Raw genomic sequence first — 100,852 nt, 5'->3', positions numbered from 1 at the left:
AAGTGAGCGGCTGCCGGGCCGCCCCCGGCGCGTCCTCCCGACCGGAGAAAGATAATAATTAAGCTAGAGCGCAGGAAAGAGGCCCGTGCAGACTACCCAAAACCGTAAATCATCAAAACAGCAAAACAGCAAAACAGCAAAACAGCAAAACAGCAAAACAGCATCAAAGCCCATCAATAAACCCACAAACCAATTCAGCAAACACAGCCGGCTGCTCAACAGCACTGACATGCGAGGCTTCTGTAATGACCTCCAGCCGTGCATCAGCAATCCCATCCACCAGCGCCTGCGCCATGGCCACCGGCGTCCCCTGATCCAGTTCCCCCGCAATCACGAGGGCAGGCACGTGAATGGCCCCCAACCGGGAAGACGTATCGACAGTCCCGACAGCATGACAGCACCCCACATACCCCACCGCATCGGTCGTGACCAGCCGATGCCGATAGCGCGCAACAGTGGCCGCTTGTGCAGCGCGGAAGCCCTCGTGGAAATACCGCCCCATGACCGCATCGGCAATCACTTCGATCCCTTGAGCCCGCACGGTAGCAATCCGCTGCTGCCAAACCTCGCGCGCCGCCTCAGGATAGGCAGACGTGGTATTGGCCAACACCAGCGATCGCACCAGCCCCGGATGCCGCAAGGCCAGCTCCTGCCCGACCATGCCGCCCATGGACAAACCGACCCACACCACCGGCCCTGTATCCAGCTCGCGCAACAAGCGGGCCGCATCATCGGCCAGATCCGCCATGCTGTAGAGCCCATCGATCTTCTCCGAACTGCCATGCCCACGATGATCGTAAGCAATCACCCGACAATCGGCCGCCAGCAGATTGGCCAGCCCGTCCCACATCATCAGGTCGGTACCCAGCGCATGCGAGAGCACCACTGTATGACGCGGCGCCTTGCCATTGCGGGGTTCGCGCAAGGTGTAATGCAAGGCCGGCGACGAAACGGTGCGGCCCTCGTGCCCCACACCCGGATGCACGCTGCCAGCCGGCGCCTGCGGTACCACGGCATAACCGATCTGCTCACCCACTTCACGCAGGATTTTCTGCGCATGCGTGAAAGCCGTATTGCCCGCCGGCACACCCGCATAGACCGCCGCCTGTATCATGACTTCCTTCATCTCGTCCGGGCTGAGCCGCGTGGTCGCATCACCGGTCAGCCCGGCGCGTACGTGCAGTTCGAATTCTTCCCAGCGCCCCAGCGCAATGGTGATGGCCAGCACGATGATGCGGCGTGTCTTGTGGTCCAGCCCGGGACGACCCCAGATCTCGTTCCACGCAAAACGCGTGATCAGGTTCTGAAAGTCGGCGTTGAAATTGGTGGCATTGGCCACCGAACGGTCAACCCATTGGTCGCCCAATACACTGCGGCGATTGCGCATGCCGCGCTCGAAATCATGGTCCAGCGGATCGTAGCTCATGTGGTGCTCTCTTTGTCTCGGTGTGATGGGTGGAGGTGGAGAATTCAGCAGATCAGTGCGCCAGCTGGGCGCGCAAGTGTTCAAGCCGCCCTTCGGCAATGCGGCGCGCAGGGCGGGTGGCTTGCACCGGATCGAACAGGCCACGCAACATGCCCAGGTCGATTTCCTGGCGCAACTGCGCATCGCCCTCTACGGCATCGACCAGCACGTCAACCAGCTGCGCGCCATCGGCTACAGCCTTGCGCGTGAGTTGTTCCAGCAGACTATGTGCCCGTGGGCGACCGATGACGCCAGCCAGCGCAATCGAGGCCGACTCGGCAAACACCAGTCCCTGCAAGGCATCGATGTTGCGCAGCATGCGCGCCTCATCAATGACCAGCCCGGCAAAGGCATCATTGAGCGCGCGCAGTGCACCGTGCACACCAAGGAAGAGCCCCGGCCATTCGGCCAGTTCGGCCTGCCAGTTGCCCAGCCCGCGTTCGTGCTGTTGCGACATCGCACCCAGCAGCGCAGCGGCTTGCTGTGGCGCTCGGGTAGCAGCGGCCAGGGCGATCATGGACGACACCGGATTGCGCTTGTGCGGCATCGCCGACGACCCGCCACGACCATTGCCGGAGGGCTCGGCCAGTTCGGCAATCTCGCCCTGTGCCATCAGTGACAGGTCGGTGGCGATCTTGCCCAGGCTGCCCGCCAGCACCGCCATCTCGGTACCCAGGCGTATCCACTCGTCACGCTGGGTATGCCAGGCCGCCTCGGGGGTCTTCAAATCGAGGGCCGCAGCCATGCGTGCCGCCACCGCTGGCCCTTTGTCACCCAGCACCGCCAGCGTACCGACCGCACCGCCCAGTTGCAGTTGCAAGGCGCGCCCGGCCAGCGCCTGCAATTGCGCGCGCGAACGCAACAGGGGCGCGGCCCAGTTGCAGAACTTGAAGCCCAGACTGGTCACCTGCGCCGGCTGCATCAGCGTGCGCGCCAGCACCGGTGTATCCAGATGGGATTGCGACAAGTCCAGCAGGCGGCGCGCCAGCTGATCCAGTTCGCCATCGACCAGCCGCAAGGCTTCACGCGTGACCAGCACCATGGCCGTATCCAGCACATCCTGGCTGGTGCTGCCCCAGTGCACGTGGGTGGCGGCTTCTTCGCTGTAGAGGGCGACCGTGCGTTGCAATTCCTTGACCAGCGGAATGGCCAGCGCACCGGCGCGCCGACCGGCTACGATGAGGGCGTTGATGTCGTAGAGCGGGGCGCGGCAGACGCTGGCAATGGCACGCGCGGCGGCCTCGGGGATGATGCCCTCGGCGGCTTCGGCCTCGGCCAGAACCTGTTCGAAGCGCAGCATGGCTTGTACCACCGCCTGGTCGTCGAACACCGCAATCATGTCCGAAGTGGTGAGGAAGCTGTCGAAGATCGAAACGCTCATGAAGTCTCCAGTGCTTGCCCTTGCGGCGCGATCCAACGCAAGCGGGATCCGGCAAGCAGATGCTTGCGGATCCCCATGCTCGTCACGCCGAAGAGGGCGTTCAGATGTAGTCGAAGAATACCGTCTCGCGCGCACCCTGCATGTGGATATTCCACAGGTAGCTGCCGTCAGGCTGCTTGCGGGCAATCAGGGTGTCACGACGGTCGGCCGGGACCTGCTCCAGCAGGGCCGATTGCGCCAGCGCCGGGTCGTCCTCCAGGAAGACGGCCGTGAACTGGTGCTTGACCAGGCCGCGCGCAAACACGGTCACGTAAGCAACCGGCTTGCCAGCTGGCGCCTGGGGCTGCGAAATCGAAAATGTGAACCCGCCCTCCTCATTGGTGGGCACGCGGCGATATCCGGGAATGGCATGTGAAGTTTCTGACGCAGCGCTGCCCGGCAGCCAGGCTTCGGCCCAGGCGTCATTGATGGGAACGCCATCGCCATCGAGAATGGCGCCGCTGATCTTGACCTGCGGTGCACTGCTCTCTACGCGAGAGGTCAGTTCCACGGCCCAGGCCCAGGCTTCGTGCGGGAAGGGGCCGATGGTTTGCGAAGTGGTGATGTTGCTCATGTGGTCTCCTGCCTTGTGTTCAGATGCCCATGGGCGTGGCGTTGCGGCCGCGCAGGACGATGTCGAATTCATAGCCCAGCATCTTGTCATCGACCGTCTCCTCCAGCGAGAAGCGCGAGATCAGGCGCTGGCGGGCAGCCTCATCAGGGATGCTCTGGAAGATCGGATCGTAGGCGAACAGCGGATCGCTGGGGAAATACATCTGCGTCACCAGACGCTGCGCATAGATGTTGCCGAACAGCGAGAAGTGGATGTGCGCCGGACGCCAGGCCTTGTGGTGATTGCCCCAGGGATACGGACCGGGCTTGATGGTGACGAAACGATAGCGGCCATTGTCATCGGTGAGCATCTTGCCAAAACCGGTGAAGTTGGGATCCAGCGGCGCATCGTGCTGGTCCTTCTTGTGGAAGTAGCGACCGGCTGCATTGCATTGCCAGACTTCCAGCAGGGAGTTGCGCACCGGCTTGCCATCTTCGTCCAGCACGCGACCGGTGACGACGATCTTCTCGCCCAGCGGCTCGCCCTTGCCCTGCGCGGTCAGGTCCATGTCGTGCGGCAGGATCAGCCGGGGCGAGGCGAACAGATTGGTGCCGGTGGCGGTCTCGTCGCGCACGCGCAGCGGTGCTTGCGTAGGGCCGCGCTTGAGGGTGGACTTGTAGGGGGGATAGATCAGTTCCGGATAGACTCCGGGTTCGATGGCATCGAATTGCATGAGGTCTCCTCAGGTCGACGGGGATGAATGCGGCGTCGTCCTCGGATTCCTTGCCTGCCGGAATGGGCGATTGGCGCGCCGTGCTTGGGTGTGGACAGATAGTAGGCAAGCCCGACACCGCTCTCAAGGCCAACGCAGCGCAGCATATTCGCCATGCGCCCGCTTTGTGCGAGAATCGCACAAATGGCCGATTTTCTGCATCCACGGGAAAACGGTAGAGATCAGCTTGTTTTATCCACAGGGCGGGGAATCCATGCAGCAACAGCCAATCGATGACGAGCCGGAGGCGAGCGAAGACGGCCCCCTCAAGCGTGACCTGGTGGCAGGGCTGGAAAAAGGCTTGCAGGTCATCGAAGCCTTCGACCAGGAGCGTTCGCGCCTGACCATCGCCGAGGTGGCGCAACTGACCGGCCTGACCCGCGCCGCCGCCCGTCGCTATCTGATCACGCTTACGCACCTGGGCTACATGCGGCACGACAACAAGACGTTTTCGCTCACGCCGATGGTGCTGCGGCTGGGACAATCCTATCTGCATTCGGCGCGGCTGCCGCGCATCGTGCAGCCGCTGCTGTACCGGCTGGCCTATTCGCTGGGCGAGGCGGCTTCCTGCGGGGTGCTCGATCATGACCAGCTGGTGTGCGTGGCCGCGGTGAGCGCCGGGCAACTGGTCTCGACCACCCTGCAGCCCGGTACGCGGGTGCCGGCCTACTGCACCGCCAATGGCCGCATCCTGCTGGCCAACCTGGCCCCGGCGCAGCTCGATGCCATCCTCGCGCGTGCCCAGCCGGAGGCCATCACCGCCCATACCATCACCGATGTCGAACGATTGGGACTGGAAATCGCCCGCGCCCGCGCGCAGGGTTATGCGCTGGTGGACCAGGAACTGGAACTGGGCCTGCGCACCATGGCCGTACCGGTGCGCAACTTCCGCGGTGAGGTGGTGGCGGCGATGAATATCAGCGTGCATGCGGCCCGCATGAAGCTGGAAGACATGGTGGAGCGCTGCTTGCCGGCCATGTTGAAGATACAGGTGGAGCTGGGGGCGCTGTTGTGAGGCGTGGCTGAATTTCAAAGATGGCGCACCGATTTTTGTTTTTGCGCCATTGCCGGAAACGGCATGCGAAATACTCATTGCTCCACGTGCGTACGCCGATATTGCTTGGGCGTCACGCCCATGTGCCGTTTGAAGAGCCGGCTGAAATACGCCGGATCCTGAAAGCCCAGTTCATAGGCAATCGTCGAAATCCCCGAAGGCACATAGGTCAGCTTGCGACAAGCCTCCAGAATCAAGCGCTGCTGCGCCAGGTCGAAGGCTGAATGCCCGGCCAGCTTCAGGCACAGGCGATTGAGCCGGCTGGGGGTGATGCGCAGCTTGTCGGCATACACCGCCACCTGCCACTGCTGCTTGAAATGCTGCTCCACCAACGCACGAAAGCGCGTGAACAATTCAAAGTCGCCGCGTCCGGACAACTCCGCCGAGCGATGATCCGCTTCCAGTCGCACCAGCAGCAGCATGACGCTGCGCGCCAGCCATTCCAGCATCAGCGTGTGACCGGTGCGGGGCGCAGCGGACTCGGCGATGAGCAGGCGCAGCAGGGTTTCCATGCGTTCTCGCAGCTCCGGCACACGCGCCAGTTCGATGGCCATCGGTCGCAGGAACAAGGGCGAGAACAATTCTCCATGCGCCTCGCTGCCGCCGGCCGAAAACACGATGTGCGGATCGACCGTGAGTACGAAGCCGATCGCCTGTTCCGAAAAATCGAAACCGTGTACCAGCGAGGGATGAATGGTAATGACCACCGGTCCGTCGGCCTCCCAGACTTCCTCTTCCATCAGCGCGCTGACATGACCGGACATTAAAAAAAGTACCTGAAAAAGCCCGGCATGCGTGTGCGGTGCAATATGCCAGTCATGCACACGGCTGCGTGTCTCGATCAGTTCGATATGGACGGACTCTGCGTCCTCCTGCCGGGAAGCCTCGCCATACAAGGAAAATTGCGGTACGTCGGCGGTGCGGGGTTTGCTGCGGGGCAAGGGCATAGGGTCTCCATCTTCTACGTCGCGATCAAGCGTTGTGATTGTGCTCTGTAAAAATAGTACAAGTAATTGGCGGGATCATCCATTTTTTATTCGTCCACCGCCGTCTAAGATCGCTCTCACATCAAGAACAAGAACAGATGACATGCCACCCGCTTCGGGCGCGCGCCACGGTGCGCCTGCAACGAAAACGGTGCCTGACCTTTACACGGAGACCTCCACCATGCGTACCCAAGTCGCCATCATCGGCGCCGGCCCGGCCGGTTTGTTGCTGTCCCATCTGCTGCACCTGAAGGGCATCGAATCAGTCGTGCTGGAAACGCGCAGCCGCGAAGACATCGAATCCACCATCCGTGCCGGCGTGCTGGAACAAGGCACGATGGACATCCTCACCGAGACCGGCGTGGGCGAGCGCATGAAGCGCGAAGGCGCGCTGCATCACGGTATCGAGCTGGCCTTCGGAGGGCGTCGCCACCGCATTGACCTTACCGAGCTGACCGGCCAGGCCATTACCGTCTATGCCCAGCATGAAGTCATCAAGGACCTGGTGGCCGCCCGCCTGGCTGCGCAGGGGCAGTTGCTGTTCGGTGTGAGCGGCACCAGCATCGAAGGCATCGAGACCAGCAAGCCGCGCGTACGCTTCATGCACGCGGGTGAGCAGCATACGCTGGAGGCCGATTTCGTGGCCGGTTGCGACGGCTTCCATGGTGTCTCGCGCCCGGCCATTCCCGAGGGCAAACGCCAGGACTACCAGCGCATCTATCCCTTCGGCTGGTTCGGTGTGCTGGTGGAAGCACCGCCCTCTTCGGATGAGCTGATCTATGCGCAGCACGATCGTGGTTTCGTGCTCGTCAGCACACGCTCGCCGACGGTACAGCGTCTGTATTTTCAGTGCGATCCCAAGGACAGCGTGGACAACTGGAGCGATGACCGCATCTGGAATGAATTCCATACCCGCCTGGAAAACGGCGATGGCTGGCGTGTCAAGGAGGGCAAGATCTTCCAGAAGGGCATCATCGGCATGCGCAGTTTCGTCTCCACGCCGATGCAGCATGGCCGCCTGTTCCTGGCTGGTGATGCGGCCCACATCGTGCCGCCCACCGGAGCCAAGGGGCTGAACCTGGCCGTGGGCGACGTCAGGCGCCTGGCCCAGGGCATCGAGGAGTTCTATCGCTCCAACAGCGAGCAAGGGCTCTCGTCCTATACCGAGCAGGCCTTGAAACGCATCTGGCGCGCCGAGTATTTCTCCTGGTGGATGACCAGCATGCTGCATACCTTCGAGGATGCCTCGCCCTTCCAGCGCCAGATCCAGCGCGCCGAGCTGGAGAACGTGGTCAATTCGCGCGCACTGTCGACGGCACTGGCGGAGAATTACGTCGGCGCATTCTGAAGCGTTGGCGCCCCGTTGCAGCCACAATCCGGAACGCCCGCGCAAGCGGGCGTCGTCATTGCCGGAGCATGGTCCCGACGGCATCCGCAGCACGCACCCGCCTGCGCGCGAGGTTCTACAATGGCGGCATGAACCTGCCCGAACTCCACACCCTGATCTGGGACGAATTGTGCCGCGGTGCCAGTCCCGCACGTTCCCCGTTTACCATCTGGCAACTGGCCACTGTGGGCCTGGACGGTGCGCCCCAGTTGCGTTCCATCGTCTTGCGCGAGGCCAATATCTCCGCCGGGACGCTGTGCTTTCACACCGATCTGCGTTCACCGAAGCTGGCCGAGCTCCGTGCCGATGGCCGCGTGGCGATGCTGGCGGTTGACCTGGATCGTCATCTGCAACTGCGCCTGAACGGCGTGGCGCAGGTGGTGCAGGATGCCACGCGCATTCGGGGCATGTGGACCGGGTCCAGGCCGCATACGCTGATCCTGTACAAGACCCCGCATGCACCCGGCACACCGATTGCTCAGCCCGAAGAGGGGCATGTGCGGGAGCAGGACAGGGGCGATGGCTTCGAAAATTTTGCCCTGGTGGAAGTGCGGCTGGAGCGCATCGAATGGCTGGACCTCACACCGAACCAGCATCGCCGCGCGCGTTTTGAACGTGGGCAGGTGCCATGGCAAGGGCAGTGGATTGCGCCCTGACGGTGGCGCGCATCAGGCCAGTGCGGGATAGGTGAATCCGAGGAAATGCACGGCATTGAGCATGAAGTGCAGCAGGATCGGCGCCTCCAGACGTCCGGTGCGCCGGAAGACCCACGCATAACCGAGACCGGCCATCCCGGCCATGACCGCATAGCTCAGGCCGCCGCCAAGATGGGCTGCACCGAAGAGCAGCGCGGAGGCCGTCATTGCCAGCCCTGTCCCGCCGCGGATGTGCTGCAAGGCGCTTTGCAGCCGATGCTGGATGACGCCACGGAAGAAGGCTTCCTCTGCCACCACCGTCAACAGCAGATTGATGGCCAGGAACTCCACGGTAAAGTCCGGCCACTTCAGTGCGGGCCTGACCAGGCCCGCCACACAAGCCGCTCCCATCACGAGCGCGATCGTCACGGCACCCGGCAGCAGCGTCTTGCAGAGCATCTCCCGCCATTCCCGCCACGCATGGCAGCGTGGCGCCAGCAGTGCCAGCAACAGCAGTCCGGCGCTCCCTTTGTCGAGATTGGCAAAGAGCATGAAGGGCCGCGCATCGGCAGTCATGGCCGCTGACGGCAGCACCAGCACATTGTGGAAACCCGGCCAGCGATGCAGTGCCAGCAGCAGGGCCAGCAGCAAACTCAGCGCCAGCAGACTGCGGCGTTGCCATGCGTTGGACGCATGGGTCGTTCCCAGGGCGGTGACGCCCAGCAGGACGATGCCTGTGGCGGCGCCGGCATCGAGTCGGCCATCCTGCAGGCCCATGGCCACGGCCAGTGTCAGCAGCGGTAGCCACGGTGCAAGGGTCCAGCGGCCCGGCAGCCTCAGGGAGGGCAGCCAGACGCTGCAGATGGCGAGCATCAAGAGAACAGCGGAAGGCATGGAGAAAAAGGCAGAGTGCGACCAAGCCAGTGTTTTAACATGGCGACCTGTCAGAGGGCCAGAGCTTGAGGCCTCTTCACGATGCGCAATTTCGGTCAGGATTTGTTCCGCTCTTTCTTGCACAGTATGTCCCGTGAACCGAGGACCCGATGAACGACGACCGCCAAAAGACCAGCCAGGCCCGCTATCAAGCCCGCTTCGAACGTGTGCTCGATCATATCGAGGCGCATCTCCATGGCCCGCTGGAGATGGAGCAACTGGCGGCGGTCGCCCATTTTTCACGGTTCCATTTCCAGCGGCAGTTTGCTGACTTCACCGGCGTCGGGGTGGCGCGCTACATCCTGCTGATGCGTCTGAAGCATGCCAGCCATCAACTGGCCTTTCAGCCAAAGCGGCGCATCATCGACATCGCCCTCGAAGCCGGTTTCGAAAATCCGGAATCCTTCACGCGCGCTTTCAGAAGTGTCTTCGGCCAGTCGCCTTCGCAGTTTCGGCGCGCACCGGACTGGCCTTCATGGAACGAGCGTTTCGTCTTCCGCATTCCTGAAAGGAAAGTGCAAGTGCAAGTAGAAATCGTCGACGTCGAACCCATCCGTATCGCCCTGCTGGCGCATCGCGGCCCCGTCAACCAGCTCAACGCCAGCGTGGCGCGCTTCATCGAATGGCGCAAGGCGTCCGGCCTGTCGCCGGTGGAGCGCAGCCGTACCTTCGGTCTGGCCTGGGATAATCCCGACACCACGCCCCCGGAGCAATTCCGCTTCGGCATCTGCGGCGAAGTGGACGCACAGGTGCCGGGCAATGCGCAAGCCGTGGTGAGTTCCCTGATCCCGGGTGGACGCTGCGCGCGTGTGCGTCATGCGGGCGCGCATGAACGCCTGGGAGAGAGCATCTATCCGCTGTATCGCCAGTGGCTGCCGGAGAGTGGTGAGGAGTTGCGCGATTTCCCGCTGTACTTCCACTATCTCAATCTCTTGCCCGATACACCACCGGGCGAGTTGCTCACGGATATCTACCTGCCCTTGAAATAGGCAATGCAGCGAGGGGGAAACGGGAAGAAGACTTCACGCCACCAGGGCGTGCGAGAAGTGTGCCATCTGGTGCGCGGGCACCAGCAGCGGCACGAAGGAAGCATTGTTCATGGCGAGCCAATAGGGCAGGTGCGGGCCGGCATCGAAGCCGTAGTTGCTGTCGTCGAGCTGCCAGAAGCGTGGTATCGCCAGCGGCGGCGGTACCCGATGTTTGAGCTGGTCGAGGCTGACCAGGCGCTTGGGACAGGGCTGGAAGCGGGCCAGCGCGCTCTTTTCTCCACCGGGCGCAAAGCCGGAGCTGGCAAACCATTCCAGCACCTTGCGCGGCGTGGCCTGCAGGCTGGCCCAGTCGTGCAGGGCATCGGCGCGCTGGCCGGTGCTGCGGGTGCAGGCGCTGACATACAGCTCGACCATGCCCAGCAAGGCGGTGGGGACGGGGACTCGGACTTTGGCAAACGGCAACATCGGCGGGGCTTCCTGGCTGTACAGATGGGCAGATCCTGCTGGAGCGGATCATCGAGCCTGTCACTGTAGTCATTCTTGCTACTGTCGGCGATCGGGGAAATCCTGACCGTCTGTCTCCCTCTTGTCTGGCGCAGTCAGGAATTTCCCGATGCCGGGCGCCGCGCCAGTCCTGTAAAACGTGTGCTGTAGCCATTGTCGGCTTGTGTACTCTGACAGGATGTTCTCTCGCAGCATGAATTTCCCCAGCATCATCATGATCGACCCCAGCCAGGAGGCCGCCGAGCTGGCGCGCTTCGCCTTGTGGCGTGCGGGACTGCATTGCCTCTTCCGGTCCTGCCCGGACCTGGCGACGGCGCGTCGCTGCCTGCTGCAGGGGCGCCGCCAGAGCGATGGCGGCGCGCCCAGCCTGATTCTGCTGGAGTCCGAGATGGAGTGCGGCGACGGCCTGCAGCTTTTGCGCGAGTTGCGCGCGAGCAAGCATCTGGCTGCTGCCCCGGTGGTGGTCTTTCCTTCCCACGAGACCGAGGGCGAACGTGCGGCACTGGAGGCCGGTGCGACCGAATACCTGCCCAAGCCGGTCGATGGAGAACACTATGCGCGTTGCGTGGTAGCGATGGTGGAGCGCTGGTGCGATGTCAGCGAGGCAGCCGCACCGCTGGCCGAGGCCGCGGTGCAGGATGCGCTGGCAGGCGAGCCCGCGCATCCGCAGCGGCGCCAGGAGGATGGCTTGCCGCGCGGCGGACGGTCGCACTGAGTGAGGCAAGGTGGGGCGCAGCAAACAGCAAAGGGCCGCAAGGCCCTTTTTTCATGTATGCCGTAGCGCCTATCGCCGCGTCTTGATCTTGGGCGTGGGCAGGGCGGTCTTGTACTTGATCTGCTTGAGGGCGAAGCTGGAGCGGATGTTCTTGATGCCGGGGATCTTGGTCAGGTGATCGACGATGAAATGCTCCAGCGTCAGCAGGTCGGGCACCACGATGCGCAGCAGGTAATCCTCGTCGCCGGTCATCAGATAGACTTCCATGACCTCATCGAAGGCACTCACCGCCGTCTCGAACTGGGCCAGCGCTTCGGCACCCTGGCGCTCCAGGATGACTTTGACAAAAACGTTCACCTTCAGGCCCAGCAGGTGCGGATCGGCCAGCGCTACATAGCGGGAGATGATGCCTTCGGTCTCCAGACGCTTCACACGGGCCAAAGTCGGCGAGGGGGAGAGGTTGATGCGGCTGGCCAGCTCCAGATTGCTGATCGAACTGTTCTCCTGCAGGATGTTCAGGATGCGCAAATCGGTGGTGTCGAGTTCCATTATCGAAATTTAATTCTGTCAGTTTCAGTTTCGCAGCACTGGATGCTGAATATTGTACGGCAACTTCCCATCTTAAGTGACTCATGCCGGGACATAGGGCGTATCGTAGTCCGGTGCTTCGATCACAGTAGCCCTCAACGACAACAAGGCCGAAAAGGCGTCGGGTGCTCGGAGACGGATGGCGCGGCCTGTGTTTTACCGGCTTTTCGTCTCTTTGCATAGAGCAGTGATGCACCCGGCCCGGCGCACCCAGACAGGAGAACAGGAAGTGGACATGTCCCGCCCCAGCGACAGCGATATTGCCCGCGATATCGACCTCGATACCCAGGAAACCCAGGAGTGGCTGCAAGCGCTGCACAGCGTGCTGGCCGAGGCCGGTCCGGAACGCGCGCGCTTCCTGCTTTCGCGGCTGTCGGCAGCGGCTCAGCAATGGGGCGTGAACTGGCGCGATGCGCGCAATACCCCTTACGTCAACACGATCCGCCCGGAACAGGAGCCGCCCTTCCCTGGTGGCTCCGATGCCCAGGCCATTGAGGAGCGCATTGCCAGCATCATGCGCTGGAACGCACTGGCCATGGTGGTGCGCGCCAACCGCGCCTATGGCGAACTGGGCGGGCATATCGCCAGCTATGCCTCGGCGGCGGACCTCTTCGAGGTCGGCTTCAACCACTTCTTCCGCGCCCGCGATGCGCAAGTCGCGGGCGATGTCGTCTACTTCCAGCCGCACTCCGCGCCCGGCATCTATGCGCGAGCCTTCCTCGAAGGCGCCCTCGCCGAAGAGGATCTGGCCTACTACCGGCGCGAGATCGAGGCCAAGCGGGTGGGGCGCCAGGGTCTGTCGTCCTATCCGCATCCCTGGCTGATGCCGCAGTTCTGGCAGTTCCCGACCGGTTCCATGGGCATCGGCCCCATCAATGCCATCTACCAGGCGCGCTTTTTGCGCTACATGGAGCATCGCGGCCTGTTGCAGGACCAGGGGCGCAAGGTGTGGGGCGTCTTCGGCGATGGCGAGATGGACGAGCCCGAATCGCTGGCCGCGCTCTCGCTGGCCTCGCGCGAGAAGCTGGACAATCTGATCTTCGTGGTCAACTGCAACCTGCAGCGGCTCGATGGGCCGGTGCGCGGCAATGGTCATATCGTCGATGAACTGGAGACGCTGTTCGCCGGTGCCGGCTGGAACGTCATCAAGCTCTTGTGGGGCTCGGACTGGGATGGGTTGTTTGCGCGTGACCGGGACGGCGAACTGGTCGATGCCTTGAATCGTACGGTGGACGGGCAGTTGCAGACCTTCGCCGCCAATGATGGTGCTTTCAATCGCCAGCATTTCTTCGGCCAGACGCCGGGCACGCGCGCCATCGGCGCCACCCTCACCGATGAGGAAATCAATCGCCTGCGTCGCGGTGGCCATGACATGAAGAAGATCTTCTCGGCTTACCAGGCGGCGGCCAGCCATCGTGGCCAGCCCACGGTGATTCTGGCGCAGACCAAGAAGGGCTACGGCATGGGCGCGGCGGGCGAAGGCAAGATGACCACACACCAGCAGAAGAAGCTGGATGAAGAAAGCCTGCTGCAGTTCCGCGACCGCTTCAAGCTGCCGCTCACTGATGATCAATGCCGTGAGCTGGCCTTCTACAAGCCGGCCGATGACAGTCCGGAGATGAAGCACCTGCATGCCCGTCGCGCCGCGCTCGGCGGCTATCTGCCGCGCCGCCAGGCCGGGCAGGCAGGGCGCGCGGTGCCGCCGCTGGAGGCGCACGCCCGGTTCGCGCTGGAGGCCGACGGCAAGGAGATGTCCTCCACCATGGCGCTGGTGCGTCAGCTCGGCAATCTGTTGAAGGACAAGGATTTCGGCCAGTATGTCGTGCCCATCGTGGCCGATGAGGCGCGCACCTTCGGCATGGCCAACCTGTTCCGTCAGGTCGGCATCTATTCGTCGCAAGGGCAGTTGTATGAGCCGGAGGATATCGGTTCCATCCTCTACTATCGCGAAGCGAAAGATGGACAGATTCTGGAGGAGGGCATCACCGAGGCCGGCGCGATTTCTTCCTGGACCGCAGCGGCCACTGCCTACTCGGTGCATGGCACGCCGATGCTGCCCTTCTACATCTACTACTCGATGTTCGGTTTCCAGCGCATCGGCGATCTGATCTGGGCCGCTGCAGACCAGCGGGCGCGCGGCTTCCTGATCGGGGCTACCTCGGGGCGCACCACACTGGGCGGCGAGGGCCTGCAGCATCAGGATGGCAACAGCCTGGTGACGGCAGCGTCGATTCCCAACTGTGTTTCGTACGACCCGGCCTATGCGTATGAGCTGGCGGTGATCCTGGATGAGGGCATGCGCCGCATGATGGAACGCGGTGATGACGTGTTCTACTACATCACTGTCACCAACGAGAACGAGGCTCAGCCAAGTCTGCCGGACGGCGTGCAGGAGGGGATCCTGCGCGGTTTGTACTGCCTGGGTAGCAAGGCGGGTGCGCAGGTGCGCTTGCTGGGCTCGGGCCCCATTCTCAAGGAGGCCGTGGCCGCAGCGGCGCTGCTGCAGCAGCACTGGCAGATCGAGGCCGAGGTGTGGAGCGTGACCAGCTATACCGAGCTGGCACGTGATGGCGTGGCGGCGCAACGTGCACAGCGCCTGTCGGCCAGCCCGGCCCAGCCCTATGTAACGGCGCAATTGCAAGGCAGCGCAGCGCCGGTGATCGCGGTGAGCGATTACATCCGTAGCTTGCCCGAGAGCATCCGCGCGTTCGTGCCGGCGCCGTATGTGACCTTGGGTACGGACGGGTTTGGTCGCAGCGATACGCGGGTGAATCTGCGTGACTTCTTCGAGATCGATGCGCGCTGGATTGCGTATACGGCCTTGTGTGAAGTGTGGGGGGAGGATCGTGCGCGCTTGGAAGACGCGGCGCGGACCTTGGGTATCGATACCGGCAAGCCCCTGTCTTCCACGGTATGAAGCGTGAGAGGCAACAGATGAATGCCGGGCCGCCGGATTGAAAATCTCTCATCTGGCGCGACCCCGTGTTTGCTATAGTGAAAACCGCCCGTGCATCACGGGCGGTTTTTTATTGCGCCGTGATGCGCATCGTCCATGACATACCGTGAGTGAGGAGTACACACGATGGCTGCACCCAAACGTATTGCGCTGGTGACCGGCGCAGGTTCCGGCATCGGCCGGCAGATCACCCTGGCGCTGCTGCGCGAAGGCTATGGCGTGACGCTGGCCGGACGTCGCCAGGAGGCGCTGGAAGAGACGGTCAGGCTGGCCGCTGAACACGCTGCCCATGCGCTGGTGGTGGCGGCCGACGTGACCGATCCGGCGTCGGTGAAGCAGCTCTTCGCCAGGACGCGCGAACGCTTCGGGCGGCTGGACATGCTGTTCAACAATGCCGGCATCTTCGCCCCGCCGGTGTCGCTGGAAGAACTGAGCGTGGAGCAGTGGAAGGCGGCGGTGGACATCAACCTGACCGGGGTTTTCCTTTGCACCCAGGAAGCCTTCCGCATCATGAAGGAGCAGTCGCCGCGCGGTGGCCGCATCATCAACAATGGTTCGATTTCGGCGCATGCACCGCGTCCGTTCTCGGCATCCTATACCGCGACCAAGCACGCCATCACGGGTCTGACCAAGGCCACCTCGCTGGATGGCCGCGCCTATGACATCGCCTGTGGCCAGATCGATATCGGCAATGCCTCCACCGACATGACCACCCTGATGAAGAAGGGGACGCTGCAGGCCGACGGCTCCACCAAGGTCGAGCCGACCATGGATGCCGAACACGTGGCCCGGGCCATCCTCTACATGGACAGCCTGCCGCTGGAGGCCAATGTGCAGTTCATGACCGTGATGGCGACCAAGATGCCCTATATCGGGCGGGGTTGAGCCGGCTTTCCTTTGCCAGATGAAGAAATGGCCGCAGTGATGAGCTGCGGCCATTTTTCTGAAGCGGTGAAAGGCTTGATCCTCTAGCCGATGAACAGCGCAGGACCCACGCCAATCTGAGATATTTGCAATCCGGCGTCGGAAGAGATGTTGCGGGACACGAAGAGCGTCAGCCCGGATTGCCCTTCATGCCCTGCCACTCCGGCGTCAACTGCATGGAAATCCCGAACATGTCCAGCACGCGCCCCAGCGTGTGATCCACCATTTCTTCCATGGACGCAGGGCGCTGGTAGAAGCCGGGCAGGGGCGGGAAGATCACGCCGCCCATTTCCGTGACCGACGTCATGTTGCGCAGATGGGCCAGATTGAACGGGGTCTCGCGCACCATCAGCACCAGTCGGCGGCGTTCCTTGAGCACCACATCGGCTGCACGGGTGATGAGATTGTCGGAGAGGCCATGCGCCACGGCGGCCAGGGTCTTCATCGAACAGGGCGCCACCACCATGCCGGCAGAGGCGAACGAGCCACTGGCGATGCACGCGCCGACATCGCGCACGTTGTGCACCACATCGGCCAGCGCTTCCACATCCTTGCGCCGCATGTCCAGTTCCTGGTGCAGATTGAGCACGCCGGCTTCGGAGACCATCAGATGCGTCTCGACCTGACCATGCTTGCGCAGGTGTTCCAGCAGCCGGACACCATAGATGGCCCCGGTGGCCCCGGTGATCGCAACGATCAGGCGCTGGCGGGGCTGACTGGAAGAAGCACTCATGCGCGCTCTACGGGGCAGGGCAGACTCAGCCCTTGATCAGGGTCTGCAGCTCGCCCGAGGCGTACATCTCGCTCATGATGTCGGAGCCACCGACGAATTCACCCTTCACGTACAGCTGGGGAATGGTCGGCCAGTTCGAGTATTCCTTGATGCCCTGGCGCACGTCGGGGCTTTCCAGCACGTTGACGGTGACGATGTTCTCGGCGCCGCTGGCCTTGAGCAGCTGGATGGCCTTGCCGGAAAAGCCGCATTGCGGGAACTGTGCAGTGCCCTTCATGAACAGCACCACAGGGTTTTGGGTCACGGTTTCTTTGATCCAGGATTGGACGTCGCTCATGGCTGTGCCTTTAAAAATGGGATTGCCCGACATTATAGGGAAAAGCCGGCAGGCGCGTTGAAATCGGCAGCACGCCATTCGTCCGTCCGAGCCGGCGGGAAATTGCATCAAGGAAATGATTTATACCGTATGCAGTTTCCTCTGGGCAGTAGATGAGGGTGCTGCGCAAGACATTCAAGCAGAGCGGTGAACAATGTTGACTGCCGGGTTTGCCGGGCAGTCGCCCTGCGTAATGATTTATATGTTTTTCACAGGCATCGACAGATGCTGTGGCCCCAATGAAAAAGGGCGCTTGCGCGCCCCTTCCTCGTGAAATCCGGCTGGCTTTCTCAGCAGCCCTGCAGGCTGCGAGGTGGCTTGCCGTTGGTGTCCTGGCTTATGCCGCTCCGGCTACCGCATCCTCGGGCGTGTCGTCCGGCAGGCGCTTGGCAATGGAGTGATGCTCCTGCAACTTGTCCTTGTGCTTGATGACCTGGCGATCGAGCTTGTCGATCAGGGTGTCAATGGCAGCGTAGAGGTCGTGTGCGATGCTTTCCGCATGTAGATCCTTCCCCTTGATGTGGACGTTGATTTCCGCTTTTTGGCGCTTTTCCTTTTCTGTGAGTTTATCTACGCTCAGGATCACGCTGACGTCGATCACGTTGTCGAAATGGCGCTTGATACGCGAGAGCTTGCTTTGCACGTATTCCCGGATGGCGGGGGTCAGTTCGAGGTGGTGTCCACTGATGGTCAGATTCATACAAGACTCCTATCGTGAAGTCACTGGAGGTTCGTGCAATCGATCCTGCTGCAGCTGTACCACGGGCACGGTCTTCGTGTCGGATGGCGTGGGCATCAGTCGGGATGCTTGCCTGAACACAGCAACGGTACTGCAGAAAAACTGAGGAAAAACTCAGAGGGACTTGCGGAGATTGACTGGCGGAATCTTCAACACTTCGCGGTATTTGGCGACTGTGCGTCGCGCGACCACCATGCCTTGTTCTGCCAGCATATCCGCAATCTTGCTATCGGATAATGGGGTCTGCGGGTTTTCGGCTCCTATCAACTGTTTGATCAGCGCCCGTATCGCGGTGGAGGAAGCTTCGCCTCCGGTTTCAGTCGCGACGTGGCTACCGAAGAAGTATTTCAACTCAAACATACCATGCGGAGTGAGCATGTATTTCTGAGTCGTCACGCGAGAGATGGTGCTCTCGTGTAGACCCAGTGTATCAGCAATTTCACGCAGCACAAGGGGGCGCATGGCCACTGCACCATGGGAAAAGAAGTTTCTTTGACGTTCCACAATAGCCTGCGCGACGCGCAAAATCGTATCGAAACGTTGCCGCATGTTCTTGATGAGCCACTTGGCTTCCTGCAACTGCGAGGACAGCGAACCTTCGCCCTTGGCCTGCTTCAAGGCACTGGCGTACATCGCATTGACGCGCAGCTTGGGCATGACCTCATGGTTGAGCATGACCTGCCAGCCGTTCTTTGTCTGCTTGACAATCACGTCCGGCACCACGTAGTCCGAGGCGTCACGCGCGAATTCGGCACCCGGATGCGGACGGCACTGGCGGATCACGGCCTGGGCTTCACGCAGGTCTTCGTCGTCACAATCGAGGGCCTTCTTGATCTTGTTGAAGTCGCGCTGGGCGAACAGCGGCAGGTAATCCTCAACGATCCTCAGCGCCAGCTTGCGCGTGACAAAGGGGATCTTGGGCAGGCGGCGGATCTGCAAGGCCAGGCATTCGCCGGCACTGCGCGCGCCCACGCCGGCCGGGTCCAGGCTCTGCAGCAGCTTGAGCGAAATCGACAGCTCTTCCATGTCGATACCCAGCTCTTCAGGCAGGCGCGCGAGGATGTCCTCCAGCGGTTCTTCCAGATAGCCGCTCTCGTCGAGCGCATCGGTGAGCAGTTCCAGCAGCGCACGATCGCGCAGGGTGCGCGCAGTCACGCGGATCTGTTCCAGCAGGTGTTCGCGCAGGGTCAGTTCATGGGCTTCCAGCTGCGGGCGGGCATCGTCGTCATCGGGTGACTTGCCGCTGCGGGCGACGTCATCGAAGCTCCAGTCGGCATCACCGGTGACACCGGTGTCCGGATTGTTGTCCTGGTACTCGAAGCTGGAATCGCCATCGCTGGCAGCGGGCGTCGCTTCGCCGCTGTTTTCATGAGGGGTGTCGGCCACGCCACTGGAAGGCGAACTGGAGACGGCACCGTCGGCCAGCAGACGCACCGAATTGTCGAGAGCGTCATCGAGACGCTCCAGCAGGGGATTGTCGGAGAGGATCTGTTCCAGTTCCTGGTGCAGTTCCAGCGTCGACAGTTGCAGCAGCCTGATCGACTGCTGCAGTTGCGGCGTCAATGCGAGGTGCTGCGAGGTACGTAACTGGAGCGACTGTTTCATCTGTCTTTCTGAAAGCGGCGTGGCCCGCGGGTTGCTGTGCCTGTCGTTGCGTGATGCCTGGGTGTCGGTGATGCTCGATACGTAGGGCGACTGTGCTGCTTACATGCGGAAGTGCTCGCCCAGATAGACGCGGCGTACCGACTCGTTGGCAATGATCTCTTCCGGATTGCCGCTGGCCAGCACCGTGCCCTGGTTGATGATGTAGGCGCGATCGCAGATGCCCAGCGTCTCGCGCACGTTGTGGTCGGTGATGAGCACGCCGATGCCGCGCTCCTTGAGGAAGCGCACGATACGCTGGATCTCGATCACCGCAATCGGGTCGATACCGGCAAACGGTTCATCGAGCAGCACGAAGCGCGGATCGGTGGCCAGCGCGCGAGCGATCTCGACGCGTCGGCGCTCACCGCCCGACAGTGACAGGGCCTGGCTTTCGCGCAGCTTTTCGATCTGCAGTTCGTGCAGCAGGTTGTTGAGGCGGCCCTCGATTTCATCGCGCGAGAGCGGCTTGCCGTCTTCCTGGCGCAGCTCCAGCACGGCGCGGATGTTGTCTTCCACCGTCAGCTTGCGAAACACCGAGGCTTCCTGCGGCAGGTAGGACAGGCCCATGGTGGCGCGCTTGTGAATGGGCATGCGCGAAATGGGCGCGCCATCCAGGTCGATCTCGCCGCCATCGGAGGGTACCAGCCCCACGATCATGTAGAACGAGGTGGTCTTGCCGGCACCATTGGGGCCGAGCAGGCCGACCACTTCGCCGCTGCGCACTTCCATCGAGACATCGCGCACCACCTGGCGCGCGCCGTAACTTTTCTTCAGGCCGCGAACGACCAGCGAACTGGCTACCATCCTTACTGGTCCTTTCCGTTCTGACGACGCGCTGCCGGCTGGGCCGGTGCTGCGGGCTGGGCGTCCGTGGCCGGCGGCGGGTTCTTGGGCTGGATCACGGCCGTGATGCGGCCCGCGCCCGGCTTGCTCTGGCCGCTGGCAGTGTTGTTGACCGAATAGAATTCGGCGCGGCTGTCATAGGAAATGAATTCGCCGTTGACTTCATCGGTGATGCGGTCGCCGTCCATGCGCTGGATGTGGGCGCGCTGGAACAGCTTGGACACTTCCGTCTGCTCCGAATACTCGATGCGCTCGGCCTGGCCTTCGATCCACAGATTGGGGCCGCCGTCACGCTTCTGGCGGAAGGTTGCCAGCGCACCAGGCGCGGCATACAGCACCGCATTTTCATAACCGTACTGATCGGTCGTCAATACCACGCGGCCGGCCTTGATGATCAGGGTGCCACGTGTCATCACGACGTTGCCGGTGAAGGTCTTCACCTGGCGCACGTCGTCATAGACCATCTGGTCTGCCTCGATGTTGGTGGGCTTGGTGGAGTCCGCCTTCTCGGCGTTGGCCACACCGCACACGGCAGCCAGCATCAGCATCGGCAGTAAGAGTGAGCGTTTCATTGGTTTCCTGTCTGTTCGATTCTTGGCGTTCTTGTCCGGGACTGAACCGGCTTAGCGTTTCTTCGGTGCGGGCTCGTAATAGCCGCGTACATTGCCGAGCAGCTGCACCACCTGCGTCGCATTGTTGGCCACCATGCCCACCCCATTGAGGCGCGTGGTCCCCATGGTCATGGCGACCGGCTTGTCGGTCTTGACGATTTCATCATCGGGTAACAGCAGCAGGTATTGCGAGACCAGGTGCATTTCTTCGCGGCCCTTGTAGGGCGCGCGGATTGCATTGGCATTGCCGTACATGTGGATCTGGGTCTGGTCGTCGGTGACCCGTGCGGTATCCGAATAGAGCTGCATGGGCGCCTGATTCTGGTCCAGGTTGTGCACCACCGGCTTGGTGATCTCGAAGGAGTCATCGCTGGGGAAGTGCACCATCTTGACGCCGGAAACGTCATAGCGCGGCAGGCCGGTCGGACCCATCTTCACGTAGCTGAAGTTTTCCAGATAGTAGTCGGGTTTGCCGCGCGGACGCTGCGCCGGCTGCTGGTCGCCGGAGGCGCGCATGACCTGCATGACCCAGAAGCTGCCCAGGGCCGCCGCGATCAGGATCACCAGGATCACCGCCAGGCGGATGCGTTCGGCCTGGCGTTCGCCGCTGCGCCCGCTCATGCCAGGTACGGCGCCAGCGCCGCCTCGTAGTTGCCTTGTGCGGCCAGCACCAGGTCGCAGATCTCGCGCACCGCGCCATGGCCGCCGGCGGCCTGCGTGACATAGTCGCTGCGCGATTTCACCTCACGATGACCGTTGGCCATGCAGGCCTTGAAACCCACGCGGGTCAGCACCGGCAGGTCGATGATGTCGTCACCCAGGTAGCCGCACTCCTGCGGGGTGAGCTGTACTTGCTGCAGCAATTGCTCGAAGGCCTGGCGCTTGTCATGGATGCCCTGGAACACATGGGCAATGCCCAGGTCGCGCGCGCGGCGCAACACGTAGGGAGACTGGCGCGCGGTGATGATGGCGGCGGCGGTACCGTACTGCTGCATCATCTTGATGCCGTGGCCGTCGAGGGCGTTGAAGCGCTTGAAGACTTCCCCCTCGTCGCCGTAGTACAGACCGGCATCGGTCAGTACCCCGTCGACGTCGAAGATCATCAGGCGGATCGCGGCCGCCTTGGCGAGTGCAGCAGCGGGCAGGGTGCTGGCGAAGGCTGGCGCGTTCATCAGATCACCTTGGCGCGAGTCAGGTCGTGGATGTGCAGCGCGCCCGTGAGCACGCCGTCCGCATCGGTGACCAGCAGCTGGTTGATGCGGAACTGTTCCATGAGCTGCACCGCGTCCACCGCCAGTTGGTCCTGCTGGACGGTCTGCGGATGGGCGTGCATGACATCGGCGATACGGAATCTGGTGAAGTCCGTACCGCGCTCCAGCAGACGGCGCAGGTCGCCATCGGTGAACACGCCGATGGGCCGGAATTGCTCATCGACCACGGCGGTCATGGCCATGCCCTTGCGCGTGATTTCCATCAGCGCGGCCGAGAGCGACACATCCGGACGCACGGCGGGAATCGCTTCGCCGCTGCGCATGACGTCGCGCACGTGGGTCAGCAGGCGCCGGCCCAGTGCACCACCGGGGTGGGAGCGGGCAAAATCCTCCTCGACGAAACCGCGTGCGTCCAGCAGCGACACCGCCAGCGCATCGCCCATGGCCAGGGTAGCCGTGGTGCTGGCCGTCGGGGCCAGGTTGAGGGTACAGGCTTCCTTGGCCACGCCGACGTTGAGGTGCACGGCGGCCAGCCTGGCCAGGGAGGAGTCGTCGTTGCCGGTCATGGCGATGATCACCGTGCCCATGCGCTTGATGATGGGAACGATGGCCAGCAGCTCGGCCGTTTCGCCGGAATTGGAAATGGCGATGAAGACATCACGTGCCGTCACCATGCCCAGGTCACCATGCGCGGCCTCGGCCGGGTGCATGAAGAGCGCGGGGGTACCGGTAGAGGCCAGCGTGGCGGCCATCTTGCGGCCGATGTGGCCGGATTTGCCGATCCCCGAGACGACGGCGCGGCCTTCGCATTGCAGCACGGCTTGCACGGCCCGCGCCAATGGCTCGGCGCTGTCGTCGCGCAGGCGGTCTTTCAGTGCCAGGATGGCATCGGCTTCGATCTGCAGGGTCTGGCGTGCCAGGTCGATGGCGCGACGGGCAGCCCCGGCCGAAAAAGATGCAGGCGTGGTTTTGTCATCGGTTACACTCATAACCGAAGTATAAACGAATTAGCAAAGCAAAAAACTTGCCAGATGTAAGGGAATGCTGCCGGATTTGATGCCAAGCGCCGCGTTGCGTCGCACCGCAGCACCGCAGCCACGGGGGATTCCCGGCCCAGGACGGGGATGGCGAATGGCATCGCAACAGGGGCAGAGGGTACTCTGCGGTAGTGAATAACTCTGCTGTTGTGGCGCTACACGTATGAATTCTACGGCGTTTCTTCTGGTCGCCGCCCGGTATTTTCCTTCACTCTGCACGCTGGCTGGATGAACTGTCATTTGCTGGTGCGTTGCCAATTTATTCACATCGAACCCCGCCGTCTGCGGCGGCTTTTGACAAGAAACCCAACAGCAATGTTTTCCGGACTGGAACTGACCCTTTTCCTTCTGGCTGCGGCGGTGCTCGGCGTGGTCGCCTTCCGCATGATGCAGCTGCCGCCCATGCTGGGCTACCTGGTCGTGGGCATCATCATCGGCCCGCACGGTCTGGCCTTTGCCGAGGACAATGAAACCACCCATGCCCTGGCCGAATTCGGCGTGGTATTTCTGATGTTTTCCATCGGGCTGGAGTTTTCGCTCTCCAAGCTCTCGGCCATGCGCCACATCGTCTTCGGCCTGGGCGTGGCGCAGGTGGCCGCGACCATCGCCACCACCATGCTGCTGGGCTGGGGGGCGGCGATGGTGTTGCCGCAGTTCGCCAACGTGAGCTGGCAGGCGGCCTTCGCGCTGGGCGGGGCGCTGACCATGTCCTCCACGGCCATCGTTTCCAAGCTGCTGACCGAACGGCTGGAACTGGAAACCGAACACGGTCGCCGCATCCTCGGCGTGCTGCTGTTCCAGGACCTGGCGCTGGTGCCGTTGCTCATCGTGGTCCCGGCGCTGGCCAACAATTCCGGCAACATCATGGTCACGCTGGGCTGGGCGGTGGGCAAGGCGCTGGTGGTGCTGGCGCTGCTGCTGTTCTTCGGCAGCAAGCTCATGCGCGGCTGGTTCCGCATCGTGGTCAAGCGGCGCTCGCAGGAATTGTTCATGCTCAACCTGCTGTTGATTACGCTGGGTGCGGCATGGATCACCGAGAAGGCCGGCCTGTCGCTGGCCCTGGGCGCCTTCATCGCCGGCATGCTCATTTCCGAGACCGAGTTCAAGCACCAGGTGGAAGAAGACATCAAGTCCTTCCGCGATGTGCTGCTGGGCTTGTTCTTCATCACCATCGGCATGCTGCTCAATGTGCGTACGCTGGTCGATCACTGGTTCCTGGTGCTGCTCCTGCTGACCGGACCGGTGCTGCTCAAGTTCGCCCTCATCGCCGGACTGGCGCGCCTGTTCGGTTCGACCACCGGCGTGGCGCTGCGCGTGGGCCTGGGCCTGGCGCAGGCGGGGGAATTCGGCTTCGTGCTGTTGAGCCAGGCCGGTGGTCTCAAGCTGGTCGATCCCATGCTCATTCAGGTGATCCTGGCGGCGATGGTGCTGTCGATGCTGGCCACGCCCTTCATCCTGGCCAAGTCCGATGCCATCGTCATGAAGTTCTCCGCCAATGAATGGATGTTGCAATCGCTGGCCCTGACGCAACTGGCGACCCGCACCATGGGTGTGCAGAAGCACGTGATCATCGCCGGCTTCGGCCGCAGTGGCCAAAGCCTGGCGCGCCTGCTGGAAGAGGAGGGTATCGCCTATCATGCGCTGGAGATGGACCCGGAACTGGTGCAGGACGCCCGCAACGGGGGCGCCAATGTCTCCTACGGCGATGCGGCACGGCGCGAGAGCCTGGTCGCCGCCGGCATCCACCGCGCGGCGGCGCTGGTGGTGACCTATGCCAGCACGCCCTCGGCGCTGAAGGTCCTGCATCACGCCCACGAACTGGAACCCGAGCTGCCCGTCATCGTGCGCAGCCACGACGATGCCGACCTGGAAAAACTGCTGGCCGCGGGGGCCACCGAAGTCGTGCCGGAAGCACTGGAAGGCAGCCTCATGCTGGCCTCGCACGCACTGGTGATGCTGGGTGTTCCGCTGCGCCGGGTGGTGCACCGGGTGCAGGATGCGCGCGATGAACGTTACGCCTCGCTGCGTGGTTATTTCCACGGCATGTCGGACGCCGAGGCCGATGGCGTGGGCATGAACGTGCGTCTGCAATCGGTGACGCTGATCGGCGGTGCCAGTGCAGTCGGTCATACCCTGGCCGAGATCGACCTGCCCACCCAATGCGGTGCCGAAGTCGCCATGTTGCGGCGCGGAAAGCAACGCCTGGAATCCGCCGAGAATACCGTTCTGATGGCGGGCGACATCGTGGTGCTGCGCGGCAGTTCCGAAAGCATCCTGCGGGCCGAAAAGCGCCTGCTCAGCAAATAGCCGATCCGGCAGACGATCCGGCGGACTTCAGCAGGTCAGCTCATCATTCCAGCCTGCCAAAAATAAATATTCACTTGCGCCTTCGCACACCTGTTCCCCTGGTACGGGAAATGCTAGTGTTTCCGGGCGGCAGGGAAGCGACCATATCGCTTCCCTGCACGCATCAGGACTACGGGTCCACACAATGAATCCGTTGTAGAGAAAACAAAAGTGAAGTCCGGGAGGAACATGTTCAGCAAACTCACCATCAGGGCACGCCTGATTTTCGTCATCGGTTTTCTGGCGCTGCTGCTGGTCGCCTCGGGCGTAGTGGGCCTGGTCGGTCTGCGCTCGACCAATGCCCAGATGCGCTCGCTCTATGAAGACCGACTGGTCGCCTTCTCTCAACTGGAGCGCATGTCGGCCGCACTGGATGCGGCGCGCAACGGCATCTCCACCTCCATCGCGGGCGACTCCGGCGACATCGACGCCAACATGGACAAGATCGAGAAAGCCCTCAAGGCCAACGACGCCGTCCTCAAGCAATATCAAGACACCCAGCTCAACAGTGATGAGCGCGCACTGCTGGAGAAGCTCATACCCCAGCGTCGGAAGTTCGCCACCGATGGCGTCAAGGCCGCCGCCGATGCCTTGCGCAACCGCGATTTCCAGGGGGCCATCGAACTGTCTGGTGGCGCCATGCTCAAGCTCTATACCGATGCGCACGCCACACTGGCACAACTGATGGACTTGCAGCGCACCGTGGGCCGCGAGCTGCATGAACAGGCACAGCAGCGCTACCAGACCTTGCTGGTCGTGATGGGCGTGACCATGGGCGCCGGTCTGATCGTGGCACTGCTCATGGGCGTACTGCTGGTACGGGCCATTTCACGTCCCCTGCAGCGGGCCGTGAAGGTGGCGCAGGCGGTGGCAGCGGGCGATCTCACGCAGCAGATCGAGGTACACAGCCAGGATGAAACAGGCCAGCTGATGCAGGCGCTGCGGCAGATGAACGAAAACCTGCAGGGCATCGTGGGCCAGGTACGCCTGAGTACGGACACCATCGCCACGGCCTCCAGCGAGATCGCACAGGGCAATCTCGACCTCTCCTCGCGCACCGAGCAGCAGGCCGGCGCACTGGAAGAAACCGCCTCCGCCATGGAGCAACTGACCTCCACCGTGCGCCACAACGCCGACAACGCCCAACAGGCCAAGGAACTGGCGCAGTCCGCCTCCGCAGTGGCGGTGCGCGGCGGGGAAGTGGTGCGTCAGGTGGTCGATACCATGAGTTCCATCAACCACTCGTCCAGCAAGATCGTCGACATCATCAGCGTGATCGATGGCATCGCCTTCCAGACCAACATCCTGGCCTTGAATGCCGCCGTGGAAGCGGCGCGCGCCGGTGAGCAGGGGCGCGGGTTTGCGGTAGTGGCCTCGGAAGTGCGCTCGCTGGCCCAGCGTTCGGCAGCGGCCGCCAAGGAGATCAAGGTCTTGATCGATGATTCGGTGACCCGCGTGGGCAGTGGCAGCGCGCTGGTGGCGCAGGCCGGCCAGACCATCGATGAGGTCGTCAGGAGCGTGCAGCGCGTGAGCGAAGTGGTCACCGACATCAGTGCGGCCGGACAGGAGCAGAGCCAGGGCATCGAGGAAGTCAACAACGCCATCACCCAGATGGATGAGACCACGCAGCAGAACGCCGCCTTGGTGGAGCAGGCCGCAGCGGCGGCCCAGTCGATGCAGGAACAGGCGGCACGGCTGACCGAGGCGGTCAGCGTGTTCCGCTTGGGAGGTGCGGTAGTGACCGGCGCAGCGGCATCGCCGACGCTGGCATCACGCACGGCTGTCACGGGGGCGGCACCGGCAGCGGTCGCCTTGCCGGGTACGGGTGGCTTGCTGCTTCGCTGACAGACCTGTTACAGCGTCTTACCGTACCGGCAAGGTTTTCCAACCTTGCCGGTACAGTGATCAATTTTCAACCAGTACAGTCGTATCAACTGTCCAGGGCCACATCCTCGGACGCCGCCGAACGGGTGCCCGGCAAGGGCGGGTTGCTCTTGCCGTGATAGGCGAACACGGCCGAACACTTGACCTGTTCGCTATCGTTGCGTCCGGCGGCATGGAACAGGCCGCTATGGAACAGCACGACGTCACCGGGCTCCAGTGACAGCGCGATCCCTTGTGCAAACAGGGCCTGGTTGGCCGGCACGTCCGGGCGCAGGAAATCGAGTTCGTCCATCTGTTGCGGCTGCAGCTTGAGCTTGTGTGAACCGGGGATGAACTTGAGTGCGCCGTTTTCCGGTGTTTCCGCGCCTAGCGCCAGCCACACCGAAATCAGGTCATTGCGCGGGAAGGACCAGTAGCGGATGTCGCGATGCCAGCCGGTGGCGGTGCCGAAGGCCGGATGCTTGGTCATGATGCAGTTGTGATGCGCCAGGGTGAGGCACACCGGTTCCTCGAACAGTTGATGCAGCATGGCCACCAGTTGCGCATCGGCAGCCCATTCGCGGTACACCGGATCCCGCTGCCAGGCTGCGCGCAATCGGCGGGCGGTACGGCCTCCTTCGGCTTCCAGCGAAACGGGAGCGCCTTCGTAGCCGACCTCGGCCTCATACTCCAGCGGGGCGACGGCACGTTGCAGATGATCCTGGGTGACGGCGAGCAGGCGCTCGCGCAGGGCGTCAGGGACCATGCCCTTGAGCAGGAGATAGCCCTGTTCGCGGAAGAAGGCGACCTGGGCGGGTGACAGCGGGTTCGACATGATGGACTTTCGGGGTTGCACGGCCGCCCGTCCATGACGGACGGGCCAGCCTTCATTGTGCGCCGGATGGCGACCAGGTGCATGACTGTATGCCATGGCCGGCGCAGCGCAAGATACAGATGCGCGCCATTTCTGTATCGTTTGCGCGGGCGCAATTCCGGACTTCTTTTTTACTTCGACTTCTTCTTCAGCAGCGGGCCCAGGTACTTGCCGGTGACGCTGGCAGGATTCTTGGCCACGTCCTCAGGCGTGCCTGCGGCGACGATGCGGCCACCGCCGGCCCCCCCTTCGGGACCGAGGTCAATGATCCAGTCGGCGGTCTTGATGACGTCCAGATTGTGCTCGATGATGGTCACCGTATTGCCCTGGTCGCGCAGGCGATGGATCACCTTGAGCAGCAGGTCGATATCGTGGAAGTGCAGGCCGGTGGTCGGTTCATCCAGGATGTAGAGCGTGCGGCCGGTATCTCGCTTGGACAGTTCCAGCGACAGCTTCACGCGCTGCGCCTCGCCCCCCGAGAGGGTGGTCGCGCTCTGGCCCAGCTTGATGTAGCCCAGGCCCACATCGAGCAGGGTCTGCAGCTTGCGGGCGATCAGCGGCACGGGTTTGAAGAATTCGTGCGCGTCTTCCACCGTCATGTCGAGGATCTCGGTGATGTTCTTGCCCTTGTATTGCACTTCCAGTGTTTCGCGGTTGTAGCGCTTGCCGTGGCAGACATCGCAGGGCACGTACACGTCCGGCAGGAAGTGCATTTCCACCTTGATCACGCCATCGCCCTGGCAGGCTTCGCAGCGGCCACCCTTGACGTTGAAGGAGAAGCGCCCGGCGCTGTAGCCGCGTTCCTTGGCCATCGGCACGGTGGCGAACAGGTCGCGGATCGGCGTGAACAGGCCCGTGTAGGTGGCCGGGTTGGAGCGCGGGGTGCGGCCGATGGGTGCCTGGTCCACCGCGATCACCTTGTCGAAGTGTTCCAGTCCGCCGATGGCTTCGTGCTCGGCCGGTTCGGTCTGCGAACCGTACAGGTGGCGTGCTGCCGACAGGTACAGCGTGTCATTGACCAGCGTCGACTTGCCTGAACCGGATACCCCGGTCACGCAGGTCAAGAGACCCACCGGCAGTTCCAGATCGACATTCTTGAGGTTGTTGCCGGTGGCACCGGTGATGGTCAGCATGCGCGATTCATCGCAGGGCGTGCGCTTCTTGGGCACGGCGATTTCCAGCGAGCCGTTGAGGTACTTGGCGGTCAGCGACTTCTTGTTCTTGAGGATGTCCGGCAGCGAACCATGGGCGATCACGTCGCCGCCATGCACGCCCGCGCCGATGCCCATGTCGACCACGTAGTCGGCGGTGCGGATGGCGTCTTCGTCGTGCTCCACCACCAGCACGGTATTGCCGATGTCGCGCAGGTGCTTGAGGGTTTCGATCAAGCGATCATTGTCGCGCTGGTGCAGGCCGATGGAGGGTTCGTCCAGCACATACATCACGCCGGTCAGGCCCGAGCCGATCTGCGAGGCCAGGCGGATACGCTGGGCTTCGCCGCCGGAGAGCGTGTCGGCGCTGCGTTCCAGCGAGAGGTAATCGAGACCGACGTTGTTGAGGAAGGTCAGGCGCGAGACGATTTCCTTGATGATGCGGTCGGCGATTTCCTTCTTGGCGCCGGTCAGCTTCAAGGTCTCGAAGAAGGACAGGGTCTCGCGCAGCGGCGTGGCGGCGACTTCGTAGATGGCACGCTGCTGCTTGCCGCTGCCCACCTTCACATAGCGCGCTTCCACCCGCAGGCGCGCGCCGTGGCAGGACGGGCACTGCTTCTCGTTGATGAACTTGGCCAGCTCTTCCTTGACCGCCATCGAATCGGTTTCGCGATAGCGGCGCTGCAGGTTGTTGACCACGCCTTCGAAGGTATGCTCCTTGACCACGGTGCGACCACGCTCGTTGACGTAGGCGAACGGAATGGTCTGGCGGCCCGAGCCGTACAGCACCACTTGCTGTGCCTTGTCGTCGAGCTGCTCGAAGGGCACATCGAGGTCGAAATCATAGAAGGCGGCGATGCTGGTGAGCATCTGGAAGTAGAACTGGTTGCGGCGGTCCCAGCCCTTGATGGCGCCCGAGGCCAGCGACAGGTTGGGGAAGGCGACGATGCGCTTGGGATCGAAGAACTCGATATGGCCCAGGCCATCGCATTCGGGGCAGGCGCCCATCGGGTTGTTGAAGGAGAACAGGCGCGGCTCCAGCTCCTGCAGCGAATAGCCGCAGATGGGGCAGGCGAACTTGTTGGAATACAGGTGTTCCTTGCCGCTGTCCATTTCCAGCGCAATGGCCCGGCCATCGGCCAGGCGCAGCGCGGTTTCGAAGCTTTCGGCCAGGCGCTGCTTGATCTCCGCCTTGACCTTGACGCGGTCGATGACGACGTCGATGGTGTGCTTCTCGGTCTTCTTCAGCTTGGGCAGCTCGTCGACTTCATAGACCTTGGCCGTGCCGGTGCCGCTCTGGATGCGGAAGCGCACGAAGCCCTGGGCCTGCATCTCCTCGAACAGGTCGGCATGCTCGCCCTTGCGGTTGGCCACCACGGGGGCCATGATCATCAGCTTGGTGTCTTCCGGCAGGGCCAGCACGGCATCGACCATCTGCGAGACCGACTGCGCCTCCAGGGGATGCTCGGGATGGTCGGGGCAGTAGGGCGTACCGACGCGGGCGTACAGCAGGCGCAGGTAATCGTGGATCTCGGTGACGGTGCCCACGGTGGAGCGCGGGTTGTGCGAGGTCGCCTTCTGTTCGATGGAGATGGCCGGGGACAGACCTTCGATCATGTCCACATCGGGTTTTTCCATCAGCTGCAGGAACTGGCGCGCATAGGCTGACAGCGACTCCACGTAGCGGCGTTGCCCCTCGGCATACAGCGTATCGAAGGCCAGCGAGGACTTGCCCGAACCGGACAGACCGGTGATGACGATGAGCTTGTTGCGGGGGAGGTCTAGGTTGATATTCTTGAGATTGTGCGTGCGCGCGCCGCGAATGCGAATTTCTTCCATGGATGCCTTCAGCTAGGGGTTGCCTGCCCCCGCATGCGATGACGCCTTGTGCGGAGCAGCGATGGGACAACATGTAACTATAACAGGACTGCGAAGGGCCGGCAGGCAGGGCTGCAGCGGCAGAAAACGCATGTGGGCATGGATCGGCAGATTAAAAGCGCGACACTGCAACAAGCCCGGACGTGTAGCGCCAATGCCGCAGGAAATCGCAAGCGGCAGGTTTTCGGCGATGGATGCAGGACATGAAAGTACATCAATCCCGCCAGCCGGGAATGAATCGGCCTTGCGCTGCTGCCGGTGGGCGGGACTATCCTGTTACCATAATGCTTTTGCCTCGCAGTCCGGCTCCCATGTCGAGCCGGGCGCCGCCAACGCCAGCCACGAACCGTATGTCCCACCACACCCGTTCCACCGCACAGCCTGAAAAATCCGGCATGTCGCGCGCCGAGGTGCGCGCCAGCGTTTCTCTTGCCTCCATTTTTTCCTTGCGCATGCTTGGCCTGTTCCTGGTCCTTCCGGTGTTTGCGGTGCACGCACACAGCCTGCCCGGCGGCGACAGCGACACCCTGGTCGGCATCGCCCTGGGCATCTACGGCCTGGCTCAGGCCTGCGGGCAGATTCCCTACGGCATCGCCTCCGACCGCTACGGACGCAAGCGCATCATCGTCATCGGCCTGCTGCTGTTCGCCCTGGGGTCCTTCGTGGCCGCTGGTGCGCACAATGTGCTGTGGTTGCTGATTGGCCGTGCGTTGCAGGGCTCGGGGGCGATTTCGGCGGCCATCACTGCCTTCATCGCCGATTCCACCCGGGAGGAACATCGCACCAAGGCCATGGCCATGGTGGGCGCTTCCATCGGGGTGACCTTTGCCGTCTCGATGGTGGCCTCGCCGCTGCTCTACAAGTCCATCGGCATGGGCGGCATCTTCGGCCTGACGGGCGTGCTTTCGCTCATCGCCATTGCCGTGGTGATCTGGGTGGTCCCGGCCGCGCCGATGGTGCAGGCGCGCCGCGTTCCCCTTGCCGAGGTCTTGCGCCATGCCGAACTGCTGCGGCTCAATTTCGGCGTCTTCACGCTGCACCTGACCCAGGTCGCCATGTTCATGGTGGTGCCGGCGGCCCTGGTGCAACTGGCCGGCATACCGCTGGGGGAACACTGGAAGATCTATCTGCCGGTGGTCCTGGCCTCCTTCGTGCTGATGCTGCCCCCCATCATCGTGGCCGAGAAATATGGCCGCATGAAGCCAGTTTTCGTCGGCGCCATCAGCCTGATGCTGCTGGTGCAGCTGGGCTTCTGGGCGGTGCTCTCGCATCCCCTGGCGCGGGTGTGGATGCTGGTGGCGCTGCTGTTCCTGTTCTTCGTGGCCTTCAATATTCTGGAGGCGGCCCAGCCTTCGCTGGTGTCGCGCATTGCGCCGCCGGCAGCCAAGGGCGCGGCGCTGGGCGTCTACAACACCTTGCAGGCGCTGGGACTGTCCTGCGGCGGGGCGCTGGGCGGCTGGCTCAAACAAAATGTGGGGAATTCCGCCGTATTCCTTCTCTCAGCCGCCCTCACGCTGACCTGGCTTATAATCGCGGCTAACATGAAAAACCTGCCGCGCCGCGCTGCGCAGGCGGCGGGTGCAACAGCCTAAACGTATTCAGGAGAAACAATGGCATCGGTCAACAAAGTCATCATCGTCGGCAATCTCGGGCGCGATCCGGAAACGCGCTACATGCCCAACGGCGAAGCCGTCACCAACATCGCCGTCGCCACGACCGAAAGCTGGAAGGACAAGAACACCGGCGAAAAGAAGGAACTCACCGAATGGCACCGCATCACCTTCTACCGCAAGCTGGCTGAAATCGCCGGCCAGTACCTGAAGAAAGGTTCGCAGATCTACGTCGAAGGCCGCCTGCAGACCCGCAAGTGGCAGGACAAGGAAGGCGTGGAGCGCTATACCACCGAAATCATCGCGGACACCATGCAGATGCTGGGCGGCCGTCAGGGTGCCGGCGGCGGCGGTGGCGGCATGGATGAAGGTGGTTATGGCGGTGGCGGCGGTGGTGGCAGCTACGGCGGCGGTGCGCCGCGCCAGAGCGCCGGCGGTGGTGCAGCAGCTGGCGGCGCACCGCGCCAGCAGCCGGCCCAGCGCCCGGCAGCGAACTTCTCGGATATGGATGACGATATCCCGTTCTGAACGGACCTCGTTTTCTGGCACCCGACAGTCGACAGGCTCGCTCCCCTTGGGAGCGGGCCTTTTACTTTGCAGCTCCCGCTCACTGACATTTCTCGTTGAGCCCCGCCCGGTGTGGAAATACGCTCACCTGGTGCCACTGTCCCTTGTTCTGATACTCATACCGATACAGCCTGAAGCGCGGCGCCGCCTTGGCGCCGCTGGCCGTAAAACTGATCGGCCCGCTCAGGCCCGCATGGCGCATGCCGCGCAAGCTGGCGGCGATCCGTTCGCCATCGGTCGAGTTGTTCTGCAGGATGGCTGCGGCCAGCATGCTGGCGGCGTCATAGGCATAGTAGGAGTAGGGACTGGGCGCCTCCCTGAACCGATTCACATACGCCTGGGTAAAGCGTTTCCAGCGCGGGCAATGTTCGGGCGCCAGTTCATATTCCAATACATACGCCTGTGGCAGGGCGGCCTGGCCGAATGACAGCGTGGATGCGCCGCCCACCAGCAGCATCCGGGCCTGCAGCCCGGCGCGCCGGACCTCCTCCACAAAAGCCGACGCCTGCGGAAACAGTGCCAGGAACACGATCACATCGGCCTGAAACTGGCTGGCCGCCTTGATGGCGGCGTTGAAGTCGGTGCTGCGGCGCCCGACCAGATAGCGGGTGGTCGTCAGTGCAGGATGGTTGACCAGGCGGGTCGTCAGTTCATCGGTAAGTGCATTGCTGTAGGCCGAGTCGTTGTGGATCACGAAGATCCGTTTCCCTTTCAGCGTGTTGACCACCACCTCGGCCATCGTCGCGCCCACGTCGGCGGTACCGCCGACCACCCGGAACGGCATGCGGTGGCCCTGGCTGGTCCACTGGCTGGTGCCGGCCGTAAAGCCGATCTGCGGGACGCGGGCCGCCTCGTAGAGTTCGGCCGCAGCCATGGCCGCATCGCTGCTCCATGGGCCGATGACGCCGGCGACTTTTTCCTTGATGAAGTAACGGGCAACGTTGACCCCGAAATTGGCGGTCCCCTGATCATCCTGGGCCAGCAGGCGGAAACGATAGGAAGATTTCTTCCTGGCCGCCAAGGCATTGGCATCCTCGATGGCCAGCTCAGCCCCATGCCAGGCACTCTGCACAATGGGTTGCGTCAGCCAGGCACTCAATCCCAACGTCACCGGCCTGAGCTCTTCGGCGCCAGCGGGCGCAATCGTCCGCGGCAGCAGGAAGACGAGCAAGGCCGCCCTCCTCACGATGTTTCTCCACATCTCATCCCCCTTGGTCCGGCTGGACCGGTAGCGCCCCGTGTTCTTGTGGTGTTCTTGTCGTGGTTTTGCCTGCCTGCGCAGGTACGAGATCAAAAATATACACATCCCCGTGCACTTGAACCATGCGCCAGCACAGCTTCCTTCCACTATTCCCCTCCGCGCCTTCTCTGGCAGGCTGCCCGCCCGGCTTTGTGGCGTCCCGTGACAGCGGCGTCAATCAGGAAAATCCTTGTTCTTTTCAGGCAAAAAACACCGAGCTCATCATTGAATTTTTCTGAGTCGCCAAATATATTTAAAAAAACGATTTAGTCATTTTATTGTAATTTGTCATCAAATTAATTGATTTAGGTAAATATGCAATAAATCTCGGCAAGATCAATTCGGAACGCTGGTGGCTGCCCCGTTCCGATTGCGCTCACACTTTTCTACGGAGCTTTCATGTACATTTCTCTCATAGGGCGCTTCACCATCCGCCAGATCTTCATCCTGCTCACCGCCGTCATCAGTGCCCTCATGCTGGCCATCGCGCTCGTGGCCATGGCGCTGGAGCGCAGTGACGCCAAGCTCAATGCGGCCAATGAAAGCCGCTACGCATCCTTCCAGCTGGCCACCGAGCTGCGCCAGAGTTCGGACGATCTGACCCGCCTGGCGCGGACCTATGTCGTCACTGGCGATCCCTCCTACGAAAAGCAATACGAAGCGATCCTGGCCATTCGCAACGGCACCCGGCCCCGTCCCGAACACTATGGCCGCATCTATTGGGATTTCGTGGCGGCCGACGGCAAGCCGCCGCGCCCCGACAGTAGCCGTAGCGTGGCCTTGCTGGACCTGATGCGCCAGGCCGGCTTCTCCGAGGCCGAGCTGGCAAAGCTGGCCGAGGCCAAGGCCAATTCGGACGCCCTGGTCAAGACCGAGACCGTGGCCATGAACATGGTCAAGGGCCTCTACGAAGATGCGCAGGGCAACTTCACCAGGCGCGCTGAACCCGACCTGGCACAGGCGCGCCAGCTCATGCACGACCATGCCTATCACGTCAACAAGGCCAGGATCATGCGCCCGGTCGACCAGTTCTTTGCCATGCTCGATGCACGCACTCTGGCGCAGGTCGAGCAGGCCCAAGCCCATTCGGCAAGGATGGCCATGATCTTCTACACCCTCATCGGCGTGGCGCTGGTGGTGCTGGCCTGTACGCTCATGCTGGTCTACAAGGCCATCCGGGATCCGCTGGCGCATGCCGCCATGGTGGCGCGTCAGGTGGCGCAGGGCGACCTGACCGCCGAGATCCAGGACAACATCCGGGGCGAGACCGGCGAATTGCTGGACGCGCTGCGCAGCATGCAGGCCGGCCTGCAGACCATCGTCACCGATGTGCGCGACGGCGCCTACCGCATCGACAATTCGGCCACCGAGATCGCTGCCGGCACGCTGGACCTGTCCACCCGCACCGAGCAGCAAGCCAGTTCGCTGGAAGAGACCGCCTCCTCGATGGAAGAGATCACCTCGACCGTCAAGCAAAACGCCGGCAACGCCCGGCTGGCCAGTGAACTGGCCAGCGCCGCCTCAGCGGTGGCACAGCGCGGCGGGGTCGTGGTTTCCCAGGTGGTGGAGACGATGGGGGCCATCAATGCCTCGTCGAGGAAGATCGTCGACATCATCGGCGTGATCGATGGCATCGCCTTCCAGACCAACATCCTGGCCCTGAACGCGGCCGTCGAAGCGGCCCGTGCCGGCGAGCAGGGGCGCGGCTTTGCGGTGGTGGCCAGCGAGGTGCGCAGCCTGGCGCAACGCTCGGCGGCGGCCGCCAAGGAAATCAAGGAACTCATCGACAACTCGGTCAGCAAGGTCGATGCAGGCAGCACCCTGGTCAACCAGGCCGGCAGCACCATGGACGAAGTGGTCAGCAGCGTGCAGCGGGTCAACGAGATCATTGCCGACATCAGTTCGGCCAGCCAGGAGCAGTCTGCCGGCGTGGAGCAGGTGCAGCAGGCGATCAGCCAGATGGATGACGTGACCCAGCAGAATGCCGCCCTGGTGGAGCAGGCATCGGCCGCCGCCGAGTCGATGCAGGGACAGGCGCACAAGCTCAGCGAACTGGTTGGGGCGTTCAAGACCAGGGCGGTCCCAGGCGCGCTGGCGACGTACTAGCGGGGCCGCGCCCGTGCCCACCGGGAGGGGGCTGGAGGGCGATATGAAGCAGCGTTCAGGCGGGTGCCGACAATGCGGGCAGGTCAGGCGCCCGGTCTGCGCGAGGATGAAGCTTCTGGCGATTTTCCGCGACCGCTCGTTTCATCTCGGCCAGCGCAACCGGAAGCAGGCACCGCCCAGGGAGGAGGCCTGGCAATCGGCCGTGCCGCCATGTGCGCTGGCAATGGCGCGGACCACCGCCAGTCCCAGCCCGCTGCCTTTGGCGGCGACCTGGTCCTCGCGCGGCCCGCGCTGGAAGGCATCGAAGATGCGCTGCGCATCGGCGGCTGCCAGCCCCGGCCCGCTGTCTTCCACCTGCAGGCAGTGCTGGCCATCCAGATCCGAGGTGGTGATGCGCAGGGGACCAGGGGTGGCATGTTGCAGGGCGTTTTCCAGCAACGCCAGCAGCGCCTGGCGAATGCGCACCGGGTCGCAGAGCGAGGCGTGCGCACGGAGGTCGAGGGTGAGGGTGAAGCCCTTTTCTTGCAGTGCCGACTCGCAGGCCTTGAGTACCGTCATGATTTCCTGGCGCAGATCGCTCTGCTGCAACTGGATGCGCAGGTGACCGTTCTCGGCCAGACCGACGATGCGCAGGTCCTCGATGAGCCGGCCCAGTCCTTCCACCTGCACCAGCAGGCTGGCAAAGAGTGCCGGATCGGGCTGGAACACGCCATCGGCCAGGCCCTGCAGACGACCGCGCAGAATCGTCACCGGGGTGCGCAGCTCGTGCGCGATGGCGGCGTTCCAGAAGATGCGTTCCTGCTGTACCCGCTCCAGGCGTTCGGCCATGGCATTGAAGTCGCTGATGAGTTGCGAGGCTTCATCCAGCGGTTGCCGGTCCGCCGCCGCGCGCGCGGCCAGGTCGCCCTGCGCCACCCGGCGCAGACTGGTGGCCACCGAGTTCAGGGGCGTGAGGATACGGCGCGACAGGCGCATCGCCACCCACACCGCGATGGCCACGCCGATGAGCGTGGTCGCCACGATCCAGCCCCATTCGACCGGCGAGGGCAGCCAGCTATCCGGCGCCGAAGCCGCCGTGGGCAGGAAGATGAACAGAGTCGAATAGAAGGCGTAGGAGCCCAGCAGCACCATGAGCATGATGCTCAGCGCCAGGATGGCGATGGAGCTGATGATCTGGCGCGCCAGGCCCTTGCCGCGCCAGAGCGTCAGGAGATCGATGCCGGGTTTCATGGCTGGCCTCGTTGCGATGTCACTCAACTGCCCTGCTGGAAGCGGTAGCCGACCCCGCGAATGCTCACCGGAATGCCGCCTATGTTCAGGTCTTCCAGTTTCTTGCGCAACTTGCTGACATGGCTGTCCACGGTGCGTTCCAGGGTATCGCCCTCGGGCAGGCAGGTGGCCAGCAGTTCAGCGCGGCTGAACACGCGGCGCGGCGCGCGCGCCAGTTGCGCCAGCAGCTTGAATTCGGTCAGCGTCAGCACCAGCGTGTGGCGCACGCCATCGATCTCGGCCACCACCTCGTGCTGTTCGAAGTCGATCACGAACGGAGGCACCCGCAGGATGCGCCGGTCTTCCCTTTCCTCGCGCGGCAGGCTGCGTCGCAGCACCGCTTCCACGCGCGCCACCACCTCGGCCGGATTGAAGGGCTTGACCACGTAATCATCGGCGCCGATACGCAGGCCCGTGAGCTTGTCCACGTCCTGGTCGAGCGCGGTGAGCAGGATGACCGGCGTGTTGTCGCGCTGCCGGATCTGCGCCAGCACCTGCCAGCCGTTGACCTGCGGCATCTGGATATCCAGCAGCACCAGGTCCGGCTTGAGCGAAAGATGCAGCTCCAGCGCCCGCGCGCCATCGGCGGCATGCACGCTGCGCATGCCGCTGCGGGCCAGGTAGGCCGCCAGGATCTCGGCGATCTCGGGCGCGTCCTCGGCAATGAGCACCAGTGCGCCGCTGGCCGGTGCGGCCTCGCCGGCTTTCGCGGGGATTGCCGTCATGCTTGCCTTCTCCATCAAAACTCCATCGTTGTACCGCGCAAACCTCACGCGCATGGCCCAGACTCCGCCTTCGCTCGCGATTGTACTGTCGGGCAGCCCGTGCGGCAAAAAACGCGGGCTGTGCCAGCCACCGACGTGTCTCGCGTGTATCCCCGATGGAGTTTCTGCATGCCTCGCTTCTTTATCGACCGCCCCGTCTTTGCCTGGGTGGTCGCGCTGTTCATCGTGCTCTTCGGTGTGATTGCCATGAGCCGCCTGCCCATTGCCCGCTATCCCTCGGTGGCCCCACCGAGCGTGACGATCAGCGCCACCTACCCGGGGGCTACGCCGCAGACCATGAACGATGGCGTCATCAGCCTGATCGAGCGCGAGCTCTCGGGCGTGAAGAACCTGCTCTATTTCGAATCCTCGGCCGACACCTCGGGCAGTGCCCAGATCACCGTGACCTTCAAGCCGGGTACCGATCCGGAACTGGCCCAGGTCGACGTACAGAACAAGCTCAAGGCCATCGAAGCCCGCCTGCCACAGGCGGTGCGGCAGAACGGCGTGAGCGTGGAGTCGGCGGCCTCGGGCTTTCTGCTCATGGTCAGCCTGACCTCGACGGATGGCCGCTATGATGAAATTCGTCTCAACGATTATCTGGCCCGCAACATCGTCGAAGAACTGCGCCGCGTGGATGGCGTAGGCCGCGTGCAACTGTTCGGTGCCGAACAGGCCATGCGCATCTGGATCGATCCCTTCAAGCTCAATGCCTTCGGCTTGACCGTAACAGATATCAGTACAGCGATCAGCCAGCAGAACGCACAGATCGCTCCCGGACGCCTGGGCGATACGCCAACTGTACCGGGCCAGCAGATCGCCGTTCCCCTGACAGTACAAGGACAGTTGCAGTCACCGGACCAGTTCGCTGCCATCGTACTCAAGGCCAAGCCTGATGGTTCGCGCGTACTGCTGGGCGATGTAGCCCGGGTCGAACTGGGTGCGCAATCCTATGCCTTCTCCAACCGTGAAGACGGCAAGCCTGCGGGCGTGGCCGCCGTACAGCTCTCGCCCGGTGCCAACGCGGTACGAACGGCCGCAGCGATCCAGGCGCGCATGGAAGAACTGCGTCCCGGCCTGCCGCAGGGCATGCAGTTTTCGTTGCCTTACAACACGGCCCCCTTCGTCAAGATCTCGATCCAGAAAGTGGTGCAGACCCTGATCGAGGCCATGGTGCTGGTGTTCCTGGTGATGTACCTGTTCCTGCAGAACGTGCGCTATACCGTCATCCCGGCCATCGTCGCGCCCATCGCGCTATTGGGCACGCTGGCCGTGATGCTGGTGGCCGGCTACTCGGTCAACGTGCTGACCATGTTCGGAATGGTGCTGGCCATCGGCATCATCGTCGATGACGCCATCGTGGTGGTGGAAAACGTCGAGCGCATCATGGTCGAGGAGGGCCTGGGTCCGCGCGAGGCCACCATCAAGGCGATGGGGGAGATCACCGGTGCCATCATCGGCATCACCCTGGTGCTGACCGCCGTCTTCATTCCCATGGCGCTGGCCGGGGGATCGGTGGGCGTGATCTATCGCCAGTTCGCGCTGGCCATGGCGGTATCGATCCTGTTCTCGGCTTTCCTGGCGCTGAGCCTGACACCGGCCCTTTGCGCCACGCTGTTGAAACCGGTCGCCCCCGGCCATCACGACAAGCGCGGCTTCTTCGGAGCCTTCAACCGTGCCTTTGCACGCCTGACGCGCCGCTACGAATCGCTGCTGGGCCGCGTGATCGCGCGCGGGCTGCGCATGATGCTGCTCTATGGGGCGCTGTCGCTGTTGCTGGTGCTGGGTTTGCGGGCGCTGCCCTCGGCTTTCCTGCCGGAGGAAGATCAGGGCTATTTCATGACCAGCTTCCAACTGCCGGCCGATGCCACCACCGAGCGCACCGCGCGCGCGGTGGATCAGTTCGAGCGCTATCTGAAAACGCGCCAGGATATCGGTGCCAACCTGTCAGTGCTGGGTTTCGGTTTCTCCGGTTCCGGTCCCAATGCGGCGATGGCCTTCACCGAACTGAAGGACTGGAAGGAGCGCAAGGGTTCCACCGCAGCGATCGAGGCCCAGCATGCGCAGGCGGCCATGGAGAAGGGCGTGGACGGCATGGTGATGAGCCTGCTGCCACCGGCCATCGAGGAACTGGGCAATTCTTCCGGCTTTGCCATGCGTCTGCAGGATCGTGCCAATCAGGGATATGCCGCGCTCAAGGCGGCCGAGGCGCAACTGCTGGCGCTGGCTGCAAACAGCGACAAGCTCACCGGCGTCTATTCGGATGGCCTGCCTTCGGGCGCCAGCCTGCATCTTGAGGTGGATCGCCAGAAGGCGGCCGCACTCGGGGTGTCGTTCGCCAGCATCAGCGATACGCTCTCGGCGGCGGTGGGTTCTCTTTATGTAAATGATTTCCCCAATGACGGTCGCATGCAGCAGGTCATCATCCAGGCCCAGGCCCGTTCCCGTATGCAGATCGAGGACGTGATGAAGCTGCATGTGCGCAACCAGAGCGGCGGCATGGTGCCGCTGTCCGAGCTGGTGCAGGCGTCCTGGCAGGTGGTGCCTACGCAATTGCAGCGCTACCAGGGCTTCCCGGCGGTGCGCATTTCCGGCAGTGCCGCAGCGGGCGTGGCCAGTGGCGATGCCATGGCCGAGATGGAGCATCTGGCCCGCCAGTTGCCGCCCGGCTTTGCCGTGGCATGGACCGGGCAGTCGTTGCAGGAACGCCTGTCGGCGGCGCAGGCGCCGATGCTCATGGCCTTGTCGATGCTGGTGGTGTTTCTGGTGCTGGCGGCCTTGTATGAGAGCTGGCGCATTCCCCTGTCGGTCATGCTGGCGGTGCCGCTGGGCCTGGTCGGCGCGGTGGCTGCCGTGATGTTGCGGGAGATGCCCGATGACGTCTTCTTCAAGGTCGGCATGATTACCGTCATCGGGCTCTCGGCGAAGAATGCCATCCTGATCGTCGAGTTCGCGCGCCAGCTGCATGTCGAAGGCGCCGGCCTGGTGGAGGCGGCGATCAAGGCTGCGGTGCTGCGGCTGCGTCCCATCCTCATGACCTCGCTGGCCTTTGCCCTGGGCGTGGTACCGCTGATGTTGGCCTCCGGCGCCAGCGCCGAGACGCAGCGTGCCATCGGCACGGGCGTCTTCGGCGGCATGATCAGCGCCACGCTGCTGGCGGTGCTGTTCGTGCCCTTGCTGTTCGTGCTGGTGGCGGGGCCGGGGCGCCGCCGTAGCGGCCGCGTGTTTCGTGGATGAGCTGCGGAGCCGGTCTGCGTTGCTCGCTCCGTTTCCGACAGCAGAAAACAAAAAAGGGCCCATCTTGCGATGGACCCTTTTTTTACTACATATGGTGCGGCTGGCAGGAATCGAACCCACGACCCCTTGGTTCGTAGCCAAGTACTCTATCCAGCTGAGCTACAGCCGCGAAAGAATGAGATTATAAGGAGCTTTTCAAAAAAGTACAAACATTTTTTCCTCACCCCGCAAAAAATCTTTTCCGCCGCGCTTCAATAGACTTCCCGTGCGGCAAACGGATGGTATTGGAACAACCAGGTTTCACTCAGCGCCTGGCCCTGATGGCGCAGGAACAGGCGCAGCTCGACCGGCTCCTCGCCGCTGGCCGCGAGATCGAACTGCGCGCGCCAGTGGCCGGGCACGCCATTGGGCAGGGCTTCGGTATAGACATAGGAAATGCTGCCGCGCGAGGCCGTGATGACCGCTTCCGGCTTCACCCCAAAGGGCAGGGCAGCCAGCGGCGGGCCCTTGAACTCGACCATGAACTTGCGTACCTGCGGCGGGCGCGGTTGGCCCGGCTGGCCGCCGCGTCCCAGGCGCGTGGCTACGCAGCGCGCCAGCGGGGTCGGGAAGGGTTCGTCGTGCTGCCAGTAGAGACGATAGCGCAGGCGATACGCGTCCCCCGCCCGCGCCGGTGCCTTGGGCACCCACATGGCGACGATGTTGTCGTGGATTTCGTCATCGGTGCGCAGCTCGATCAACTGGACTTCGCCCTCGCCCCAGTCGCCCAGGGGTTCCACCCACAGGCTGGGGCGGCGTTCGTAGTGCACGCCGTCGAGGTAATGATCAAAGTCGCGGTCCCGCTGCAGCAGGCCGAAGCCGCGCAGGTGCCGGTCGCTGAAGGCCGATGACACCGTGCGCGGCGGATTGTTGAGCGGTCGCCACAGGTGTTCGCCCGCGCCATTCCAGATCGCCAGTCCGTCCGAGTCATGCACCTCCGGCCGCCAGTCCGCGCCGGTACCCTTCACGGTCTCCGAAAACCAGTACATCGAGGTGGCCGGTGCCAGGCCCAGTCGCGCTACGTCGCGGCGCAGGAACAGGGACTTGTCGATCTCCATGTTCACGCCACCGCCCTGCTTGCGCTGCATGGCGAAGCGATAGGCGCCGGTGATGCTGGGGCCATCGAGCAGGGCGTACACCACCACCGTATCACTGCCGGCGGTGCCGGGCTCAAAGAAGAATTGCGTGAAGTCGGGAAATTGCTCGGGCCGGTCAGCCTGGGCCACATCGATGGCGATGCCGCGCGCCGACAGACCGTACTGGTACAGATCCCCGATGGCACGGAAATAAGAGGCGCCGAGGAAGGCCACCCAGTCATTGCTGCGCCAGTCCTTGAGCTGCTGGTCGGCCAGGCGACTCTCCTGGAAACGGAAACCGGCAAAGCCGCTGTCGGGCGGCAACTGGTGGGCGGGGCTGTCGGCGGGCATGTCGAAGTAGTCATCGCGGTAAGACACTTCACGGGACTGGACCGGTACAGTGCCATCGCCCTGACCAGCAAGGATGAACATCCGTACCGGTACACGGAAGAACTTGCCGAGATGGAAGAAGGTCACCGGAAACGCGCCGGGCCCCTGGGCGAAGAGCGCATCTGCGGTCTTGAAACGGATCTGGCCATGCGCCTCGTAGTCAATGCGGTCCAGCACCGCAGCCGGTGCGGCGGGCGGGGCCTGATAGGGGGTGCGGGCCATGTCGCGTGCGCGGGCGATGAGCGTGTCGAAGGAAAACGGCTGCGCGCGACCCAGGCGCAAGCCCTGCGCCGCCAGCGCGCGCGGTGAGAGGCCGAGGGCGGCCAGCGCCGAGGCGGCACTGGCGGCGGCGAGGAAATGACGGCGGCTGGGCATGCGGTGTTCTCCTGTGAGGCGCTCGCGGGGAGGGGCGAACTCTACAGAGTCGGTGCGAACCGGCTTGGTTCCGCCCATGAAAAAGCCCGCTGCAGGAGCAGCGGGCTTGAAGGGATACAGGGATACAGGGATACGCATTGCGGCGGGCAGGATCTGCCCGTCCGCGCCGATCAGTATTCCCAGAACATCTTCTGGATTTCCTTGGTGTCGGTGGTCTTGGTCAGGGCCAGCATCAGCAGGATGCGCGCCTTCTGCGGGTTGAGCGTGTCGGAGACCACGAAGTCCAGCTTGTCGTCGTCGGCTTCGCCGTTGCGCGCCACGATGCCCTGGCCGACGCGGCTGGAACGTACGATCACCACGCCCTTCTTGCGGGCTTCGGTCAGCGACGGCACCACGGTGTTGTTCAGGCTGCCGTCACCCACGCCGGCGTGGATGATGCCCTGTGCGCCAGCGGCCACGAAGGCGTTGAGCGCGATCGGATTCATGTTGGCGTAGCCGTAGACGATGTCCACTTGCGGCAGCTTGTCCAGGTTCATGATGTCGAAGGGCGTGTCGACCGTGTTCTTGCGGGTGGACTGGCGATAGAAGTAAGGCTTGCTGCCCTGGATGTAGCCCAGGAAGCCCAGTTCCGGCGTCTTGAAGGTGTCCGTGGTGGAGGTGTTGGTCTTGGTCACTTCACGGCCAGCGTTGATCTGGTCGTTCAGGGTCACCAGCACGCCCTTGCCGACGGCTTCCTTGGAGCCGGCCAGCAGCACGGCGTTGTACAGGTTGATCGGGCCGTCAGCGCTGATGGCGGTGGAGGGACGCATCGCACCCACGATCACCACCGGCTTACGGCTCTTGACCACCAGGTCCAGGAAGTAGGCGGTCTCTTCGATGGTGTCGGTGCCGTGGGTGATGACGATGCCGTCCACGTCACTCTGCGCCAGCAGGGTGTTGACGCGCTTGGCCAGCTTGAGCCAGGCGTCGTTGTTCATGTTCTCGCTGGCGATCTGCATGACCTGCTCGCCGCGCACGTTGGCGACCTTCTTCAGTTCGGGAACGGCGGCGATGAGCGCATCCACGCCGACCTTGGCTGCGGTGTAGCCGACGGTAGTGGTGCTGGTGGCGCCAGTGCCGGCGATGGTGCCGCCGGTGGCCAGGATGACGACGTTGGGGAGTTGTTGTGCTTGCGCGGCAGCGGCTGCGGCCAGGCAGAGCAGGACCAGCATTTGCTGGAAGATTTTTTTGATGAACATGTGTGCCTCTGAACGAGTAGTTGAATTATTTTTTTATTAGTTTTATGGGATGCCCTGCAAAGATGTCTCACGTCTTGCCGCGCGATGTCATCCCCGCAAAAGCGCCGACACGATAGCACCAGCTCGCGTGGCAATCAAAGGTTTTTTTATCGGATGAGAAAGCCGCATGGCTAGCGGCTTTGCGGCAGTGTTTTACGCACATTTGGTGCGTTTTTATGACTTGACAGCAAGCGAAAGAAGAAAATCGACTCGCAACTGACGGCGCGTTGACGCCCCTGCCGGGGCGGCGCGGGAAGCAGGCGCGAGGGGCGGCCAGTGCAGAGGAAAAAATAAGTAAATCGCGCGGAAGAAGCTGGACGATATCACCGAATCCGCGAGCGGCAAAGCCGGACAAGCGCGACATTGTCCTGCCTGATCCCGGGATGGGAAGGCCGCATGGAATCCTGCGCTCTCAGGTAAGATGGTGCTGCGCACAAGCAGAACCCATTTCGATGAATGACCGGTCCAACCGGCCGCGCCGCTGCCGCGCATTGGCTTTCAGACCGTTGCGGCGCGCGGCAATGATGGAGAATCATGATGTTTGCCACAGAAAAATTCACCAACCCCGAAGCCGCCTATGCGCGCGTGCTGGCGATCTACGAGCACAACACGGCCATCCTGCGCGATGCCTTCCGCCAGTTTTCCAGCGGCCAGGCAATGCCGCAGCGGGTCCGTGCCTGTTATCCCTTCGTGCGCATCACCACCGAGAAATCCACCCACACCGATACCCGCCAGTCCTTCGGTTTCGTGGCCGGCCCCGGCTGTTACGAGACCACGCTCACGCGCCCCCAGCTGTTTCATCAGTACCTGCTCGCGCAGTTCAAGCTGGTGCTGCAGAACCATGACGTACCGCTGGAAGTGGGCGTAAGCGAGCTGCCGATCCCGGTGCACTTTGCCTTCCCCGAGGGGATCCACGTGGAGGGCAGTCTCGATCCGGAACATCTGCGCACGCTGCCCGACTGGTTCGATCTGCCCGATCTGGCAACCATGGATGACCGCATCGCCAATGGCACCTATGAAGTGGACAACGGCGCCTGGCGCGAAGGACCGCATCCGCTGGCGCTGTTCACCGGTCCGCGCATCGATTACTCGCTGCATCGCCTGCGCCACTATACGGCGACCTCGCCGGATCAGTTCCAGCGCTACGTGCTCTTCACCAACTATGCCTTCTATGTCGATGAATTCGTGCGCCTGGGCCGACGCCTGATGGAGCCGACCGACGATCCGGACGAGCTGGCCTATCGCCGCCAGTACACTGCCTTCGTCGAGCCCGGTAATGTCACCACCTGGAGTGCCAACCAGACCGGTACAGTGACCAGGCCAGTTTCCGGGGTGGCACCGGCACGGCAGCCGCAGATGCCGGCCTATCACCTGCAGCGCGCCGATGGCAGCGGCATCACCCTGGTCAACATCGGCGTGGGTCCGTCCAATGCCAAGACGGTTACCGACCACGTGGCGGTGCTGCGTCCGCATGGCTGGCTGATGCTGGGTCACTGCGCCGGACTGTCGGCTTCGCAGCGCATGGGCGATTACGTGCTGGCCCATGCCTATGTGCGCGATGATCACGTGCTCGATGATGACCTGCCGCTGTGGGTGCCCATCCCCGCCCTGGCCGAAGTGCAGCTGGCCTTGCAGGATGCGGTGGCCAGCATCACGCGGCTGGATGGCTATGAGTTGAAGCGCATCATGCGCACCGGGACGGTGGCTTCGGTCGATGACCGCAACTGGGAGCTGCGCGACCATCGCATGCCGCTGCTGCGCTTCTCGCAGAGCCGCGCCATCGCGCTGGACATGGAAAGCGCCACGGTGGCGGCCAACGGCTTCCGCTTCCGGGTGCCCTATGGCACGCTGCTGTGCGTCTCCGACAAGCCGCTGCATGGCGAAATCAAGTTGCCCGGCATGGCCAATACCTTCTACGAGCAGCGGGTGGCGCAGCACTTGCAGATCGGCATACGGGCACTGGAGCTCTTGCGCAACAACGGCATCGAACAGCTGCATAGCCGCAAGCTGCGCAGTTTTGCGGAGCCGGCGTTCCGCTGATCGCCACGCCGTCGCCAGCGCTTGCGCTTGCGCTACGAGCGACAACGCCCGCGACAGAAGATGTCGCGGGCGTTTTTGCCTGGCGGTACAGGAAGATCAGCGCGGCAGCCGATGCGTGATCGTCAGGCGATAGTAGAGTCCGGCGCCGATCAGCAGGGTCAGCGCCGCCACGCACAGCGAGGGCGTGAAGGAGCCGCTGCCGTGCACCAGGGCCGTAGCCAGCGGCGGACCTGCGATCTGGCCGATGCCATAGGCGGCGGTCATCAGGGCCATCAGGCTGCTGGCCTGCTCGCGGCGCAGGCGGCGTGCCTCGCGCATGCCGAACAGCGTGATGGCCGTGAAGGGCAGGCCCAGCAGCAGGCAGCTCAGCGCAAAGCCGGGTGCGCTGGGGAAGAGGATGGAGACCAGTACCCCTGCGGCCTGCATCAGGTAGGCTCCGGTCAGCAGCAGGCGCTGGTCACCCTGCACCGATAGCCGGGTGGCGCTGAAGGCCCCGGCGGCGACCGACAGCCCGAAGATGGGCCAGAAGTAATCCGGCCACGCCGAGCCCGGCAGCGCCTGGCGCGCGATCACCGGCAGGAAGGTCGCGGTGATGATGTAGCCGAATCCGGCGATGCCGTAGGCAATCACCTGGATCAGCACTTCACGCTTCTGGCTGGGCGATTCGGGTGCCGACGCATGGGCCGCAGGGCCGTCATGGGGATGCACATTGAGACCATGCCCGGCATCGAAGCTGAAGGCCTTCCACACCAGTGCCGTGAGACCCAGCGCGATTACGCCGAAGGCGATCCAGCCACCGGCGGCCAGCCAGCCGGCAGCGATCATCGGGCCCGAGAGCAGGCCGGTCAGTGCAATGCCCAGGCCGGGGCCGCAGAAGATCACGCCGCCCAGTTCGGGGCGGCCCAGTTGCGTGAGCTGTTGCAGGCACCAGCCGGCGGTGTAGACGAACACATAGGCGCTGGCCACGCCCGAGAGAAAACGCATCCACAGCCAGGCCCAGTCCTGATGCAGTACACCCATGCCCAGCGTGAGCAGGATGGTCACCACCAGACCGGCACGCAGCATGGCCACGCCGCGCTTGCTGCGATGGAAGGCACACAGCATGGCACCGGCGAAGTAGCCCAGATAGTTGGCCGTGGCCAGCCAGCCGCCCATCTGCAGCGAAAGACTGCCCTCATGCAGCATCATCGGCAGCAGGGGCGTGAAGGCGAAGCGGCCGATGCCCATCGCCACCGATAGCGCCACCATGCCGGACAGGCAGACTTTCCAGGCCAGCGCATGGAGGGAGGTGGCGGGGCGGGTGGCGGCGGGCTGGGTCATGGGCAGGTGCAAAGACATGGAGGTGAACAGGGGTCTATGCTATCGTCTTTCGGTCATTCCAAAAAATGAATAATCGGGATGACTTCATCTTGATTCAAGAACATCCATCGAGAACCTCGCCCGGAGCATCCCATGGAACTGGCCGAACTGGAAATCTTTCGCACCGTCGTCGCCGAGGGCGGCGTGACCCGTGCCGCCGAGCGGCTCAATCGCGTGCAATCCAATGTCACCACGCGCATCAAGCAGCTGGAAGAGTCCGTCGGGGTGCCGCTGTTCGTGCGGGACCGCCGCCGCCTGGTGCTCACGGCGGCCGGGGAAGCATTGCTGGACTACGCCGAACGCATCCTGGACCTGGTGCAGGAGGCGCGCGAGGTGGTAGCGCCCCAGAATCCGCGCGGACGCCTGCGCATCGGTTCCATGGAAAGCACGGCGGCCAGCCGCCTGCCGGCACCCCTGGCCGAGTTTCACCAGCGCTGGCCGGAGGTGCGGCTGGAGCTCTCCACCGGTCCGACCGACGTGCTCATCGCCGGGGTGCGCGCTTGCAAGCTCGATGCCGCGCTGGTGGCCGGGCCCATCGATGATCCGGCCTTCTCGGCCACCCCGCTCTACAAGGAAGAACTGCTGCTGGTGACGCCGCGCAGCCATCGGCGGGTGCGCTCGCCAGAGGATGTGATGCTCGATACCCTCATCGTCTTCGAGCAAGGCTGCGCCTACCGCCGCCATGCCGAAACCTGGTTCGCCAGCCATGGCCGCAGCCGTGACCTGGCACCGGTGCGCACGCTGGAACTGGCGTCCTATCACGCCATTCTGGCCTGCGTGGCGGCAGGCGCCGGGGTGGCCGTGGTGCCGCGCTCGGTGATCGCCATGCAGATGGAGCCGCACGGTTTTGCCACGCATTCGCTGGGCCGCGATGGTCGCGTCACCACTTACCTGGTCAGTCGGCGGGAACGCGGCTCTGCCGCCTTTCTGGCCTTGCGGGCTTTACTTGCGGCAAGTGTTTGATATATTGGATTCATGCCGCATTGTAGTTTCTTGCACCAAATATGTTCGCTGATGCAGCATATGAAGAGGGTGTAACGATTTGTAAAAACGGCTGCGACGGCTGGGCTATTTCCCTATATTGAAGTTCCCCCTCCATTCTCCCCCCCGAGAATGGGATTTACCCCACGGCTCGCAAGGGACGTGGGGTTTTTCTTTTGTCCCCGCGCTTTTTCTCCCATTCCGAACACTGCATTTCCCGTCATTTACGACATCGCCAGCCTGAACTTTAGCTCGGCAAGCGGGAGGGTTTTGATATGCACTATGGTGCATATATTTTGCTCTCTGTCCGTCGTCGTATCGTCCGTGATACCGGGCGGCATCATGGATCATTCTTGCGCCTGCCGGTGGGGCGAGGCGGGGTGCTGCCCACGATCAGGTTGCCGCGTGCGGCTGACTGGATCGCCAGCACGGCGGGATGGCTCAGCCTGCGCTCGACCGAGATCGCATAGAACTGTTCGCGGATGGCCTCGGTCTTGCCGATTTCCAGCAGTCCGTACTGCTTGCGGATCTGCCCGGCGATGGCCGTGGGGGCGGCGAAGATGCCCGCACCAGCGTCGCCGAAGGCCAGCAGCAGGGCGCCATCGTCAAATTCACCCGTGATCTGGGGGCGTATGCCTTCCTTTTCGAACCAGCGCAGCAGGCGTGGCCGTACCGCTGCATCTTCGCCCGGCATCAGGAAGGGCGCACCCTCCAGGCTGCGCGGAAAGCCCTTGCGGTAGCGCCGCGCCAGCTCGGGTGTGGCGAAGAAGCTGGTATCGCATTCGCCCAGCAGGTGATGGTAGCCGCGCACGTCCACATTGGGCGGCATGGGACTGTCGGCGATGATGATGTCCAGCTTGTGGATGGCCAGGTCGGCCAGCAGGACGTCGAGCTTGCCTTCGCGGCAGATGATGCGGATCGGATCCTGCATCGCCAGCGCACTTTCCAGCAGCAGGTAGGCGATCGCCTTGGGGACTGCATCGGCCACGCCCACGCGCAATTGCAGGGTGCGCCCACCGGGGCGCAGGCGCAGCGCTTCTTCCAGCTCCTCGCCCAGGCTGAAGATGCGTTCGGCGTAATCGAACACCATGCGGCCTTCGTCATTGAGTTCCAGCCGCCGTCCGACCCGCTTGAAGAGCTTGTAGCCCAGCGATTGCTCGAACAGGCTGATCTGGCCGCTGATGGTCTGCGCCGTCAGGTGCAGGCGCTCGCTGGCGCGCGCTACACCGCCGGTCTTGGCGACGGTCCAGAAGTAGTGGAGATGCTTGTAGTTTAGACTGGCCATGGGATGCGTCCTGGTTCCGGGGTGTTGTCGATACTTCGGTTTTCCCGAAGAATTATCTCAAAATATTCGAATTTTCATTCATTCCGGTTTGGCCTAAAGTAGCGCCTTGTCAGGTGCGGTTGGGAGTTGTCGCCGTGCCGGGCATCGTTGCCAACACTGGAAGAAGGAGAAGCCTGATGAAATGTCCCGTCTGTACATCTCACAACCTGCTGATTTCGGAACGTCAGGGCATCGAGATTGATTACTGCCCGCAATGCCGGGGCGTGTGGCTGGACCGCGGCGAGCTGGACAAGCTGATCGAGCGTTCCGCTGCCAGCCAGGCCGGCGCAGCGCTTGCCCAGCCGGCTGCGCGGGCGCCGATGCACACGCCGCCGCCCGCCCACGATGCCCGCTTCGGGCACGGCGGGCATGGATATGAATACAAGCGCAAGAAAAAGGGCTTCCTGGGCGAAATCTTCGACTTTGATTGAAGATTTTTTCCCGAAACCGATAACCGAAGCCGCCATCGGGCGGTGAACAAGAAGAGAGAGGTCTGACGTGAACGGTGTAGAAAGTTTCGCAAGCCTGCCCATGTGGATAGGTTTCATCGTCTTCGTGCTGGGGATGCTGGCGGTGGACATGTTCGCCCTGGGCGGGCGCAATGCCCACCGGGTTTCCCCCAGGGAGGCGCTGGGCTGGTCGGTGGTATGGGTGTCGCTGGCCTTCATCTTCGCCGGCCTGATGTGGTGGTATCTCGATGCCAACGTGGGCCGCGAGTTCGCCAACCAGAAGGGCGCCGAGTTCCTCTCCGGCTACCTGATCGAGAAGGCGCTGTCGGTGGACAACATCTTCGTGTTCCTGATGATCTTCAGCTATTTCGCCGTGCCGCCTGAAATGCAGCGTCGCGTGCTGCTCTACGGTGTGATCGGTGCCATCGTCATGCGCGCCGTGATGATCCTGCTGGGTGCCTGGATGATCGCGCAGTTCAGCTGGATCCTGTATGTGTTCGGTGCCTTCCTGGTCTTTACCGGCGTGAAGATGCTGATCTTTGCCGACAAGGAAGCTGACCTGGGCGACAACCCGCTGCTGCGCTGGCTGCGTGGCCACATGAAGATCAGTGACAACTATGACGGCGAAAACTTCACCACCCGCATCAATGGCGTGCGCTATTTCACCCCGCTGATGCTGGTGCTGCTGCTGATCGAGATTTCCGATGTGATCTTTGCTGTCGACAGTATCCCGGCCATCTTCGCCATCACCAAGGATCCGTTCATCGTCTTCACCTCGAACATGTTCGCCATCATGGGCTTGCGGGCGCTGTACTTCCTGCTGGCCGATTCGGCAGAGCGCTTCCACCTGCTCAAGTACGGCCTGGCCCTGGTGCTGTTGTTCGTCGGCGGCAAGATGCTGGCCTCCTACTGGTTCCACGTGCCGGTGCTGGTGTCGCTGTCCATCGTCGGTGCCATCCTGGTGGTTTCCATCATCGCCAGCCTGGTCCTGAGCAAGGACAAGGGCAAGGAAAAGATCGCGAACTGATTGCGTCTTGCAAGAAATTCAACGTGGGGCTTGACCGGCTGGAGCAATCTGGCCGGTTTTTTTATGCGCGCATGAAGCATTCTTCCATCGATGCCAATTGAGCATCATGCGTTTATTGGGGACGGAGTGCATTAGAATGTCCGCTCCATTCACCGGTTTGCAGCGTCTGCCATGGCCCGCCTTCCCCGACTCGTCGTTCCGCACCAACCCCATCACATCATCCAGCGCGGCCATGATGGCCTGGTGGTCTTCCGCGATGCGGATGACCATGTGGCCTTCCTGGGCTGGCTCAAGGAGGCCGCCAGGCAATTCAAGGTGGCGGTGCACGCCTATGTGCTCATGCCCGACCACCTGCACCTGCTGGCGACGCCCTCCGACGACCAGGGCCTGGCACGGATGATGCAATGGATAGGGCGCCACTATGTCCCGTATTTCAACCAGAAGCATGGACGCAGCGGCACGCTGTGGCAGGGGCGCTACCGCGCCACCGTCATCGACGCCGAGCTCTACCTGCTGGCGGTCTGCCGCTACATCGAGCTCAACCCCGTGCGCAAGGGCCTGGTGGCCAGTCCCGGGGAGTATCCGTGGTCCAGCTACATGCACCATATCGGCGCCAGGCAGGATGGGTTGATCACCGATCATCCTCAGTATTGGTCGATTGGCAATACTCCCTTCGATCGCGAGATCGCCTATCGCCAGCTCACCGAAGAGGGACTGGCGCGCGCCGAAGTGGAGCGCATCACCGATGCCACGCTCAAGGGTTGGGCGCTGGGATCGGAGGATTTCAAGCAGTCCCTGGAGCGCCAGACGCACCGGCGCGTCAGCCCGGCCAAGCGGGGACGTCCCGCCACTGTTCGTATTGCGGGCGAGGCAGATGAAGTATCCGCGCAGCAAGAATCGTGAACTTTAAAAAATAAGTCTTTTAAATCAACGACTTGAATTCGCTTTTCTTTACTATGTCCCCAATTTAAAAATCCTGAAAATATTGTGGATTTAAATTGCACTCAGACCCTAATTATTTTCATTGAACTATTGGGTGCAGTGCACTATTCTTCAAATCCTTACTGTCAATGTGGTGGAGTTCCGTTATGCACGCGCAAGGCCTTTACGACCCAGCAAATGAACATGACGCCTGTGGCGTCGGTTTCATCGCCCACATCAAGGGCAAGAAAACCCATTCCATCGTTGACCAGGGTTTGCTCATCCTGAAGAACCTGGACCACCGGGGTGCTGTCGGTGCCGACCCGTTGATGGGTGACGGTGCCGGTATCCTGATCCAGATCCCCGACCAGTATTACCGTGAAGAGATGGCCAGGCAGGGCGTGGACCTGCCGCCGCCCGGTGAATACGGCGTGGGCATGATCTTCCTGCCCAAGGAAAACGCTTCCCGCATTGCCTGTGAACAGGAAATCGAACGCGCGGTGCTGGCCGAAGGCCAGATCGTGCTGGGCTGGCGCGATGTGCCGGTGGACCGCGACATGCCGATGTCGCCCACCGTGCGCGAAAAAGAGCCGGTGATCCGCCAGATCTTCATCGGCCGTGGTCCGGACGTGATGGTCACCGATGCGCTGGAACGCAAGCTGTACGTGATCCGCAAGTCGTCCGGCCACGCCATCCAGGCGCTGAACCTGTTGCACGGCAAGGAATTCTTCGTGCCCTCGATGTCGGCCCGCACCGTGGTCTACAAGGGCCTGCTGCTGGCCGACCAGGTCGGCGTGTACTACAAGGATCTGCAGGACGAGCGCTGCGTCTCCGCGCTGGCCCTGGTGCACCAGCGCTTCTCCACCAACACCTTCCCGGAATGGCCGTTGGCCCACCCGTACCGCCTGATCGCCCACAACGGTGAAATCAACACCGTCAAGGGCAACTTCAACTGGATGCGCGCCCGCGAAGGCGTGATGCAGTCTGCCGTGCTGGGTTCGGACCTGAAGAAGCTGTTCCCGCTGATCTATGAAGGCCAGTCCGACACCGCCAGCTTCGACAACGCGCTGGAACTGCTGGTCATGGCCGGCTATCCGCTGCCGCAGGCGATGATGATGATGGTCCCCGAAGCCTGGGAAAACCACACCTCGATGGACGACAACCGCCGCGCCTTCTACGAATACCACGCCGCCATGATGGAACCGTGGGACGGCCCCGCTGCGCTGGCCTTCACCGACGGTCGCCACATCGGTGGCACGCTGGACCGCAACGGCCTGCGTCCGGCGCGCTACATCGTCACCGATGACGACCTGGTGGTGATGGCTTCCGAATCCGGCGTGCTGCCCATTCCCGAATCCAAGATCATCCAGAAGTGGCGCCTGCAGCCGGGCAAGATGTTCCTGATCGACCTGGACGCCGGCCGCATCATCGACGACAAGGAACTCAAGGACACCTACGCCAACGCCAAGCCCTACAAGCAGTGGATCAACTCGGTGCGCGTCAAGCTGGACGAGTTGAAGGAAGAGCCGCGTCAGCCTTCTTCGCCGTTGAAGCTGCTGGACCTGCAGCAGGTCTTCGGCTACACCCAGGAAGACGTCAAGTTCCTGATGGCCCCCATGGCCAGCGGTGGCGAGGAAGCCATCGGCTCCATGGGCAATGACTCGCCGCTGGCGGTCATGTCCAACAAGAACAAGCCGCTGTACAACTACTTCCGCCAGCTGTTCGCGCAGGTGACCAACCCGCCCATCGACCCGATCCGCGAAGCGCTGGTCATGTCGCTGGTGTCCTTCATCGGTCCCAAGCCCAACCTGCTGGACACCAACAACATCAACCCGCCGATGCGCCTGGAAGTGTCGCAGCCGGTGCTGGACTACGACGATATCGCCAAGCTGCGCAACATCAGCGCGCACAGCGGCGGCAAGTTCAAGTCCTACGAACTGAACATCTGCTATCCGGTCGCCTGGGGCAAGGAAGGCATCGAAGCCCGCCTGGCCTCGCTGTGCGCCAAGGCCGTCGATGCGGTCAAGTCGGGCCACAACATCCTGATCATCTCGGACCGCAAGGTCGATGCCGACCAGCTGCCGATCCCGGCACTGCTGGCCACTTCGGCCATCCACCAGCACCTGGTCAGCAAGGGCCTGCGCACCTCCACCGGCCTGGTTGTGGAAACCGGCTCGGCCCGCGAAACGCACCACTTCGCCCTGCTGGCAGGCTATGGCGCCGAAGCGATCCACCCGTACCTGGCGATGGATACGCTGGCCGATCTGGCCAAGGGTCTGCCGGGCGACCTCTCGCCTGAGAAGGCCATCTACAACTTCCAGAAGGCAGTCGGCAAGGGCTTGCTGAAGGTCATGTCCAAGATGGGCATCTCGACCTACATGTCCTACTGCGGCGCGCAGATCTTCGAAGCCATCGGCCTGTCCAAGGCTCTGGTGGACAAGTACTTCAAGGGTACCGCCTCCAACGTCGAAGGCATCGGCGTGTTCGAAGTGGCCGAAGAAGCGCTGCGCCTGCATACCGCTGCCTTCAGCGCCGACCCGGTGCTGGCCAACGCACTGGATGCCGGTGGCGAATACGCCTTCCGTATCCGTGGCGAAGAGCACATGTGGACTCCGGATGCGATCGCCAAACTGCAGCACTCGACCCGTTCGAACAGCTACAACACCTACAAGGAATACGCCCAGATCATCAACGACCAGTCCAAGCGCCACATGACGCTGCGCGGCCTGTTCGAGTTCAAGATCGACCCGTCCAAGGCGATCTCGATCGATGAAGTGGAACCGGCCAAGGAAATCGTCAAGCGTTTTGCCACCGGCGCCATGTCGCTGGGCTCGATCTCGACCGAAGCCCACGCCACGCTGGCCATCGCCATGAACCGTATCGGTGGCAAGTCCAACACCGGCGAAGGTGGTGAAGACGTCAACCGTTATCGCAACGAGTTGAAGGGCATCCCCATCAAGCAAGGTGCGACCCTGGCGTCGGAAATCGGCAAGGAACACATCGAAGTCGACATCCCGCTGCAAGAAGGCGACTCGCTGCGTTCGCGCATCAAGCAGGTGGCGTCGGGCCGTTTCGGCGTGTCCGCCGAATACCTGATCTCGGCCGACCAGATCCAGATCAAGATGGCCCAGGGCGCCAAGCCCGGTGAAGGCGGCCAACTGCCCGGCCACAAGGTCTCGGAATACATCGCCAAGCTGCGCGTGTCGGTGCCGGGCGTGGGTCTGATCTCGCCGCCGCCGCACCATGACATCTACTCCATCGAGGATCTGGCCCAGCTGATCCACGACCTGAAGAACGTCAACCCGCGCGCTTCCATCTCGGTCAAGCTGGTCTCCGAAGTGGGTGTCGGTACCGTCGCTGCCGGCGTGGCCAAGGCCAAGTCGGATCACGTGGTCATCGCCGGTCACGATGGCGGTACCGGTGCTTCGCCGCTGTCCTCGATCAAGCATGCCGGTTCCCCGTGGGAACTGGGCCTGGCGGAAACCCAGCAGACCCTGGTCCTGAACGGCCTGCGCAACCGTATCCGCGTGCAGGCTGACGGCCAGATGAAGACCGGCCGCGACGTCGTCATCGGCGCCATGCTGGGCGCGGACGAATTCGGTTTCGCCACCGCACCGCTGGTGGTCGAAGGCTGCATCATGATGCGCAAGTGCCACCTGAACACCTGCCCGGTGGGCGTGGCCACGCAAGATCCGGTGCTGCGCGCCAAGTTCTCCGGCAAGCCGGAACACGTGGTCAACTTCTTCTTCTTCATCGCCGAAGAAGCACGCCAGATCATGGCGCAACTGGGCATCCGCAAGTTCGATGACCTGATCGGCCGTGCCGACCTGCTGGACCGTTCCAAGGCAATCGCGCACTGGAAGGCCAAGGGCCTGGACTTCAGCCGCATCTTCCATCAGCCCGAGTCGAAGCTGCCGGTGTACCACACCGACGTGCAAGACCACGGTCTGGACAAGGCGCTGGACCACAAGCTGATCGCACAAGCGAAGATCGCGCTGGAAAAGGGCGAGAAGGTTTCCTTCATCTCCCCGATCAAGAACCTCAACCGCACCGTCGGCGCTATGCTCTCGGGTGAAGTGGCCAAGCGTTACGGCGACGAAGGCCTGCCGGACGACACCATCCACATCCAGCTGCAAGGCACCGCAGGCCAGTCCGCTGGCGCCTTCCTGGCCAAGGGCGTGACCCTGGACCTGGTCGGCGAAGGCAACGACTACGTCGGCAAGGGCTTGTCGGGTGGCCGCATCATCGTGCGTCCCAACACCGAGTTCCGTGGCCGTGCCGTGGACAACATGATCTCCGGCAATACCGTCCTGTACGGCGCCATCAGTGGTGAAGCCTTCATCAACGGCGTGGCCGGCGAGCGTTTCGCCGTGCGCAACTCCGGCGCCACTGCGGTGGTGGAAGGCACGGGCGACCACGGTTGCGAATACATGACCGGTGGCACCGTGGTGGTGCTGGGCAATACCGGCCGCAACTTCGCTGCCGGTATGTCGGGTGGTATCGCCTACGTGTATGACCCGGAAGGTGATTTCGCCGGCAAGTGCAATACCTCGATGGTCAGCCTGGAGAAGGTCTTGTCCGACACCGAACAGGAGCAGACCCTGGGCCGCAACATCTGGCACAGCCTGCTGCGCGGTGGCGAACGCCAGACCGACGAAGCCATCCTGCGCGGCTTGATTGAACGCCACTTCAAGTACACCGGCAGCACGCGTGCGCGCTACCTGCTGGATAACTGGGCGGCGTCGCGCGCCAAGTTCGTCAAGGTGTTCCCGACCGAGTACAAGCGTGCGCTGGCCGAACTGGCCGCCGCTGCCGAAACGAAGAAGGAAAAGGTCGCCGCCTGATCTTCAGGCAGTGATCGGACTAATCAATCAAGCACGCCGGCGGGCGTGGCGCCACCGAGAGTGAGAGCGCAGCCCGCCGCATCCTTAGCGAGAATGTGAGAGGAAAATGGGAAAAGCAACCGGTTTCATGGAGTACCAGCGCCTGAAAGAGGCCAGCGAGGCACCTGCCGCGCGTACCAAGCATTACAAGGAATTCGTCCTGCACCTCAGCGACGCCGACGCCAAGATCCAGGGCGCGCGCTGCATGGACTGCGGCATCCCCTTCTGCAACAACGGCTGCCCGGTCAACAACATCATTCCCGACTGGAATGATCTGGTCTATCGCGGCAACTACAAGGAAGCCCTGGACACCCTGCACCAGACCAACAACTTCCCCGAGTTCACCGGCCGCATCTGCCCGGCACCCTGCGAAGCCGCCTGCACCCTGGGCATCAACAACGACGCCGTAGGCATCAAGTCGATCGAGCACTTCATCATCGACAAGGGCTGGGAAAACGGCTGGGTGGTGCCGCAACCTGCTGCGGTCAAGACCGGCAAGAAAGTTGCCGTGGTCGGCTCCGGTCCTGCCGGCCTGGCCGCTGCCCAGCAACTGGCGCGCGCCGGTCACGACGTGACCGTGTTCGAAAAGAATGACCGCGTCGGCGGCCTGCTGCGTTATGGCATCCCCGACTTCAAGATGGAAAAGTCGCACATCGACCTGCGCGTGGAACAGATGAAGGCCGAAGGCGTGAGCTTCCGTACCGGCGTTTTCGTCGGCAAGGAATTCCCCGAGACCGTCAACAACTGGTCCAAGGAATCCGTCACTCCCGAAGAACTGAAGAAGGAATTCGATGCCGTCGTCATCGCCGGTGGTGCAGAGTCCCCGCGTGACCTGCCGGTGCCGGGCCGCGAGCTGAAGGGTGTGCATTTCGCCATGGATTTCCTGCCGCTGCAGAACAAGGTCAATGCCGGCGACAAACTGAAGAACCAGATCATGGCCACCGGCAAGAACGTGGTCGTCATCGGCGGTGGCGACACCGGCTCCGACTGCGTCGGTACCTCCAACCGTCATGGTGCTGCCTCGGTGACTCAGTTCGAACTGATGCCGCAACCGCCGGAGTCCGAAAACAAGCCGCTGGTCTGGCCTTACTGGCCGATCAAGCTGCGTACCTCTTCCTCCCACGAGGAAGGTTGCGCACGTGACTTCGCAGTGACCACCAAGCGCCTGGAAGGCAAGGGCGGCAAGGTCGAGAAGCTGATCGCCGCACGTGTCGAGTTCAAGGACGGCAAGATGGTCGAAGTACCCGATTCGGAATTCGAGATCAAGGCTGACCTGGTGCTGCTGGCCATGGGCTTCGTCTCGCCGGTGCAGCAGGTACTGGATGCCTTCGGCGTCGAGAAGGATGCGCGCGGCAATGCCAAGGCCACTACCGATGGCGAAGGCTGCTACAAGACTTCGGTGGACAAGGTCTTTGCGGCCGGTGACATGCGTCGTGGCCAGTCGCTGGTGGTGTGGGCGATCCGCGAAGGCCGCCAGTGCGCACGTGCAGTCGATGAGTTCCTGATGGGTTCTTCGCTGCTGCCGCGCTGATGCGCTTGGCTGCCCCGGCGATGCGCGCCGGATGTTTCATATGATTTATATGTTTTATATGATTTATATGGTTTAAAAAGTAGTGCGGAAAGTTTGTGTGACTCTGGACCCGGAACGACGCAAGTCGGTCCGGGTTTTTTTTCGTCCCCCGGCCAGCGTCCCATGCGGTGCGGCGGCGCGTGTAAAATGGCCCATCGCCGCACGTCGGCACCACTCCTACGCACATCGCAATGGCAACTCCGATCCGTTATAGCATCACGTCCCTCGATCCAGCTTCCCACCTTTACGACGTCAGCATCACGGTCGATGCGCCGTCCGCCGATGGGCAGCTGTTCTCGCTGCCGGCCTGGATTCCGGGCAGCTACATGATCCGCGAGTTCGGCAAGAACATTGTGCAACTGCGTGGTCAATCCAATGGCCGCAAGGTGGCAGTGAAGAAGCTGGACAAGCACACCTGGCAAGCCGCCCCCTGCAAGGGCGCGCTCACGCTGCACTATCAGGTGTATGCCTGGGACTTGTCGGTGCGCACGGCCCACCTGGACCGTACGCATGGCTTCTTCAATGGCACCAGCGTCTTCCTGGCCGCGCATGGTTTCGAGGATGGTGAGCAGGTGGTCGATATCGTCCGTCCGGAAGGGGAGGACTTCAAGCGCTGGCGCGTGGCCACGGCCATGCCGGAACTCAAGGCCAAGCGCTATGGTTTCGGGACTTACGTCGCACCGAACTACGATGCACTGATCGATCATCCGGTAGAAATCGGTGACTTCGCATTGGCCACCTTCCAGGCCCATGGCGTGCCACATGATGTGGTCATCACGGGCCGCGTCCCCAATCTCGACATGGCTCGCCTGTGCGACGACCTCAAGAAGATCTGCGAGGCCCAGATCGCCTTCTTCGAGCCGCGCAGCAAGCGTGCGCCCATGGATCGCTATGTCTTCATGACGCTGGCCGTGGGCGATGGCTACGGCGGTCTTGAGCACCGTGCGTCGACCGCACTGATCTGCTCGCGCGCCGACCTGCCGGTCAAGGGCAAGCCGGAGCAGACCGATGGCTACCGCACTTACCTCGGCCTGTGCAGCCATGAGTATTTCCACACTTGGAACGTCAAGCGCATCAAGCCCGCAGTGTTCGCTCCCTACGACCTGCGCCAGGAAAACTATACTTCGCTGCTGTGGCTCTTCGAGGGTTTCACCAGTTATTACGACGATCTGTTCCTGGTGCGCACCGGTGTCATCGATGTCGACAATTACCTCAAGCTGCTCGGCAAGACCGTCACCGGCGTGTTGCGTGGGACCGGGCGCAAGAAGCAGAGCGTGGCCGAGTCCAGTTTCGATGCCTGGGTGAAGTATTACCGCCAGGATGAGAATGCCAGCAATTCCGTCGTCAGCTACTACACCAAGGGTTCGCTGGTGGCATTGGGGCTGGACCTGAGCATTCGTAGCCAGACCCGTGGGCGACGCTCGCTGGATGATGTGATGCGCGGCCTGTGGGCGCGTTATGGGCGCGACTTCTACAACGGCAAGGCGCAGGGTGTTCCGGAAGATGAGATTCTGGCCCTGATGGAGGAGTTGAGCGGTGCCGATCTGAAGCGCTTCCATGACCGCCACATCCATGGCACCGAGGACGTGCCGCTGGAGGATCTGCTGCCTGCCTTCGGCGTGGCCTATGAAGCCAGCCTGCCGGCCGATGCCAGACCATGGCTCGGTGCGCGTATCGGCAAGGAAGGGGGCGATGCCAAGCTGGCCGCCGTGTATGAAGGCGGGCCGGCGATGCAGGCCGGACTGTCGGCGGGCGACAAGCTGGTGGCCATCGATGGCCTGCGCGTACCGGCCTCGGGACCTGACGGTTTGCTGGCCCGTTATCGCCTGAACGACACCGTACGTGTCCACGCCTTCCGTCGTGATGAACTCATGGAGTTCAGCGTCAGGCTCAAGTCCGATAGCGCGCCGCAGGTCAGCCTCAAGATGCTGGGCAAGCCGGTGGCGGTGCTGCGTCTGCGCAAGGCCTGGCTCAACAGCAGTAAATAATTTACTGATGTTGCGCCGGTCCGCATGGGCCGGCGCACTTTTGGCGTCCTGCCATTTCTGCTTGTTTGAAAAATTGCATTGAGGAAAATCTCCTGTAAGATGAGAATCCCGCAGAGCTTGCGTTGCGCATAAGAGCACTGGCCAATCAGGCACAGGCCGCACGCCTTCTCTGTTTTTCGGGCTGACCCACGACGGCCCGTCATTTCATCCACAAGGAGAGGTATGAGTATCCTGGAGTTAAGTCTGATCGTGGCCGTCGCGGCCATTCTGCTGCTGGTTCTGATCATCGCCATCACGCTGCGCCGCGTGGTGCCGACCAACATGGTCCACATCGTGCAGACCTCGCATTCAAGCACCCCCTACGGACGCGGCAAGCCCGCCGGCAATACCTACTACGCCTGGCCCAGCTGGGTGCCCAAACTGGGCATCACGGTGACCGAATTCCCCGAGAGCATTTTCCAGGTCGCGCTGAACAACTACGAAGCCTATGACAAGGAGCGTCTGCCCTTCGTCATCGATGCCGTGGCCTTCTTCCGCGTCGACAATGCCGAGACGGCGGCGCAACGCGTAGCCACCTTCGATGCCTTGCACACCGACCTCAAGGCTGTGCTGCAGGGCGCGGTGCGTCGCGTGCTGGCCACCAATGCGCTGGAAGACATCATGCAGTCGCGCGCCGAACTGGGCGCGCAATTCACGATGGAGGTACAGGAGCAGATCTCGCAATGGGGCGTGCTGCCGGTGAAGACCATTGAATTCATGGACCTGCGCGACGCCAATGGCAGCACCGTCATCAACAACGTGATGGCCAAGGAAAAGTCGCGCATCGAGATGGAAAGCCGGGTCAAGGTTGCCGAAAACCAGCGTCAGGCAGAGCTGGCCGAGATTGATGCCAAGCGGACCGTGGAAGTGCAGCGTCAGGATGCGGCCCAGCAGATTGGCCTGCGTACGGCGGAAAAGGAAAAGCAGGTCGGTATCGCCAACGAGCAGGCCCAGCAGGAAATCAAGGCCGCTGCCAAGACCACCACCGAGCGCGACATGGATGTGAAGAAGGTGCAGGAAGTGCGCGGCGCCGAAATCGCACGCGATGTGGCGGCGGTGCGGGCCGAGCAGGAGAAGCAGGTGGCGGTGGTCAATGCGGATGCGCAGAAGCAGGTGCAGGTCATCAATGCTGACGCCCAGAAGCAGGCGGTCACCACCCGGGCCGAGGGTGACCTCGCCGCTGCGCTCAAGGAAGCTGATGGTGTGCGCGCGCGTGGTGAGGCCGCAGCCGCCGCCGAGCAGGCCATGCTGATGGCACCCGTGACCACGCAGATCCAGCTGGCCAAGGAGATCGGTGCCAATGCCGGTTACCAGCAATACCTGATCACCATCAAGCAGGTCGAAGTGGGACGTGACGTCGGTATCGAAATGGCGCGCGCCATGCAGCATGCGGACCTGAAGGTGATCGCCAATGCCGGCGACATGCAGCAGGGCGTGGCCAAGTTGGGCGACCTCTTTACGCCCGCCGGCGGCACCAAGCTGACCGGTATGCTCGCCGCCCTGAGCCAGACGCCGGAGGGCAAGCAGTTCCTCGATCACGTGGCGCCGCTGCTGGCCAAGGGGGGCACTACCGGCGCGCTGGTCGGGGCCGCGACCCGGAATCCTGCGGCGGCAGCATTGGCCGGTGAGGCCGCAGAAAAATGAAGGGAAAGAAGTGGGGAGAAGAGAAGCTTGATATCGAGTCAGCTCATCTCTCCCCCATCTAGAACGCATCTCACGCCTATTTATGAAATGGGTTCTAGCATCAGAGCCCGTTAACGAAAAAACCCGCCAACGCAAATTGGCGGGTTTTTTCTTGCAGCGGAAAAAGCGAATTACTTGGCTTCTTCAGCGCCGCCAGCAGCTTCACCTTCAGCGGCCACTTGACCAGCCGGCACGGTGGCGGTGGCGATGGTCAGGTTTTCCTGGGTCACGGCGGTCACGCCGTTGGGCAGCTTCAGGTCAGCCAGGTGGATCGATTGACCGACGTCCAGCTTGGCCAGGTCGACTTCGATGAACTCAGGCAGGTTCTTCGGCAGGCAGGTCACGTCCAGTTCGGCAGCCACGTGGCTGATGATGCCGGCGTGCAGCTTGACGGCCGGCGAGATCTCGGCGTTCACGAAGTGCAGGGGCACCTTGGTGTGCAGCTTCTGGGAAGCATCCACGCGTTGGAAGTCAACGTGCAGGACCAGTTGCTTGAACGCGTGGACTTGGAAGTCACGCAGCAGCACTTGCTCGACCTTGCCGTCGATTTCCAGGTCCAGGATGGACGAGTGGAAGGTTTCCTTCTTCAGGGCGTGGTACAGCGCGTTGTGGTCAACAGCGATGTTGGTCGGGGCAGCGGTGCCACCGTAGACGATACCCGGGGTTTGACCCGCGCGACGCAGGCGGCGGCTCGCTCCGGTGCCCTGTTCATTACGCGGAAAGGCGATGACTTTCATTTGATAACTCCAATGTTGGCGGAGCTCGTCGTGGAATCATTCCATGGACGGTTGCCCCGTGAGATAAATATTCCCCGCGACCAGGGAATACGAAAAAACCTCGCTACGAAAAAACGCAGCGAGGCGAATGCAAAATCTTATTCAGCAAACAGCGACATCACCGAGTCACCCTTGGTGATGCGCTTGAAGGTCTCGGCCAGCAGGTCGGCGCAGGTCAGCTGACGCACCTTCGGGCAGCCGCGTGCAGCAGGCGAGAGCGGAATGGTGTCGGTAACGACCAGTTCATCCAGCGGCGAATTGGCAATGCGCTCGATCGCCGGACCCGACAGCACCGGGTGTGTACAGTAAGCCACGACCTTCTTGGCACCGCGTTCCTTCAACACTTCAGCAGCCTTGGTCAGGGTGCCGGCGGTATCGACCATGTCATCCATGATGACGCAGTTGCGGCCTTCGACTTCACCGATGATGTTCATCACTTCGGAGACGTTGGCCTTGGGACGACGCTTGTCGATGATGGCCAGGTCGCAGTTCAGACGCTTGGCCAGCGCACGGGCGCGCACCACGCCGCCCACGTCGGGCGAAACGACCAGCAGGTCGTCGTAGTTCTTGTTGACCAGGTCACCCAGCAGGATCGGCGAGGCGTAGATGTTGTCCACCGGGATATCGAAGAAGCCCTGGATCTGGTCTGCGTGCAGATCCATGATCAGGACGCGCTCGACGCCGGCTTCCTGCAGCATGTTGGCCACGACCTTGGCCGAGATGGCAACCCGCGCCGAACGCGGGCGGCGGTCCTGGCGGGCATAGCCGAAGTAGGGGATGGCGGCGGTGATGCGACCGGCCGATGCGCGCTTCAAGGCGTCGACCATGATCATGATTTCCATCAGGTTGTCATTGGTCGGTGCGCAGGTGGACTGCAGCACGAAGACGTCCTTGCCGCGAACGTTTTCATTGATCTCGACCATGACTTCGCCGTCGGAGAACTTGGAAACGTTGGCCTTGCCCAGCGGGATACCGAGTTTCTCAGCGACGCCGCGCGCCAGTTCGGGGTTGGCGTTGCCCGTAAAAACCATCAGGTTCTCAAGTGCCATGTGGGTATCCCTGAATGCAATCGTTAAAAAGTCGAAAAGCCGACAATGCTTGACTTGTTCGGTCTCACATTGACGGCTTATTTTTCTGACTGGACCCGGGCCTCAATGAAAGGCCTGTCCGAATTAAATGGCAGGGGAACAAGGATTCGAACCTTGGAATGCCGGAATCAAAATCCGGTGCCTTAACCAGCTTGGCGATTCCCCTACGCAACTTGCTGTTTGCCGTGCCGGCGCGCTCATCATCAGGCGCTGCGTCTTCGTCAAACCAATTCTCAATTTCAATTCTTTATCACGACTGCACTAAATGGGCGAGAGGATGTTCCTGCATCGCTTTGGCTTTCCAGCCGATCCAGCGCGAAGGCAACTGCTTGAGCACTTCGTCTGCCTCATGTTCGTGTTCGAATGCACAAAACACACAGGCGCCAGATCCGGTCATCCTTGCACTCCCGAATTTGCCCAGCCACTCGACTGCCGCTGCCACTTCGGGGAAATGTGCACTTGCCACCATTTCCAGATCGTTCTTCCCGAAGCTGGAAGCAACTTGTTTCGTCGCATCAGGAAAGTCCGTTATTCTGACGGGTTGCGTATCCCTTGTCAACAACTTTGAAGAAAAAATTATCGAAGTTGGAACAGATACGCCCGGCTCGATCACCACATACCAGCAATCTGCCGTACGCAGTGCCGACAATTCTTCGCCCACACCTTCGGCGAAAGCATTGCGACCGAACAGGAAGAAGGGAACATCGGCACCCAGCTTCAAGCCCATCTCCATCAGCGAGGCGCGATTGTAGCCGCATTTCCATAGATGATTCAAGACCAACAGCGTCGTGGCCGCATCGGAAGAACCGCCACCGACACCGCCGCCCATGGGCAGCAGCTTGTGCACCGTGATGTCGGCGCCCAGGTGCGGCTGGCCGCTGGCCTGGCGCAGCAGGTGCGCGGCGCGGATGACCAGGTCGGATTGCTCGGGCACGCCGGCGACCTCATTGGTACGGCGGATCTGCCCATCCTCACGCAGACTGAAGTCGAGCGTGTCGCAACGGTCGATGAGCTGGAAGGCCGATTGCAGCAGGTGATAGCCGTCCGCACGACGACCGGTCACGTGCAGGAACAGGTTGAGCTTGGCCGGCGCCGGGCAGGCGGTGAGGGTGGTGGTCATGCTTGGTACGGATTCTTCAGTTGAGGAGCGGGCTGGATGAAGGGCTCTCAGGGTTTCTTCCAGCCGTCGATGGCGATGCGGATCGCCACCTTGCCGGCCTGCGTGGTATTGCGGGTCAGGTCGATGCGCTTGGGCCGCGTCTGGCCGCTGGCGGCATCGCTTTCCCAGTTGGCATAGGTGACGCGCCAGCCATCACGGGTGGTGAAGCTGGCGTCGTTCTCGCCCGCCCTGGCCACGAAGGGCTTGCCGTTGGCATCGATGCCGCTGCCCTGCAGCCATTGGCGCATGCCGGAGACCGGCAGCGGCCAGCCCAGCGATTGCGCGGCCAGCGCATCCACATCGGCGGCCACCTGCGGTGCTCGGCCCGACTGCACCAGCGTGGCGATGCCGGGCTTGACGTTGATGGTGGCCACCGTCTGGCCCAGCGGCGAGAACATCTCCAGGTTCAGCTCTTGCGGGGTCTGCTTCCAGAAGAAGCTGCCATGCAGGGATTGCGGACGCTCATCCTGTTCGTACTGTACCGAGATACGGCCATCGATCTCGATGCTGCTCTGGTAGGCCGGTGCGGTCGCGCCAGGGGATACCGCATCCCGGGATACCGTGGCGCAACCGCCCAGCAGAGCGACCAGACAGAGGGCAGCCCCCCTCTGGAAAGCGCGTGTTTTGCTCATAACTTCACATTCAGACGCGCCAGCGTGCTTTTCAGGACTTCATTGCCAGGTTCCTTGAGGCTGACTTCGCGCCAAATCTTGCGTGCTTCGTCCTGCTTGCCATTGGTCCACAGGACTTCACCCAGGTGCACGCCGATCTCCACATCCGCCCGCAAGGCATAGGCGTGGCGCATCTGGGTCTCGGCCTCCTGCATGCGGCCCAGGCGGAACAGCACCCAGCCCAGGCTGTCGGCGATGAAGGCATCGTCCGGTGCCAGGTCGGCGGCCTTCTGGATCAGCTCCAGCGCTTCGGGCAGACGGATGTTGCGATCGGCCAGCGAGTAGCCCAGGGCATTGTAGGCATGCTGGTTGCCCGGTGCCAGCTGCATGACGCGGCGCAGCTGCTTTTCCATCTCGTCGTACTGGCCCAGCTTTTCCAGGACCATGGAATAGTCATAGAGCAGGTCGGTATTGTTGGGGAAGCGCTGCAGGCCGGCCTTGAGCACGTCGGCCGCTTCCTGGTTGCGGTTGGCATCGCGCAAGAGGCTGGACTCGGCCAGCATCAGCTGCAATTGCTCGCCGTCGTTGGTCGATTCGGCCTGGGCATCTTCCAGCGCCTTGCGGGCGCCTTCGATGTCGTTCTTGCGGGCCAGCAACTGGGCGCGTCGCACCTGGATGTTGACATAGCCATCGGTTCCCGGTTCGGCCTGGTCCAGATAGCGCAGGGCCGAATCCAGGTCACGCCGCTCCTCGGCGATGCGCGAGAGCAGCAGCAGCGCCTGGCTGGGGTCGCGGTCTTCCTCGGGCTGGGCCGAGAGTACCTGCAGGTAGCGCTGCAGATAGTATTCGGCATCCTTCAACTGATCGGTCTGGGCCGAGAGCACACCCAGGGCGAACAGGGTGGTGGCGTCTTCGCTGTCTTCCTTCAACAGGGTCTCGAACTGGCTGCGGGCCTTCTTGTAGTCCTTCTGCTCGACCAGACTGCGCGCATAGGCGACCCGCACTTCGCGGGCATCGGGATACTTGCGCAGGAAGTCCGTCACCAGCCTGGTCGCATCCTTGTTGTTGGAGGCGACCTGGGCGGCGGTGAGCACGGCCAGTTCCGAATCGGGCTTGATCTTCATGGCGGCAGCGGCTTCGCGCTGGGCGGTGCTGCCATCGCCCATGCTGAAGGCGCCCTGGGCCAGGGCCAGGTGGGTTTCCATCAGATCACCGTAGGGCTTGCTGATGTTTTGCAGGATGGTGTAACCGGCCTGTTTGTCCTTGGCGCGGGACAGCAGGCGCTGGATCTGCAGCAGCATCGGGCCGCGCGCCTGCGGGGCGGCGTCGGCCAGGCGCTGGTTCAGCAGCGGCTCGATCTCGTCGATGCTGTCCGAGAGCATGATCAGACCGAGGTAATTTTGCAGGGCTTCATCCGAATGCGGGGCCAGTTCGGTCCACAGGCGCACGGCCACCAGGGCTTCGCTGGGCTGGCGCGCGGCCACGGCCATTTCGGCGGCGCGCTTGGCCAGGCGCGGGTCGCGCGTCTGCTGGGCGGCCGCCAGCATGGTCACGTAGGCCGATTGCCACTGACCGCGCTGGAAGGCGATCTCGGCGGTCAGCACTTTGTAGAGGATGTCCTCGCTCAGCGCTACGGCGGGCAGCGCGTCTTCCTGCGGCTGGACCTTGGCCTTGGCCGCCTTCTTGCGATGGGCAGCCTTGGCCGAAGCCGTCTTCTGGTCCTGGGCCGCCTGGGGGTTCTCCTTGTCGCCGGGCTGCTGGAAGCTTGAACAGGCAGTCAGCAGCAGGGAACTGGTGAGGAGGGCGATGGTTTTTTTCAAGATGTCATCCTGACGATTCGAAGAGGTTCGATTTTACGCGCAACAACCGTGGCGTTGCTGACCGCGCCGATAGCGCAGTGTAATCCATCTTTGACAAGCTTCTGCACACAGCTTGCACGCAGATTGCACAGGAGGCTTCAGGTCTTGATTTCGACAAGTGCATTATCATATGCAGCTTCCTGCTCGTCCTCGGGATCACCGCGATCCGCAAGCCCATGCCTGAATTACCAGAAGTCGAAGTCACCCGCCGCGGGGTCGCCCCCCATCTGGAGGGGCGGACCGTCAGCGGCGTCGTGCTGCGCCATACCGGCCTGCGCTGGCCCTTCCCTGCGGGACTGCATGCCCTCCTGGCCGGGCGCGTGATCCGCAGCACCGGCCGGCGCGGCAAGTATCTGCTGATCCATTTCGACCATGGCACGCTCATCGTGCATCTGGGCATGTCCGGCCATCTGCGCATCCTGCCGCCGGGCATCGCACCGCAAAAGCATGACCACTTCGATCTCGAAGTCGGCGGCCAGGTCATGCGCATGACCGATCCGCGCCGCTTCGGCGCCATCCTCTGGCACGACCTGGCCGAGGGCGACATCGAGGAGCACCTGCTGCTACGCGGCCTGGGTGTGGAGCCGCTGGAAGAGCAGTTCAGCGCCCGCGCACTGTTCAATCAGACGCGCGGACGCAGCGCCCCCATCAAGCAGGTGCTGCTGGCCGGCGACATCGTGGTCGGCGTGGGCAATATCTACGCCTCCGAAAGTCTCTTCAAGGCGCGCATCCATCCCAAGACGCCTGCCGGCAAGATCAGCCTGGTGCGCTACGAACGCCTGGCCGAGGCCATCCGCGAGACGCTGGCGGCGGCCATCGAGCAGGGCGGCAGCACGCTGCGCGACTTCATCGCGGTCAACGGGCAGTCGGGCTACTTCCAGCAGAATTATTTCGTCTACAACCGTACCGGCGAACCCTGCCGCATCTGCGCTGCGCCGATCCGCCAGATCAAGCAGGGCCAGCGCTCCACCTTTTATTGCGTGAGTTGCCAGAAATGAAGGGACTCGTCCAAGCGCGCCGCAAGCAGGCGGCTGCCGGCCAATCCGCCGCCGCAGAATATGAAGACCCCTCCTTTTCGGCGGCAGTCATCGCCTGGCAGAAGCAGCATGGCCGTCACAAGCTGCCTTGGCAGAACACGCGCGATGCCTATCGCGTGTGGCTCTCCGAGATCATGTTGCAGCAGACCCAGGTGGCTGCCGTCATTGCCTATTACCAGCGGTTCCTGGAACGCTGCCCGGATGTCTTCACACTGGCTGCCGCACCGTCCGAAGACGTGATGGCGCTCTGGAGCGGCCTGGGCTACTACACCCGCGCGCGCAACTTGCACAAGTGTGCGCAGCGCGTGGTGGCCGAATACGGTGGACGCTTTCCCGACGATCCCGACCTGCTGGCCGACCTGCCCGGCATCGGTCGCTCGACGGCGGCGGCCATCGCTGCCTTTTCCTATGGTCGGCGCGCGGCCATCCTCGATGGCAACGTCAAGCGCGTCTTTGCGCGGGTGTTCGGCATCGATGGCTATCCTGGTGCCAAGCCCATCGAAGACCAGCTCTGGCTGCGTGCCGTGGCACTGCTGCCCGATGAGCATATCGAGTCCTACACCCAGGGTCTGATGGACCTGGGCGCGACCCTGTGCGTGCGCGGCAAGCCGGCCTGCCCGCGCTGCCCGCTGGCCACACGCTGCGTGGCGCTGGCCGAGGGCCGCGTGAGCGAACTGCCGGTGAGCAAACCGAAGAAGGCCGTGCCGGAAAAGCAAACGGTGATGCTGGTCATCACCCAGGGGGAAGACGTGTTGCTGGAGCAGCGCCCCGACAGCGGTATCTGGGGCGGACTGCTGTCCCTGCCGGAAATCGGCGTGGGCAATGCCGAACACTTCGACACCGCCGTGCGCACGCTGGTGGCGCCCTATGGTGAACTGGACGGCTGCCGCAAGCTGCAACCGTTCTCGCACGTCTTCACGCACTTCAAGCTGCATGTCGCACCCTTCCAGGTGGCTCTGAAGCACCGTAGCCATGGCATCGCCGAGCGCGGCCTGGTGTGGTACCCGGCGCGCAAGCTGGCCGGTGCGCCCTTGCCGGCGCCGGTCAAGAAACTCTTGCTGGGGGTCTTGCGGTCGGATGATCTCCTGGCCACTACCTGAACAGTTCACCTGACAGTCGTGCTCCCGCTACCTGACACTTCAGTGTCGAGCTGCTGACAGTTCAGCAGCTCGCTCCTGTCAGTTCAGTTGCCGATGCCTGCACACCACCTGTTCAGTGGCGCGGAAGTGACTGGCCAGTTGTTCGGCCAGATAGACCGAGCGATGCTGGCCACCGGTACAGCCGATGGCGACCGTGAGATAGCTGCGGTTGTCATTCTTGAAGGAGGGCAGCCACTTTTCGACGAAGCCGCGGATGTCGTTGAACATGTCGGCCACCTCCGGGTCGGCGGCCAGGAAGTCGATCACCGGTGCATCGCGCCCGGTCAGCGGGCGCAGCTCGGCGTCGTAGTGCGGGTTGGGCAGCATGCGCACGTCGAAGACCAGGTCCGCATCCAGCGGCAGGCCGTGCTTGAAGGCGAAGGATTCGATCAACAGCGTCAGCGGCGAGCGTTCCAGATCCACCAGTTCCTTGATCCAGCGGCGCAGCTTGTTGGAACTGAGCTGCGAGGTATCCATCACCAGGCCGATGTTTTGCAGGTCGCCCAGCATTTCCTTTTCCACCGCGATGCACTCGGTCAGAGTCAGGCGATCGGCCGGATTGCGGCCCGGCAGCAGGCGATGCGACAGCGGATGGCTGCGGCGGGTCTCGGAGAAGCGGGTGATGAGGGTTTCGTCGGAGGCGGTCAGGAAGACCACCTTGACATCGTGACCATCGGCGCGCAACTGCTCGATGTCAGTGCGCAGGGTGGCCAGGGAATCGGCACTGCGCGCATCGGTGGCCACGGCCAGCATGCTGGCGCCTTCCCGGATGCGGGTGCGCACCAGGTCGCACAGCAGCGAGGGCGGCAGGTTGTCGACACAGAAATAGCCGGCGTCTTCCAGCACGTGCAGTGCTACCGATTTGCCGGAGCCGGAAATGCCGGTGATAAGAACGATTCGCATGGCGCCCATCATAACGCATCGTCCGTGCATGCGTGGCGACAGGAAGATGACAAACGCGTCGGACAATTTTTCTCGGTTGGCGGGAAATGCCCGTCGGGCGGGCATTTCCGGGGGGGGGGCGGCTTATTCGCCGTTCATGGCGCGGCGCTGGCGTTCGATGAATTCCTTCAAGGTATCGATGCCGCGCAGTTGCAGGATGGTATTGCGCACGGCAGCTTCCAGCAGCACCGCGATGTTGCGGCCGGCCGCAACCGGAATGACCACCTTGCGGATGGGCAGGCCCAGCACTTCTTCGTATTGCGCATCCAGCGGCAGGCGTTCGTAGTTTTCTTCCAGCGTGCTGCGGCGGACCAGGTGCACGATCAACTTCAGGCGCATCTTGCGACGCACGGCGGTCTCGCCAAAGATGGCCTTGATGTCCAGGAGGCCCAGACCGCGCACTTCCAGCAGATTGGCCAGCAGCGGCGGACAACGACCCTCGATCATGTTGGGGGCGATGCGGGCGAACTCCACCGCATCATCGGCCACCAGGCCATGGCTGCGTGAAATCAGTTCCAGCCCCAGTTCGCTCTTGCCCAGGCCGGATTCCCCGGTGATGAGCACGCCCACACCGAGCACATCCATGAACACGCCGTGCATGGTGATCTGCTGCGCCAGTTTCTTGGACAGATACACGCGCAGGTAGTCGATCACCTGTGCCGCGGGCAGCGGCGTGGAAAACAGCGGGATGCTCTTTTCGTCGCATACCGCCAGGATATCGGGCGGGGTCGACAGGCCCTGCGCGATGATGAAGGCAGGCGGTTCGCCGGCCACCAGCTCGGCCGTCTGGTAGGCGCGCGAGGTGTTGGACAGACGGTTGTAGTACTCGATTTCCTGATGGCCGAAGACTTGCAGGCGACCCGGGTGGATCAGGTTGAGGTGGCCGACCTGGTCCGAGGCCGAGACGGCATCGCCCGAGATCAGCCGTTCGCCGCCGGGGAAGCCGGCAAACCAGCCCAGTTGCAGGGACTCTCGGTTTTCTTCGTACAACTGCTGAATCGACAACGCGGAATAGTTGGGCATGGAGATCCGGATCTGCAGACAGGGTGGGATGCGGCAAGGCCGCCGGGGGGATGCAGCGGGGCTGCGTCGACCTCAGCCGGCTTTTTCCATCGAAGTCTGCCAGGTCACGATGCGGGCATGCACCACGGCGGGATCGGACTCGATGGTCAGTTCGTTGCGGAAGGCATCATCGGAAAACATCTCGGCGATTTCCGAGAGGATTTCCAGATGTTGCTGCGTCACATTGTCAGGAATGAGCAGGAACACCAGCAGCTTGACCGGTTGGCCATCGGGCGACTCGAAGGGAATCGGCGCGGCCAGGCGCATGAACAACGCCAGCGGTGCCTTCAGGCCCTTGATGCGACCGTGCGGCACGGCCACGCCATGACCCAGTCCGGTCGAACCGAGACGCTCTCGTGCGAACAGGTTTTCGGAAACGGTGGAGCGGGCGATGCCGCTGTTGTTTTCGAAGGTCAGGCCGGCTTGTTCGAAAGCTCTTTTTTTGCTGGAGACTTCCAGATCCAGAACCACGTTTTCTGGAGACAGGATTTTTGCGAGATTAGTCATGACGCTCAAGGAATTGCTACGGACTGAAGCTTTGAGCAGGATTATAGGCTTCTTTGCCGATGGCGTAAGGCTTTGAAAGCGCTGAACAGGAGGGGATTTCGGGCAGAGAACCGTGAATTGCCGCGAGTTGTTGACTGAAGGTCGATGATTGTTGGCAACACCTGCCTCAATGGACAGGATGCCGTGATGCTTGGTGACGAAGTGCGCGCCGGGGCTGCGATGAGGCTGTCCGGCGCGCAGGTGGCGCATGCTGGATTTACATTTCGATGCGGCCGAAGATCAGCAGCACGTCGCCGTTGTTCTTGTTGGCCGACAGGCGCGGCACGTAGGCGAACATGATCTTGCCCTTGCGGGTGCCGATGGAAGCCAGCGGCAGCGGCACCGGGAAGGGCACGCTGTGGAAGTAATCCTGGCGGCTCATCAGCATGGCGGTACCGCCCAGGCCCAGTTCCAGCCCGGTCTTGGCGATCGGAAACACCCATTCATAGGCGTAGCCGGCCATGTATTGCGGATGACGGTGCGAATCCTTGAGGACGAAGCCGTACAGGGATTCATCATTGCCCTGCTCGTTGCGCAGGGTCTTGCCATAGCCCAGGCCCCAGGCGTGCTCGTTGAGCTCATTGAGCTTCTCGCGGGTATAGGTGCTGCGGCCATGATGGGCCACGCCGGACAGGTAGATGGCGCCATCGCCCTGGTCCCAGATGTTGGCGGCGTGGTCCTTGGTTTGTTGCCAGAGGCTGTCCTGGTTGCCTTCGGCGTGGGCGGCAGGCGCCACGGCCAGGGTGGCGGCACACAGGAGCGTCGCTTGACGCAGCATCGCGCCAAAAGTGAAGGAAGCGGCCTGGCGCCGGGGCTGGGGGGTGATTTTCATGATTATGATGAACGGAAATGCAAAAAACGCGGCGACCGGGAAATGACGCAGGAACGGATGAAGACGAGTCTGGGCGACCGGAAAGGCGAGTCGCTCAGCAGCTCATCCGCAAAGGATGGACAGACAGGATGGCAAAAATATCCCGCAAAATGCGTCTTGCTGAAAAGCAAAATGTTACCAAATCACAAGAGCCATCGCTATCGCCGAAAGACGACGATCTGGCCTCCGGTAGGATCTGGTAACAATTTGCTGACGCTGTGCGGCGTACGGGCCGCTGCGAGCAGGGGCCTTACTGGCGCGCGTTGCGCAATTGCGAAGGCGGCTTGGCGCTGGAGAAATTGCTGCGCCAGGGGTTGATGTCCAGCCCGCCGCGCCGGGTGTAGCGGGCATAGACCGCCAGCTTCTGCGGTTTGCAGTGGCGCAGGATGTCGGTGAAGATGCGTTCCACGCATTGCTCGTGGAATTCATTGTGCTCACGGAAGCCGATGATGTACTTCAGCAGCCGCTCCTGGTCGATGGGCGCGCCCACGTACTGGATCTGCACGCTGCCCCAATCGGGCTGGCTGGTCACCGGGCAGTTGGACTTGAGCAGGTGTGACACCAGCGTCTCTTCCACCGTGGCTTCCTCTGTATTGGCGCGCAGCAGGCTGCCATCGGGATGGGCGCCCGTAGCGGCCGGTTCGATTTCCACATCGAGGCGGTCCAGCAGCAGGCCCGAGAGTTCGCCGAACTGCAACTGGCCGAACTGCGACGATTCCGTCAGCGTCACCTGCACGTTGGCGCCAGCGGCGGCCGAAAGATCAGCGCGCATCTTCGTGATCAGCTCGTCGGCGCTTTCCAGGCGTTCCTGGTTGAAGGAGTTCAGGTACAGCTTGAAGGACTTCGACTCGATGATGTTGGGCGAATCGGCCGGCACCATGAAAGTGGCGATGGCAATCTGGGGTTTGCCGCGCAGGTTCAGCCAGGAGATTTCATAGGCGGTCCAGAAGTCGGCACCGAAGAAGGGCAGGGTACCGCTGATCTGCAATTCGGCGCGCTTGGGCGCGCGCGCAATCGGAAACAGCAGGCTGGGATCGTAATGGGTCGGATATGCCGAGCTCTTGCCCAGGGGCGAGCTTTCCGGCGTATGGCCGACGATGGATGCGGACGGGGTGGTATGGTCCATGTGAATACTCCTGCGGTGCTGCGGGTGACGTTCTGTGATGTTGCCGCCGCGCGCCGTTGACATGGCGCGCGGCGTCGGCGTTGATCAGCCGAGGAAGAGCTTGTACAGCGGGTTTTTGGTTTCGTCCCAGTGGCGATAGCCCAACTGGGCCAGGAAGGCGCGGAATTCCTTCATTTCCTTCTTGGGCACTTGCAGGCCGATCAGGATGCGGCCGACATCGCCGCCCTGGTTGCGGTAGTGGAACAGGCTGATGTTCCAGCCGGGGTTCATGCTGGAGAGGAACTTCATCAGCGCGCCCGGACGCTCCGGGAATTCGAAGCGATAAAGCAACTCATCGCCCGCCAGTTCACTCTTGCCGCCCACCAGGTGACGGATGTGGACCTTGGCCAGCTCATCATGGGTCAGGTCGAGCACGCCAAAACCGGCCTTCTCGAAATTGCGCGCGATCTTGCCGGCCTCGTCCGCTGCCGAGACCTGGATACCGACGAAGACGTGCGCTGCCCTGGCATCGCTGATGCGGTAGTTGAACTCGGTGACGTTGCGCGGTCCCACGGTTTCGCAGAAGCGGCGGAAGCTGCCGCGTTCTTCCGGAATGGTGACGGCGAAGACCGCTTCACGGGCCTCGCCGTTGTCGGCCATTTCGGCCACGAAGCGCAGGCGGTCGAAGTTCATGTTGGCGCCGCAGGCGATGGTGATCAAGGATTCGCCCTTGATCGGCTTCTTGCTGGCCTTTGCGCGCTCCACGTAAGCCTTGGCACCGGCCACGGCCAGTGCACCGGCGGGTTCGACGATGCTGCGGGTATCCTGGAAGATGTCCTTGATGGCGGTGCAGACGGCATCGGTGTCGACGATGATGATCTCGTCCACCAGCTCCCTGGCGATGCGGAAGGTTTCTTCACCCACCAGCTTGACGGCCGTGCCATCCGAGAACAGGCCCACGTCCGGCAGTGCCACCCGGCGACCGGCCTTGAGGCTGCGCGCCATGGCGTCGGAGTCGGTAGTTTGCACGCCGATGATCTTGATGTCCGGGCGCACCGCCTTGACGTAGGAGGCCACGCCCGCGATCAGACCGCCCCCGCCGATGGCCACGAAGATGGCGTGGATCGGTTCCGGGTGCTGGCGCAGGATTTCCATGCCCACCGTGCCCTGACCGGCGATCACGTAGGGATCGTCGAAGGGGTGCACGAAGGTCAGTTTCTGTTTCTTTTCCAGCGTCAGCGCGTGTTCGTAGGCATCCGTGAAGGAATCACCGAAGAGCACCACTTCACCGCCGCGCGCCTTGACGGCATCGATCTTCACCTGCGGGGTGGTGGTGGGCATGACGATCACCGCCCGGCAACCCAGGCGCGCTGCGGAAAGGGCCACACCCTGGGCGTGGTTGCCGGCCGAAGCGCAGATGACGCCGCGCTTCAGTTGCGGCGGACTCAGGTGGGCCATCTTGTTGTACGCGCCGCGCAGCTTGAAGCTGAACACGCTCTGCATGTCTTCACGCTTGAAGTAAATTCGATTATCAATCCTTTGCGACAGCGTATTCGCCAGTTCCAGCGGGGTTTCTTGGGCGACGTCGTAGACGCGGGCGGTCAGGATCTTTTTCAGATAATCGTTACTCATGTTGGTCATCAGTGAAGTGAAGTCAGGCGAGCAGCAGCGGGTTCAGGCGCGGTCATATCGCAATCAGGTAAAGGAAATAAAGGCTGGGTAAGCCGCTTGGGATTCCCCGTGGGCCAGGCTGGCTGGTCGCCGGTCCGGGCCAGGGGAACTGGGCATTATAAGGGAGCCGGGCCAGGCAAGGCCAAGCGTGCAAGGTCAAGGGGATATTCGCGGAGAGATATGAATGTTTCTCCCATTCTTGAAATCAAGCACTGCGGCACCAGCTAGAATGCACCCTGCGCCATTCAACCGGGCTTGACGGATGGCAAGTTTCCTCCCTGGCTGCGGCCAGTTCTCCACCTACCTGCCATCTGCATGATCGAATCCGCCGTTCTCTGGCTGCTCAACATCCTCGCCATTCCCACTGTGGGCCTGACCTCGGTATTCCTGATCAGCTTCATTTCGGCCACCTTGCTGCCACTGGGTTCGGAACCGGCGGTCTTTGCCGTCATCAAGGCCAGTCCGGAGATGTTCTGGCCGGTGATTCTGGTGGCAACCTTCGGCAACACCCTGGGCGGCATCGTCGATTACTGGATGGGGTATGGGGCCAAGCAGGCTTTCGCCAAGGAGCGCGCCTCGCGCTGGTTCCACTGGCTGGAACGCTTCGGTGCCAAGACCATGCTGCTGGCCTGGCTGCCCGGCATCGGCGACCCCATCTGCACCCTGGCCGGCTGGCTGCGCCTGCCATTCTGGCCTTCGGTGTTCTATATGGCCATCGGCAAGTTCATCCGCTATGTGCTCATGACCTGGCTGCTGCTGAACGTGCCGGACGGGTTCTGGCACAAGTTGGGGGCCTGGTTGGCGTAGATTTCCGAGAAAGATGAAGGAAAAGGCGCCGCAAGGGCGCCCCGGCCGGTTTTCGGACAGGCAGGTGAATCATCCTGCCAAAGTCGGGACCAGGCTCTCGACCAGGCGAATGGCCAGGAAGGTCGCCGTCACGCCCAGCACGGCCAGGTGGCGGGTCTTGAGCTTCATGGCCAGGCCGGTATCTTCGTTGAGAATGGCAGTGTGCATGGTGATCTCCTTGCTAAGTCGTCCGGGCCCGGGTCAGGCCTTGCATTGGGCATAGTCGGCCAGGGTGAGGGCCAGGTTTTCCAGGAATTCGGTCATCAGGGTCTGCAACATGGGGTCCTCCTTGAGGGGATGGGGTCAGGGCATGTCCCTGATGGCTGTGTGGATGAAATGAATTATAGATTTTTACAATCAAATTATAGAAATTGATTGTATTTATAAATTCAATTGGGGGAGCCTATCGCCGCCCGGGGCTTTGCAGACCTGGCCGAAACCCGGGGCCGGGCATCGCGAGTTTTGCCAATAGGCTAAAATGCACCTCCGGCAGCAGATTTACCTCATACATCGATGAACGCCCCCGCACAGATCCAGGCTTTGCTTACAGACGCGCCGCATGGCGCCGCGACCCCGCGCTTGCGCGAAATCCCTTACAACTACACTTCCTTCTCCGATCGCGAGATCGTGATCCGGTTGTTGGGCGAAGCCTCCTGGTCCCTGCTGGACGAGCTGCGCGGCAAGCGCCAGACCGGTCGCTCGGCGCGCATGCTGTATGAAGTATTGGGCGACATCTGGGTGGTCCGCCGCAATCCCTACCTGCAGGATGACCTGCTGGACAACCCCAAGCGCCGCGCCGCCCTGATTGAGGCGCTGAACCATCGCCTGGGCGAAGTCGACAAGCGCCGCCTGGCCACCGACCTGGCCGAATCCGGCGACGCCGAGGCCCAGCGCCGCAGCGCCAGCGTGGAAGCCTTGCTCAAGGCGGCCAAGAAGGCCATTGGCGACTTCGCCGAAGAATTCCGCCAGACCTACGATTTGCGCCGCCGCGCCACCAAGGTGCTGGGCCGCTATACCGCCCGCGACAACATCAAGTTCGACGGCCTCTCGCGCGTCTCGCACGTCACTGACGCCACCGACTGGCGCGTCGAGTACCCCTTCGTGGTGCTGACCCCGGACAGCGAAGACGAGATGGCCGGCCTGGTCAAGGCCTGTATCGAACTGGGCCTGACCATCATCCCGCGTGGCGGCGGCACCGGCTATACCGGCGGCGCCATTCCGCTCACGCCCCTGTCGGCTGTCATCAATACCGAAAAGCTGGAACAGCTGGGCGCGGTCGAAATGACCATGCTGCCCGGCCTGGACAAGCCCTACGCCACGATCTATTCGGGCGCGGGCGTGGTCACCAAGCGCGTCTCGGATGCGGCTGAAAAGGCCGGTTTCGTCTTCGCCGTGGACCCGACGTCTGCTGAAGCCTCCTGCATCGGCGGCAACGTCGCCATGAACGCCGGCGGCAAGAAGGCCGTGCTGTGGGGCACCGCCCTGGACAACCTGGCCAGCTGGCGCATGGTCGATCCGCAAGGCGACTGGCTGGAAGTGACCCGCCTGGACCACAACCTGGGCAAGATCCACGACGTGGAAGTGGCGCGCTTCAAGCTGGAGTGGTCGCATCCCGGCGAAAAGGGCCAGAAGACCGAAGTCTTCAAGACCGAGATCCTGGAAATCTCCGGCAAGAAATTCCGCAAGGAAGGCCTGGGCAAGGACGTCACCGACAAGTTCCTCTCGGGCCTGCCCGGCGTGCAGAAGGAAGGTTGCGATGGCCTGATCACCTCGGCGCGCTGGATCCTGCACAAGATGCCCAAGCAGACCCGCACGGTCTGCCTGGAGTTCTTCGGCCAGGCGCGCGACGCGATTCCCTCGATCGTCGAAATCAAGGATTACCTGGACGCCGAAACCAAAAAGGGCGGCGCCATCCTGGCCGGCTTGGAACACTTGGACGAGCGCTACCTGCGCGCGGTCGGCTATGCCACCAAGTCCAAGCGCGGCGTGCTGCCCAAGATGGTGCTCATCGGCGACATCGTGGGTGACGACGAAAACGCCGTCGCGGCCGCCGCCTCGGAAGTGATCCGCATGGCCAACAACCGCGTGGGCGAAGGCTTCATCGCCGTGAGCCCGGAAGCGCGCAAGAAATTCTGGCTGGACCGCTCGCGTACCGCCGCCATCGCCAAGCACACCAACGCCTTCAAGATCAACGAAGACGTGGTGATTCCGCTGAACCGCATGGGCGAATACACCGACGGCATCGAGCGCATCAACATCGAACTGTCGATCAAGAACAAGCTGCAACTGCTGGCCGAACTGGACAGCTTCTTCGTCAAGGGCAACCTGCCGCTGGGCAAGAGCGATGACGCCGAGGGTGACGACATCCCCGCCGCCGAAATGCTGGAAGACCGCGTCCACCAGGCCGAAAGCCTGCTGGAGCAGACCCATGCGCGCTGGTCCTACTTGCTGGCCAATCTCGACAAGCCACTGGGTGAAGCCAAGGGCGAACTGGCCGCACTGGGCCTGGAAAAGATGCTGCCGGTGTTCGAGCAGCGCCTGATCGACCAGCCCGAAGCCGCCGTCTTCCACGTGGTGCAGGACCGCACCGTGCGCATCTCCTGGAAGCAGGAAGTGCGTGCGCAACTGCGCCAGATCTTCTCGGGCGCGGCCTTCAAGCTGATCCTCGAAGAATGCCAGGCCATCCACAAGCGCGTGCTGCGCGGCCGCGTGTTCGTGGCGCTGCACATGCACGCCGGTGACGGCAACGTGCACACCAACATCCCGGTCAATTCCGATCACTACGAAATGCTGCAGGATGCCCACGTCGCCGTGGCGCGCATCATGAAGCTGGCCCGCTCGCTCAATGGCGTGATCTCGGGCGAGCACGGCATCGGCATCACCAAGCTGGAATTCCTGACCGAAGACGAGATCGGCGAATTCCGCGAATACAAGAAGCGCGTGGACCCCGAAGGCCGCTTCAACAAGGGCAAGCTCCTGAACCTGCCGGGAATGGAAGCCGACCTGTCCAATGCCTATACGCCTTCGTTCGGTTTGATGGGCCACGAATCGCTGATCATGCAGCAGAGCGACATCGGTGCCATTGCCAGCAGCGTCAAGGACTGCCTGCGCTGCGGCAAGTGCAAGCCGGTCTGCTCGACCCACGTGCCGCGCGCCAACCTGCTGTACTCGCCGCGCAACAAGATCCTGGCGACCTCGTTGCTGGTGGAAGCCTTCCTCTACGAAGAGCAGACCCGTCGCGGCGTCTCCATCAAGCATTGGGAAGAGTTCGAAGACGTGGCCGACCACTGCACTGTCTGCCACAAGTGCGTCACGCCTTGCCCGGTCGATATCGACTTCGGCGATGTCTCGATGAACATGCGCAACCTGCTGCGCAAGATGGGCAAGAAGTCCTTCAATGCCGGCACCAATGCGGCCATGTTCTTCCTCAACGCCACCGACCCGGCCACCATCAACGCCACCCGCAAGGTGATGACGCAGTGGGGCTTCAAGGCGCAGCGCCTGGGCAATGACCTGTTGAAGAAGTTTGCCAAGAAGCAGACCCAGAAACCTGCAGCCACTGTCGGCAAGGCGCCGATCAAGGAGCAGGTGATCCACTTCATCAACAAGAAGATGCCGGGCAACCTGCCCAAGAAGACCGCGCGCGCCTTGCTGGATATCGAGGATGACAAGATCGTCCCCATCATCCGCAATCCCAAGACCACCACGGCCGATACGGAGGCGGTGTTCTACTTCCCGGGTTGCGGTTCGGAGCGTTTGTTCTCGCAGGTCGGTCTGGCCACGCAAGCGATGTTGTGGAACGTCGGCGTGCAGACGGTGCTGCCGCCGGGCTACCTGTGCTGCGGTTATCCGCAACGCGGCACCGGCGACTTCGAAAAGGGCGAGAAGATCATCACCGACAACCGCGTGCTGTTCCATCGCATGGCCAATACGCTGAACTACCTCGACATCAAGACCGTCGTGGTCTCCTGCGGCACCTGCTACGACCAGTTGCAGGGCTATGAATTCGAAAAGATCTTCCCCGGCTGCCGCATCATCGACATCCACGAATATCTGCTGGAGAAGGGCGTCAAGCTCGAAGGCGTGACCGGTACCCGCTACATGTACCACGACCCCTGCCACAGCCCGATGAAACAGCAGGATCCGCTGAAGACCGTCAACTCGCTCATCACCACGGTGGACGCGCAGAAGATCGAGAAGAACGATCGCTGCTGCGGCGAGTCGGGCACCTTCGGTGTCTCGCGTCCGGATGTCTCGACCCAGGTCCGCTTCCGCAAGGAAGAGGAAATGAAGAAGGGCAGCGACAAGGTGCGCGCCGATGGCTTCACCGGCGACGTCAAGATTTTGACCTCCTGCCCGTCCTGCTTCCAGGGCCTGTCGCGCTACAACGAGGATGCCGGCACCACTGCCGACTACATCGTGGTCGAGATGGCGCGTCATCTGCTGGGCGAGAACTGGATGCCGGAATACGTCGAGCGCGCCAACAATGGCGGCATCGAACGTATCCTGGTGTAAGCGGAGGCGCTGACGATGAGCCAGATTCCTGCCTGCGAACTGTGCGCCGGTGACGGCGGCGAAGTGCTGTGGCGCCATCCCGAGTTCCGGGTAGTGCTGGTCGATGAGCCGGATTACCCGGGCTTCTGCCGCGTGATCTGCAGCGAGCACGTCAAGGAAATGACCGACCTCGCCCCGGCGCAGCGCACCCGCATGGCCAATGCGGTGTGGGCGGTCGAGGCCGCACAGCGCGAAGTGATGCAGCCCGAGAAGGTCAACCTGGCCACGCTGGGCAACATGACGCCGCACGTGCACTGGCACGTGATTCCGCGCTTTACCGATGATCGTCATTTCCCCAGCCCGGTCTGGGCCGAGCCACGCCGTGCGGCCGATGCTGCCAGCCTCGACGCGCGTCGCGCGCTGCTGCCGCAATTGCGCGAAGCGGTGCGCCAGCAGCTCGATGCAGCAGGTCTGACGGCCTGATCTGCAAGCTACTGCGCAAGCCCGGCCTGGACAGCTCCGGCCGGGTTTGCATTTCTTCTTACGAATTTCAAGGGAGAGCCCATGAGCGCCCCGTCTTCTCCGGTTCCGGTGTCCTTCAAGGTGCGCAAGCGCTCGCGCGTGGTCGAAGTCGAGTTCGATGACGGCGTGATGTTTTCCCTGCCCTTCGAACTGATGCGCGTCTATTCGCCTTCGGCCGAAGTGCGCGGCCACGGGCCGGGTCAGGAAGTGCTGCAGACCGGCAAGCGCGATGTCGAGATCCACGGTATCGAACCGGTCGGCAACTACGGCGTCAAACCGCTGTTCTCGGACGGCCATGCCAGCGGCATCTTCACCTGGGATTACCTCTACCAGCTCGGCCGTGACCAGGCCGCGATGTGGGAAGCCTATCTGCAAAAGCTGGAAGCGGCCGGCTTCACCCGTGAAAGCGGGCGCGATCACCAGCCCGAGGCCGCAGGCGGCCATGGCTGCGGCCATTCGCACTGAGGCACGCCCGCTGCTGATCCAGGGCAAGCTCTGCGCGGGCCCGTCTCTTATAATGTCGTCTTCATTGTTACAGGCCCAGCCATGACCAACACCACCCATTTCGGTTACGAAACCGTCAAAGAAGAAGAGAAGGTCCGCAAGGTCGCGGAAGTGTTCCACTCCGTCGCTGCCAAGTACGATGTGATGAACGACTTCATGTCGGCGGGCCTGCACCGCATCTGGAAAGCCTTCACCATCGCCCAGGCCGGCGTGCGTCCGGGCTTCAAGGTGCTCGACATCGCCGGTGGCACCGGTGACCTCTCCAAGGTCTTCGCCAGGCAGGCTGGTCCGAGCGGCGAAGTCTGGCTCACCGACATCAATGAATCCATGTTGCGCGTGGGCCGTGATCGTCTGCTCAACAAGGGCATCGTCACGCCCACCATGCTGTGCGATGCGGAGAAGCTGCCCTTCCCGGACAATTATTTCGACCGCGTCTCGGTGGCCTTCGGCCTGCGCAACATGACCCACAAGGATGCCGCCCTGGCTGAAATGCGCCGCGTACTGAAACCTGGCGGCAAGCTGCTGGTGCTGGAATTCTCCAAGGTCTGGGAGCCGCTCAAGAAACCCTATGACGTCTATTCCTTCTCGGTCCTGCCGTGGCTGGGCAAGAAGGTCGCCAACGATGCCGACAGCTATCGCTACCTGGCTGAATCGATCCGCATGCACCCCGACCAGGAAACCCTGAAGCAGATGATGGAACAGGCCGGACTGGACCGCGTGCAGTACTTCAACCTGACTGCCGGTGTGGCCGCGCTGCATACGGGCATTAAGATGTAATGAATGCTGGGCGCAGCAGCATTAAGGCTGGCTTAATTCTGCCCGGCGACAATGATTGCTCCGGATCTGCGGATACGTTCTCCCTCGACGGCCCGTTGCTCCGGCATCATCCACAAGAGGCAAGGCCATGAAAAAAATACTGCTCGCACTGCTGTTGTCGATCACATCGCTGTCGCTCATCATGTCGCCCGCCGAGGCGCGGCGCCTGGGCGGTGGCGGTTCCTTCGGCAAGCAATCCTCCCATTACTCGCGCCAGGCGGCGCCGTCCTCTCCCTCCTACAACCAGCCGTCGGCCACACCCTATCGTCCTTCGGCGCCTGCCGCCACACCGCAAAGCGCGCCCATGCCCAGGCCCGCCAGTCCCTGGCGCAATATGCTGGGCGGTGCGTTGCTGGGCTTCGGTCTCGGTGCGCTGATGTCGCACTTCGGTATTGGTGGCGCGCTCGGCGGCATGTTGGGCTCGCTCTTGACGATCGCGCTGCTGTGCGCGGCGGTGATCTTCCTGATCCGCCTGTTCGCCCGTGGTCGTGAGGCGCAGAACAACAATCCGGCCTATGCCGCACCGATGCCGCGCGTCAGTCCCATCGGCAGCGCCGCCGGGGCCACCCCGGAAATCGGTTCCGGCCTGCGCGACATCAACCCGCCGCCCACCGCCCTGCAAGGCAGCGGCTACGGCGCGACGGCCCAGCCGGTACAGATCCAGCAGTGGGGTATTCCGGAAGGCTTCGATACGGCCGGCTTCGTGCGCAATGCCAAGACCTATTTCATTCGCCTGCAGGCCGCCTGGGACCGCGCCGATGTCAACGATATCCGCGAGTTCACCACGCCCGAGATGTTCGCCGAACTGCGCATGCAGTTGACCGAACGGGGGGCCGCGCCCAATGCCACCGATGTCGTGCAGCTCGATGCGCAACTGCTGGGCATCGAGACCATGGCCTTCGATTACCTGGCCACGGTCCGCTTCCAGGGCCTCATCAAGGAAGCGCCGGATGCCTCGGCCGAACCCTTCGCCGAGATCTGGAACCTCTCCAAGCCGCTCAACGGCAGCGGTGGTTGGGTGCTGGCCGGTATCCAGCAGGTTTGAGGTGTGCCGAAGGCGCGCTGGATCAAGCAAGCTGCAGTGCCCGGACCTTGCCGGGGCGCCAAGCTGGTACACTTGAAACCGCCCGGTTTTTGCGGGCGGTTTTGTTTTTGTGGAGGGGAATTGCTTGCCCTCCAACGCAGTCAACCGGGTCAGTTCGACCCGCTCTGATCCACCCCGATTCTGGAATCCATGTCCGTGCTGCCCGATCCGTCCACTCTTGCCTCCGGCCTCGATCCGATGAAACCTGCCGCGGCAGTGATCAACCACCTGCTGGCACAGGAACCGTGGGCGCGCGAGACGCTCATCACCCATGCCGGCAAGGTGGCCTGCATCGATACCGGTGTCATGCAGCTGCGCTTGAGCGTCACCGCTGACGGCTACCTGCAGGAGGTGCCGGCTGCTGCCGTGGCCGATGTCACCATCCGCCTGAAGCTCTCCGACCTGCCGCTCATTGCCGCCAACCGCGAGCGCGCGGTTTCCTACGTCAAGCTGGAAGGCGATGCCGACTTCGCCAATGCGATTTCTCAACTGAGCCAGAAGCTGCGCTGGGATGCCGAGGATGATCTCTCCCGCGTGCTCGGCGATGTCGCCGCCACCCGCATCGTCTCCGGTGCGCGCGACCTGTTCGAGACCGCCCGCACCAGCGGCCGCAAGCTGAGCGAAAACCTTGCCGAGTATTTCCTGGAAGAACAACCGATGCTGATCCGCCCCCGCCAGTTGCAGGACTTTTCCGCCGATGTCGTGCGCCTGCGTGACGACCTGGAACGCCTGTCCAAGCGCATCGAGAAACTGGAGCGTCGTTAAATGCTGCTGCGTTCCCTGCGTCTGCTCAAGATCATCCGTGTGGCCATTCTCTATGGTCTGGATGAAATCATCGCCTCCGAATTCGCGCCGCCGCGCATCGCCCGCATCACCAACCGCATCTTTTTCTGGCGCGATCTGTCTGCGCCGCGCGGTGAGCGTTTGCGCCGTGCGCTGGAAGACCTCGGCCCCATCTTCATCAAGTTCGGCCAGGTGCTCTCGACCCGGCGCGACCTGATGCCGCCCGACATCGCCAATGAGCTGACCCTGTTGCAGGACCGCGTGCCGCCCTTCGATTCGGAACTGGCGATCAAGCAGATCGAGAAGTCGCTGGGTGCGCATCCGGACCAGCTCTTCGCCAGCTTCGAGCGCACTCCGGTGGCCTCGGCCTCGATTGCCCAGGTCCACTTCGCCACCTTGAAGGATGGCAAGCAAGTTGCCGTCAAGGTGCTGCGCCCCGGCATGCGCGACATCATCGACCATGACATCGGCCTGATGCACGTGGCCGCCGACTGGCTGGAGCGCCTGTGGGCCGATGGCCGCCGCCTGAAGGCCAAGGAAGTGGTGGGTGAGTTCGACAAGTATCTGCACGATGAACTGGACCTCATGCGCGAGGCCGCCAACGCCAGCCAGCTGCGCCGCAACTTCGCCGAGTCGACGTTGTTGATGGTGCCGGAGATGTATTGGGATTATTGTTCACCTTCGGTCATCGTCATGGAGCGCATGGTTGGCATCCCCATTTCGCAGACCGAGCGCCTGCGCGCCGAAGGGGTCGATCTGTCCAAGCTCTCGCGCGATGGCGTGGAGATTTTCTTCACCCAGGTGTTTCGCGATGGCTTCTTCCATGCCGACATGCACCCCGGCAACATCCTGGTGTCGGTGGCGCCGGAGAGCTTTGGTCGCTATATCGCGCTGGACTTCGGCATCGTCGGTACGCTCAATGATTTCGACAAGGATTACCTGTCGCAGAATTTCCTGGCCTTCTTCCGTCGCGACTACAAGCGCGTGGCCGAGGCCCACATCGAATCCGGCTGGGCCCCCAAGGATACCCGCGTCGATGAGTTGGAAGCGGCAGTACGTGCTTGCTGCGAACCGATCTTCGATCGTCCCCTGAAGGACATTTCCTTCGGCCAGGTGTTGCTGCGCCTGTTCCAGACCTCGCGCCGTTTCAACGTGGAAGTGCAGCCGCAACTGGTGCTGCTGCAGAAGACCCTGCTCAATGTCGAAGGACTGGGCCGCCAGCTCGATCCCGACCTGGATCTGTGGAAGACAGCCAAGCCGTATCTCGAACGCTGGATGAGCGAGCAGATCGGCTGGCGCGGGTTCGTCGAACAGCTCAAGGTGGAAGTGCCGCGCTACAGCCGCCTGCTGCCCGAACTGCCGCGCCTGGCGCACCAGGCGCTGACGCGCTATACCGAAGGCGAAGGCCAGTCGCACAATACCGAACTGATCCGCAAGCTCCTGACAGAACAGCGCCGCACCAACATGCTGCTGGGCGTGATCGTGTATTTCGGTGGCGGGCTGATCGGCGGCATCATCGTGGTGCAGTTGTTGATGCACCTGCTCAGATTCTATTGATATAAATGGGTTAAATCATTTCTCCAAGCAAAGCGCCGGCATATGCCGGCGTTTCGCATGGGCGACCAGAAAAGCAGAGGCAGAGAACGTGGGAACCAACGACAACAAGCTGTCCGACGCACGTGTGCGCATGCTGCCCTATATCGTGGCGGCGACCTTCTTCATGGAGTATCTCGATACCACCATCATCGCCACTGCCTTGCCGCAGATGGCGCAATCCTTCGGGGTCGGACCCAATGAACTGAGCCTGGGCATGACGGCTTACATGCTGACCCTGGCCGTCTTCATTCCCATCAGTGGCTGGGTGGCCGATCGCTTCGGTTCGCGCACCGTATTCGGCATGGCCATTGCCATCTTCACGCTGGCATCCGTGCTGTGCGGTTACTCGCAGAATGTGTGGCAGTTCACCGCCGCGCGTGTGCTGCAAGGGTTGGGTGGAGCAATGATGGTGCCGGTCGGGCGCATGATCGTGGTGCGCAGCACCGGCAAGGACAGGCTGATGAAAGCCATCGCCACCATCACCTGGCCGGCCATCGTGGCACCGGTAGTGGGGCCTTCCATCGGTGGCTTCATCACCACCTATGCGTCGTGGCACTGGATCTTCCTGATGAACGTCCCGTTCGGGATTGCTGCCTTCATTGCCGTGATGCGGGTGGTGCGCAATGAGCATGGTCACAGCAAGAGGCCGCTGGATGTGATCGGTTTCCTGCTCTCGGGGGCGGCGCTGACTTCGCTGCTGTATGGCACCGAGATCGCCAGCCATATGGAATCCAACATCAAGGTGGCGCTCGGCTTCGTTGCGCTGGGCGTGGTGCTCGGCTACTGTGCGTGGCGCCACATGCAGCGCATCGAACATCCGCTGCTGGATTTTTCCAGTCTGCGTATCCCGACCTATTCGGTGACGGTGCTGACCGGTTCGCTCACGCGTATCGGCGTGGATGCGGTGCCTTACCTGATGCCGCTGATGTTCCAGATCGGTTTCGGCCTGACGGCGTTCCAGTCGGGTTTGCTGCTGCTGGCCACTGCGCTCGGCAACCTTGGCATGAAGGCGTTCACCACGCGCATCCTGCAGCGCTTCGGTTTTCGCAGCGTGGCGGTCAATAACGCAGCGATGGCGGGTTGCCTCATCATCGCCTGCGGCTTGCTCACGCCAGGCACGCCGCTGCCGGTGATCCTGGGGGTGATCTTCTGCTATGGCCTGTCGCGTTCGATGCAGTTCTCTACCTTGGCCACGCTGGCCTATGCGGATATCAGCGATGCCCGCAAATCCTCGGCCAGCACGCTCTGGAGCGTGGCGCAGCAGATGACCATCGGCATGGGCATCGCCTTCGGTGCGCTGGCCTTGCGGATCGCGGCGGCGCTGCGGGGTGAGGAGATCGATGCTAGCGGCGCGCATTTCACGCTGGGCGATTTCCAGTGGGCCTTTGCGATGGCCGGTGTAGTGACATTGATCTCGGTGATGGGCTATCGCGGCTTGGCACGAGACGCCGGCAGCAATATCGGTGGCGGCATGCGCGCTGCGCAAGGCAAGCGCTGAACTGCGCTGGCGCGCCTTCAGCGGTGCGCCGAAAAGCGCTCCGCCAGGCGCTCGCGGCGGAAGTGCTCGACCACGAAATCGACGAATACCCGCGTCTTGGCCGGCAGCAGCCGCGCTGCGGTGAAGTAGAGCGAGAGCATGCCGGTATCCACGTACCAGTCCGGCAGTACCCGCACCAGCGTGCCACGGTCCAGATAGAGCAGGGCATGCGGCATCGACACCAGCGTGATGCCAAGACCCGCTTCTGCCACTTCGCAGGCCGCATTGGCATCGCTCATGGTCATGCGTTGCTGCAGCGTCACCGGGGCCTGCTGGCCGCCGTGGTCGCGTAGCGAAAAGGGCCGCACGCGTCCCGTCTGCGGCGAGCGGATCAGGATGCCCGCATGCTCGGCCAGGTCGGCGGGCGAGCGCAAGGCGGGATGTGTCTCCAGGTAGGCGGGCGAGGCCAGCAGCACCCGATGCGCCGGGGCCAGCTCGCGCGCCACCACGCCCGGCGACAACTCGGTGCCGCCGGCGATGGCGGCATCGAAGCCTTCGGTGATGAGATCCACCGAGCGGTTCTCGAAATGCCAGTCCGGCTGGATGCCCGGATAGCGTCCCAGAAATTCTCCCAACAAGGGCACGATGTATTGCCGTCCGAAACCTGTCCCCATGCTGACCTTGAGCGTGCCGGCTGGCTGCCCGCCGGCGCTGGCGAGATTGGCCACGGCACTGCGGATGGCTTGCAGGCCGCCGCCCACTTCCTGCAGGAAGCGTTCGCCCGCTTCGGTCAGCGAGAGCTTGCGGGTGCTGCGGTGAAACAGTCGCACGCCCAGTGAAGTCTCCAGCCGTGCGACATTCTTGCCCACCGCCGCCGAGGTCAGTCCGAGCTGGCGTGCCGCCGCCGAAAAGCTGCCGGCGTGGGCTGCAGCGACGAAGCATTCGATGCTGGTCATGGTTTCCATCGCTTGATTCTAAACCATTGGTTTAAAAAGAAGATAGGGATTGCCAGCTAGTCGCCACATAATCAAACGCCGATACTTGCTTCAACCCGGACGCACACAGCAGCACCCCGCTGCAGGCCGAAGGAGCCAATCCATCACTTTCAAGGAGCAAGATCATGAACAAGCAAATCCAGACCGCCGCCGCATCCGCCTCCACCTTGGCCTCCAAGATTGCCTTCGTGCAAGGCGGTTCGCGCGGCATCGGCGCGGCCATCGTGCAGCGCCTGGCCGCCGAAGGCGCCACCGTCGCCTTCACCTATGTCACTTCGCCGGAGAAGGCGCAAGCCCTGGTCTCCCGCGTGGAAGCCGGCGGTGGCCGCGCCCTGGCGATCCAGGCCGACAGCTCGGATGCCACCGCCCTGCAGCAAGCCATCCGCCTGGCCGCCGAGACCTTCGGCCGCCTCGATATCCTGGTCAACAATGCCGGCGTGCTGGCAATGGGCCCCATCGATGATTTCAAGTTGGAAGACCTGGACCGCACCCTGGCCGTGAACGTGCGCAGTGTCGTCGTGGCCACCCAGGCGGCCGTGCGCTACATGGGCGAAGGTGGCCGCGTCATCAGCATTGGCAGCACCAACGCCGACCGCATCCCCTTTGCCGGCGGCGCCGTGTATGCCATGAGCAAGTCGGCGTTGGTCGGCTTGACCAAGGGCTTGGCCCGCGACCTGGGGCCGCGCGGCATCACCGTCAACAATGTCCAGCCCGGTCCGGTCGATACCGACATGAATCCGGCCAACAGCGACTTTGCTACGTCCCTGACTGGCTTGATGGCACTGCCGCGCTATGGCAAGGCTGAGGAAATTGCCAGTTTCGTGGCTTATCTGGCAGGTCCGGAATCGGGCTACATCACCGGCGCCAACCTGATGATCGATGGCGGTTTCTCGGCTTGATCGCTGCGGGGCCCGTCACGCTCAAGACGTAAAAAAACCTCGCACCGGTTTGCACCGGGCGAGGTTTTTTCGTGAGCGAGGCAATCAGGCGAACAGGCGTGCCAGCTCTACGCCCGGCTCCGGCGCACGCATGAAGGCTTCACCGACCAGGAAGGCATGCACGTCGGCGTCGCGCATGCGCTTGACGTCGTCAGGCGTGGCGATGGCCGATTCGGTGACCACCAGCTTTTCCGGCGGGATGCGCGGCAGCAGGTTCAGGGTGGTGTCCAGCGTGGTCTCGAAGGTGCGCAGGTTGCGGTTGTTGATGCCCAACAGACGTGTCTTCAGTTTCAAGGCGGCTTCCAGTTCGGCCTGGTCATGGACTTCCACCAGTACGCTCATGCCCAGCTCATGGGCGCAGGCTTCCATGTCGGCCATCAGGCCATGGTCCAGTGCGGCCACGATCAGCAGGATGGCGTCCGCCCCCCAGGAGCGGGCCTGATAGATCTGGTAATGATCCATCATGAAATCCTTGCGCAGTACCGGCAGGGCACACGCGGCGCGCGCCGCCTTGAGGTAGTCCGGCGAGCCCTGGAAGAATTGTTCATCGGTCAGTACCGACAGGCAGGCCGCGCCATGTTCGGCATAGCTCACGGCGATCTCGGCCGGCTTGAAGTCGGGACGGATCACACCCTTGGAGGGCGAGGCCTTCTTGACTTCGGCAATCACGCCGGCCTGACCGCTGGCGATCTTGCCGCGCAGGCTCTCTTCGAAGTTGCGCAGTTCGGAGCGCAATTCGCTGTCGGTTTCCACATCGCGGCGCAGGCTGGCGAGGTCGCGCTGCTTCTTGGCCAGGCGCACTTCCTCGGCCTTGACGTCGAGGATCTTGTTGAGAATGTCTGACATGGGGCTCCTTGTCGGTTTCAGTGTTTGCCGCCGAGCTGGCGCGTGACCTGTACGAACTGGTCCAGCTTGGCACGGGCAGCGCCCGAGGCGATGGTGGCGCGCGCAGTGGCCAGCCCCTCGGCAATCGAGGTTGCCACACCTGCCGCGTACAGGGCCGTGGCAGCATTGATGACTACGATGTCGTGCACCGGACCGGGTTCCCCGCGCAGGGCTTCGAAGATCTTCTCCTTCGATTCGGTGGCATTGCCGACCTGCAAGTTGCGGCTGGCAAACATGGACAGGCCAAAGTCTTCCGGATGGATCTCATATTCGCGGATCTCGCCGTTGACCAGTTCGCCCACCATGGTGGCGCCGCCCAGCGTGACTTCGTCGAGGTTGTCGCGACCCCAGACCACGATGGCATGCTGTGCGCCCAGGCGTTGCAGCACGCGTACCTGGATGCCCACCAGATCGGGGTGGAACACGCCCATGAGGATATTGGGTGCGCCGGCCGGATTGGTCAGCGGACCGAGGATGTTGAAGATGGTGCGCACGCCCAGCTCCTTGCGCACCGGCGCGGCGTGCTTCATGGCGGCGTGGTGGTTGGGGGCGAACATGAAGCCGATACCGGACTGGGCGATCGATTGCGCCACCTGCTCGGGTTGCAGGTTGATGTCTGCTCCCAGGGCTTCGAGCACGTCGGCGCTGCCGGACGAGGACGATACGCTGCGCCCGCCATGCTTGGCCACGCGCGCACCGGCGGCAGCGGCCACGAACATGGAAGCCGTGGAGATATTGAAGGTATGCGCGCCATCGCCGCCGGTGCCGACGATGTCGAGCAGGCCGGTGGTGTCGGCCATCGGCACCTTGGTAGCGAATTCGCGCATGACTTGCGCGGCGGCGGCGATCTCGCCGATGCTTTCCTTCTTCACGCGCAGGCCCATGGTGAGGGCCGCGATCATCACCGGCGACATCTCGCCGCTCATGATCTGGCGGAACAGGGTCAGCATTTCATCGTGGAAGATTTCGCGATGTTCGATACAGCGCAGCAGCGCTTCTTGCGGAGTGATGGGCATGTTGTGTCTCGTCTTGTGTGATGGTCTCAGCCGTGGGCGCTGCCGCTCAGGAAGTTCTTGAGCAGGGCGTGGCCGTGCTCGGAGAGGATGGACTCGGGGTGGAACTGCACGCCTTGCAGATCGAACTCCTTGTGGCGCACGCCCATGATCTCGCCATCGTCAGTCCAGGCGGTCACTTCCAGACAATCCGGCAGGGTGGCGCGTTCGATGGCCAGCGAGTGGTAGCGGATCACCGTGTAAGGCGTGGGCAGGTCCTTGAAGACGCCCACGCCAGTGTGCGCGATCCTGGAAGTCTTGCCGTGCATGACCTGCTTGGCGCGGATGATGTTGCCGCCGAAGGCTTCACCGATGGCCTGATGGCCCAGGCAGACGCCCAGGATGGGCAGCTTGCCGGAAAATTCCTTGAGCAGATCCACGCAGATGCCGGCTTCCTTCGGGCTGCAGGGGCCGGGGGAGAGGCAGATGCGCTCGGGGTTCAGTGTCTTGATGTCATCCAGCGTGATCTCGTCATTGCGGATGGTCAGCACCTCTTCGCCCAGCTCGCCGAAGTATTGCACCAGGTTGTAGGTGAAGGAGTCGTAGTTGTCGATCATCAGCAGCATTTAGATTTCTCCGTCCAGGCCATCTTGCACTTGTTCAGCAGCGCGCAGCACGGCACGCGCCTTGTTTTCGGTTTCTTCCCATTCCATTTCCGGCACCGAGTCGGCCACGATGCCGGCGGCGGCCTGCACATACAGCGTGCCATCCTTGATGACGCCGGTACGGATGGCAATGGCCACATCCATCTCGCCGCCGAAGGAGAGATAGCCGCAGGCGCCACCATAGATGCCGCGCTTGGTCGGTTCCAGTTCATCGATGATTTCCATCGCGCGCACCTTGGGGGCACCCGACAGGGTACCCGCGGGGAAGGTGGCCTTGAGCACATCCAGATTGGACATGCCGGGTTTCAGGATGCCCTCGACGTTGGAGACGATGTGCTGCACGTGGGAATATTTTTCGATCACCATCTGGTCGGTGACCTTGACGCTGCCGGTGGTAGCGATGCGGCCGATGTCGTTGCGGGCCAGGTCGATGAGCATCACGTGTTCGGCGATTTCCTTGGGATCGGCCAGCAGTTCGCGGGCCAGCTGTTCATCGCGCTCGATGGTGGAGCCGCGCGGGCGGGTGCCGGCCAGCGGGCGGATGGTGATCTTCTTCTGGCCTTCACCGATGGATTCGTTGCGCACCAGAATTTCGGGCGAGGCGCCGACGATCTGCATGTCGCCGAAGTTGTAGAAGTACATGTAAGGCGAGGGGTTCAGCGAGCGAAGTGCGCGGTACAGCATCAGCGGCGAATCCACATAGGATTTCTTCAGACGCTGGCCGATCTGCACCTGCATCAGGTCGCCGGCCATCACGTATTCCTTGGCGCGGGCCACGGCTTTCAGATATTCGTCCTTGGGGAATTCGCGGATGGTCTCGGTACGCACCGAACCGGTGGTGACGGGCGCATCGGCCGGTCGTCGCAGCATGGCGCGCAGGTCGCGCAGGCGCTGGCGGCCACGGGAGAAGGCTTCCGGCTGGCTGGGGTCGGCGTAGACGATCAGGTAGAGCTTGCCCGAGAGATTGTCGATGACGGCCAGCTCTTCGGTCAGCAGCAACTGGATGTCGGGCAGGCCCAGGGTGTCCTTGGGCGCGCTGTCTTCCAGGCGCTTTTCGATGTAGCGCACGGCGTCATAGCCGAAGTAGCCGGCCAGGCCGCCGCAGAAGCGCGGCATGCCGGGGCGGATGGCGACCTTGAAGCGGGACTGGTACTGGGCGATGAATTCCAGCGCATTGCCTTCGGCGGTTTCGATCACCACGTCATTCTTCAGCACTTCGATCTGCTTGCCGCTGCAGCGGATCTTGGTCGAGGCAGGCAGGCCGATGAAGGAATAGCGGCCGAAGCGCTCGCCCCCCACCACGGACTCCAGCAGGAAGGTGTTCTTGCCGGTGTTGTGGCTCTGGGCCAGCTTGAGATAGAGCGTGAGCGGCGTTTCCAGGTCGGCGAAGGCTTCGGCGATCAGGGGGATGCGGTTATAGCCTTCGGCGGCCAGCGATTTGAATTCGAGTTCGGTCATGTTTCACTCCAGACCGCCATTGTAGGGTACGCGGGCCTGCCCACCGGCGGTGCGCAGGCGCAATGCGCGATGCACACGATAACCGTGGACAGCTGCGGACTCTCGTCAGCGGTGTCGTTAAGGGAAATACGGGGGGATGCGGGTACTACAACAAACGACCCGGCACGCAGGAGCGGCCAGGTCCAGGCGTCATTTACAGAGCCTGGAATTGCCAGCGTCGCCACAGCCAGGCCTCAGGGGCGGCTGTCGGTTGAGCGGTACGTTTGTTGTTGCGAAACATTGATGTGGGGTCGCGGTTGGATCTTCGGTCTATCGACCGGTGAGCTGACAGGGTGTCAGTCCACCGAGATTTGCTGCGCTGCTTCTACAAGCGTCGAAACTATACCATCCGAATCGACGTCGTGTATAGATTCACCGTGGTTGTATCCATACGGAACATTCAGGACACGGCATCCCGCCGCGCGGGCGGCCTGGGCATCGTTGCTGGAGTCGCCGATGGCCACCACCTGTGCCGGTGCCAGGGCGAAATCCTGGCAGACCTGCAGCAGGGGCATGGGATCGGGCTTCTTCTTGGGGAAGGAATCGCCGCCATAGACGATCTCGAAGAAGTCGCGCAGGCCCTTCTTCTGCAGCAGCGGCACGGCGAAGGCCAGCGGCTTGTTGGTCACGCAGGCCAGGCGCAGGCCCTTGCCGCGCAGGGCTTGCAGGCCCTCGACCACGCCCGGGTAGAGCGAGGAATAGTCACCGTTGATGGCCAGGTAGTGCTCGGTATAGCTATCGAGCGCCTGCTGGAAGTACTGCGCCGCCTCATCCTCGGCATAATCCACGGCCAGCACGCGGCGGATCAGGTTCTCGGTGCCCTTGCCGACGAAGTTGACGATGGTTTCCTGGGACAGGGGCGTCAGTCCCAATTCTTCACGCATGCGGTTGACCGCTACATGGAAGTCGGCCGCCGTATCCAGCATGGTACCGTCGAGGTCGATGATGGCGGCCTTGATATTGGTCAGATTCTTCATATGCCCTGGAAACCTCGTAGTTTGTGCGTCTGGCGAAGGGGTGGGAGATCAGACTTGGGCCAGTTCGGCGCGCATGGCGTCGATGACGGCCTTGTAGTCCGGTTTGCCGAAGATGGCCGAACCGGCGACAAAGGTGTCTGCACCGGCGCGGGCGGCGGCGGCGATGTTCTCGACCTTGATGCCGCCATCGACTTCCAGCAGGATGTCGCGGCCGGATTCATCGATGCGACGGCGCACTTCGGCGATCTTCTTCAGGGCTTCCGGAATGAAGGACTGGCCACCGAAACCGGGGTTGACGGACATGATCAGGACCATGTCCAGCTTGTCCATCACGTGGTCCAGGTAGTGCAGCGGTGTGCCGGGGTTAAACACCAGGCCGGCCTTGCAGCCGTTGTCGCGGATCAGTTGCAGGGAGCGGTCGATGTGCTCGGAGGCTTCCGGGTGGAAGGTGATGAGGTTGGCGCCGGCCTTGGCGAAGTCGGGGATGATGCGGTCCACGGGCTTGACCATCAGGTGCACGTCGATGGGCACCTGCACGTGCGGGCGGATGGCTTCGCACACCAGCGGGCCGATGGTCAGGTTGGGGACATAGTGGTTGTCCATCACGTCGAAGTGGATGAAATCGGCGCCGGCGGCGACGACATTGCGCACTTCTTCACCCAGGCGGGCAAAATCGGCGGAGAGAATGCTGGGAGCGATACGGTAGGTCGGCATGGCTGTAAAGAAAGGATGGCTGAATCGACGCTTGCCCTCCGGGCACAGGCGCGGAGGCGGCAAAACCGCTATTCTACCTTGCTGTGCTGCGCACCGGACCGGCCGATGAGCTGGCGACCCAGCCTCCAGGGGATCACACGAAACGCATCGGCTTGCGCTGCTTGCTGAATTCGTGTGCAATCCGGGGTGGTCGCGCGGATGCCCCAGGGGCAGGCGCGGTGGCAGCTCCCTTCACAACACGGCAACAACACAGGAAATCCCATGGCAGCGTATGAGTTCACGGTGACGGTCAAGACCCAGTACCTGGAGGAACAATCCGATCCATCGCGTTCGCACTACGTGTTCGCCTATGCGATCAGCATCGTCAACAGCGGTACCGTCCCGGCACAACTGATCTCGCGCCACTGGGTCATCACCGACGCCAACAACCACGTGCAGGAAGTGCGCGGGCTGGGCGTGGTCGGGCACCAGCCCTTCCTGCAGCCGGGGGAGCAGTTCGAATACACCAGCGGGACCTCGCTCAAGACCCCCCAGGGCAGCATGTATGGTGAATATTTTTGCGTGGCCGAGGACGGCGAGCAGTTCGACGTGCGCATTCCCGAGTTCGTGCTGTCGCTGCCGCGCACTTTGCACTGAATTTTCCTTCCTGAAACCGGGCGACGGATTTTTCAGCGCGGGTCGTTGTCTGTCGTCTCTCGCGCTTGCTGTCGTTTCTGCTGCTCTTTCTGTCTGGCGCTGACGGGCCGGCCATTGTGTTCCTTGCGACCTGAGAACATGGTCCACCAGACGATGAAAACCAGGGCGAAGAAGGCGGCGCAAGCCTCCAGGATCAACCACAACATGAATTTGTCTCCGATGTCATTGAATCGTTTTGCCAAGCTTTCGGCGCTGCGGCGCCTCAGTGTACCCGCAATGGCGGTCTCGGTCGCCGTCCTGCTGGCAGCCTGCCAGACCACCCCGCTGACCACGCCAACCCCCGGCCAGCCTGCGCCCAGGCCGGTCGTTCAGCCGGGGCCGGCCATGCGCGCCGCGACCTTCGAACAATTGCCCGGCTGGAACAACGACGACCTGCGCGAAGCCTGGCCGGCGGTGCAGTCCTCCTGCTCGGTGATGATCCGCAAGCCTGAGTGGCGTGCAGCCTGTGCCGCAGCCCAGCAGGTCAATGCCAATGACCTGGGTTTCCTGCGCCAGTATTTCGAGACCTATTTCACCCCCTGGCAACTGTTCAATCCTGATGGCACCGATACCGGACTGGTGACCGGCTATTACGAGCCGCTGCTGCGTGGTTCGCGTCGTCGTAGCGGACCTTATCAGACCCCGCTGTACCAGGCGCCGGACGACCTGCTGACCATCGACATGGCCGGCGTCTATCCCGAACTGAAGAACCTGCGGCTGCGCGGCAAGGTGGTAGGACGCAAGGTCGTGCCTTACCCGACCCGCGCCGAGTTGATGCAGGGTAATAGTCTGGCCGGCAAGGAAATCGTCTGGGTGGATGATCCGGTAGAGGCCTTCTTCCTGCAGGTGCAGGGTTCCGGCCGCGTCTATCTGCCGGAGTCGCGCGAGACCATCCGCCTGGCTTACGCGGACCAGAATGGCCGTCCCTACAAGTCGATCGGACGCTATCTGGTGGACAAGGGCGAGATGGAGCTGTCGCAGGCATCGGCCCAGAACATCAAGGCCTGGGTACGCGCCAATCCCTCGCGCAAGGAAGAGTTGCTCAATGCCAACCCCAGCTACGTCTTCTTCAAGGAAGAGAAGTTGCCGGACCCCTCCAAGGGGCCCAAGGGCGCGCAAGGCATCCCGCTGACGCCGCAGCGCTCGATTGCGATCGATCCGCAGCATGTGCCGCTGGGTGCGCCGGTATTCCTCTCGACCACCTTGCCCAACAGTGACCGTCCGTTGCAGCGCCTGGTGGTGGCCCAGGATACGGGTGGTGCCATCCGTGGCGTGGTGCGGGCTGACTATTTCTGGGGCTTTGGCGACGAAGCCGAGGATCGCGCCGGCGCCATGAAGCAGCGCGGCATGATGTGGGTGTTGCTGCCCAAGGGCATGGTGCCGCGCGGGGGTAACTGATTTTTCTGGTTTCTCTTCGGCAAGAAAATAAAAGAAAAGCCTGATCCTGTCGAGGGATCAGGCTTTTCTTGCTGAGGGAGGCCGGATCAGCGCAGCACCAGCACCGGAATGGTCGAGTGGGTCAGTACCTTTTGGGTCTTGCTGCCCAGGAAGATGCGCGACAGTCCGCTGCGACCATGGGAGGCCATGAAGATGGCGTCGCAGCCATGGAGCTGCGCGGCCTTGATGATCTCTTCATCGGGATTGAAGGACATCACGATCTCGGTCTGGCAGGGTACGCCAGCGGCCGCTGCGGCGTCCTCGATGCGCTTGATGTGCTGTGTGGCCAGGGTCTTGACGTTTTCTTCATACAAGGCGGGATCGATGGCCATCGAGCTTTCGGCCAGCGGCGAGAAGGGGTAGGGCTCGGCCACCGAGATGCCGATGATGCGGGCACCGCTGTTCCTGGCGTAGTCGACGGCGGTGGCAATGGCCTTTTCCGAGCGGTCCGAGCCGTCGGTGGGCACGAGTATGGTCTTGAACATGAAGGCCTCCTTTTATAGACATAGGGAAGGCGCCGGTGGCGCCAAGGGGATGACTCCAATATAGCCCCGTGGTGCCTTGCCCGCATGAAATTCTTGCCAGTCATTGCGCCAGGTCGGACCGACGCATTATTTTTGGCTTATTCTTGCGCTTTGCCGTGCCGTGGCTGCCACGCCCGGACGGATTGCCGATTCATTCATAAGAAGGAGACCCACTATGAGCTTTGAGAACATCCTGGTCGAGACCCATGACAAGGTTGGCCTGATTCGCCTGAACCGTCCCAAGGCGCTCAATGCGCTCAGCGACGACCTGATGAGCGAGCTCGGTACGGCCTTGCTGGCCTTTGATGCTCAGGACGAGATCGGCTGCATCATCGTGACCGGCAGCGAAAAGGCCTTTGCGGCCGGGGCCGATATCAGCGTGATGGCCGGGTTTGACTATATGGATGTCTTCAACGGCGAATTCATCACCCGCAACTGGGAGACCCTGCGTCGCATCCGCAAGCCGGTCATTGCGGCAGTGGCGGGTTATGCGCTGGGTGGCGGCTGTGAGCTGGCGATGATGTGTGACTTCATCATCGCTGCCGACAATGCCAAGTTCGGCCAACCGGAGATCAAGCTGGGGATCATCCCGGGGGCGGGCGGTACGCAGCGCCTGCCGCGGGCGGTGTCCAAGTCCAAGGCCATGGACCTGGCGCTGACTGCCCGGATGATGGATGCCCAGGAGGCTGAGCGCGCCGGGTTGGTTTCGCGCATCGTCCCGGCCGACAAGCTGATGGATGAAGCCATGGCCGCAGCGGTGACCATTACCGAGATGCCGCGGCAGGTGGCCATGATGGTGAAGGACTCGGTCAACCGGGCCTATGAGACCACCTTGTCGGAGGGGATGAAGTATGAAAGGGCGCTCTTCTACAGTTGCTTTGCGACCGAAGATCAGAAGGAGGGCATGAAAGCCTTCCTGGAAAAGCGACCAGCGGTGTTCAAGAACGCTTGATCACTTCTCTTTTGAGGTTGTAAAAAGGGCCGCCCGTCAGGGCGGCCCTTTTTTCTGAATGATTTCGCATTTCTTCATATCGGCTGGAACCGGCGCCGGTAAAGGGCCTTGAGCGGATCGCGAAAGCGCGTGGAGCGCTCTTGCTAAATTATTTTCGATTATTTTTCAAAAAGTGCTTGCGTGGTGTGGAGGGCATTGCTATAGTTCGCCCC

The 100,852-nt window shown here is 62.6% G+C and carries 85 protein-coding genes and 2 tRNA genes; 37 read left to right on the top strand and 50 right to left on the bottom strand.

Annotated features, from left to right (window positions below):
- Nucleotides 1-163: 163 nt before the first annotated feature.
- The 4 genes from pcaCD to pcaH form a co-directional block, all read right to left on the bottom strand.
- A complete protein-coding gene (pcaCD, locus tag HNO82_RS16120; RefSeq protein WP_175344410.1) occupies nt 164-1,426 on the bottom strand; it encodes a bifunctional 4-carboxymuconolactone decarboxylase/3-oxoadipate enol-lactonase PcaCD in 1,263 nt (420 codons plus the stop codon).
- A gap of 52 nt (nt 1,427-1,478) precedes the next feature.
- Nucleotides 1,479-2,846, bottom strand: coding sequence for a 3-carboxy-cis,cis-muconate cycloisomerase (gene pcaB, locus HNO82_RS16115; protein WP_008332173.1), 1,368 nt, complete (start codon nt 2,844-2,846; stop codon nt 1,479-1,481).
- A gap of 100 nt (nt 2,847-2,946) precedes the next feature.
- On the bottom strand, nt 2,947-3,459 hold the full coding sequence (locus HNO82_RS16110; protein WP_008332171.1) for a peptidase associated/transthyretin-like domain-containing protein: 513 nt from the start codon (nt 3,457-3,459) through the stop codon (nt 2,947-2,949).
- A gap of 19 nt (nt 3,460-3,478) precedes the next feature.
- Complete coding sequence (gene pcaH / locus HNO82_RS16105; RefSeq protein ID WP_175344409.1) at nt 3,479-4,171, bottom strand: protocatechuate 3,4-dioxygenase subunit beta; 693 nt, start codon at nt 4,169-4,171, stop codon at nt 3,479-3,481.
- Between the two features lie 253 nt (nt 4,172-4,424).
- On the opposite strand from pcaH, the gene HNO82_RS16100 reads away from it, so the two are divergent.
- Entirely contained in the window at nt 4,425-5,225 is an 801-nt protein-coding gene (locus HNO82_RS16100) for an IclR family transcriptional regulator domain-containing protein (protein WP_175344408.1), read from the top strand.
- Between the two features lie 74 nt (nt 5,226-5,299).
- On the opposite strand, the gene HNO82_RS16095 is transcribed toward HNO82_RS16100, so the two are convergent.
- Nucleotides 5,300-6,211, bottom strand: a complete 912-nt coding sequence (locus HNO82_RS16095; protein WP_175344407.1) for a helix-turn-helix domain-containing protein — start codon at nt 6,209-6,211, stop codon at nt 5,300-5,302.
- A 220-nt stretch (nt 6,212-6,431) separates the two neighbouring features.
- Here HNO82_RS16095 and HNO82_RS16090 point away from each other — a divergent pair, with 220 nt between their 5' ends.
- Nucleotides 6,432-7,598, top strand: a complete 1,167-nt coding sequence (locus HNO82_RS16090) for a 4-hydroxybenzoate 3-monooxygenase (protein WP_175344406.1) — start codon at nt 6,432-6,434, stop codon at nt 7,596-7,598.
- Between the two features lie 128 nt (nt 7,599-7,726).
- The gene (locus HNO82_RS16085) at nt 7,727-8,293 is read left to right on the top strand and encodes a pyridoxamine 5'-phosphate oxidase family protein (RefSeq protein WP_175344405.1); all 567 of its coding nucleotides are present in this window, start codon (nt 7,727-7,729) and stop codon (nt 8,291-8,293) included.
- Nucleotides 8,294-8,305: 12 nt separating this feature from the next.
- On the opposite strand, the gene HNO82_RS16080 is transcribed toward HNO82_RS16085, so the two are convergent.
- The gene (locus HNO82_RS16080; protein WP_249777022.1) at nt 8,306-9,166 is read right to left on the bottom strand and encodes a CPBP family intramembrane glutamic endopeptidase; all 861 of its coding nucleotides are present in this window, start codon (nt 9,164-9,166) and stop codon (nt 8,306-8,308) included.
- Nucleotides 9,167-9,315: 149 nt separating this feature from the next.
- On the opposite strand from HNO82_RS16080, the gene HNO82_RS16075 reads away from it, so the two are divergent.
- Nucleotides 9,316-10,194 (top strand): AraC family transcriptional regulator, encoded by an 879-nt coding sequence (locus tag HNO82_RS16075; protein ID WP_175344404.1) that lies wholly within the window; start codon nt 9,316-9,318, stop codon nt 10,192-10,194.
- Nucleotides 10,195-10,227: 33 nt separating this feature from the next.
- Here HNO82_RS16075 and HNO82_RS16070 read toward each other — a convergent pair whose 3' ends face one another.
- Nucleotides 10,228-10,659, bottom strand: a complete 432-nt coding sequence (locus HNO82_RS16070) for a hypothetical protein (RefSeq protein ID WP_175344403.1) — start codon at nt 10,657-10,659, stop codon at nt 10,228-10,230.
- A 232-nt stretch (nt 10,660-10,891) separates the two neighbouring features.
- On the opposite strand from HNO82_RS16070, the gene HNO82_RS16065 reads away from it, so the two are divergent.
- Entirely contained in the window at nt 10,892-11,413 is a 522-nt protein-coding gene (locus tag HNO82_RS16065; protein ID WP_175344402.1) for a response regulator, read from the top strand.
- 69 nt (nt 11,414-11,482) lie between these two features.
- Here the strand turns inward: HNO82_RS16065 and HNO82_RS16060 are convergent, their stop codons facing one another.
- Complete coding sequence (locus HNO82_RS16060; RefSeq protein WP_006461679.1) at nt 11,483-11,962, bottom strand: Lrp/AsnC family transcriptional regulator; 480 nt, start codon at nt 11,960-11,962, stop codon at nt 11,483-11,485.
- A 274-nt stretch (nt 11,963-12,236) separates the two neighbouring features.
- Here HNO82_RS16060 and mdeB point away from each other — a divergent pair, with 274 nt between their 5' ends.
- Nucleotides 12,237-14,918 (top strand): alpha-ketoglutarate dehydrogenase, encoded by a 2,682-nt coding sequence (gene mdeB / locus HNO82_RS16055; RefSeq protein WP_175344401.1) that lies wholly within the window; start codon nt 12,237-12,239, stop codon nt 14,916-14,918.
- Between the two features lie 165 nt (nt 14,919-15,083).
- Nucleotides 15,084-15,842: an SDR family oxidoreductase gene (locus tag HNO82_RS16050; RefSeq protein WP_175344400.1), complete on the top strand. Its 759-nt coding sequence runs from the start codon at nt 15,084-15,086 to the stop codon at nt 15,840-15,842.
- Between the two features lie 169 nt (nt 15,843-16,011).
- On the opposite strand, the gene HNO82_RS16045 is transcribed toward HNO82_RS16050, so the two are convergent.
- The 9 genes from HNO82_RS16045 to HNO82_RS16005 all read right to left on the bottom strand — a co-directional run bounded on the left by HNO82_RS16045 (nt 16,012) and on the right by HNO82_RS16005 (nt 23,027).
- Nucleotides 16,012-16,614, bottom strand: a complete 603-nt coding sequence (locus tag HNO82_RS16045) for a UbiX family flavin prenyltransferase (RefSeq protein WP_175344399.1) — start codon at nt 16,612-16,614, stop codon at nt 16,012-16,014.
- A gap of 25 nt (nt 16,615-16,639) precedes the next feature.
- On the bottom strand, nt 16,640-16,951 hold the full coding sequence (gene grxD, locus HNO82_RS16040; RefSeq protein WP_008332149.1) for a Grx4 family monothiol glutaredoxin: 312 nt from the start codon (nt 16,949-16,951) through the stop codon (nt 16,640-16,642).
- 376 nt (nt 16,952-17,327) lie between these two features.
- Nucleotides 17,328-17,690, bottom strand: coding sequence for a ribosome hibernation-promoting factor, HPF/YfiA family (gene hpf, locus HNO82_RS16035; RefSeq protein WP_008332148.1), 363 nt, complete (start codon nt 17,688-17,690; stop codon nt 17,328-17,330).
- 153 nt (nt 17,691-17,843) lie between these two features.
- On the bottom strand, nt 17,844-19,334 hold the full coding sequence (locus HNO82_RS16030) for an RNA polymerase factor sigma-54 (protein ID WP_008332145.1): 1,491 nt from the start codon (nt 19,332-19,334) through the stop codon (nt 17,844-17,846).
- A gap of 99 nt (nt 19,335-19,433) precedes the next feature.
- A complete protein-coding gene (gene lptB / locus HNO82_RS16025) occupies nt 19,434-20,177 on the bottom strand; it encodes an LPS export ABC transporter ATP-binding protein (protein ID WP_008332143.1) in 744 nt (247 codons plus the stop codon).
- A gap of 2 nt (nt 20,178-20,179) precedes the next feature.
- Nucleotides 20,180-20,788 carry a lipopolysaccharide transport periplasmic protein LptA gene (gene lptA / locus HNO82_RS16020; RefSeq protein WP_008332141.1) on the bottom strand — a complete coding sequence of 203 codons (609 nt, stop codon included), beginning with the start codon at nt 20,786-20,788 and terminating at the stop codon, nt 20,180-20,182.
- A gap of 51 nt (nt 20,789-20,839) precedes the next feature.
- Entirely contained in the window at nt 20,840-21,448 is a 609-nt protein-coding gene (gene lptC, locus HNO82_RS16015) for an LPS export ABC transporter periplasmic protein LptC (protein WP_008332140.1), read from the bottom strand.
- Nucleotides 21,445-21,999 (bottom strand): KdsC family phosphatase, encoded by a 555-nt coding sequence (locus HNO82_RS16010; RefSeq protein ID WP_175344398.1) that lies wholly within the window; start codon nt 21,997-21,999, stop codon nt 21,445-21,447. Before HNO82_RS16010 ends, lptC begins: the two co-directional genes overlap by 4 nt.
- On the bottom strand, nt 21,999-23,027 hold the full coding sequence (locus tag HNO82_RS16005; protein WP_008332137.1) for a KpsF/GutQ family sugar-phosphate isomerase: 1,029 nt from the start codon (nt 23,025-23,027) through the stop codon (nt 21,999-22,001). Before HNO82_RS16005 ends, HNO82_RS16010 begins: the two co-directional genes overlap by 1 nt.
- Nucleotides 23,028-23,390: 363 nt before the next feature.
- On the opposite strand from HNO82_RS16005, the gene HNO82_RS16000 reads away from it, so the two are divergent.
- On the top strand, nt 23,391-25,382 hold the full coding sequence (locus tag HNO82_RS16000) for a monovalent cation:proton antiporter family protein (protein ID WP_175344397.1): 1,992 nt from the start codon (nt 23,391-23,393) through the stop codon (nt 25,380-25,382).
- A 228-nt stretch (nt 25,383-25,610) separates the two neighbouring features.
- A complete protein-coding gene (locus HNO82_RS15995) occupies nt 25,611-27,266 on the top strand; it encodes a methyl-accepting chemotaxis protein (protein WP_175344396.1) in 1,656 nt (551 codons plus the stop codon).
- A gap of 85 nt (nt 27,267-27,351) precedes the next feature.
- Here HNO82_RS15995 and HNO82_RS15990 read toward each other — a convergent pair whose 3' ends face one another.
- Both HNO82_RS15990 and uvrA read right to left on the bottom strand, forming a co-directional pair.
- Nucleotides 27,352-28,119 (bottom strand): phytanoyl-CoA dioxygenase family protein, encoded by a 768-nt coding sequence (locus HNO82_RS15990; protein ID WP_008332133.1) that lies wholly within the window; start codon nt 28,117-28,119, stop codon nt 27,352-27,354.
- Between the two features lie 170 nt (nt 28,120-28,289).
- Nucleotides 28,290-31,148, bottom strand: a complete 2,859-nt coding sequence (gene uvrA / locus HNO82_RS15985; protein ID WP_008332131.1) for an excinuclease ABC subunit UvrA — start codon at nt 31,146-31,148, stop codon at nt 28,290-28,292.
- A 389-nt stretch (nt 31,149-31,537) separates the two neighbouring features.
- Here uvrA and HNO82_RS15980 point away from each other — a divergent pair, with 389 nt between their 5' ends.
- The gene (locus tag HNO82_RS15980) at nt 31,538-32,779 is read left to right on the top strand and encodes an MFS transporter (RefSeq protein WP_008332129.1); all 1,242 of its coding nucleotides are present in this window, start codon (nt 31,538-31,540) and stop codon (nt 32,777-32,779) included.
- An 18-nt stretch (nt 32,780-32,797) separates the two neighbouring features.
- Nucleotides 32,798-33,325, top strand: a complete 528-nt coding sequence (ssb, locus tag HNO82_RS15975; RefSeq protein WP_175344395.1) for a single-stranded DNA-binding protein — start codon at nt 32,798-32,800, stop codon at nt 33,323-33,325.
- 79 nt (nt 33,326-33,404) lie between these two features.
- Here ssb and HNO82_RS15970 read toward each other — a convergent pair whose 3' ends face one another.
- Nucleotides 33,405-34,535, bottom strand: a complete 1,131-nt coding sequence (locus HNO82_RS15970) for a branched-chain amino acid ABC transporter substrate-binding protein (protein ID WP_249777021.1) — start codon at nt 34,533-34,535, stop codon at nt 33,405-33,407.
- 468 nt (nt 34,536-35,003) lie between these two features.
- Here HNO82_RS15970 and HNO82_RS15965 point away from each other — a divergent pair, with 468 nt between their 5' ends.
- A complete protein-coding gene (locus HNO82_RS15965; RefSeq protein ID WP_175344393.1) occupies nt 35,004-36,710 on the top strand; it encodes a methyl-accepting chemotaxis protein in 1,707 nt (568 codons plus the stop codon).
- Between the two features lie 141 nt (nt 36,711-36,851).
- On the opposite strand, the gene HNO82_RS15960 is transcribed toward HNO82_RS15965, so the two are convergent.
- Both HNO82_RS15960 and HNO82_RS15955 read right to left on the bottom strand, forming a co-directional pair.
- On the bottom strand, nt 36,852-37,940 hold the full coding sequence (locus tag HNO82_RS15960) for an ATP-binding protein (RefSeq protein ID WP_175344392.1): 1,089 nt from the start codon (nt 37,938-37,940) through the stop codon (nt 36,852-36,854).
- A gap of 23 nt (nt 37,941-37,963) precedes the next feature.
- Nucleotides 37,964-38,704, bottom strand: a complete 741-nt coding sequence (locus HNO82_RS15955; RefSeq protein WP_175344391.1) for a response regulator — start codon at nt 38,702-38,704, stop codon at nt 37,964-37,966.
- 168 nt (nt 38,705-38,872) lie between these two features.
- Between HNO82_RS15955 and HNO82_RS15950 the strand changes: the two genes are divergently transcribed.
- Nucleotides 38,873-41,980: a multidrug efflux RND transporter permease subunit gene (locus HNO82_RS15950; protein WP_175344390.1), complete on the top strand. Its 3,108-nt coding sequence runs from the start codon at nt 38,873-38,875 to the stop codon at nt 41,978-41,980.
- A 92-nt stretch (nt 41,981-42,072) separates the two neighbouring features.
- Here the strand turns inward: HNO82_RS15950 and HNO82_RS15945 are convergent.
- The 4 genes from HNO82_RS15945 to HNO82_RS15930 form a co-directional block, all read right to left on the bottom strand.
- Nucleotides 42,073-42,149: transfer RNA gene (locus HNO82_RS15945), tRNA-Arg, on the bottom strand.
- A gap of 82 nt (nt 42,150-42,231) precedes the next feature.
- The gene (locus HNO82_RS15940; RefSeq protein ID WP_008332077.1) at nt 42,232-43,860 is read right to left on the bottom strand and encodes an OpgD/OpgG family glucan biosynthesis protein; all 1,629 of its coding nucleotides are present in this window, start codon (nt 43,858-43,860) and stop codon (nt 42,232-42,234) included.
- A 170-nt stretch (nt 43,861-44,030) separates the two neighbouring features.
- Nucleotides 44,031-45,098 (bottom strand): type II asparaginase, encoded by a 1,068-nt coding sequence (locus HNO82_RS15935; RefSeq protein WP_008332076.1) that lies wholly within the window; start codon nt 45,096-45,098, stop codon nt 44,031-44,033.
- Between the two features lie 67 nt (nt 45,099-45,165).
- Nucleotides 45,166-45,501 carry a hypothetical protein gene (locus HNO82_RS15930; protein WP_175344389.1) on the bottom strand — a complete coding sequence of 112 codons (336 nt, stop codon included), beginning with the start codon at nt 45,499-45,501 and terminating at the stop codon, nt 45,166-45,168.
- Between the two features lie 173 nt (nt 45,502-45,674).
- Here HNO82_RS15930 and HNO82_RS15925 point away from each other — a divergent pair, with 173 nt between their 5' ends.
- The gene (locus HNO82_RS15925; protein WP_034351263.1) at nt 45,675-47,177 is read left to right on the top strand and encodes an AMP nucleosidase; all 1,503 of its coding nucleotides are present in this window, start codon (nt 45,675-45,677) and stop codon (nt 47,175-47,177) included.
- Nucleotides 47,178-47,273: 96 nt separating this feature from the next.
- Here HNO82_RS15925 and HNO82_RS15920 read toward each other — a convergent pair whose 3' ends face one another.
- Nucleotides 47,274-48,497: a YbfB/YjiJ family MFS transporter gene (locus HNO82_RS15920; protein ID WP_175344388.1), complete on the bottom strand. Its 1,224-nt coding sequence runs from the start codon at nt 48,495-48,497 to the stop codon at nt 47,274-47,276.
- Nucleotides 48,498-48,629: 132 nt separating this feature from the next.
- On the opposite strand from HNO82_RS15920, the gene HNO82_RS15915 reads away from it, so the two are divergent.
- The gene (locus HNO82_RS15915; RefSeq protein WP_008332067.1) at nt 48,630-49,499 is read left to right on the top strand and encodes a LysR substrate-binding domain-containing protein; all 870 of its coding nucleotides are present in this window, start codon (nt 48,630-48,632) and stop codon (nt 49,497-49,499) included.
- Between the two features lie 358 nt (nt 49,500-49,857).
- Here HNO82_RS15915 and nhaR read toward each other — a convergent pair whose 3' ends face one another.
- Nucleotides 49,858-50,802, bottom strand: coding sequence for a transcriptional activator NhaR (gene nhaR, locus HNO82_RS15910; protein ID WP_008332066.1), 945 nt, complete (start codon nt 50,800-50,802; stop codon nt 49,858-49,860).
- Between the two features lie 176 nt (nt 50,803-50,978).
- On the opposite strand from nhaR, the gene HNO82_RS15905 reads away from it, so the two are divergent.
- The 7 genes from HNO82_RS15905 (at nt 50,979) to HNO82_RS15875 (ending at nt 63,362) form a co-directional block, all read left to right on the top strand.
- Complete coding sequence (locus HNO82_RS15905; protein ID WP_175344387.1) at nt 50,979-51,272, top strand: TFIIB-type zinc ribbon-containing protein; 294 nt, start codon at nt 50,979-50,981, stop codon at nt 51,270-51,272.
- A 67-nt stretch (nt 51,273-51,339) separates the two neighbouring features.
- Nucleotides 51,340-52,317 carry a TerC family protein gene (locus tag HNO82_RS15900; RefSeq protein WP_034351003.1) on the top strand — a complete coding sequence of 326 codons (978 nt, stop codon included), beginning with the start codon at nt 51,340-51,342 and terminating at the stop codon, nt 52,315-52,317.
- 171 nt (nt 52,318-52,488) lie between these two features.
- Nucleotides 52,489-53,220, top strand: a complete 732-nt coding sequence (locus HNO82_RS15895) for an REP-associated tyrosine transposase (protein ID WP_175344386.1) — start codon at nt 52,489-52,491, stop codon at nt 53,218-53,220.
- 185 nt (nt 53,221-53,405) lie between these two features.
- Nucleotides 53,406-58,082 (top strand): glutamate synthase-related protein, encoded by a 4,677-nt coding sequence (locus HNO82_RS15890; RefSeq protein WP_175344385.1) that lies wholly within the window; start codon nt 53,406-53,408, stop codon nt 58,080-58,082.
- A 106-nt stretch (nt 58,083-58,188) separates the two neighbouring features.
- A complete protein-coding gene (locus HNO82_RS15885) occupies nt 58,189-59,652 on the top strand; it encodes a glutamate synthase subunit beta (protein WP_175344384.1) in 1,464 nt (487 codons plus the stop codon).
- Between the two features lie 230 nt (nt 59,653-59,882).
- Nucleotides 59,883-61,679, top strand: coding sequence for a M61 family metallopeptidase (locus HNO82_RS15880; protein WP_175344383.1), 1,797 nt, complete (start codon nt 59,883-59,885; stop codon nt 61,677-61,679).
- Between the two features lie 222 nt (nt 61,680-61,901).
- Nucleotides 61,902-63,362 (top strand): SPFH domain-containing protein, encoded by a 1,461-nt coding sequence (locus HNO82_RS15875; protein ID WP_008332045.1) that lies wholly within the window; start codon nt 61,902-61,904, stop codon nt 63,360-63,362.
- A 170-nt stretch (nt 63,363-63,532) separates the two neighbouring features.
- Here the strand turns inward: HNO82_RS15875 and HNO82_RS15870 are convergent, their stop codons facing one another.
- The 6 genes from HNO82_RS15870 to HNO82_RS15845 all read right to left on the bottom strand — a co-directional run bounded on the left by HNO82_RS15870 (nt 63,533) and on the right by HNO82_RS15845 (nt 68,855).
- A complete protein-coding gene (locus HNO82_RS15870; RefSeq protein ID WP_175344382.1) occupies nt 63,533-64,138 on the bottom strand; it encodes a 50S ribosomal protein L25/general stress protein Ctc in 606 nt (201 codons plus the stop codon).
- A 137-nt stretch (nt 64,139-64,275) separates the two neighbouring features.
- Complete coding sequence (locus HNO82_RS15865) at nt 64,276-65,226, bottom strand: ribose-phosphate pyrophosphokinase (RefSeq protein WP_175344381.1); 951 nt, start codon at nt 65,224-65,226, stop codon at nt 64,276-64,278.
- Between the two features lie 128 nt (nt 65,227-65,354).
- Nucleotides 65,355-65,431: transfer RNA gene (locus tag HNO82_RS15860), tRNA-Gln, on the bottom strand.
- 84 nt (nt 65,432-65,515) lie between these two features.
- Entirely contained in the window at nt 65,516-66,385 is an 870-nt protein-coding gene (gene ispE / locus HNO82_RS15855) for a 4-(cytidine 5'-diphospho)-2-C-methyl-D-erythritol kinase (RefSeq protein WP_175344380.1), read from the bottom strand.
- Between the two features lie 47 nt (nt 66,386-66,432).
- The gene (gene lolB, locus HNO82_RS15850; RefSeq protein WP_175344379.1) at nt 66,433-67,056 is read right to left on the bottom strand and encodes a lipoprotein insertase outer membrane protein LolB; all 624 of its coding nucleotides are present in this window, start codon (nt 67,054-67,056) and stop codon (nt 66,433-66,435) included.
- Nucleotides 67,053-68,855: a tetratricopeptide repeat protein gene (locus HNO82_RS15845; protein ID WP_008332039.1), complete on the bottom strand. Its 1,803-nt coding sequence runs from the start codon at nt 68,853-68,855 to the stop codon at nt 67,053-67,055. Before HNO82_RS15845 ends, lolB begins: the two co-directional genes overlap by 4 nt.
- 215 nt (nt 68,856-69,070) lie before the next feature.
- On the opposite strand from HNO82_RS15845, the gene mutM reads away from it, so the two are divergent.
- On the top strand, nt 69,071-69,892 hold the full coding sequence (gene mutM / locus HNO82_RS15840; protein WP_175344378.1) for a bifunctional DNA-formamidopyrimidine glycosylase/DNA-(apurinic or apyrimidinic site) lyase: 822 nt from the start codon (nt 69,071-69,073) through the stop codon (nt 69,890-69,892).
- On the top strand, nt 69,889-71,031 hold the full coding sequence (gene mutY / locus HNO82_RS15835) for an A/G-specific adenine glycosylase (protein WP_175344377.1): 1,143 nt from the start codon (nt 69,889-69,891) through the stop codon (nt 71,029-71,031). The genes mutM and mutY overlap by 4 nt, the downstream gene beginning before the upstream one ends.
- Before the next feature lie 78 nt (nt 71,032-71,109).
- On the opposite strand, the gene rapZ is transcribed toward mutY, so the two are convergent.
- The 6 genes from rapZ to ilvA form a co-directional block, all read right to left on the bottom strand.
- Nucleotides 71,110-71,973, bottom strand: a complete 864-nt coding sequence (rapZ, locus tag HNO82_RS15830; RefSeq protein ID WP_034351259.1) for an RNase adapter RapZ — start codon at nt 71,971-71,973, stop codon at nt 71,110-71,112.
- A gap of 123 nt (nt 71,974-72,096) precedes the next feature.
- Nucleotides 72,097-73,035: an HPr(Ser) kinase/phosphatase gene (hprK, locus tag HNO82_RS15825; RefSeq protein WP_008332035.1), complete on the bottom strand. Its 939-nt coding sequence runs from the start codon at nt 73,033-73,035 to the stop codon at nt 72,097-72,099.
- Between the two features lie 72 nt (nt 73,036-73,107).
- Complete coding sequence (locus HNO82_RS15820) at nt 73,108-73,581, bottom strand: PTS sugar transporter subunit IIA (protein WP_008332033.1); 474 nt, start codon at nt 73,579-73,581, stop codon at nt 73,108-73,110.
- Between the two features lie 256 nt (nt 73,582-73,837).
- Nucleotides 73,838-74,452 (bottom strand): hypothetical protein, encoded by a 615-nt coding sequence (locus HNO82_RS15815; protein WP_175344376.1) that lies wholly within the window; start codon nt 74,450-74,452, stop codon nt 73,838-73,840.
- A gap of 289 nt (nt 74,453-74,741) precedes the next feature.
- Complete coding sequence (queF, locus tag HNO82_RS15810) at nt 74,742-75,617, bottom strand: NADPH-dependent 7-cyano-7-deazaguanine reductase QueF (RefSeq protein WP_175344375.1); 876 nt, start codon at nt 75,615-75,617, stop codon at nt 74,742-74,744.
- An 84-nt stretch (nt 75,618-75,701) separates the two neighbouring features.
- The gene (gene ilvA, locus HNO82_RS15805) at nt 75,702-77,237 is read right to left on the bottom strand and encodes a threonine ammonia-lyase, biosynthetic (protein WP_008332027.1); all 1,536 of its coding nucleotides are present in this window, start codon (nt 77,235-77,237) and stop codon (nt 75,702-75,704) included.
- 345 nt (nt 77,238-77,582) lie between these two features.
- Between ilvA and HNO82_RS15800 the strand changes: the two genes are divergently transcribed.
- A complete protein-coding gene (locus tag HNO82_RS15800; RefSeq protein ID WP_008332025.1) occupies nt 77,583-78,074 on the top strand; it encodes a YqaA family protein in 492 nt (163 codons plus the stop codon).
- Nucleotides 78,075-78,143: 69 nt separating this feature from the next.
- On the opposite strand, the gene HNO82_RS15795 is transcribed toward HNO82_RS15800, so the two are convergent.
- On the bottom strand, nt 78,144-78,281 hold the full coding sequence (locus HNO82_RS15795) for a hypothetical protein (protein WP_175344374.1): 138 nt from the start codon (nt 78,279-78,281) through the stop codon (nt 78,144-78,146).
- A gap of 345 nt (nt 78,282-78,626) precedes the next feature.
- On the opposite strand from HNO82_RS15795, the gene HNO82_RS15790 reads away from it, so the two are divergent.
- The 8 genes from HNO82_RS15790 (at nt 78,627) to HNO82_RS15755 (ending at nt 89,410) form a co-directional block, all read left to right on the top strand.
- Entirely contained in the window at nt 78,627-82,628 is a 4,002-nt protein-coding gene (locus HNO82_RS15790) for a DUF3683 domain-containing protein (protein WP_175344373.1), read from the top strand.
- A 15-nt stretch (nt 82,629-82,643) separates the two neighbouring features.
- A complete protein-coding gene (locus HNO82_RS15785) occupies nt 82,644-83,090 on the top strand; it encodes an HIT family protein (RefSeq protein ID WP_175344372.1) in 447 nt (148 codons plus the stop codon).
- A gap of 81 nt (nt 83,091-83,171) precedes the next feature.
- Nucleotides 83,172-83,594: a gamma-butyrobetaine hydroxylase family protein gene (locus tag HNO82_RS15780; RefSeq protein WP_175344371.1), complete on the top strand. Its 423-nt coding sequence runs from the start codon at nt 83,172-83,174 to the stop codon at nt 83,592-83,594.
- An 81-nt stretch (nt 83,595-83,675) separates the two neighbouring features.
- The gene (ubiE, locus tag HNO82_RS15775; RefSeq protein ID WP_008332016.1) at nt 83,676-84,410 is read left to right on the top strand and encodes a bifunctional demethylmenaquinone methyltransferase/2-methoxy-6-polyprenyl-1,4-benzoquinol methylase UbiE; all 735 of its coding nucleotides are present in this window, start codon (nt 83,676-83,678) and stop codon (nt 84,408-84,410) included.
- Nucleotides 84,411-84,537: 127 nt separating this feature from the next.
- Nucleotides 84,538-85,494 (top strand): Tim44 domain-containing protein, encoded by a 957-nt coding sequence (locus HNO82_RS15770; protein WP_008332014.1) that lies wholly within the window; start codon nt 84,538-84,540, stop codon nt 85,492-85,494.
- A gap of 189 nt (nt 85,495-85,683) precedes the next feature.
- Entirely contained in the window at nt 85,684-86,298 is a 615-nt protein-coding gene (locus HNO82_RS15765) for a ubiquinone biosynthesis accessory factor UbiJ (protein ID WP_175344370.1), read from the top strand.
- Nucleotides 86,299-87,873: a ubiquinone biosynthesis regulatory protein kinase UbiB gene (gene ubiB / locus HNO82_RS15760; protein ID WP_175344369.1), complete on the top strand. Its 1,575-nt coding sequence runs from the start codon at nt 86,299-86,301 to the stop codon at nt 87,871-87,873. It abuts the gene before it with no gap.
- Nucleotides 87,874-88,003: 130 nt separating this feature from the next.
- Nucleotides 88,004-89,410, top strand: a complete 1,407-nt coding sequence (locus tag HNO82_RS15755) for an MFS transporter (protein WP_175344411.1) — start codon at nt 88,004-88,006, stop codon at nt 89,408-89,410.
- Between the two features lie 17 nt (nt 89,411-89,427).
- Here the strand turns inward: HNO82_RS15755 and HNO82_RS15750 are convergent, their stop codons facing one another.
- Nucleotides 89,428-90,354: a LysR family transcriptional regulator gene (locus HNO82_RS15750; RefSeq protein WP_154134150.1), complete on the bottom strand. Its 927-nt coding sequence runs from the start codon at nt 90,352-90,354 to the stop codon at nt 89,428-89,430.
- A gap of 155 nt (nt 90,355-90,509) precedes the next feature.
- Between HNO82_RS15750 and HNO82_RS15745 the strand changes: the two genes are divergently transcribed.
- Nucleotides 90,510-91,283: a 3-oxoacyl-ACP reductase family protein gene (locus HNO82_RS15745; protein WP_175344368.1), complete on the top strand. Its 774-nt coding sequence runs from the start codon at nt 90,510-90,512 to the stop codon at nt 91,281-91,283.
- Nucleotides 91,284-91,367: 84 nt separating this feature from the next.
- Here HNO82_RS15745 and trpC read toward each other — a convergent pair whose 3' ends face one another.
- The 6 genes from trpC to rpe form a co-directional block, all read right to left on the bottom strand.
- A complete protein-coding gene (trpC, locus tag HNO82_RS15740; protein ID WP_175344367.1) occupies nt 91,368-92,168 on the bottom strand; it encodes an indole-3-glycerol phosphate synthase TrpC in 801 nt (266 codons plus the stop codon).
- Between the two features lie 17 nt (nt 92,169-92,185).
- Nucleotides 92,186-93,223: an anthranilate phosphoribosyltransferase gene (gene trpD / locus HNO82_RS15735; protein WP_008332008.1), complete on the bottom strand. Its 1,038-nt coding sequence runs from the start codon at nt 93,221-93,223 to the stop codon at nt 92,186-92,188.
- A 26-nt stretch (nt 93,224-93,249) separates the two neighbouring features.
- On the bottom strand, nt 93,250-93,825 hold the full coding sequence (locus HNO82_RS15730; protein ID WP_008332006.1) for an aminodeoxychorismate/anthranilate synthase component II: 576 nt from the start codon (nt 93,823-93,825) through the stop codon (nt 93,250-93,252).
- A complete protein-coding gene (gene trpE, locus HNO82_RS15725) occupies nt 93,826-95,322 on the bottom strand; it encodes an anthranilate synthase component I (protein WP_008332005.1) in 1,497 nt (498 codons plus the stop codon).
- 335 nt (nt 95,323-95,657) lie between these two features.
- Entirely contained in the window at nt 95,658-96,338 is a 681-nt protein-coding gene (locus HNO82_RS15720; RefSeq protein ID WP_175344366.1) for a phosphoglycolate phosphatase, read from the bottom strand.
- Nucleotides 96,339-96,386: 48 nt separating this feature from the next.
- Nucleotides 96,387-97,052, bottom strand: a complete 666-nt coding sequence (gene rpe, locus HNO82_RS15715) for a ribulose-phosphate 3-epimerase (RefSeq protein ID WP_006465098.1) — start codon at nt 97,050-97,052, stop codon at nt 96,387-96,389.
- Nucleotides 97,053-97,313: 261 nt separating this feature from the next.
- Between rpe and apaG the strand changes: the two genes are divergently transcribed.
- The gene (apaG, locus tag HNO82_RS15710) at nt 97,314-97,688 is read left to right on the top strand and encodes a Co2+/Mg2+ efflux facilitator ApaG/CorD (RefSeq protein WP_008331995.1); all 375 of its coding nucleotides are present in this window, start codon (nt 97,314-97,316) and stop codon (nt 97,686-97,688) included.
- A 32-nt stretch (nt 97,689-97,720) separates the two neighbouring features.
- On the opposite strand, the gene HNO82_RS15705 is transcribed toward apaG, so the two are convergent.
- Complete coding sequence (locus tag HNO82_RS15705) at nt 97,721-97,894, bottom strand: hypothetical protein (RefSeq protein WP_008331992.1); 174 nt, start codon at nt 97,892-97,894, stop codon at nt 97,721-97,723.
- On the opposite strand from HNO82_RS15705, the gene mltA reads away from it, so the two are divergent.
- Nucleotides 97,893-99,125: a murein transglycosylase A gene (mltA, locus tag HNO82_RS15700; protein ID WP_175344365.1), complete on the top strand. Its 1,233-nt coding sequence runs from the start codon at nt 97,893-97,895 to the stop codon at nt 99,123-99,125. The genes HNO82_RS15705 and mltA overlap by 2 nt on opposite strands.
- An 86-nt stretch (nt 99,126-99,211) precedes the next feature.
- Here the strand turns inward: mltA and HNO82_RS15695 are convergent, their stop codons facing one another.
- Nucleotides 99,212-99,649 carry a universal stress protein gene (locus tag HNO82_RS15695; RefSeq protein WP_175344364.1) on the bottom strand — a complete coding sequence of 146 codons (438 nt, stop codon included), beginning with the start codon at nt 99,647-99,649 and terminating at the stop codon, nt 99,212-99,214.
- 214 nt (nt 99,650-99,863) lie between these two features.
- On the opposite strand from HNO82_RS15695, the gene HNO82_RS15690 reads away from it, so the two are divergent.
- Nucleotides 99,864-100,640, top strand: a complete 777-nt coding sequence (locus HNO82_RS15690; protein ID WP_008331990.1) for an enoyl-CoA hydratase — start codon at nt 99,864-99,866, stop codon at nt 100,638-100,640.
- Nucleotides 100,641-100,852: the final 212 nt, after the last annotated feature.

Origin of the sequence: Herbaspirillum sp. C9C3 (assembly GCF_013359625.1) — a bacterium.
Lineage (GTDB): Bacteria > Pseudomonadota > Gammaproteobacteria > Burkholderiales > Burkholderiaceae_D > Herbaspirillum.
The sequence above is the reverse complement of the archived record's forward strand: the minus strand, read 5'-3'. Positions and strand labels throughout refer to the sequence as shown.

What these genes read in the sequence shown, in the direction of transcription:
- HNO82_RS15990 (WP_008332133.1), bottom strand. Translation starts at nt 28,119, where the DNA reads ATGTCGAACCCGCTGTCACCCGCCCAGGTCGCCTTCTTCCGCGAACAG.
- HNO82_RS16080 (WP_249777022.1), bottom strand. Translation starts at nt 9,166, where the DNA reads ATGCCTTCCGCTGTTCTCTTGATGCTCGCCATCTGCAGCGTCTGGCTG.
- HNO82_RS15870 (WP_175344382.1), bottom strand. Translation starts at nt 64,138, where the DNA reads ATGAAAGTCATCGCCTTTCCGCGTAATGAACAGGGCACCGGAGCGAGC.
- HNO82_RS16110 (WP_008332171.1), bottom strand. Translation starts at nt 3,459, where the DNA reads ATGAGCAACATCACCACTTCGCAAACCATCGGCCCCTTCCCGCACGAA.
- HNO82_RS15765 (WP_175344370.1), top strand. Translation starts at nt 85,684, where the DNA reads ATGTCCGTGCTGCCCGATCCGTCCACTCTTGCCTCCGGCCTCGATCCG.
- HNO82_RS16085 (WP_175344405.1), top strand. Translation starts at nt 7,727, where the DNA reads ATGAACCTGCCCGAACTCCACACCCTGATCTGGGACGAATTGTGCCGC.
- HNO82_RS15720 (WP_175344366.1), bottom strand. Translation starts at nt 96,338, where the DNA reads ATGAAGAATCTGACCAATATCAAGGCCGCCATCATCGACCTCGACGGT.
- HNO82_RS15960 (WP_175344392.1), bottom strand. Translation starts at nt 37,940, where the DNA reads ATGAAACCCGGCATCGATCTCCTGACGCTCTGGCGCGGCAAGGGCCTG.
- HNO82_RS15780 (WP_175344371.1), top strand. Translation starts at nt 83,172, where the DNA reads ATGAGCGCCCCGTCTTCTCCGGTTCCGGTGTCCTTCAAGGTGCGCAAG.
- HNO82_RS15955 (WP_175344391.1), bottom strand. Translation starts at nt 38,704, where the DNA reads ATGACGGCAATCCCCGCGAAAGCCGGCGAGGCCGCACCGGCCAGCGGC.
- HNO82_RS15995 (WP_175344396.1), top strand. Translation starts at nt 25,611, where the DNA reads ATGTTCAGCAAACTCACCATCAGGGCACGCCTGATTTTCGTCATCGGT.
- HNO82_RS15750 (WP_154134150.1), bottom strand. Translation starts at nt 90,354, where the DNA reads ATGGAAACCATGACCAGCATCGAATGCTTCGTCGCTGCAGCCCACGCC.
- HNO82_RS15800 (WP_008332025.1), top strand. Translation starts at nt 77,583, where the DNA reads ATGATCGAATCCGCCGTTCTCTGGCTGCTCAACATCCTCGCCATTCCC.
- apaG (WP_008331995.1), top strand. Translation starts at nt 97,314, where the DNA reads ATGGCAGCGTATGAGTTCACGGTGACGGTCAAGACCCAGTACCTGGAG.
- HNO82_RS16000 (WP_175344397.1), top strand. Translation starts at nt 23,391, where the DNA reads ATGTTTTCCGGACTGGAACTGACCCTTTTCCTTCTGGCTGCGGCGGTG.
- HNO82_RS15895 (WP_175344386.1), top strand. Translation starts at nt 52,489, where the DNA reads ATGGCCCGCCTTCCCCGACTCGTCGTTCCGCACCAACCCCATCACATC.
- HNO82_RS15930 (WP_175344389.1), bottom strand. Translation starts at nt 45,501, where the DNA reads ATGTCGCGCTTGTCCGGCTTTGCCGCTCGCGGATTCGGTGATATCGTC.
- HNO82_RS16045 (WP_175344399.1), bottom strand. Translation starts at nt 16,614, where the DNA reads ATGAGTGCTTCTTCCAGTCAGCCCCGCCAGCGCCTGATCGTTGCGATC.
- HNO82_RS15935 (WP_008332076.1), bottom strand. Translation starts at nt 45,098, where the DNA reads ATGTTCATCAAAAAAATCTTCCAGCAAATGCTGGTCCTGCTCTGCCTG.
- HNO82_RS15890 (WP_175344385.1), top strand. Translation starts at nt 53,406, where the DNA reads ATGCACGCGCAAGGCCTTTACGACCCAGCAAATGAACATGACGCCTGT.
- HNO82_RS16065 (WP_175344402.1), top strand. Translation starts at nt 10,892, where the DNA reads ATGAATTTCCCCAGCATCATCATGATCGACCCCAGCCAGGAGGCCGCC.
- mdeB (WP_175344401.1), top strand. Translation starts at nt 12,237, where the DNA reads ATGTCCCGCCCCAGCGACAGCGATATTGCCCGCGATATCGACCTCGAT.
- HNO82_RS15705 (WP_008331992.1), bottom strand. Translation starts at nt 97,894, where the DNA reads ATGTTGTGGTTGATCCTGGAGGCTTGCGCCGCCTTCTTCGCCCTGGTT.
- HNO82_RS15745 (WP_175344368.1), top strand. Translation starts at nt 90,510, where the DNA reads ATGAACAAGCAAATCCAGACCGCCGCCGCATCCGCCTCCACCTTGGCC.
- trpD (WP_008332008.1), bottom strand. Translation starts at nt 93,223, where the DNA reads ATGCCCATCACTCCGCAAGAAGCGCTGCTGCGCTGTATCGAACATCGC.
- pcaB (WP_008332173.1), bottom strand. Translation starts at nt 2,846, where the DNA reads ATGAGCGTTTCGATCTTCGACAGCTTCCTCACCACTTCGGACATGATT.
- HNO82_RS16050 (WP_175344400.1), top strand. Translation starts at nt 15,084, where the DNA reads ATGGCTGCACCCAAACGTATTGCGCTGGTGACCGGCGCAGGTTCCGGC.
- mltA (WP_175344365.1), top strand. Translation starts at nt 97,893, where the DNA reads ATGAATTTGTCTCCGATGTCATTGAATCGTTTTGCCAAGCTTTCGGCG.
- HNO82_RS15915 (WP_008332067.1), top strand. Translation starts at nt 48,630, where the DNA reads ATGGAACTGGCCGAACTGGAAATCTTTCGCACCGTCGTCGCCGAGGGC.
- rapZ (WP_034351259.1), bottom strand. Translation starts at nt 71,973, where the DNA reads ATGCGAATCGTTCTTATCACCGGCATTTCCGGCTCCGGCAAATCGGTA.
- HNO82_RS15925 (WP_034351263.1), top strand. Translation starts at nt 45,675, where the DNA reads ATGTTTGCCACAGAAAAATTCACCAACCCCGAAGCCGCCTATGCGCGC.
- HNO82_RS15770 (WP_008332014.1), top strand. Translation starts at nt 84,538, where the DNA reads ATGAAAAAAATACTGCTCGCACTGCTGTTGTCGATCACATCGCTGTCG.
- HNO82_RS15950 (WP_175344390.1), top strand. Translation starts at nt 38,873, where the DNA reads ATGCCTCGCTTCTTTATCGACCGCCCCGTCTTTGCCTGGGTGGTCGCG.
- HNO82_RS15815 (WP_175344376.1), bottom strand. Translation starts at nt 74,452, where the DNA reads ATGAAAATCACCCCCCAGCCCCGGCGCCAGGCCGCTTCCTTCACTTTT.
- ubiE (WP_008332016.1), top strand. Translation starts at nt 83,676, where the DNA reads ATGACCAACACCACCCATTTCGGTTACGAAACCGTCAAAGAAGAAGAG.
- HNO82_RS15785 (WP_175344372.1), top strand. Translation starts at nt 82,644, where the DNA reads ATGAGCCAGATTCCTGCCTGCGAACTGTGCGCCGGTGACGGCGGCGAA.
- HNO82_RS16075 (WP_175344404.1), top strand. Translation starts at nt 9,316, where the DNA reads ATGAACGACGACCGCCAAAAGACCAGCCAGGCCCGCTATCAAGCCCGC.
- HNO82_RS15695 (WP_175344364.1), bottom strand. Translation starts at nt 99,649, where the DNA reads ATGTTCAAGACCATACTCGTGCCCACCGACGGCTCGGACCGCTCGGAA.
- lptB (WP_008332143.1), bottom strand. Translation starts at nt 20,177, where the DNA reads ATGGTAGCCAGTTCGCTGGTCGTTCGCGGCCTGAAGAAAAGTTACGGC.
- hprK (WP_008332035.1), bottom strand. Translation starts at nt 73,035, where the DNA reads ATGCCCAACTATTCCGCGTTGTCGATTCAGCAGTTGTACGAAGAAAAC.
- HNO82_RS15980 (WP_008332129.1), top strand. Translation starts at nt 31,538, where the DNA reads ATGTCCCACCACACCCGTTCCACCGCACAGCCTGAAAAATCCGGCATG.
- HNO82_RS15940 (WP_008332077.1), bottom strand. Translation starts at nt 43,860, where the DNA reads ATGCCCAGCCGCCGTCATTTCCTCGCCGCCGCCAGTGCCGCCTCGGCG.
- ilvA (WP_008332027.1), bottom strand. Translation starts at nt 77,237, where the DNA reads ATGACCAACATGAGTAACGATTATCTGAAAAAGATCCTGACCGCCCGC.
- HNO82_RS15820 (WP_008332033.1), bottom strand. Translation starts at nt 73,581, where the DNA reads ATGACTAATCTCGCAAAAATCCTGTCTCCAGAAAACGTGGTTCTGGAT.
- pcaH (WP_175344409.1), bottom strand. Translation starts at nt 4,171, where the DNA reads ATGCAATTCGATGCCATCGAACCCGGAGTCTATCCGGAACTGATCTAT.
- HNO82_RS15920 (WP_175344388.1), bottom strand. Translation starts at nt 48,497, where the DNA reads ATGACCCAGCCCGCCGCCACCCGCCCCGCCACCTCCCTCCATGCGCTG.
- HNO82_RS15690 (WP_008331990.1), top strand. Translation starts at nt 99,864, where the DNA reads ATGAGCTTTGAGAACATCCTGGTCGAGACCCATGACAAGGTTGGCCTG.
- HNO82_RS15880 (WP_175344383.1), top strand. Translation starts at nt 59,883, where the DNA reads ATGGCAACTCCGATCCGTTATAGCATCACGTCCCTCGATCCAGCTTCC.
- HNO82_RS16070 (WP_175344403.1), bottom strand. Translation starts at nt 10,659, where the DNA reads ATGTTGCCGTTTGCCAAAGTCCGAGTCCCCGTCCCCACCGCCTTGCTG.
- pcaCD (WP_175344410.1), bottom strand. Translation starts at nt 1,426, where the DNA reads ATGAGCTACGATCCGCTGGACCATGATTTCGAGCGCGGCATGCGCAAT.
- queF (WP_175344375.1), bottom strand. Translation starts at nt 75,617, where the DNA reads ATGGACCATACCACCCCGTCCGCATCCATCGTCGGCCATACGCCGGAA.
- lptC (WP_008332140.1), bottom strand. Translation starts at nt 21,448, where the DNA reads ATGAGCGGGCGCAGCGGCGAACGCCAGGCCGAACGCATCCGCCTGGCG.
- mutM (WP_175344378.1), top strand. Translation starts at nt 69,071, where the DNA reads ATGCCTGAATTACCAGAAGTCGAAGTCACCCGCCGCGGGGTCGCCCCC.
- uvrA (WP_008332131.1), bottom strand. Translation starts at nt 31,148, where the DNA reads ATGGAAGAAATTCGCATTCGCGGCGCGCGCACGCACAATCTCAAGAAT.
- HNO82_RS16010 (WP_175344398.1), bottom strand. Translation starts at nt 21,999, where the DNA reads ATGAACGCGCCAGCCTTCGCCAGCACCCTGCCCGCTGCTGCACTCGCC.
- nhaR (WP_008332066.1), bottom strand. Translation starts at nt 50,802, where the DNA reads ATGGCCAGTCTAAACTACAAGCATCTCCACTACTTCTGGACCGTCGCC.
- HNO82_RS15905 (WP_175344387.1), top strand. Translation starts at nt 50,979, where the DNA reads ATGAAATGTCCCGTCTGTACATCTCACAACCTGCTGATTTCGGAACGT.
- trpE (WP_008332005.1), bottom strand. Translation starts at nt 95,322, where the DNA reads ATGACCGAACTCGAATTCAAATCGCTGGCCGCCGAAGGCTATAACCGC.
- grxD (WP_008332149.1), bottom strand. Translation starts at nt 16,951, where the DNA reads ATGAGCGACGTCCAATCCTGGATCAAAGAAACCGTGACCCAAAACCCT.
- HNO82_RS16060 (WP_006461679.1), bottom strand. Translation starts at nt 11,962, where the DNA reads ATGGAACTCGACACCACCGATTTGCGCATCCTGAACATCCTGCAGGAG.
- HNO82_RS15885 (WP_175344384.1), top strand. Translation starts at nt 58,189, where the DNA reads ATGGGAAAAGCAACCGGTTTCATGGAGTACCAGCGCCTGAAAGAGGCC.
- rpe (WP_006465098.1), bottom strand. Translation starts at nt 97,052, where the DNA reads ATGCCGACCTACCGTATCGCTCCCAGCATTCTCTCCGCCGATTTTGCC.
- HNO82_RS16090 (WP_175344406.1), top strand. Translation starts at nt 6,432, where the DNA reads ATGCGTACCCAAGTCGCCATCATCGGCGCCGGCCCGGCCGGTTTGTTG.
- ispE (WP_175344380.1), bottom strand. Translation starts at nt 66,385, where the DNA reads ATGACCACCACCCTCACCGCCTGCCCGGCGCCGGCCAAGCTCAACCTG.
- HNO82_RS16005 (WP_008332137.1), bottom strand. Translation starts at nt 23,027, where the DNA reads ATGAGTGTAACCGATGACAAAACCACGCCTGCATCTTTTTCGGCCGGG.
- mutY (WP_175344377.1), top strand. Translation starts at nt 69,889, where the DNA reads ATGAAGGGACTCGTCCAAGCGCGCCGCAAGCAGGCGGCTGCCGGCCAA.
- HNO82_RS15790 (WP_175344373.1), top strand. Translation starts at nt 78,627, where the DNA reads ATGAACGCCCCCGCACAGATCCAGGCTTTGCTTACAGACGCGCCGCAT.
- HNO82_RS16095 (WP_175344407.1), bottom strand. Translation starts at nt 6,211, where the DNA reads ATGCCCTTGCCCCGCAGCAAACCCCGCACCGCCGACGTACCGCAATTT.
- ssb (WP_175344395.1), top strand. Translation starts at nt 32,798, where the DNA reads ATGGCATCGGTCAACAAAGTCATCATCGTCGGCAATCTCGGGCGCGAT.
- HNO82_RS15875 (WP_008332045.1), top strand. Translation starts at nt 61,902, where the DNA reads ATGAGTATCCTGGAGTTAAGTCTGATCGTGGCCGTCGCGGCCATTCTG.
- HNO82_RS15795 (WP_175344374.1), bottom strand. Translation starts at nt 78,281, where the DNA reads ATGCACACTGCCATTCTCAACGAAGATACCGGCCTGGCCATGAAGCTC.
- lptA (WP_008332141.1), bottom strand. Translation starts at nt 20,788, where the DNA reads ATGAAACGCTCACTCTTACTGCCGATGCTGATGCTGGCTGCCGTGTGC.
- HNO82_RS15865 (WP_175344381.1), bottom strand. Translation starts at nt 65,226, where the DNA reads ATGGCACTTGAGAACCTGATGGTTTTTACGGGCAACGCCAACCCCGAA.
- HNO82_RS15730 (WP_008332006.1), bottom strand. Translation starts at nt 93,825, where the DNA reads ATGCTGCTGATGATCGACAACTACGACTCCTTCACCTACAACCTGGTG.
- HNO82_RS15755 (WP_175344411.1), top strand. Translation starts at nt 88,004, where the DNA reads ATGCTGCCCTATATCGTGGCGGCGACCTTCTTCATGGAGTATCTCGAT.
- hpf (WP_008332148.1), bottom strand. Translation starts at nt 17,690, where the DNA reads ATGAATCTGACCATCAGTGGACACCACCTCGAACTGACCCCCGCCATC.
- HNO82_RS15965 (WP_175344393.1), top strand. Translation starts at nt 35,004, where the DNA reads ATGTACATTTCTCTCATAGGGCGCTTCACCATCCGCCAGATCTTCATC.
- HNO82_RS16030 (WP_008332145.1), bottom strand. Translation starts at nt 19,334, where the DNA reads ATGAAACAGTCGCTCCAGTTACGTACCTCGCAGCACCTCGCATTGACG.
- trpC (WP_175344367.1), bottom strand. Translation starts at nt 92,168, where the DNA reads ATGTCAGACATTCTCAACAAGATCCTCGACGTCAAGGCCGAGGAAGTG.
- HNO82_RS16100 (WP_175344408.1), top strand. Translation starts at nt 4,425, where the DNA reads ATGCAGCAACAGCCAATCGATGACGAGCCGGAGGCGAGCGAAGACGGC.
- lolB (WP_175344379.1), bottom strand. Translation starts at nt 67,056, where the DNA reads ATGAGCAAAACACGCGCTTTCCAGAGGGGGGCTGCCCTCTGTCTGGTC.
- ubiB (WP_175344369.1), top strand. Translation starts at nt 86,299, where the DNA reads ATGCTGCTGCGTTCCCTGCGTCTGCTCAAGATCATCCGTGTGGCCATT.